At 60.3% G+C, this 111711-nt stretch carries 113 protein-coding genes (2 of these 113 cut by a window edge); 65 read left to right on the top strand and 48 right to left on the bottom strand.

What is annotated here, in order from left to right:
* The 5 genes in view from CKW24_RS02910 to CKW24_RS02890 are tightly spaced (at most 54 nt apart) and all read left to right on the top strand, a layout consistent with a single transcriptional unit that may run on beyond the window.
* Positions 1-239 carry the end of a DUF5924 family protein gene (locus tag CKW24_RS02910; protein WP_095165165.1) on the top strand. 805 nt of this gene lie to the left of the window's left edge, so 239 of the gene's 1044 nt are visible here — the last part of the coding sequence; its start codon lies beyond the left edge, outside the window; the stop codon is at positions 237-239.
* A gap of 54 nt (positions 240-293) precedes the next feature.
* Positions 294-1439 (top strand): ABC transporter permease, encoded by a 1146-nt coding sequence (locus CKW24_RS02905; RefSeq protein ID WP_095165164.1) that lies wholly within the window; start codon positions 294-296, stop codon positions 1437-1439.
* A complete protein-coding gene (locus tag CKW24_RS02900) occupies positions 1436-2239 on the top strand; it encodes an ABC transporter ATP-binding protein (RefSeq protein ID WP_095165162.1) in 804 nt (267 codons plus the stop codon). Before CKW24_RS02905 ends, CKW24_RS02900 begins: the two co-directional genes overlap by 4 nt.
* 1 nt (position 2240) lies before the next feature.
* On the top strand, positions 2241-3179 hold the full coding sequence (locus CKW24_RS02895; protein ID WP_095165161.1) for an MlaD family protein: 939 nt from the start codon (positions 2241-2243) through the stop codon (positions 3177-3179).
* Positions 3176-3826, top strand: a complete 651-nt coding sequence (locus CKW24_RS02890; RefSeq protein ID WP_095165160.1) for an ABC-type transport auxiliary lipoprotein family protein — start codon at positions 3176-3178, stop codon at positions 3824-3826. The genes CKW24_RS02895 and CKW24_RS02890 overlap by 4 nt, the downstream gene beginning before the upstream one ends.
* Before the next feature lie 185 nt (positions 3827-4011).
* Here CKW24_RS02890 and CKW24_RS02885 read toward each other — a convergent pair whose 3' ends face one another.
* From CKW24_RS02885 to CKW24_RS02870, 4 genes are all read right to left on the bottom strand, one after another.
* The gene (locus CKW24_RS02885; protein WP_095165159.1) at positions 4012-5241 is read right to left on the bottom strand and encodes a nucleoside recognition domain-containing protein; all 1230 of its coding nucleotides are present in this window, start codon (positions 5239-5241) and stop codon (positions 4012-4014) included.
* 138 nt (positions 5242-5379) lie between these two features.
* Entirely contained in the window at positions 5380-6711 is a 1332-nt protein-coding gene (gene gltP, locus CKW24_RS02880) for a glutamate/aspartate:proton symporter GltP (RefSeq protein WP_095165158.1), read from the bottom strand.
* A gap of 785 nt (positions 6712-7496) precedes the next feature.
* Positions 7497-7661, bottom strand: coding sequence for a DUF1328 domain-containing protein (locus tag CKW24_RS02875; RefSeq protein WP_002555679.1), 165 nt, complete (start codon positions 7659-7661; stop codon positions 7497-7499).
* Positions 7662-7733: 72 nt separating this feature from the next.
* The gene (locus CKW24_RS02870; RefSeq protein ID WP_095165157.1) at positions 7734-8021 is read right to left on the bottom strand and encodes a hypothetical protein; all 288 of its coding nucleotides are present in this window, start codon (positions 8019-8021) and stop codon (positions 7734-7736) included.
* Positions 8022-8466: 445 nt separating this feature from the next.
* On the opposite strand from CKW24_RS02870, the gene algB reads away from it, so the two are divergent.
* Complete coding sequence (algB, locus tag CKW24_RS02865; protein ID WP_095165156.1) at positions 8467-9813, top strand: sigma-54-dependent response regulator transcription factor AlgB; 1347 nt, start codon at positions 8467-8469, stop codon at positions 9811-9813.
* Between the two features lie 10 nt (positions 9814-9823).
* The gene (locus CKW24_RS02860) at positions 9824-11614 is read left to right on the top strand and encodes an ATP-binding protein (protein WP_095165155.1); all 1791 of its coding nucleotides are present in this window, start codon (positions 9824-9826) and stop codon (positions 11612-11614) included.
* Between the two features lie 7 nt (positions 11615-11621).
* Here the strand turns inward: CKW24_RS02860 and CKW24_RS02855 are convergent, their stop codons facing one another.
* From CKW24_RS02855 to CKW24_RS02825, 7 genes are all read right to left on the bottom strand, one after another.
* Complete coding sequence (locus tag CKW24_RS02855; RefSeq protein ID WP_095165153.1) at positions 11622-13238, bottom strand: EAL domain-containing protein; 1617 nt, start codon at positions 13236-13238, stop codon at positions 11622-11624.
* Between the two features lie 73 nt (positions 13239-13311).
* Positions 13312-14091, bottom strand: a complete 780-nt coding sequence (locus tag CKW24_RS02850) for an N-acetylmuramoyl-L-alanine amidase (RefSeq protein WP_095165152.1) — start codon at positions 14089-14091, stop codon at positions 13312-13314.
* Between the two features lie 103 nt (positions 14092-14194).
* Positions 14195-16123 carry a GGDEF domain-containing protein gene (locus CKW24_RS02845; protein ID WP_095165151.1) on the bottom strand — a complete coding sequence of 643 codons (1929 nt, stop codon included), beginning with the start codon at positions 16121-16123 and terminating at the stop codon, positions 14195-14197.
* Positions 16120-16998 carry an endonuclease/exonuclease/phosphatase family protein gene (locus CKW24_RS02840; RefSeq protein ID WP_095165150.1) on the bottom strand — a complete coding sequence of 293 codons (879 nt, stop codon included), beginning with the start codon at positions 16996-16998 and terminating at the stop codon, positions 16120-16122. The genes CKW24_RS02845 and CKW24_RS02840 overlap by 4 nt, the downstream gene beginning before the upstream one ends.
* A 12-nt stretch (positions 16999-17010) precedes the next feature.
* Positions 17011-17640, bottom strand: coding sequence for a thiol:disulfide interchange protein DsbA/DsbL (locus CKW24_RS02835; protein WP_095165208.1), 630 nt, complete (start codon positions 17638-17640; stop codon positions 17011-17013).
* A gap of 200 nt (positions 17641-17840) precedes the next feature.
* A complete protein-coding gene (locus CKW24_RS02830; protein ID WP_095165149.1) occupies positions 17841-18446 on the bottom strand; it encodes a cytochrome c4 in 606 nt (201 codons plus the stop codon).
* Between the two features lie 46 nt (positions 18447-18492).
* Positions 18493-18783 carry a cytochrome c5 family protein gene (locus CKW24_RS02825; protein WP_095165206.1) on the bottom strand — a complete coding sequence of 97 codons (291 nt, stop codon included), beginning with the start codon at positions 18781-18783 and terminating at the stop codon, positions 18493-18495.
* Positions 18784-18973: 190 nt separating this feature from the next.
* Here CKW24_RS02825 and yihA point away from each other — a divergent pair, with 190 nt between their 5' ends.
* Positions 18974-19615 (top strand): ribosome biogenesis GTP-binding protein YihA/YsxC, encoded by a 642-nt coding sequence (gene yihA / locus CKW24_RS02820; protein ID WP_095165147.1) that lies wholly within the window; start codon positions 18974-18976, stop codon positions 19613-19615.
* Between the two features lie 299 nt (positions 19616-19914).
* Here the strand turns inward: yihA and polA are convergent, their stop codons facing one another.
* Entirely contained in the window at positions 19915-22728 is a 2814-nt protein-coding gene (gene polA / locus CKW24_RS02815; RefSeq protein WP_095165146.1) for a DNA polymerase I, read from the bottom strand.
* Between the two features lie 74 nt (positions 22729-22802).
* Between polA and CKW24_RS02810 the strand changes: the two genes are divergently transcribed.
* Together CKW24_RS02810 and CKW24_RS02805 are read left to right on the top strand one after the other, a co-directional pair.
* Positions 22803-23093: a DUF2782 domain-containing protein gene (locus tag CKW24_RS02810; RefSeq protein ID WP_095165145.1), complete on the top strand. Its 291-nt coding sequence runs from the start codon at positions 22803-22805 to the stop codon at positions 23091-23093.
* A 60-nt stretch (positions 23094-23153) separates the two neighbouring features.
* Positions 23154-24104, top strand: coding sequence for a homoserine kinase (locus CKW24_RS02805; RefSeq protein ID WP_095165144.1), 951 nt, complete (start codon positions 23154-23156; stop codon positions 24102-24104).
* Positions 24105-24158: 54 nt separating this feature from the next.
* Here CKW24_RS02805 and CKW24_RS02800 read toward each other — a convergent pair whose 3' ends face one another.
* The gene (locus tag CKW24_RS02800) at positions 24159-25088 is read right to left on the bottom strand and encodes a zinc ABC transporter substrate-binding protein ZnuA (RefSeq protein ID WP_095165143.1); all 930 of its coding nucleotides are present in this window, start codon (positions 25086-25088) and stop codon (positions 24159-24161) included.
* Between the two features lie 57 nt (positions 25089-25145).
* On the opposite strand from CKW24_RS02800, the gene zur reads away from it, so the two are divergent.
* From zur to CKW24_RS02780, 4 genes are read left to right on the top strand one after another with little or no spacing between them, the layout of a single operon-like run.
* Positions 25146-25628 carry a zinc uptake transcriptional repressor Zur gene (zur, locus tag CKW24_RS02795; protein WP_095165142.1) on the top strand — a complete coding sequence of 161 codons (483 nt, stop codon included), beginning with the start codon at positions 25146-25148 and terminating at the stop codon, positions 25626-25628.
* Positions 25628-26413 (top strand): zinc ABC transporter ATP-binding protein ZnuC, encoded by a 786-nt coding sequence (gene znuC, locus CKW24_RS02790; protein ID WP_095165141.1) that lies wholly within the window; start codon positions 25628-25630, stop codon positions 26411-26413. Before zur ends, znuC begins: the two co-directional genes overlap by 1 nt.
* Positions 26406-27194, top strand: coding sequence for a zinc ABC transporter permease subunit ZnuB (gene znuB, locus CKW24_RS02785; RefSeq protein WP_095165140.1), 789 nt, complete (start codon positions 26406-26408; stop codon positions 27192-27194). The genes znuC and znuB overlap by 8 nt, the downstream gene beginning before the upstream one ends.
* 37 nt (positions 27195-27231) lie before the next feature.
* Positions 27232-27942 carry a PA5502 family lipoprotein gene (locus CKW24_RS02780; protein ID WP_095165139.1) on the top strand — a complete coding sequence of 237 codons (711 nt, stop codon included), beginning with the start codon at positions 27232-27234 and terminating at the stop codon, positions 27940-27942.
* A gap of 57 nt (positions 27943-27999) precedes the next feature.
* Here CKW24_RS02780 and katE read toward each other — a convergent pair whose 3' ends face one another.
* Complete coding sequence (katE, locus tag CKW24_RS02775; protein WP_256585379.1) at positions 28000-30204, bottom strand: catalase HPII; 2205 nt, start codon at positions 30202-30204, stop codon at positions 28000-28002.
* Positions 30205-30402: 198 nt separating this feature from the next.
* Here katE and CKW24_RS02770 point away from each other — a divergent pair, with 198 nt between their 5' ends.
* The 3 genes from CKW24_RS02770 to CKW24_RS02760 all read left to right on the top strand — a co-directional run bounded on the left by CKW24_RS02770 (position 30403) and on the right by CKW24_RS02760 (position 32920).
* Positions 30403-31410 carry a methionine ABC transporter ATP-binding protein gene (locus CKW24_RS02770; protein WP_095165136.1) on the top strand — a complete coding sequence of 336 codons (1008 nt, stop codon included), beginning with the start codon at positions 30403-30405 and terminating at the stop codon, positions 31408-31410.
* A complete protein-coding gene (locus CKW24_RS02765) occupies positions 31410-32084 on the top strand; it encodes a methionine ABC transporter permease (RefSeq protein WP_095165135.1) in 675 nt (224 codons plus the stop codon). The genes CKW24_RS02770 and CKW24_RS02765 overlap by 1 nt, the downstream gene beginning before the upstream one ends.
* Positions 32085-32146: 62 nt before the next feature.
* Positions 32147-32920 (top strand): MetQ/NlpA family ABC transporter substrate-binding protein, encoded by a 774-nt coding sequence (locus CKW24_RS02760; protein WP_095165134.1) that lies wholly within the window; start codon positions 32147-32149, stop codon positions 32918-32920.
* Positions 32921-33008: 88 nt separating this feature from the next.
* On the opposite strand, the gene CKW24_RS02755 is transcribed toward CKW24_RS02760, so the two are convergent.
* From CKW24_RS02755 to CKW24_RS02735, 5 genes are read right to left on the bottom strand one after another with little or no spacing between them, the layout of a single operon-like run.
* Complete coding sequence (locus CKW24_RS02755; RefSeq protein WP_095165133.1) at positions 33009-33644, bottom strand: SCO family protein; 636 nt, start codon at positions 33642-33644, stop codon at positions 33009-33011.
* Positions 33641-34540: a heme o synthase gene (cyoE, locus tag CKW24_RS02750; protein WP_095165132.1), complete on the bottom strand. Its 900-nt coding sequence runs from the start codon at positions 34538-34540 to the stop codon at positions 33641-33643. Before cyoE ends, CKW24_RS02755 begins: the two co-directional genes overlap by 4 nt.
* Positions 34528-35607 carry a heme A synthase gene (locus tag CKW24_RS02745; protein WP_095165130.1) on the bottom strand — a complete coding sequence of 360 codons (1080 nt, stop codon included), beginning with the start codon at positions 35605-35607 and terminating at the stop codon, positions 34528-34530. Before CKW24_RS02745 ends, cyoE begins: the two co-directional genes overlap by 13 nt.
* A gap of 10 nt (positions 35608-35617) precedes the next feature.
* On the bottom strand, positions 35618-36211 hold the full coding sequence (locus tag CKW24_RS02740) for a hypothetical protein (RefSeq protein ID WP_095165205.1): 594 nt from the start codon (positions 36209-36211) through the stop codon (positions 35618-35620).
* Positions 36177-36917: an SURF1 family protein gene (locus CKW24_RS02735; protein ID WP_095165128.1), complete on the bottom strand. Its 741-nt coding sequence runs from the start codon at positions 36915-36917 to the stop codon at positions 36177-36179. The genes CKW24_RS02740 and CKW24_RS02735 overlap by 35 nt, the downstream gene beginning before the upstream one ends.
* 70 nt (positions 36918-36987) lie before the next feature.
* On the opposite strand from CKW24_RS02735, the gene CKW24_RS02730 reads away from it, so the two are divergent.
* Entirely contained in the window at positions 36988-37191 is a 204-nt protein-coding gene (locus tag CKW24_RS02730; protein ID WP_095165127.1) for a twin transmembrane helix small protein, read from the top strand.
* Between the two features lie 6 nt (positions 37192-37197).
* Here the strand turns inward: CKW24_RS02730 and CKW24_RS02725 are convergent, their stop codons facing one another.
* From CKW24_RS02725 to coxB, 4 genes are all read right to left on the bottom strand, one after another.
* Positions 37198-38085 carry a cytochrome c oxidase subunit 3 gene (locus tag CKW24_RS02725; protein ID WP_095165125.1) on the bottom strand — a complete coding sequence of 296 codons (888 nt, stop codon included), beginning with the start codon at positions 38083-38085 and terminating at the stop codon, positions 37198-37200.
* Positions 38086-38118: 33 nt separating this feature from the next.
* A complete protein-coding gene (locus CKW24_RS02720; RefSeq protein ID WP_095165124.1) occupies positions 38119-38676 on the bottom strand; it encodes a cytochrome c oxidase assembly protein in 558 nt (185 codons plus the stop codon).
* A 36-nt stretch (positions 38677-38712) separates the two neighbouring features.
* Positions 38713-40305, bottom strand: a complete 1593-nt coding sequence (gene ctaD / locus CKW24_RS02715) for a cytochrome c oxidase subunit I (RefSeq protein ID WP_095165123.1) — start codon at positions 40303-40305, stop codon at positions 38713-38715.
* 82 nt (positions 40306-40387) lie between these two features.
* A complete protein-coding gene (gene coxB, locus CKW24_RS02710; protein WP_095165122.1) occupies positions 40388-41515 on the bottom strand; it encodes a cytochrome c oxidase subunit II in 1128 nt (375 codons plus the stop codon).
* Positions 41516-41887: 372 nt separating this feature from the next.
* Here coxB and CKW24_RS02705 point away from each other — a divergent pair, with 372 nt between their 5' ends.
* Positions 41888-42538 carry a hypothetical protein gene (locus CKW24_RS02705; protein ID WP_095165121.1) on the top strand — a complete coding sequence of 217 codons (651 nt, stop codon included), beginning with the start codon at positions 41888-41890 and terminating at the stop codon, positions 42536-42538.
* A gap of 205 nt (positions 42539-42743) precedes the next feature.
* Here CKW24_RS02705 and CKW24_RS02700 read toward each other — a convergent pair whose 3' ends face one another.
* A complete protein-coding gene (locus CKW24_RS02700; protein ID WP_095165120.1) occupies positions 42744-43475 on the bottom strand; it encodes a carbonic anhydrase in 732 nt (243 codons plus the stop codon).
* A 366-nt stretch (positions 43476-43841) separates the two neighbouring features.
* Here CKW24_RS02700 and CKW24_RS02695 point away from each other — a divergent pair, with 366 nt between their 5' ends.
* The gene (locus tag CKW24_RS02695) at positions 43842-44408 is read left to right on the top strand and encodes a hypothetical protein (protein ID WP_095165118.1); all 567 of its coding nucleotides are present in this window, start codon (positions 43842-43844) and stop codon (positions 44406-44408) included.
* A 300-nt stretch (positions 44409-44708) separates the two neighbouring features.
* On the opposite strand, the gene CKW24_RS02690 is transcribed toward CKW24_RS02695, so the two are convergent.
* The gene (locus CKW24_RS02690) at positions 44709-45767 is read right to left on the bottom strand and encodes a PA0069 family radical SAM protein (RefSeq protein WP_095165117.1); all 1059 of its coding nucleotides are present in this window, start codon (positions 45765-45767) and stop codon (positions 44709-44711) included.
* A gap of 219 nt (positions 45768-45986) precedes the next feature.
* Between CKW24_RS02690 and CKW24_RS02685 the strand changes: the two genes are divergently transcribed.
* Entirely contained in the window at positions 45987-46292 is a 306-nt protein-coding gene (locus CKW24_RS02685) for a hypothetical protein (RefSeq protein WP_095165116.1), read from the top strand.
* Positions 46293-46408: 116 nt separating this feature from the next.
* On the opposite strand, the gene CKW24_RS02680 is transcribed toward CKW24_RS02685, so the two are convergent.
* Together CKW24_RS02680 and prlC are read right to left on the bottom strand one after the other, a co-directional pair.
* Entirely contained in the window at positions 46409-46699 is a 291-nt protein-coding gene (locus CKW24_RS02680; protein ID WP_095165115.1) for a YheV family putative zinc ribbon protein, read from the bottom strand.
* The gene (gene prlC / locus CKW24_RS02675) at positions 46696-48774 is read right to left on the bottom strand and encodes an oligopeptidase A (RefSeq protein WP_174244558.1); all 2079 of its coding nucleotides are present in this window, start codon (positions 48772-48774) and stop codon (positions 46696-46698) included. Before prlC ends, CKW24_RS02680 begins: the two co-directional genes overlap by 4 nt.
* 62 nt (positions 48775-48836) lie before the next feature.
* On the opposite strand from prlC, the gene CKW24_RS02670 reads away from it, so the two are divergent.
* Together CKW24_RS02670 and CKW24_RS02665 are read left to right on the top strand one after the other, a co-directional pair.
* Positions 48837-49382 (top strand): gamma carbonic anhydrase family protein, encoded by a 546-nt coding sequence (locus CKW24_RS02670; protein WP_095165114.1) that lies wholly within the window; start codon positions 48837-48839, stop codon positions 49380-49382.
* 19 nt (positions 49383-49401) lie between these two features.
* A complete protein-coding gene (locus CKW24_RS02665) occupies positions 49402-50055 on the top strand; it encodes an HAD family hydrolase (RefSeq protein ID WP_095165113.1) in 654 nt (217 codons plus the stop codon).
* A 73-nt stretch (positions 50056-50128) separates the two neighbouring features.
* Here the strand turns inward: CKW24_RS02665 and CKW24_RS02660 are convergent, their stop codons facing one another.
* Positions 50129-51202: an aminopeptidase gene (locus CKW24_RS02660; protein WP_095165112.1), complete on the bottom strand. Its 1074-nt coding sequence runs from the start codon at positions 51200-51202 to the stop codon at positions 50129-50131.
* Between the two features lie 59 nt (positions 51203-51261).
* On the opposite strand from CKW24_RS02660, the gene CKW24_RS02655 reads away from it, so the two are divergent.
* Both CKW24_RS02655 and CKW24_RS02650 read left to right on the top strand, forming a co-directional pair.
* Entirely contained in the window at positions 51262-51678 is a 417-nt protein-coding gene (locus tag CKW24_RS02655) for a hypothetical protein (RefSeq protein WP_095165111.1), read from the top strand.
* 40 nt (positions 51679-51718) lie between these two features.
* The gene (locus tag CKW24_RS02650; protein WP_095165109.1) at positions 51719-52141 is read left to right on the top strand and encodes a hypothetical protein; all 423 of its coding nucleotides are present in this window, start codon (positions 51719-51721) and stop codon (positions 52139-52141) included.
* A 6-nt stretch (positions 52142-52147) separates the two neighbouring features.
* Here the strand turns inward: CKW24_RS02650 and CKW24_RS02645 are convergent, their stop codons facing one another.
* Together CKW24_RS02645 and CKW24_RS02640 are read right to left on the bottom strand one after the other, a co-directional pair.
* Positions 52148-52381: a DUF1161 domain-containing protein gene (locus tag CKW24_RS02645; protein ID WP_095165108.1), complete on the bottom strand. Its 234-nt coding sequence runs from the start codon at positions 52379-52381 to the stop codon at positions 52148-52150.
* Between the two features lie 184 nt (positions 52382-52565).
* On the bottom strand, positions 52566-52997 hold the full coding sequence (locus CKW24_RS02640) for an OsmC family protein (RefSeq protein WP_095165107.1): 432 nt from the start codon (positions 52995-52997) through the stop codon (positions 52566-52568).
* 240 nt (positions 52998-53237) lie between these two features.
* Between CKW24_RS02640 and CKW24_RS02635 the strand changes: the two genes are divergently transcribed.
* The gene (locus CKW24_RS02635; protein WP_095165106.1) at positions 53238-54239 is read left to right on the top strand and encodes an LLM class flavin-dependent oxidoreductase; all 1002 of its coding nucleotides are present in this window, start codon (positions 53238-53240) and stop codon (positions 54237-54239) included.
* Between the two features lie 68 nt (positions 54240-54307).
* Here CKW24_RS02635 and CKW24_RS02630 read toward each other — a convergent pair whose 3' ends face one another.
* Both CKW24_RS02630 and CKW24_RS02625 read right to left on the bottom strand, forming a co-directional pair.
* On the bottom strand, positions 54308-54529 hold the full coding sequence (locus tag CKW24_RS02630; protein ID WP_095165105.1) for a DUF1161 domain-containing protein: 222 nt from the start codon (positions 54527-54529) through the stop codon (positions 54308-54310).
* Positions 54530-54660: 131 nt separating this feature from the next.
* The gene (locus CKW24_RS02625) at positions 54661-54876 is read right to left on the bottom strand and encodes a dodecin (protein WP_029290270.1); all 216 of its coding nucleotides are present in this window, start codon (positions 54874-54876) and stop codon (positions 54661-54663) included.
* 153 nt (positions 54877-55029) lie between these two features.
* On the opposite strand from CKW24_RS02625, the gene CKW24_RS02620 reads away from it, so the two are divergent.
* On the top strand, positions 55030-55356 hold the full coding sequence (locus CKW24_RS02620) for a YqjD family protein (protein ID WP_095165104.1): 327 nt from the start codon (positions 55030-55032) through the stop codon (positions 55354-55356).
* Here CKW24_RS02620 and CKW24_RS02615 read toward each other — a convergent pair.
* Complete coding sequence (locus CKW24_RS02615) at positions 55353-56246, bottom strand: LysR family transcriptional regulator (protein WP_095165103.1); 894 nt, start codon at positions 56244-56246, stop codon at positions 55353-55355. The two genes, CKW24_RS02620 and CKW24_RS02615, sit on opposite strands and share 4 nt — an antisense overlap.
* A gap of 112 nt (positions 56247-56358) precedes the next feature.
* Between CKW24_RS02615 and trpB the strand changes: the two genes are divergently transcribed.
* Together trpB and trpA are read left to right on the top strand one after the other, a co-directional pair.
* Entirely contained in the window at positions 56359-57579 is a 1221-nt protein-coding gene (trpB, locus tag CKW24_RS02610; protein WP_095165102.1) for a tryptophan synthase subunit beta, read from the top strand.
* On the top strand, positions 57579-58391 hold the full coding sequence (trpA, locus tag CKW24_RS02605) for a tryptophan synthase subunit alpha (protein WP_095165101.1): 813 nt from the start codon (positions 57579-57581) through the stop codon (positions 58389-58391). The genes trpB and trpA overlap by 1 nt, the downstream gene beginning before the upstream one ends.
* A gap of 72 nt (positions 58392-58463) precedes the next feature.
* Here trpA and CKW24_RS02600 read toward each other — a convergent pair whose 3' ends face one another.
* On the bottom strand, positions 58464-58790 hold the full coding sequence (locus CKW24_RS02600) for a DOPA 4,5-dioxygenase family protein (protein WP_095165100.1): 327 nt from the start codon (positions 58788-58790) through the stop codon (positions 58464-58466).
* Positions 58791-58830: 40 nt separating this feature from the next.
* Complete coding sequence (locus CKW24_RS02595; protein ID WP_095165099.1) at positions 58831-59781, bottom strand: LysR family transcriptional regulator; 951 nt, start codon at positions 59779-59781, stop codon at positions 58831-58833.
* Positions 59782-59895: 114 nt separating this feature from the next.
* Between CKW24_RS02595 and betC the strand changes: the two genes are divergently transcribed.
* From betC to CKW24_RS02580, 3 genes are all read left to right on the top strand, one after another.
* A complete protein-coding gene (gene betC, locus CKW24_RS02590; RefSeq protein ID WP_095165098.1) occupies positions 59896-61410 on the top strand; it encodes a choline-sulfatase in 1515 nt (504 codons plus the stop codon).
* Positions 61411-61425: 15 nt separating this feature from the next.
* Positions 61426-62346: a choline ABC transporter substrate-binding protein gene (gene choX, locus CKW24_RS02585; protein WP_095165097.1), complete on the top strand. Its 921-nt coding sequence runs from the start codon at positions 61426-61428 to the stop codon at positions 62344-62346.
* Between the two features lie 90 nt (positions 62347-62436).
* Positions 62437-64005, top strand: a complete 1569-nt coding sequence (locus CKW24_RS02580) for a SulP family inorganic anion transporter (protein WP_095165096.1) — start codon at positions 62437-62439, stop codon at positions 64003-64005.
* Position 64006: 1 nt separating this feature from the next.
* On the opposite strand, the gene aroE is transcribed toward CKW24_RS02580, so the two are convergent.
* On the bottom strand, positions 64007-64828 hold the full coding sequence (gene aroE / locus CKW24_RS02575; protein ID WP_095165095.1) for a shikimate dehydrogenase: 822 nt from the start codon (positions 64826-64828) through the stop codon (positions 64007-64009).
* A gap of 85 nt (positions 64829-64913) precedes the next feature.
* Entirely contained in the window at positions 64914-65831 is a 918-nt protein-coding gene (gene hemF, locus CKW24_RS02570) for an oxygen-dependent coproporphyrinogen oxidase (protein WP_095165094.1), read from the bottom strand.
* Between the two features lie 164 nt (positions 65832-65995).
* Between hemF and CKW24_RS02565 the strand changes: the two genes are divergently transcribed.
* On the top strand, positions 65996-66973 hold the full coding sequence (locus tag CKW24_RS02565) for an NADPH:quinone reductase (RefSeq protein WP_095165093.1): 978 nt from the start codon (positions 65996-65998) through the stop codon (positions 66971-66973).
* Between the two features lie 101 nt (positions 66974-67074).
* On the opposite strand, the gene CKW24_RS02560 is transcribed toward CKW24_RS02565, so the two are convergent.
* Positions 67075-67632: an L-threonylcarbamoyladenylate synthase gene (locus CKW24_RS02560; protein WP_095165092.1), complete on the bottom strand. Its 558-nt coding sequence runs from the start codon at positions 67630-67632 to the stop codon at positions 67075-67077.
* 67 nt (positions 67633-67699) lie between these two features.
* Positions 67700-68812 carry a DNA-processing protein DprA gene (gene dprA / locus CKW24_RS02555; RefSeq protein ID WP_095165091.1) on the bottom strand — a complete coding sequence of 371 codons (1113 nt, stop codon included), beginning with the start codon at positions 68810-68812 and terminating at the stop codon, positions 67700-67702.
* Between the two features lie 324 nt (positions 68813-69136).
* Here dprA and def point away from each other — a divergent pair, with 324 nt between their 5' ends.
* From def to CKW24_RS02530, 5 genes are all read left to right on the top strand, one after another.
* Positions 69137-69643 carry a peptide deformylase gene (gene def, locus CKW24_RS02550; RefSeq protein WP_095080986.1) on the top strand — a complete coding sequence of 169 codons (507 nt, stop codon included), beginning with the start codon at positions 69137-69139 and terminating at the stop codon, positions 69641-69643.
* Positions 69644-69717: 74 nt separating this feature from the next.
* Positions 69718-70665, top strand: coding sequence for a methionyl-tRNA formyltransferase (gene fmt / locus CKW24_RS02545; RefSeq protein WP_095165090.1), 948 nt, complete (start codon positions 69718-69720; stop codon positions 70663-70665).
* Entirely contained in the window at positions 70662-71972 is a 1311-nt protein-coding gene (rsmB, locus tag CKW24_RS02540) for a 16S rRNA (cytosine(967)-C(5))-methyltransferase RsmB (protein ID WP_095165089.1), read from the top strand. Before fmt ends, rsmB begins: the two co-directional genes overlap by 4 nt.
* Positions 71973-71994: 22 nt before the next feature.
* Complete coding sequence (gene trkA, locus CKW24_RS02535; RefSeq protein WP_095165088.1) at positions 71995-73368, top strand: Trk system potassium transporter TrkA; 1374 nt, start codon at positions 71995-71997, stop codon at positions 73366-73368.
* 88 nt (positions 73369-73456) lie between these two features.
* Positions 73457-73774: a tetratricopeptide repeat protein gene (locus CKW24_RS02530; RefSeq protein ID WP_095165087.1), complete on the top strand. Its 318-nt coding sequence runs from the start codon at positions 73457-73459 to the stop codon at positions 73772-73774.
* Positions 73775-73873: 99 nt separating this feature from the next.
* Here the strand turns inward: CKW24_RS02530 and CKW24_RS02525 are convergent, their stop codons facing one another.
* Both CKW24_RS02525 and CKW24_RS02520 read right to left on the bottom strand, forming a co-directional pair.
* Entirely contained in the window at positions 73874-74761 is an 888-nt protein-coding gene (locus CKW24_RS02525; RefSeq protein WP_095165086.1) for a lysophospholipid acyltransferase, read from the bottom strand.
* Positions 74762-74803: 42 nt separating this feature from the next.
* Entirely contained in the window at positions 74804-75361 is a 558-nt protein-coding gene (locus tag CKW24_RS02520) for a DNA-3-methyladenine glycosylase I (RefSeq protein ID WP_095165085.1), read from the bottom strand.
* Positions 75362-75442: 81 nt separating this feature from the next.
* Between CKW24_RS02520 and glyQ the strand changes: the two genes are divergently transcribed.
* From glyQ to CKW24_RS02500, 4 genes are all read left to right on the top strand, one after another.
* Positions 75443-76396, top strand: coding sequence for a glycine--tRNA ligase subunit alpha (gene glyQ / locus CKW24_RS02515; protein ID WP_008155694.1), 954 nt, complete (start codon positions 75443-75445; stop codon positions 76394-76396).
* On the top strand, positions 76393-78447 hold the full coding sequence (glyS, locus tag CKW24_RS02510; protein ID WP_095165084.1) for a glycine--tRNA ligase subunit beta: 2055 nt from the start codon (positions 76393-76395) through the stop codon (positions 78445-78447). The genes glyQ and glyS overlap by 4 nt, the downstream gene beginning before the upstream one ends.
* Before the next feature lie 6 nt (positions 78448-78453).
* On the top strand, positions 78454-78987 hold the full coding sequence (gene gmhB, locus CKW24_RS02505; RefSeq protein ID WP_095165083.1) for a D-glycero-beta-D-manno-heptose 1,7-bisphosphate 7-phosphatase: 534 nt from the start codon (positions 78454-78456) through the stop codon (positions 78985-78987).
* Positions 78988-79070: 83 nt separating this feature from the next.
* Positions 79071-79841, top strand: coding sequence for a 1-acyl-sn-glycerol-3-phosphate acyltransferase (locus CKW24_RS02500; RefSeq protein WP_095165082.1), 771 nt, complete (start codon positions 79071-79073; stop codon positions 79839-79841).
* A gap of 178 nt (positions 79842-80019) precedes the next feature.
* On the opposite strand, the gene CKW24_RS02495 is transcribed toward CKW24_RS02500, so the two are convergent.
* The 3 genes from CKW24_RS02495 to CKW24_RS28150 all read right to left on the bottom strand — a co-directional run bounded on the left by CKW24_RS02495 (position 80020) and on the right by CKW24_RS28150 (position 83879).
* Entirely contained in the window at positions 80020-82326 is a 2307-nt protein-coding gene (locus CKW24_RS02495) for a CHASE2 domain-containing protein (protein ID WP_095165081.1), read from the bottom strand.
* Between the two features lie 18 nt (positions 82327-82344).
* Positions 82345-83328 (bottom strand): FecR domain-containing protein, encoded by a 984-nt coding sequence (locus CKW24_RS02490; protein WP_095165080.1) that lies wholly within the window; start codon positions 83326-83328, stop codon positions 82345-82347.
* Between the two features lie 371 nt (positions 83329-83699).
* Positions 83700-83879 carry a hypothetical protein gene (locus CKW24_RS28150; protein WP_159987266.1) on the bottom strand — a complete coding sequence of 60 codons (180 nt, stop codon included), beginning with the start codon at positions 83877-83879 and terminating at the stop codon, positions 83700-83702.
* Between CKW24_RS28150 and CKW24_RS27700 the strand changes: the two genes are divergently transcribed.
* Positions 83878-84090: a hypothetical protein gene (locus CKW24_RS27700; protein WP_143501101.1), complete on the top strand. Its 213-nt coding sequence runs from the start codon at positions 83878-83880 to the stop codon at positions 84088-84090. The genes CKW24_RS28150 and CKW24_RS27700 overlap by 2 nt on opposite strands.
* A 90-nt stretch (positions 84091-84180) precedes the next feature.
* Positions 84181-84891, top strand: a complete 711-nt coding sequence (locus tag CKW24_RS02480) for a response regulator transcription factor (protein WP_095165078.1) — start codon at positions 84181-84183, stop codon at positions 84889-84891.
* A gap of 68 nt (positions 84892-84959) precedes the next feature.
* On the opposite strand, the gene gyrB is transcribed toward CKW24_RS02480, so the two are convergent.
* From gyrB to dnaA, 4 genes are read right to left on the bottom strand one after another with little or no spacing between them, the layout of a single operon-like run.
* Entirely contained in the window at positions 84960-87377 is a 2418-nt protein-coding gene (gene gyrB / locus CKW24_RS02475; RefSeq protein WP_095165077.1) for a DNA topoisomerase (ATP-hydrolyzing) subunit B, read from the bottom strand.
* 4 nt (positions 87378-87381) lie between these two features.
* A complete protein-coding gene (gene recF / locus CKW24_RS02470; protein WP_019694407.1) occupies positions 87382-88485 on the bottom strand; it encodes a DNA replication/repair protein RecF in 1104 nt (367 codons plus the stop codon).
* A 20-nt stretch (positions 88486-88505) separates the two neighbouring features.
* Entirely contained in the window at positions 88506-89609 is a 1104-nt protein-coding gene (gene dnaN, locus CKW24_RS02465) for a DNA polymerase III subunit beta (protein ID WP_095165074.1), read from the bottom strand.
* A gap of 39 nt (positions 89610-89648) precedes the next feature.
* A complete protein-coding gene (gene dnaA / locus CKW24_RS02460) occupies positions 89649-91166 on the bottom strand; it encodes a chromosomal replication initiator protein DnaA (RefSeq protein WP_095165073.1) in 1518 nt (505 codons plus the stop codon).
* 565 nt (positions 91167-91731) lie between these two features.
* Here dnaA and rpmH point away from each other — a divergent pair.
* The 21 genes from rpmH to glmS all read left to right on the top strand — a co-directional run.
* Positions 91732-91866, top strand: a complete 135-nt coding sequence (rpmH, locus tag CKW24_RS02455) for a 50S ribosomal protein L34 (protein WP_003213577.1) — start codon at positions 91732-91734, stop codon at positions 91864-91866.
* 16 nt (positions 91867-91882) lie between these two features.
* The gene (gene rnpA / locus CKW24_RS02450) at positions 91883-92284 is read left to right on the top strand and encodes a ribonuclease P protein component (protein WP_202982093.1); all 402 of its coding nucleotides are present in this window, start codon (positions 91883-91885) and stop codon (positions 92282-92284) included.
* Entirely contained in the window at positions 92277-92522 is a 246-nt protein-coding gene (gene yidD / locus CKW24_RS02445) for a membrane protein insertion efficiency factor YidD (protein ID WP_010465488.1), read from the top strand. The genes rnpA and yidD overlap by 8 nt, the downstream gene beginning before the upstream one ends.
* 2 nt (positions 92523-92524) lie before the next feature.
* Positions 92525-94198, top strand: coding sequence for a membrane protein insertase YidC (yidC, locus tag CKW24_RS02440; RefSeq protein WP_095165071.1), 1674 nt, complete (start codon positions 92525-92527; stop codon positions 94196-94198).
* 79 nt (positions 94199-94277) lie between these two features.
* The gene (gene mnmE, locus CKW24_RS02435; RefSeq protein WP_095165070.1) at positions 94278-95648 is read left to right on the top strand and encodes a tRNA uridine-5-carboxymethylaminomethyl(34) synthesis GTPase MnmE; all 1371 of its coding nucleotides are present in this window, start codon (positions 94278-94280) and stop codon (positions 95646-95648) included.
* Between the two features lie 628 nt (positions 95649-96276).
* Positions 96277-98175, top strand: coding sequence for a tRNA uridine-5-carboxymethylaminomethyl(34) synthesis enzyme MnmG (gene mnmG / locus CKW24_RS02430; protein WP_095165203.1), 1899 nt, complete (start codon positions 96277-96279; stop codon positions 98173-98175).
* Positions 98172-98816, top strand: a complete 645-nt coding sequence (gene rsmG / locus CKW24_RS02425) for a 16S rRNA (guanine(527)-N(7))-methyltransferase RsmG (RefSeq protein ID WP_095165069.1) — start codon at positions 98172-98174, stop codon at positions 98814-98816. The genes mnmG and rsmG overlap by 4 nt, the downstream gene beginning before the upstream one ends.
* 18 nt (positions 98817-98834) lie before the next feature.
* Positions 98835-99632, top strand: a complete 798-nt coding sequence (locus tag CKW24_RS02420) for a ParA family protein (RefSeq protein ID WP_095165068.1) — start codon at positions 98835-98837, stop codon at positions 99630-99632.
* A 9-nt stretch (positions 99633-99641) separates the two neighbouring features.
* Positions 99642-100514, top strand: coding sequence for a ParB/RepB/Spo0J family partition protein (locus CKW24_RS02415; protein ID WP_095165067.1), 873 nt, complete (start codon positions 99642-99644; stop codon positions 100512-100514).
* A gap of 148 nt (positions 100515-100662) precedes the next feature.
* Positions 100663-101070, top strand: a complete 408-nt coding sequence (locus tag CKW24_RS02410) for a F0F1 ATP synthase subunit I (RefSeq protein ID WP_095165066.1) — start codon at positions 100663-100665, stop codon at positions 101068-101070.
* A gap of 16 nt (positions 101071-101086) precedes the next feature.
* The gene (atpB, locus tag CKW24_RS02405; RefSeq protein WP_095165065.1) at positions 101087-101956 is read left to right on the top strand and encodes a F0F1 ATP synthase subunit A; all 870 of its coding nucleotides are present in this window, start codon (positions 101087-101089) and stop codon (positions 101954-101956) included.
* Between the two features lie 133 nt (positions 101957-102089).
* Entirely contained in the window at positions 102090-102347 is a 258-nt protein-coding gene (atpE, locus tag CKW24_RS02400) for a F0F1 ATP synthase subunit C (protein WP_002555987.1), read from the top strand.
* Positions 102348-102403: 56 nt separating this feature from the next.
* The gene (locus CKW24_RS02395; RefSeq protein WP_095146191.1) at positions 102404-102874 is read left to right on the top strand and encodes a F0F1 ATP synthase subunit B; all 471 of its coding nucleotides are present in this window, start codon (positions 102404-102406) and stop codon (positions 102872-102874) included.
* A 12-nt stretch (positions 102875-102886) separates the two neighbouring features.
* On the top strand, positions 102887-103423 hold the full coding sequence (locus CKW24_RS02390) for a F0F1 ATP synthase subunit delta (protein ID WP_095165064.1): 537 nt from the start codon (positions 102887-102889) through the stop codon (positions 103421-103423).
* A 21-nt stretch (positions 103424-103444) separates the two neighbouring features.
* Complete coding sequence (atpA, locus tag CKW24_RS02385; protein WP_095165063.1) at positions 103445-104989, top strand: F0F1 ATP synthase subunit alpha; 1545 nt, start codon at positions 103445-103447, stop codon at positions 104987-104989.
* 50 nt (positions 104990-105039) lie between these two features.
* Positions 105040-105900, top strand: a complete 861-nt coding sequence (atpG, locus tag CKW24_RS02380) for a F0F1 ATP synthase subunit gamma (protein WP_042556891.1) — start codon at positions 105040-105042, stop codon at positions 105898-105900.
* A gap of 27 nt (positions 105901-105927) precedes the next feature.
* Positions 105928-107307: a F0F1 ATP synthase subunit beta gene (atpD, locus tag CKW24_RS02375; protein WP_095165062.1), complete on the top strand. Its 1380-nt coding sequence runs from the start codon at positions 105928-105930 to the stop codon at positions 107305-107307.
* A 45-nt stretch (positions 107308-107352) separates the two neighbouring features.
* Entirely contained in the window at positions 107353-107778 is a 426-nt protein-coding gene (locus tag CKW24_RS02370; RefSeq protein ID WP_095165061.1) for a F0F1 ATP synthase subunit epsilon, read from the top strand.
* Positions 107779-107893: 115 nt separating this feature from the next.
* Positions 107894-109261: a bifunctional UDP-N-acetylglucosamine diphosphorylase/glucosamine-1-phosphate N-acetyltransferase GlmU gene (glmU, locus tag CKW24_RS02365; protein WP_095165060.1), complete on the top strand. Its 1368-nt coding sequence runs from the start codon at positions 107894-107896 to the stop codon at positions 109259-109261.
* A 159-nt stretch (positions 109262-109420) separates the two neighbouring features.
* The gene (locus CKW24_RS02360; protein ID WP_095165059.1) at positions 109421-110197 is read left to right on the top strand and encodes a DeoR/GlpR family DNA-binding transcription regulator; all 777 of its coding nucleotides are present in this window, start codon (positions 109421-109423) and stop codon (positions 110195-110197) included.
* A 1-nt stretch (position 110198) separates the two neighbouring features.
* On the top strand, positions 110199-111711 hold the 5' portion of the coding sequence (glmS, locus tag CKW24_RS02355; RefSeq protein WP_095165058.1) for a glutamine--fructose-6-phosphate transaminase (isomerizing). 320 nt of this gene lie beyond the right edge of the window; 1513 of the gene's 1833 nt are visible here — the first part of the coding sequence; it begins with the start codon at positions 110199-110201; its stop codon lies beyond the right edge, outside the window.

The following is a 111711-nucleotide window of genomic DNA, read 5'->3' as shown; positions in this document are numbered from 1 at the left end:
AGCGGATCTATCACGTGTGGAAATTCAACGGCAAGGAAGTCGACCGTATCGCCCTGGATATCCACGGTGGGCGCAAGGAAGGCTACCGGGCCTGGACCCACAAGCAGAACTTCCCTGGCAACCCGGCCGGCAAATGGCAGGTCCGGGTGCTGACCGAAGACGGCCAGGTGATTGGTGTGCTGCGCTTCGTGGTCACCGACACAGGTCAAGACAACCCGGCGCCGAACCAGGCAAAGTAACAAGGTTCGTGCTATTAGGTAGCACTGCGTCGCAGCCGAACAAGCAAGGAGCTTATGAGCGATACGACAACCGGCACTGCCCAGCTCGATACTTCCCACAGCCCTGCGCAGCTCAGGGTCACGGGCGACTGGACGCTTGCCCACTACGCCAACCTCAAGCAGTTGAGCGAAACCCTCAAGGGCCAGTATGACGACCGCGCCACCATTGACCTCAATGGCCTGGGCGCGCTCGACACCGCCGGTGCCTCCTTGCTGGTCGAATTGCTGGGGGCAGAGCGCCTCGGCAAAACCGCCGAGCATCCCGACTGCAGCCTGTGCGCCGCAGACCGCGCGCTGCTGCAAACGGTCTATGACTCGATGGCCGACTTCTGTGTCCCGGTAAAACAACCCGAGATCAACGTCGGCATTCAGTTGCTGACCCGTATTGGCCGGGCCGTGGACACCGTCTGGCAAGACTCGCTGAAACTGCTGGGGTTCGTCGGCCTGATCCTGGAAACCATCGCCCGCGGCCTGTTTCGTCCCTCCCGCTGGCGAATTACGCCCATGGTCGCGCACATTGAGCAGACCGGGCTTGATGCCGCTCCGATCGTCGCGCTGCTGACCTTCCTGGTGGGCGCGGTCGTGGCCTTCCTCGGCGCCACGGTGCTCGCCAGTTTTGGCGCCAGCATCTTTACCGTGGACCTGGTGGCGTTCTCGTTCCTGCGTGAATTCGGCGTGCTGCTGACCGCGATCCTCATGGCGGGCCGCACCGCCAGTGCCTTTACCGCACAAATCGGCTCGATGAAGGCCAACGAAGAAATCGACGCCATCCGCACCCTGGGCCTGGACCCGGTCGAACTGCTGGTGGTGCCGCGGGTCCTGGCGTTGCTGGTGGCCCTGCCGATGCTGACGTTCCTGGCGATGCTCTCGGGGATTGTCGGCGGCGGCGTGGTCTGCGCCCTCTCGCTGGATATCTCGCCGGCGATGTTCCTCTCGCTGCTGCAGTCGGATATCGGCGTCCAACACTTCCTGGTAGGCATGGTCAAGGCACCGATCTTCGCCTTCCTGATCGCCGCCGTCGGCTGCCTGGAAGGCTTCAAGGTCAGCGGCAGTGCCGAGTCCGTCGGCGCCCACACCACCTCCAGCGTGGTGCAATCGATTTTCGTGGTGATCGTCCTGGATGCGGTCGCCGCACTGTTCTTTATGGAGATGGGCTGGTGAGTCGCTTACCCCGTGCGCCGACCGAGGCGGTGATCGAAGTCCGTGGGCTGTGCAATCGATTCGGCAGCCAGAGCGTGCATGAAAACCTCGACCTGGATTTGTACAAGGGCGAGATTCTCGGCGTGGTGGGTGGCTCCGGCAGCGGCAAGTCGGTGTTGCTGCGCAGCATCATTGGCCTGCGCCAGCCTAGCGAAGGGGCTGTGACGGTGTTCGGCAAGAACCTGCCGAGCCTCTCGGAGCACGAACGTTCGATGGTGGAACGGCGCTTCGGCGTGCTGTTCCAGAAGGGCGCGCTGTTTTCGTCGCTGACCGTGACCGAAAACGTCGCGCTGCCACTGATCGAGCATGCCGGGCTGAGCCGCGCGGATGCCGAACACCTGGCCGCGGTGAAGCTGGCGCTGGCCGGGCTGCCGCTGTCGGCCGCCGACAAATACCCGGCCTCGCTGTCCGGCGGCATGATCAAGCGCGCGGCCCTGGCCCGGGCGCTGGCGCTGGACCCGGACATCCTGTTTCTCGATGAACCGACCGCCGGCCTCGACCCCATTGGCGCGGCCGCCTTCGATCAATTGATCCTGACCCTGCGCGATGCGCTGGGGCTGAGCGTGTTCCTGGTCACCCATGACCTCGACACGCTCTACACCATCACCGACCGGGTGGCGGTGCTGGCGCAGAAGAAGGTGCTGGTGGCGGATGCCATCGATGTCGTCTCGGAAACCGACGACGCCTGGATTCACGAATACTTTCATGGCCCTCGCGGCCGCGCGGCGCTTGGCGCCGCTTCACAGCTCAACGAGGTATGACATGGAAACCCGAGCCCATCATGTATTGATCGGCCTGTTCACCGTCCTGGTAGTGGCCGGTGCCTTGCTGTTCGGTCTGTGGCTGGCCAAATCCAGCGTCGACAGCGAGTTCAAGGACTACGAGGTGGTCTTCAACGAGGCGGTCAGCGGCCTGTCCAAAGGCAGCGCGGTGCAGTACAGCGGGATCAAGGTTGGCGATGTGGTGAGCCTGCGCCTGGACCCCAAGGACCCGCGCCGGGTCCTGGCACGCATCCGCCTGGGCGGCGATACCCCGATCAAGGAAGACACCCAGGCCAAGCTGGCCCTGACCGGCATCACCGGTACCTCGATCATCCAGCTCAGTGGCGGTACACCACAAAGCCCTGAATTGCGGGGCAAGGACGGCAAGTTGCCGGTGATCGTCGCCTCGCCATCGCCTATCGCGCGCCTGCTGAACAACAGCGACGACGTGATGAGCAGCATTAACCGCCTGCTGTACAACGCCAACCAGATGCTCTCGCCGGAGAACGTCGACCGCCTCGGCAAGACCCTGGCCAACCTGGAGCAAACCACCGGGGCCATTGCCGAGCAGCGGGGCGATATCCGCCAAGCCATGCAGCAACTGTCGGCCATCGGCAAACAGGCCACCGCCACCCTGGAACAGACCACCGCGCTGATGCGCAACGCCAACGGCCTGCTCAACGACCAGGGCAAGCAGATGTTCGGCAGCGCCGGACAAGCGATGAAGTCCCTGGAGCAAAGCACGGCAACCATCAATACGCTGCTGACGAGCAATCAGGACGCCCTGAGCAACGGCATGCAGGGTCTCAACGGCCTGGCGCCGGCCGTGCGCGAATTACGCGATACCCTGAGCTCGCTGCGGGCCATCTCTCGTCGCCTGGAGTCCAACCCTAGCGGTTACCTGCTCGGCAGCGACACGGACAAGGAGTTCACACCATGAAGCGCGTCTACCGCCCATTCGCCCACGGGGCCCTGCTGGCAAGCCTGGCCCTGGCCAGCGCCTGCTCGATTCTGCCCAAGGCCGAGCCGCAGGATGTGTATCGCCTGCCTGCAACCCAAGGCCTGGCAACCACGACGCGAGCCACTCCTGTGACATGGTCGCTGCGTCTGGCCAAGCCGCAAGCGGGCGATGTGCTTAACAGCGCGAAAATCGCAGTAATCCCCCAAGGCGACCTGATCAGCAGCTACAAGGCCTCGCGCTGGAGCGATCCCACCCCGATCCTGCTGCGTAACCGCCTGCTCGATGGCTTCGCCGAGGACGGTCGGGTGCGCCTGCTGAGCACCGATGACAGCAACCTGCAGACTGACCTGGAACTGGCTGGCAACCTGCAGGCGTTCCAGAGTGAGTACCAGGGCAATGGCGTGCAGGTGGTGATTCGCCTGGATGCCCTGCTGGTGCGCGGCAGCGATCAGCGCATCCTCGCCAGCAAGCGCTTTGAAGTGCGCCAGCCGGTGAGTGACGTCAAGGTGCCAGGCGTGGTCACCGGGTTTGGCCAGGCCGGCGATACGCTGACCCGGCAAGTGGTTGCCTGGACGGTGGAGCAGGGACAGAGGCACGCTCCCAAACCCGCAGCAGCATCCTTGTAGCAGCTGTCGAGCCCGCGAGGCTCCGTTCGGCTGCGAAGCAGACGCCAAGGACCCACGCCAACCCGGCGAGGACTGCGTCCTCGAACGCAGCCTCGCGAGCTCGGCAGCTGCTACAGATTGGCACGTTCAACTGGAGCGAGCGCCCGCTTGCGGCTTGCTCGCGAAAGTCGTCAACGATAATGGGTTCAGCCAAAGAACCAGTAGCAGACCGCGATTGCCGCCAGCACCCCGGCCAGTTCCGCCAACAGCGCACACCCCACGGCGTGCCGGGCACGCTGGATACCCACCGCACCGAAGTACACCGCCAACACATAGAAGGTCGTTTCGGTGCTGCCCTGAATGGTCGCGGCCACCAGCGCCGGAAAGCTGTCGACGCCGGAGGTCTGCATGGTTTCGATCAGCATCGCCCGCGCGGCACTGCCCGAGAATGGCTTGACCATCGCGGTCGGCAAGGCGTCGACAAAGCGCGTGTCCCAGCCCGCCCACTCCACCAGATGGCGAATGCCGTCCAGGCCGAAGTCCAGCGCCCCGGAAGCCCGCAATACGCCTACCGCACACAGCATGGCCACCAGGTAGGGCAACAGGTTCTTGGCCACGTCGAAGCCTTCCTTGGCGCCTTCGACGAATGCTTCATACACCTTGACCTTGCGCAGCGCGCCAATCACCAGAAACAGCATGATCAGGCCGAACAGCGTCAGGTTGCCGAGGATCGAGGACAACCCCGCCAGCGCGGTGGCTGAGAGCGTCGCCAGCAGGGCCATGAAACCACCCAGGACCAACGCACCGGGAATCAGGTAGGCAAGCACCACCGGGTCCCACAGGCGCAGGCGCTGCATGAACGCCACCGACAGCAGCCCGACCAGCGTCGAACAGCTGGTGGCCAGCAGGATCGGCAGGAATACCAGGGTCGGGTCCGGCGCGCCTTGCTGGGCGCGATACATGAAGATCGTCACCGGCAGCAACGTCAACGACGAGGCGTTGAGCACCAGGAACAGGATCTGCGCATTGCTCGCCACCGTTGCACTGGGGTTGAGCTCTTGCAGTGCCTTCATCGCCTTGAGGCCGATCGGCGTCGCCGCGTTATCCAGGCCCAGGCCGTTGGCCGCGAAGTTGAGGGTGATCAGGCCGATGGCTGGATGGCCCGCCGGCACTTCCGGCATCAGGCGCAGGAACAGCGGGCCCAGGGCCTTGGCCAACCACTCGACGATCCCGGCCTTTTCGGCGATCCGCAAAAAGCCCAGCCATAGGGTCAGGGTGCCGAACAGCAGTACCATGACCTCGACCGACAGTTTGGCCATGGCGAAAATGCTTTCCACCATCGCCGCGAAGATCCCGGCATTGCCGCCGATCAGCCACTGCGCCAATGCCGAAATGGCCGCCACGATGAAAAAGCCAAGCCACAGGCCGTTGAGCATCAGTCAAATCCCCCAGAAGATGCGGCGAATGATAGCGGGGTGGGCAGAAACGACAAACCCCGGATTTCTCCGGGGTTTGTCTGGGATCTAGGAGCAGCTGGCGCCAGCTTGCGGCGCCAGCTCCTACAAGAGTCGCATTTAGTGGTTGGTCGTCTCACCAGCCGGCAGCTTGTCCTTGCTGCGCCAGTGCGGCAGGGAGTTCCAGTAACGCTGGCCCTTGGCATCGTCGTACATGCCTTCCCAACGAGAGATGACCAGTACGGCCAGGGCATTGCCGATCACGTTCAGAGCGGTACGCGCCATGTCCATGATGCGGTCGACACCGGCGATGAACGCCAGGCCTTCCAGCGGAATACCAACGCTGCCCAGGGTGGCCAGCAGGACCACGAAGGACACGCCCGGCACGCCGGCGATACCTTTGGAGGTGACCATCAGGGTCAGGACCAGCAGCAACTGCTGACTGATCGACAGGTCGATACCGTACAACTGGGCAATGAAGATTGCCGCGATGCTCTGGTACAGGGTCGAACCGTCGAGGTTGAACGAGTAGCCAGTCGGTACCACAAAGCTGCAAACGGCTTTCGGCGCGCCGTAGGCTTCCATCTTCTCGATCACGCGCGGCAGCACGGTTTCCGAGCTCGCGGTGGAGTAGGCCAACACCAGCTCATCCTTGAAGATGCGCATCAGCTTGATCACCGAGAAGCCGAACAGGCGAGCGATGATGCCCAGCACCACGAAGGCGAAGAAGGCGATGGCGAAGTAAACCAGGATCACCAGTTTGGCCAGCGGCAGCAGGGAGGCGAAGCCGAAGTTGGCCACGGTCACCGCGATCAGGGCAAACACACCGATCGGCGCGTAGTTCATGATCATGTGAGTGACCTTGAACATGCTTTCCGATACGCCCTGGAACATCTTCACCAGCGGTTCGCGCAGGTCCGACTGCAGGCTCGACAAGCCGAGACCGAACAGCACCGAGAAGAAGATGATCGGCAGCATCTCACCACGCGCCATGGCGGCAAAGATGTTCGATGGAATCAGGTTGAGGATGGTTTCGATGAACGCATGTTCATGCTGAACCTCGGCCGCCGTCGCCTGGTACTTGGAAATATCCACAGTACCCAGGGTGCTCATGTCGATGCCGGAGCCCGGATGGAACAGGTTGGCCAGCACCAGGCCCACGAGAATGGCGATGGTGGTGACGATTTCGAAGTAGATGATGGTCTTCAGGCCAATGCGCCCGAGTTTCTTCGCATCACCCACGCCAGCAATGCCGACGATCAGCGAGGAGATCACGATCGGGATCACGATCATCTTGATCAGACGGATAAAGATATCGCCCGCTGGTTGCAGGACGTTACTGATCCACCAGGCTTTTTCAGCACTGAAGTGGTTGAGCAGTGCGCCGATTGCTATACCCAGGACCAGACCGATGAGGATCTGCCAGGCGAGGCTAAGCTTTGCCTTCTTCATATCATTACCCTTACTTGCGTTTGACTCGAGCAGATGCACGAACTGGAACACCCAATGGCGTAAAAGTTTGCGCACCTGCCCCCGTATAAGGTCACCCGGAGCGCGTATTTCGGCTCTCTGGCAGGCGAAAAAAGGCGCAACTATTCCGATGCAACGGGACCACGTCTAATGCCGTAAACGCCTACCCTATGCCGAATCGGCATGAGTTTTTTTTAGTAAAACGACCGTCCCAACCGGTTCGAATACGACATTTCGGCAGGCATAAGTGCCGTGAACCGGCCATTGCAGAGCAGGGTGGTTATTAATTGACCAGTCAATTACGTACAAAAATCAGCGATTTTCCCTACGCAACGCGTCGAAAAATGGTCAGAAAATAATCGCAAATTTCTCGATATACGGTCGCCAGGAAACACTGGGAAATGGTTTGGCAGAAAGGATTGTTGTCTGTGACCCGAGCAGAATAGCTCAAGCGCTCTAACTCAGTGTTTTGCCCACGTAAGCGCGCCGCCCGTTCCCCCAGTCGAGATTGACCGGCGAACGGGCGACGCTGCTTTGCCTGACCCGGCCCTTACGCAGGCACTCCCTGTACCCGTAGGTCACTCCGATCCTGCAACAATCAGAACGTCCCGGCCCCCTGGTCATACGCGCACCTTCCTCGGGTGGGCGTAAAGGAAAGAGACGCTATCGGGCTCTTTCGGTTTTCAATTCCTGTACTCATCCAACGAACCCTGGCTTTGCCACCCGGCAACGGGGTGGCGCCAGTGCCTTCACGCAACCGCTCAGTGTCAGCCTCGACCGCGACGGCCGAAGAAGAAGGAAACAACAAACATCACCAGGAACACGACAAAGAGAATCTTGGCGATACCCGTGGCGGTGCCCGCGATACCACCGAAGCCCAGTACGGCAGCGACAATGGCAATGATCAAGAATGTGATTGCCCAGCTCAACATGATGACTCTCCTTACGCTTCGATTAGAGGTGCTGCGATTCCCGATGCATGGAGCCGGCACCAGGTCTGTTGCCTAGAACACCCAACGCTCCTGACGGGGCATGTCGAACCCAGGCTGGGCCTGGTCGACGTCCATCATGCGCAGGGGGGCCGCATCAGCCGTCTGGCTGCTGACGGCGCTGAAATGGGTCTGGGTGAAGTGTTGAGTCGGCGTAATCGCAGCATCGGGCTGCTGGCTGTGCTGCCAGAGCATGAATTGCTGGCCGCCGATCAAGGTGATCACCAGCGCAAGGACGGTGAACAGCCCTTGCTGGACATACAGTGGCGAAAGACGCAATTGGGCGGCACGTTGGCGATTCATCCTGAAACTCCTCCCACACTGGTGGTTATTATTGGTTTAGGGCGGACCTGCTTGAACGCCCTGGGCTATTCAGTACATTGCAGCCTGCATGCCATCTTTCCTGTCAGAAATAAACTCAATAAAATCAAACACTTATCCTTAATTAAAAATCCAAGCTGAACGCATCCTGCACGATGCACCGAGCACGGGTCGTGCGTTCTGCACGATTGATTTGCAGCCGAGGGAAAATTTTTGGAATGTATGAGGTGCCGCAGATGTCAGAAAAGGAGACAGGTGCGCTGCAGGACTCCGATTTTTCGCTAAAAATCTAGCTATTTCATATAGTTAGCGAAGTTGAGAGGGAATAACTCCCCGGCTTTGAGCAGAAGCGACCAGAATCAACCATGCAACTTGCCCGATTTCGTCGGGACTAACTAAGATCATTCATTTAAGGAGCGTAGGAAAAATGGAATCCGCCAACGAGCATCAAGGCCGCATTCTGCTGGTGGACGATGAGTCCGCCATCCTGCGCACCTTCCGCTACTGCCTTGAAGACGAAGGCTACAGCGTCGCCACCGCCAACAGCGCTGCCCAGGCCGATGTCCTGCTGCAACGCCAAGTCTTCGACCTGTGTTTCCTCGACTTGCGCCTGGGCGAGGACAACGGCCTCGACGTGCTGGCGCAAATGCGCATCCAGGCACCCTGGATGCGCGTGGTCATCGTCACCGCTCACTCGGCCGTGGACACCGCCGTCGACGCCATTCAAGCCGGCGCCGCCGACTACCTGGTAAAACCGTGCAGCCCAGACCAACTGCGCCTGGCCACCGCCAAGCAGCTTGAAGTGCGGCAGCTCTCGGCCCGCCTTGAAGCCCTTGAAGGTGAAATGCGCAAACCCAGCGACGGTTTGGATTCCCACAGCCCGGCCATGAAGGTGGTGCTCGAAACCGCCCGCCAGGTCGCTAGCACCGACGCCAATATCCTGATACTCGGCGAGTCCGGCACCGGTAAAGGCGAGTTGGCGCGAGCCATTCATGGCTGGAGCAAGCGCGCGAAAAAATCCTGCGTGACCATCAACTGCCCGTCACTGACCGCCGAGCTGATGGAAAGCGAGCTGTTCGGCCATAGTCGGGGGGCGTTCACCGGCGCCAGCGAAAGCACCCTCGGCCGGGTTAACCAGGCAGACGGCGGCACCCTGTTTCTCGACGAGATCGGCGACTTTCCCCTGACTTTGCAGCCCAAACTGCTGCGCTTCATTCAGGACAAGGAATATGAGCGGGTCGGCGACCCGGTTACCCGGCGCGCTGATGTACGAATCCTCGCGGCCACCAACCTCAACCTGGAAGACATGGTCCGCGACGGGCGCTTCCGTGAGGACCTGCTCTACCGCCTGAACGTCATCACCCTGCACCTGCCCCCGCTACGTGAGCGCGCCGAGGACATCCTGACCCTGGCCGATCGCTTCCTGGCCCGCTTCGTCAAGGAGTACGCGCGCCCGGCCCGCGGCTTCAGCGACGAGGCACGCGAAGCGCTGCTGGGCTACCGCTGGCCCGGCAACATCCGCGAACTGCGAAACGTCGTGGAGCGAGCGAGCATCATCTGTCCGCAGGAGCGGGTCGAGATCAGTCATTTGGGGATGGCCGAACAGCCCACCAACAACGCCCCGCGCATCGGCGCCGCCTTGAGCCTGGATGAGCTGGAAAAAGCCCACATCGGCGCCGTACTTGCCAGCGCCGGTACCCTCGATCAAGCAGCCAAGACCCTGGGTATCGACGCCTCGACCCTGTACCGCAAACGCAAACAGTACAACCTGTGAGCGCTCCCCTATGAAACTGGCGATGAAGTTGCGCACCCGTCTGTTTCTGAGTATCTCGGCATTGATGACCGTGGCGCTGCTCGGGCTGGTGCTCGGGCTGGTCAGCGTGATGCAGATGGCGAGTAATCAGGAGGTGCTGATCCGCGACAACTTCATCACCCTGGACCTGGGCCTCAAGCTGCGCCAGACCTTGGGCGATCAATTGATGATCATGCTCAACCAGACCCCCGACCTGGCGGCGCTGGAAAACTCCGAGCGGCACTATTTCGAGTTGCTGGATCAAGGCATCACCCATGAAAACCGCCTGGACAACGGCCACCAAGGCTTCCAGCAAGCCCGGGATGATTATCTGTCCTTCCTCAAGGCCTTCAGCGAGTCCCAGAATCTTTCCGGCAGCCTGAGCGGCAATCAGGAACTGACCGACAAATTCAACGTCCTGCGCAATGGCCTGATCGGCGAACACAAACAAGCGCTGGAGAATATCAACAGCACCCAACGCAAAGACCGCGAACGTGCGTTGCTGGTGGCCGGCTCGCTGGGCCTCGTCGGGTTGGCGGTACTGATCATCGGCTTTATCACCGCCCATGGCATCGCCCGCCGCTTCGGCGCGCCGATCGAAGCGCTGGCCAAGGCCGCCGACAATATCGGCCAGGGTAATTTCGACGTCACCCTGCCACTGTCCCCTGCGGCGGAAATGAACCTGCTGACTCGCCGCTTCGGCATCATGGCCGAAGCCTTGCGCGAACATCAGGCCACCAACGTCGATGAACTGCTGGCCGGCCAGCAGCGCCTGCAGGCGGTACTCGACAGCATCGATGACGGCTTGCTGATGATCGACCGCCAAGGCCAGCTGGAACACATGAACCCGGTAGCACAACGCCAACTGGGCTGGGATGACGACCGCCTTGGCCTGGCTTTGGGTGTCGCGCTGCAACGCCCGGAACTCGACGAACAACTGCAGTTGGTATTGCGCGGCGGTTCACTGGAGCGCGCGCCGGATGACCTGAGCATCGAGGTCGACGGTGAATCGCGCCTGCTGACCTACAGCCTGACCCCGGTCAGCCATACCGAAGGCCATATCCTCGGGGCAGTGATGGTGCTGCACGACGTCACCGAACAGCGGGCCTTCGAACGGGTGCGCAGCGAATTCGTACTACGTGCCTCCCATGAGCTGCGCACACCGGTCACCGGCATGCACATGGCCTTCGGCCTGTTTCGCGAACGCGCGCATTTTGCCGAAGACTCCCGGGAAACCGACCTGCTCGACACCGTCAACGAAGAAATGCAGCGCCTGATGCAGCTGATCAACGACCTGCTGAATTTCTCGCGGTATCAGAACGGCCTGCAAAAACTCACCCTGGCCCCCTGCAACATTGATGACTTGCTGGAGCAGGCCCAGGGCCGCTTCCTTGAGCGAGCCCATGAGCAAGGCATCGAATTGCTGGTGGAAATCCAGACACCGCTGCCGCGCTTGCAAGCCGATCAGCCGCAACTGGAGCGGGTGTTGGACAACCTGATCGACAACGCCCTGCGCCATACCAGCGAAAAAGGCCAGATTCGCCTGCAGGCCCGGCGCCATGGCGAACGAGTGATTGTCAGCGTCGAAGACAATGGCGAAGGTATCGCCTATGGCCAGCAAGGCCGGATCTTCGAACCTTTTGTACAGGTCGGTCGCAAGAAAGGCGGCGCGGGGCTGGGCCTGGCGCTGTGCAAGGAAATCGTCCAGTTGCACGGCGGCCGCATGGGCGTCTACTCAAGACCGGGGCAGGGCACACAGTTTTATCTGGCGTTGCCGCTATAGCGTGCGTTCACGCCTCGTCATCAATCCATCGTGGCGCCATGCGACGGCCGCGTGTCACCAGTTCGATCAACTGCATGGCGGTCAGGGCGTGGGCGAACAGCCAGCCCTGGCCGTAGTTGACGCCTTCGCTGCTCAGGTACATGGCCTGGGCTTCGTGCTCGATGCCTTCGGCGATCACCTTGAGCTCCAGGGCATGGGCCATGCGGATGATATGGGGCGCGACGCCACTACTGGCCGCGTCATGACCTAGGGCATCGATGAAGGCCTTGTCGATTTTCAGGCAATCCACGGGCAGGGTTTGCAGATATGCCAGGCTGCAATAACCGGTGCCAAAGTCGTCGATCAACACTTGATGCCCGGCGTCGCGCAGGGCTTGCAGGTTTTCCCGGGCGACCACCACATCGATCAAGCCGCGTTCAGTGACCTCAAACGCGATCTGCCGGGCCGCCACCCGGTGCAAGGCCAGCAAGCGCGACATAACTTCGCCGATCCTCGGCACCATCACATCGCACGCCGCCAGGTTGACGGAGATGTACAGCTGCGGGTTGGCGCGCAGCAGTTGACCCAGTTGTTCCAACAGGCGCTGCAGGACGAAATCGGTGATTTGCCGGATCTGCCCGCTGTCTTCGGCCATGGGGATGAAGAGGTCGGGGCTGGTGAGGGTGCCGTCCGGTCGACGCCAGCGCAACAAGGCCTCGGCGCCCACGCAATTACGGCTACGTAGATCGAAGATCGGTTGATAGAGCACCTGCAACTCGCCGCGCTTGAGGGCGCCCTGCAGCTCGCCGCCCATGGACTGGCGCTGGCGGGCTAACAGAAACACCAGCGCACCAATACTCAAGCCCAGCATCAGGCTCGCCGGCACCAGCCACCACCACAAGGTCGGCAGGTGCATGGCGGTGCGTGGAGAAATCAGCACCAGCTGATATTCCGGGTTGTTGGTCGGCATGCGGTAGATCAGGCGGTTCTGGGTGATCTGCAACGGCTCATTGCTGAACGGCGACCAGGGCTCCGACGGTGGCCAGGCTTGCGGAGCCCCCAGGACCGGGATTGCCCGGGTGCCATGGTCGAGCACTACCAGCAGGCTGCTGCCGGGTGACAGGTCGACCATATCGGTCAAATGCCCGCGAGAGGTCGCCACCCGGAAACTGCCACGCCCCAGCATCAACGCCGCGCGGTTTTCATCGGGTTCGGTGGAGGTGTTGAGCCAATAACTGTAGGTCGGCCCCTTGATGTCAGGGGGGCGGATGGCCGAGAGGGCATCCTGGTGTGGACGGTTGGAGCAGAATTGGGTTTGGTCGATGTAGGCCGCTTCATAGACGAAGCGGTAGCTGAAACTGACCTGCTGCAGGGTGGTGAACATTTTCATGTCGCAGCCGCGCAATGGCTGGGCCTCGAGGTCGTCCAGGCCTTCGCGCAACTGTCCAAACAACTGCTCGAGACGTTCGAGAAAACGTTCGCCCTGGCTGTTCATCTGTTCGCTTTCGCGCAGTTGCACCTGACGCAAAGCCACGCCCAGGCTGCCGGCCAGCAGTAAAGCAACACTCAACGCAGCCGCCAGTATCGCCAAAGACCAAGGGCGATAAAACCAACTGCGCAGGGTCTCTCGTGCGGCGGCCATCATTGAACATCCAAAGGATTACCAATGAGTTATAGCTACTGATTGAGATTTAGCGCTGACCGTCGGGCGGGCGTCATTATTTTGTCTGATTTAACACCTGCAGGATCGCCGCACTCTGCGCATCGGGCGTACCGTCGAACAGCGTCGGGCGAAAGCGCATCTGGAAGGCCGCCAGGACGTGCCGGGTGGCGACATCCAGCTCGCCGGTCTGCGGCGTGGTGTAGCCCAGGTGCGACAACTGTTCCTGGAACCAACCGATACTTGGCAACTGGGCGGCAAACTGCGCTTGCTGGCGCGCCACCGCCTGCTCATTGGGCCACAGCGCGACCCCGGCCTCGGCCAGGCGCTTCCATGGGAACAGCGGACCCGGATCGAGCTTGCGCAGTGGCGCAATGTCACTATGACCGATCACCTGCCGCGGGCTGATGCCATTGCGCTTGTTGATGTCCTTGAGCAGGAAGATCAGCGATTGCACCTGGGCTTCGCTGTAGGGATACCAGACGCGCCCAGTCGGCGTATCGGTGAACCCCGGGTTGACGATCTCGATGCCGATCGAGCTGGAGTTCAGCCAGGTGCGCCCTTGCCATTCGCTTTCCCCGGCATGCCAGGCGCGCCGATTCTCATCCACCAGCTTGTAGATGGTTGCGTTCTTGTCATCGCCCACCAGGTAATGGCTGCTGACTTCGCCACGGGTCAACAACGCCAACGAGCGCTCCAGCGAAGCGGAGGTGTAATGCACCACCACGAACTGGATCCGGTTGTCTTGATTGACCGAGGGATGGCTGGTATCGATACGCGGACCGCTGGCGCAACCGGCCAGGACTAGGAGGGATACAAGCAGGGCGATGAATTTCATGAGGAGGGCAGTACTCTGCGGACAATAATGCAACAAGCGTAACGTACCGCCCGATTCCAGACCGGCAAAAGCCCGCCATTTAAACAAAATGGGACAAATGCCCTCAACCCGCCTCGACACGGTTGCGCCCGGCATTTTTTGCCCGGTACAGCGCCTGATCGGCTCTTTTGAGTACCAGATCGCTGTGTTCTCCCGCCTTGAACGCCGACACGCCGATGGACGCCGTGATGGTCACTGGCTCACCCTTAAAATGAAACGGGCAGGCTTCAATTGCGGCGCGCAAACTTTCCAGCAACTTGACCCCCGCTACCAGCGCGGTTGCAGGCATCAGCAGGACAAACTCTTCACCGCCAAAGCGGGCGATGAAATCCGTGCCGCGCAGGCGTTTGCGCAACACCGTGGCGATGATTTTCAGTACCTTGTCGCCGGCCAGGTGGCCGTAGTTATCGTTGATGTGCTTGAAATGGTCGAGATCGAGCATCGCCAGCAACAAGGTATTGCCGTGTTGCTGCCATTGGCCGACTTCATGCTCCAGGCGCTCGCTCCAGGCCGCGCGATTGGGCAAGCCGGTCAACGGGTCGACCAGGGCCTTCTGGCGTTGTTCTTCGAGGTGCTCGCGATATCCCTGGGCTTCCTGCTCCATGCTGGCCACCCGCGCGGCCAGGCCCTGCAGGCGCGCCGCGACCTCCTGCTCGCGCTCGTCACGTTGCTTCTGGTGCTGATCCATGGTGCTCAGCAAACCTTCAAGGTGGTTCTCCAGCACGTGCTTGAGCCCCTCGAGGTCAGCGGCCTCCTGCATGCTGCTCTGCAAGCCGTCGACCTGTTCACGGATCTGCGTATCCAGCTCCCGCGCCGCCGAGCGGTTGTCGGCGTGGCCTGCGCTGGCCGCCTGCAGGTTGCTCTGAAACGACTCCAGGCGCTCGTTGAGCTGCTTGAGGTAGACCTCGAACTCATGCTGGCCACTGTCGGTGATCGCCAGCATCAACACCGCCAGATCATCGAGGATCGGCAGCAGCTCGTACCAGTTCAGGCCGTTTTTCAGGCGCTCGCGCATGGCTTCGGCTTGCGGTCGATGTCGCTCGGGCAAGGACAGGTCGTCCAACAGCCCCAACAGCGTGCTTTCTATGTGCTTGGCCACCGAGCTATAGGATGGTTCTGGCGAATCCGGCAGCGCGTAGAACAGCTCCGGCTCGCCCGGCTGCGGTTCCTGCTCGGCAAGAACGTCTGTCAGGGCAGGGGCTGTAGGCAATTCGTCCGCTGGCGCCGGGGGCGCTTCGTCGTCCGGTTGCGCGTCAGCAGCTGCGCATTCGGCAACCGGCTCCGGCAGCGGGGCGAAGACAGGTTCCTGCAGCGACTCCACGTCAGTCTCGACCTCAAGCTGGACCTGAGGCGCCACTGTTGCTGGGGCGACTACCGCCGGAGCGGCTGATGACGGCGTCTCTATCAACAGCTCAGGGGCTGCTGGCGCAGCGTGTGTCGCAACGGCCGGCAGCAAATCCAGCTCCTGATCGCGAGCACCGAACAGACGTTGCAACAACCCCGGGCGATTGAGCTCCGCGGGATTATCGAGAAGGTTCAGCGCCTGGCCTTGCAAGCCGCTGTACTCACCCAACAGCAGCGGTATCTCGCGGGCATGGCCGACGCGCCCATCCAGTTGCTTGGCAAAGGTCTTGAGCGGCCGGCTGACCTCACGGGGCAGGGGCAAGCGCTGCAGTTGCCGGACCAGCTCGGACAACGCCGTGCCGATTTGATCGACCCGGGTCTCGCGCCGCTGCTCGGAGTCGAGTACGGCTTTTTCCAGGCGCGGCAGCAGGGCGGCCAGGCCTGCATCCATGTCGTCGGTGCGGATGACTTCGCGCATTTCCTTCATGCACTGGTCAACCGCGCGGTCTGTGCCTTCTGCCGCCAGCGTGCTGCGCACCAGGCCACGACGCAGCAAGTCGAGGCGGGCATCCCAACGACGTTCGAGTTTTTCCTGTTGTTCGATGCTTTTGAGGTACTTCTCTTTCCAGCGGTTGGCTTCGTCGCTCATTCAGGGGTTCCGCGAGGGGCAGGACTCAACGCGGGCAATGCATCAGCCGTGAGCGAACCCGGCAGACGAATCTCTACCGCGACCGGCAGGTGATCGGAAATCGGTTGCGCCAGCACTTCGACCCGTTCGAGGGTCAGCGACGGGCTGAGTAGAATGTGGTCCAGGCAGCGTTGCGGACGCCAACTGGGGAAGGTCGCCTCGACTTGGGGCGCGAGCAGGCCAAGATCACGCAGGGGCGAGCTTTGCAGCAGGTCACTGGCGTGGGTATTCATGTCGCCCATGAGCACCTGGTGCTTATAGTCGCCGATCAGGTCGCGAATGTACGCCAGTTGCAGGGTCCTGACCCGGGCGCCCAGTGCCAGGTGCATCATCACCACCACCAGCGCCTCTGGCCCTTCGCCAAACCGCACCAGAATCGCACCGCGCCCCTTGGGCCCGGGCAATGGGTGATCTTCGATCACCCACGGACGTAGACGGCTAAGCACGCCATTGCTGTGCTGGCCGAGCCGACCGAGGTTGCGGTTGAGCTGTTGGTACCAGTAGGGGAAGGCGCCGAGCTGGGCCAGGTGTTCGACCTGGTTGACGTAGCCTGAACGCAGGCTGCCGCCATCGGCTTCCTGCAACGCGACCAGGTCATAGTCGCCCAGCAGGTTGCCAATCTTCTGCAGATTGTCGGCACGCCCGGTGTGTGGCAGCAGATGCTGCCAGCCCCGGGTCAGGTAATGCCGATAACGCTCGGTACTGATACCGACCTGGATGTTGAAGCTGAGTAGGCGCAGGCGGCTGTCTGCGGGCAAGCCCGAGGGCTCCAGGTGGTGCTCGTTGACCCGCGGATCATGCCGGCCAACGATGCGTTCAGTACTCCAGCGGCGCATGGCGTGCGCCGCTTACTTAGCGGCGCGCTCCTTGGCGATCAACTGATCAGCCACGCTCAGGGCGCCTTCCGGGCCACCGGCGGTGCCGAGGTCAAAGCGGTACTTGCCATTGACGACCATGGTCGGTACGCCGGAGATCTGGTAGGCCTGGGCCTTTTTCTTGGCGTCCTCGACCTTGCCTTTGACGGCGAACGAATTGAAGGTGCTGAGGAACTTGTCCTTGTCGACGCCTTCGCCGACCAGGAACTCGGCCATTTCTTCCGGGGTCGCGAGTTTTTTGCCGCTGTGGATCGCTTCGAACACGGCCTTGTGGACCTTGTGCTCCACACCCATGGCTTCCAGGGTGATGAACATTTGGCCGTGGACGTTCCAGATACCGCCGAACATGGCCGGAATACGCACGAAGTTCACGTCGGCAGGCAGTTTCTCGGCCCATGGGTTGATGGTCGGCTCGAATGCATAGCAATGCGGGCAGCCATACCAGAACAGTTCCACGACTTCGATCTTGCCAGGCACCGCCACCGGAACGGCGTTGCTCAGTTCGACATATTGTTTACCGGCTTCAAGCGGTTCAGCAGCCTGGGCGGTCATGCCGAACAGGCTGGCGGTGACGAGTGCGGCGCTGAGAATCAGATTACGCATGCTTTGCTCCTGGACACATTGGCTCGCCTCGCGCGACCTGCGGTCTGGCAGGTCATGGCGGGCATCAGTTTTCTAGTGTAACGGCAGCGGCCACAAAAAAGGGCGGCCTAGGCCACCCTTTTTATGCTTGCATCGAAGGATTAATCGAGCGTTAACGTCGCGCGGGGACGATACCTCGCGCAGCGTCCGCTCAACCGGCCTTAGTGCAGGCCCTGGATGTAGTTGGACACGGCTTCGATGTCCTTGTTGCTCAGCTTCGCTGCAACACTTTGCATGATTTTCGCGTCACCGTCGTTGGTACGGTTACCTTCACGGAAATCGGTCAGTTGCTTGGCGGTGTATTGCGCGTGCTGGCCACCCAGGTGCGGGAAGGCCGCTGCTGCGTTGCCAGCGCCGTTAGGCGAGTGGCAACCGGTGCAGGAAGGCATGCCCTGGTCCAGCTTGCCGCCGCGGAACAACTCTTCACCGCGAGCCACGACTTTCGGATCCGCTGCGCCGACGCTGCCTTTCTGGCCGGCGAAGTAGGCAGAAATATCTGCCAGGTCCTGATCACTCAGGTTGGTCAGCAGGCCGGTCATTTCCAGAACGGTGCGCTTGCCCGACTTGATGTCGTGCAGTTGCTTGTTCAGGTAACGCTCACCCTGACCCGCCAGTTTTGGAAAATTTGGCGCCATGCTGTTGCCATCCGGGCCATGGCAAGCGCCACATACTGCGGCTTTCGCCTGACCAGCAGTCGCATCACCTGCAGCATGGGCAATGCCGGAGATCCCCACGGTCAACAGCAGACTCACGATCAATTTGTTCATCAGCTAATCCAACTACGGCTAAGGGTTAAAGAGTTATGGACCGGGATCACTCGCTCATCCACTGGATGATGGCCTGGTAATCCTCGGCACTGCAGTCCATGCACAAACCACGCGGCGGCATCGCCTTGAAACCCTGGGTCACGTGTTGCACCAGCGTCTCCATACCTTGCGCCAGTCTTGGCGTCCATGCCTGCTGGTCGCCCTTTCGAGGCGCCATTGGCAGTTGGCCGGAATGACAGGCTCCACAAACACGGTTGTACACAGCTTCCGGATCCTGTGTAGCCTGCGCGCCATATAGCGGCATCAAGACACCGGCAGCTAGCAGCCATTTCGTCATAAACGACCTTTTCAGGGTTGAGAGCGTGCTGCGTTCTAATGCGCAATCAAGGTCAATCGCTCTCGTGAACTTCATCCTACGCTGGGACAAAGCGCACACAAAATCTGCGGCATTATATACTGGCGTCACTGAAACGGAAACGACGCTGCTCTTTGCGACCATTCTCGGCACCGCCCACATCGGAAATCCCATGCAACTCAAGAACCCCATCCTCGGTCTGTGCCAACAGTCCACCTTCATGCTCAGCGCTGCCAAAGTCGATCAATGCCCCGACGACGAAGGCTTCGAAGTGGCGTTCGCCGGGCGGTCCAACGCCGGTAAATCCAGTGCGCTGAACACCCTGACCCACGCCAGCCTCGCGCGCACCTCCAAGACGCCAGGGCGCACACAGCTGTTGAACTTCTTCAAGCTAGACGAAGAACGGCGTCTGGTCGACCTTCCTGGCTACGGCTACGCAAAAGTCCCGATCCCACTGAAGCAGCACTGGCAGCGCCACCTGGAAGCCTACCTGGGCAGCCGTGAGAGCCTGAAGGGTCTGATCCTGATGATGGACATCCGTCATCCAATGACCGACTTCGACCTGCTGATGCTCGATTGGGCCGTGGCCAGCGGCATGCCGATGCACATTCTGCTGACCAAAGCCGACAAGCTGACCTACGGCGCAGCGAAAAACACCCTGCTCAAGGTCCAGGCGGAAATCCGCAAAGGCTGGGGCGAAGCCGTGACCATCCAGCTGTTCTCGGCCCCCAAACGCTTGGGTCTGGAAGACGCCTACACTGTTTTGGCGGACTGGATGGAGCTTGCGGACAAGGGCGCCGAGGCGACCGAGTAAAAATCGCAGGCAAAAAAAACCCCGAATTTCATATGGGGAGGGAGAAATTCGGGGTTTAAGCTTCTGGACCGCTAGGGCGGGGTCCAGATATCTGCCAACACTTAACACAACATAGGAGCATCGAAGGGCTTCACCACCCATTCAGTAACTCTGAGTGGTGTTTCACGGGTTTAGTTCCTGACGGCGACAAAATCGATTAGCAATAAGCCCAAGATTTTTTCGACCTAAGCGCCTTGAACCCCGCAATTGCCGCGACACTATGCCGCGGCGCTCCCCGCAAAAAATCGCGAAAAAACGGCTCAGTGAGCCTCATCCCAGTTGTTGCCAACGCCGACTTCCACCAAAAGTGGCACATCTAGGGTGGCCGCAGCGCTCATGTGCTGGCGAATTTCTTCGCGCACTTGATCGACCAGGTCCTCGCGAACTTCCAGCACCAGTTCATCGTGTACCTGCAGGATCACCCGGGCGTCCAGCCCAGAACTCTCCAGCCAATTATCCACAGCCACCATGGCCTTCTTGATGATGTCCGCCGCCGTACCTTGCATTGGTGCGTTGATCGCGGTGCGTTCGGCGCCGGCGCGCTCCTGCGGCTTATTGGAGTTGATCTCCGGCAGGTACAGCCGGCGACCGAACAGAGTCTCGACATAACCCTGTTCCGCCGCCTGGGCGCGGGTGCGATCCATGTATTCACGCACGCCCGGGTAGCGTGCGAAATAGGTGTCGATATAAGCCTTGGCGGTCTTGGTGTCGACGCCGATGTCCTTGCCCAGCTTCTGTGCCCCCATGCCGTAGATCAGGCCGAAGTTGATGGCCTTGGCGCCGCGGCGCTGCTCGGTGGTGACATCCGCCAGCTCCACCCGGAACACTTCCGCAGCCGTGGCGGTGTGCACGTCCAGGTTGTTGCGAAAGGCATTGAGCAGGCCTTCATCGCGGGACAGGTGGGCCATGATCCGCAGCTCGATCTGCGAATAGTCCGCCGCCAGCAGTTTGTAGCCGCTCGGCGCAATGAAGGCCTGACGGATGCGCCGGCCTTCGGCGGTGCGCACCGGGATGTTCTGCAGGTTCGGATCACTGGAGGACAGCCGCCCGGTAGATGCCACCGCCTGGTGATAGGAGGTGTGGATACGGCCGGTACGGGGGTTGATCTGCTCAGGCAGTCGGTCGGTGTAGGTACTTTTGAGCTTGCTCATCGAGCGGTACTGCATCAGTACCTTGGGCAGTTGGTAGTCCTCTTCCGCGAGCTTGGCCAGTACCTCTTCGGCGGTGGACGGCTGGCCCTTGGCAGTCTTCTTCAACACCGGGTAGCCGAGTTTTTCGTAAAGAATCACTCCAAGCTGCTTGGGAGAGCCGAGGTTGAATTCCTCACCGGCAATCTCGAAGGCTTCACGCTCCAGCGCCACCAGCTTGTTGCCCAACTCGACGCTCTGTTCACCCAGCAGCTTGTCATCCACCAGCGCGCCCTGACGCTCGATCCGCGCCAGCACGGGCACCAACGGCATCTCGATATCGCTCAGGACACTGGCCAGGCTCGGGATGGCCGCCAGTTTTTCGTGCAGGGTCTGGTGCAGACGCAAGGTCACGTCGGCATCTTCAGCGGCATAAGGACCAGCCTGTTCCAAGGCGATCTGATCGAAGGTCAGTTGCTTGACGCCCTTGCCGGCGATGTCCTGGAAGCTGACGGTGGTGTGATCCAGGTACTTCTGCGCCAGGCTGTCCATGTCATGGCGGGTGGCTACGGAGTTGAGTACGTAGGACTCAAGCATGGTGTCGAAGGCAATTCCACGCACGGTGATACCACACGCGTGATCGCCACCGATGGCGCAGTTGGCCAGGATATTCATGTCGAATTTGGCGTGCTGGCCGACCTTGAGCTTTGCAGGGTCTTCGAGCAGCGGCTTGAGCGCGCGCAAGACCGTGTCGCGGTCCAACTGTTCCGGCACGCCGATGTAGGAATGAGTCAGCGGGATGTATGCCGCTTCGTTGGCCTGCACCGCAAAGGACAGACCCACCAATTGCGCCTGCTGGGCGTCAATGCCGGTGGTCTCGGTATCGAAGGCGAACAGCTTGGCGTTGCTGAGTTTCTGCAGCCAGACCTCAAAACGCGCCTGATCGAGGATGGTTTCGTACTGCGCCTCAGCCGCCACGGGCTCTGCAACGGCTACGTCGGTCTCGACCGCGCTCAGCAGATCGGTCACAGGCTCGGGTTGGGCCGCTGCCGCCAGCTCGACGCGCTTGGCATCGCGCTGCAACTCGTCGGACCAGCTCTTGAACTCGAGCAGGGCATACAGCTCGGCCAGTTTGTCGCGGTCCGGCTCGCGCAGGTGCAGGTCATCCAGGCCCACGTCCAGCGGTACGTCGACCTTGATGGTCGCCAGCTGGTAGGACAGGAACGCCATTTCCCGGTGCTCTTCGAGCTTGGCCGGCAGTGTCTTGGCGCCACGAATCGGCAGGCTCGGGACCATATCGAGCTGCGCATAGAGTTCGGTCAGACCGCCGTTCACCCCAACCAACAGGCCGGATGCGGTCTTGGGTCCAATCCCCGGAACCCCGGGAATGTTGTCGGAGGAGTCGCCCATCAGCGCCAGGTAGTCGATGATCTGCTCGGGAGCGACACCGAATTTCTCCTTCACGCCAGCCACGTCCATCGAACTACCGGTCATGGTATTGACCAAGGTAATGTGCCCGTCGACCAGTTGCGCCATGTCCTTGTCGCCAGTGGAAATCACCACCGGGCGGTCAGCGGCCGCGCTGCTGCGGGCCAGCGTACCGATCACATCGTCCGCCTCGACGCCTTCGACGCACAGCAGCGGGAAGCCGAGGGCGATCACGCTGGCGTGCAGGGGCTCGATCTGGACGCGCATGTCGTCAGGCATGCTCGGTCGGTTGGCCTTGTATTCGGCGTACATGTCGTCGCGAAAGGTCCCACCCTTGGCGTCGAACACGACGGCGAACGGGCTGTCCGGGTACTGCTTGCGCAGACTCTTGAGCATGTTCAGCACGCCCTTGACCGCTCCGGTCGGCAGGCCTTTGGAAGTGGTCAAAGGTGGCAGCGCGTGAAAGGCGCGGTACAGGTATGAAGAACCGTCCACCAGGACGAGGGGGGCTTGGCTCATGAGCAGGATCAACCTTTTCGGCGGGTCCGGCGCTAGAATAGCGGGACCGTTGACGACAAAGGGACAAGGTTATCATGCGCACACTCAATCGCCTGTTGCTGGCTGGCTTGTTTAGCTTCATTCCATTGGCTGCCATGGCGGCGGACGATGCACCGACTGCGGATCCGGAAGTCACCATCCGTACCGAAGGCGACAAGACCATCCAGGAGTACCGCCAGAACGGTTTCCTGTATGCGATCAAGGTCACCCCCAAGGGTGGCAAGCCGTACTTCCTGGTGCGCTCGGACGGTACGGATGCCAACTTTATTCGCTCGGATCAGCCCGATATGCTGATCCCGGCGTGGAAGATCTTTGAGTGGAAGTAGTTTCTTAACTTTAATCGGCGCTGGCTTGATCGCCGCGCCCGAACTGAGCAGTTTTTAACCATGTCTGTGTTCACCCCCCTGGCTCGGCCCGAGCTGGAAACCTTTCTCGCCCCTTATGGGCTTGGCCGCCTGCTTGATTTCCAGGGGATTGCCGCTGGTAGCGAAAACACCAATTTTTTCATCAGCCTGGAACAGGGCGAGTTCGTCCTGACCCTGGTCGAGCGCGGCCCAGTGCAGGAAATGCCGTTCTTCATCGAACTGCTGGACGTCCTGCACAACGCCAACCTGCCGGTGCCCTACGCCCTGCGCACCACCGACGGCGTCGCCTTGCGCGAGCTGGCCGGCAAACCTGCGCTGTTGCAGCCGCGGCTGGCGGGCAAGCACATCAAGGTGGCCAACGCGCAGCACTGCGCGCAAGTCGGCGAGTTGCTGGCGCACCTGCACCTGGCGACCAAGGACCAGATGATCAAGCGCAAGACCGATCGCGGCCTGGACTGGATGCTCGATGAAGGCACGCAGTTGCTCTCGCACTTGGGCGACGAGTCGCGCCAACTGCTGCAACGCGCCCTGGACGAGATCAACGAGCAGAAGGTGAAGATTCTCGCCCTGCCACGGGCCAACATCCACGCCGACCTGTTCCGCGACAATGCGATGTTCGAAGGCACTCACCTGACCGGGCTGATCGACTTCTACAACGCCTGTTCCGGCCCGATGCTCTATGACGTGGCCATCGCCCTGAACGACTGGTGCTCGGACGACGATGGCCTGATCGACGGCCCACGCGCACGGGCCCTGCTCGGGGCCTACGCGGCGCTGCGCCCGTTCAGCGCTGCCGAGGCCGAACTGTGGCCGACCCTGCTGCGCGTGGCCTGCGTGCGGTTCTGGCTGTCACGCCTGATCGCTGCCGAATCCTTTGCCGGGCAAGACGTGCTGATTCACGATCCGATGGAATTCGAGCAGCGTCTGGCCCAGCGCCAGCAGGTCAGTACGCCGTTGCCGTTCGCGCTTTAAAAGCTTCGCGGGAGCAGGGCTCGCCCGCGATAGGACCACCACATATCTCGGCGCTTACAGCGACTCCAGACACCCTGCCAGGTCATTGCCCAGCTTATCCAACACCTGCTCATAACCCTGGGCAGTTGCTGGCGTATAGCCGCCGAGCGCATCCAGCTCGGCCAGCTTCACCGGCAAACCGGCCACCAGGGTCTCCGCTAGACGAGGGCGCAGTGGCGGTTCGCTGAACACGCAGGTCTTGCCGACGGTCTGCAGGCGCGCACGCATCGCCGCCACATGCTGGGCACCCGGCTGCACTTCGGCGGCCACGCTGAACACACCCGCATGCTTGAGACCGTAGGCCTCTTCGAAATAGTCGAACGCTTCGTGGAACACGAAGTAAGGCTTGCCTTCGACCACCGCCAGGCGTGCTTTCAAACGCAGGTCCAGCGCATCGAGACGCTCATCGAAAGCCTTCAGGTTGCTTTGATAACGCGGAGCATTGGCCGGATCGGTAGCGCTCAGGTCAGTAGCGATTTTCGCCGCAATCACCCGCGCATTCGCCGGCGATAGCCACAGATGGGCATCGAGACTGCCGGGGCGATGATCGTGATCGTGCTCGTCGGCCTCTTCGGCGTGGGAGTGATTGTCCTCGGCAAAATGGCGCAGCTTCAGGCCCGGCAGCCCCTGCAGGGCCACCGATGGCAAGTTGCGCCCCTTGAGGACTCGGGGCAGGAAACCTTCCATGTCGGGGCCGATCCAGTACAGCAGGTCTGCCGACTGCACGCGCCGTACGTCGGAAGGTCGCAAGGCGTAGTTATGGGGTGAAGCGCCCGGCGGCAACAGGACTTCCGGCACACCGAGGCCGTCCTGCACCGCAGCAGCTATCAGCTGTACCGGCTTGATACTGGTCAGGACCCTGACTTCGGCGTGAGCGGCGTTGATCGTGAAGAAACTGGCAGCAAATGTGACAAGGATGGCAAAAAGTCTGGACACGATGACCACTCAAAGAGGCGAGAACGGGTAATATAATAACGTCTCTCACAAAATTCGTCGCCGCTCATGCCTAAAACACCGCTTGCCAGTCGTCCCCACGACCACTCCCATTGCGTGCACACCGCGCTGTCCGAGGCTGATGCGATCTGCGCACGCCAAGGCTTGCGCCTGACTGCATTGCGCCGTCGGGTGCTGGAGCTGGTGTGGCAGAGCCACAAGCCGCTGGGCGCCTACGACATCCTGGCAGTGCTCAGTGAGCAGGACGGCCGTCGCGCCGCGCCGCCCACCGTGTACCGCGCCCTGGACTTCCTGCTGGACAACGGCCTGGTGCATCGCATCTCGTCGCTCAACGCCTTCGTTGGCTGCAACCACCCAGGGCACGCCCACCAGGGCCAGTTCCTGATCTGCCGGGAATGCCACGCGGCTATCGAGCTGGAACAGAAAACCATCAGCGACAGCATCATCCACAGCGCCGGCGAAGTTGGCTTTGTGGTCGAAGGCCAGACGGTCGAAGTGGTCGGGCTCTGTTCGGGCTGCCAGGGGGCTTGATGAGCACTGCGTTGATTCGCCTGGAACAGGTGACGGTGACCTTTGCCGGGCAAAACGTACTGGACAACATCCAGCTCAGCGTCGAGCCAGGGCAGATCGTCACCCTGATCGGCCCCAACGGTGCCGGCAAAACTACCCTGGTGCGCGCCGTGCTCGGCCTGCTCAAGCCCGACAGCGGCAGTGTGTGGCGCAAGCCGAAGCTGCGGGTCGGCTACATGCCGCAAAAACTCCACGTCGACCCCACCCTGCCGCTGTCGGTACTGCGCTTTTTGCGCCTGGTGCCCGGCGTGGACCGGGCACGAGCCCTGGCCGCACTCAAGGAAGTCGGTGCCGAACAGGTGATCGACAGCCCGGTGCAGAGCGTCTCCGGCGGTGAAATGCAGCGCGTGCTGCTGGCCCGGGCGCTGCTGCGCGAGCCGCAACTACTGGTGCTCGACGAGCCGGTCCAGGGTGTCGATGTCGCCGGGCAGGCCGAGCTGTACAGCTTGATCACCCGCCTGCGCGACCGTCACGGCTGCGGCGTGCTGATGGTCTCCCACGACCTGCACCTGGTGATGAGCACCACCGACCAGGTGGTCTGCCTCAATCGCCATGTCTGCTGCTCCGGCCACCCGGAGCAGGTCAGCGGCGACCCGGCCTTTGTCGAGCTGTTCGGCAAGAACGCGCAAAGCCTGGCGATCTATCACCACCATCACGATCATGCCCACGACCTGCACGGCTCGGTCGTCAGCGCGGCGCCCGCCGCTCAAACCCACGTTCACGGAGATGGCTGCAAGCATGGCTGATTTTCTGTTGTATGCCCTGCTCGCAGGCCTGGCCCTGGCCGTCGTGGCTGGCCCTCTGGGATCGTTCGTGGTCTGGCGGCGCATGGCCTATTTTGGCGACACCCTGTCCCACGCGGCCTTGCTTGGCGTGGCCCTGGGCTTCTTGCTGGATGTCAGCCCGACCATCGCCGTCACCGTCGGCTGCCTGTTGCTGGCCGTGCTGCTGGTGACCCTGCAACAGCGTCAACCACTGGCCTCAGACACCCTGCTAGGGATTCTTGCACCCAGCACCCTCTCTCTGGGCCTGGTGGTACTAAGCTTCATGCATGAAGTGCGGATCGACCTGATGGCCTATCTGTTCGGCGACCTGCTGGCGATCAGCCCCGGCGACCTGGCCTGGATCCTCGGCGGCAGTACGGCTGTCCTGCTGTTGCTGGTGGCGCTGTGGCGGCCATTGCTGGCCATTACCGTGCACGAAGAGCTGGCCATGGTCGAAGGCCTGCCCGTGGCGGCGCTGCGCCTGACCTTGATGCTGTTGATTGCGGTCGTGATCGCGGTGGCGATGAAAATCGTCGGGGTGTTGCTGATCACCTCATTGCTGATCATTCCGGCGGCTGCGGCACAACGCCACGCTCGCTCGCCCGAGCAAATGGCCTTGGGTGCAAGCTTGCTGGGTATACTCGCGGTCTGCGGTGGCCTGGCGCTGTCGTGGTTCAAGGACACGCCGGCCGGCCCCTCGATTGTGGTCGTTGCCGCCGCGCTGTTTCTGCTGAGTTTTGTCCTGCCCCGCCGAGGGGTGTAGACTTGCTCGTTTTTTGCGCAATCAGAGAGTCGCAGGAATGAAGCCGTTCGCCTCCCGTTATCTGCTCCTTGCTGCATTTTTGCTGCTGGGCGCCTGCCAAAGCACACCGCCAGCGCCCGAGATCCCGGACGCGCGGGCGACGGCCATCGCCCAGCTGGAGCAAAGCCTGGCCAGCAATGAGCTGGCCACCGCCGAAGATCAACTGGCGACCCTGCAGGCGCAATCGCCCAACGACCAGTCCCTGGAGCAATACCAGCGCCAACTGGCCGAAGCCTATTTGCAGCGCAGCCAGATCGTCCTGCAAAAAGGTGACGTCAACGCCGCAGCCACTGCCCTTAGCCGCGCACGGGTGCTGATGCCCAAGGCGCCGGCACTGACCGGCGGCGTCAACGGTGCCATCACCGAGGCCCGTAAAGCCGAGCTGGAAAAAGCCGAGGCCGCCCTCTTGGCTGCCGCTGCCAAACCCCAGGCCAAGGTCATCGACCCGACCGCCGAAAGTACCACCGTGGCACTGAACATCACCGATAGTCGGCAACTTCGGCGCCAACTGGATGCGATTGCCGCCGATGTAGTGAATTACCTGTGTGACGTCAGCATCCAGGCACCCCGCACCCAGGATTACCCGTGGCTGGCGACCTTGCTGAGCAAGCGGGTAAAGAAACTCGACCCCGATTTTGACCTGAAGATCGAGCGGCAGATCCTGCGCCACATTCCGGCGCAAATGGTCTTGGCACCGCGCAAGGATTGATAAGCGCTGTTCGCTGGCGAGCCACAAAGCGGGCGCCAGCGAAAGCGCTCTTTTTGCCTACGCCGGCACCGCCTTGGCCTTCGCCTCACGATCCCACACCCGATGCTGCCCGATCGCGGCAAAGAACCCCTTGGTCAACGTGGCACCCGCGCCCACCAACAGCCCGGCATCGGCTTGCAGCTTCAACACATCGAGCAATTGTTTGGCCTCGCCCTGCAGCGCGATCGCCTTGAGGTGCTTGTACGCCTCCAACAGGTAGTGCAGCGCCACGCCATCGGTACTCAACGCCTTGATTGACGCAGCGCCACCCGGCACGAACACCGCATCGAAAGCCACCGACGGCAACCCTTCCATGGACCCATCCACCGGCAGGCTTTTACCATCTGCGGTTTTCACTGGCGCCGACGTCGGCCCCAACAGCTTGGCATGTGCGCCTTCTGTCTCCAGGGCTTTTTTCATGGCATTGATCGCCGCGCCATCGACGCCGTTGGCCGCCAGGATCGCGACTTTGCGGGTCTTGATGTTTTCCGGCAGCAAATTGGCCTGACTGAGCGCAGGAGAGCGCTCCAGCACGGTTTTGCGCACTTGCACGGTGCCCGCCTTGGGTGCCGGCAGGCCGAGGTTCTGCGCTACACGCCCGGCCAGATCCAGGTCGATGTTGGCAAGGATTTCATTGACCTGCCGCGCCCGGATGAATTCACGCTCGACCTTGCCCAGCTCGAAGCTGTAGGCCGCGATGATGTGCTCCTGCTCGTGCTTGCTCATGCTGTGGAAGAACAGCCGCGCCTGGGAGAAGTGATCACTGAAGGATTCGCTGCGCTGGCGGATCTTGTTGGCGTCGATGCGCTCGGGATAGCTCTCGAAGCCGCCATCAACGGCCGCCGGAGGGGTTTCTTTCGGCCAGCCGCCATCGATGGAGTTCGGCTCATAGGCTGCGCGCCCCTTATCGATGGTGGTGCGGTGCAACGCATCACGTTGGCCGTTGTGGAACGGCGCGATAGGGCGATTGATGGGTATCTCGTGAAAATTCGGTCCGCCGAGTCGGCTGATCTGCGTGTCGGTGTAGGAAAATAGCCGGCCTTGCAGCAGCGGGTCATTGGAGAAATCGATCCCCGGCACGATATGCCCAGGACAGAACGCCACCTGCTCGGTTTCGGCGAAAAAGTTGTCCGGGTTACGGTTGAGCACCATTTTGCCCAGCGGAGTGATCGGCACCAACTCCTCGGGAATCAACTTGGTGGGGTCGAGGATGTCGAAATCGAAGGCATGCTCGTTTTCCTCCTCGATGACTTGAACCCCCAGCTCCCACTCGGGATAGTCGCCCATCTCGATCGCGTCCCACAGGTCGCGGCGATGATAGTCGGTATCTTTGCCCGCAAGCTTCTGGGCTTCATCCCACACCAGCGAGCAGGTGCCTGCAGTAGGGCGCCAGTGGAACTTTACAAAACGCGACTTACCGGCCGCATTGATCAAGCGGAAGGTGTGGACACCAAAGCCCTGCATGCTACGCAGGCTTTTGGGAATCGCCCGATCGGACATGGCCCAGATCACCATGTGCGCCGACTCTGGCTGCAGTGACACAAAATCCCAGAACGTATCGTGCGCCGAACCACCGGTAGGTATTTCATTGTGGGGTTCGGGTTTTACGGCGTGGACGAAGTCAGGAAACTTGATGGCATCCTGGATGAAAAATACCGGCATGTTGTTGCCAACCAGGTCGAAGTTGCCTTGCTCGGTGAAGAACTTCACGGCGAACCCACGCACATCTCGCACGGTATCACCGGAGCCACGCGGGCCTTGTACCGTGGAAAACCGCACGAACACCGGTGTTTTATGCCCGGGGTCCTGTAGGAAACCGGCCTTGGTCAACTCGGCGTGGTTCTCGTAACTCTGAAAGAAGCCATGCGCCCCGGTGCCCCGGGCATGCACGATGCGCTCGGGAATCCGCTCATGGTCAAAATGGGTGATCTTTTCCCGCATTATGAAGTCTTCGAGCAGCGAAGGCCCGCGCGCGCCAGCCTTCAAGCTATTCTGGTTATCGGCGACCTTTACCCCCTGATTGGTGCGCAACGCTTGTTCGCTGGCGTCCGAACGAAAGGTTTCCAGGCTTTGCAGCTTGGCGTTGCTGTTGGCGCGGTCCGGGGTATCGGTGCCGGCCAGTTGGCTCTTGCCGGCGTCAGGTTTTTTGGTACTCATCAGTGCTGAACTCCTCGATGGGGATTCGCGCGTACGGCGAGATCCATGAGCTAAGTCCCCAGGCACGGTCCCGGGTGTTTTTCAGTGCTGAAGTAGTGACTGACGTGGAGTGGGGCCGTTCCTTTTTTATGACCTTTGATCGCGTTATTGCCAAATGAAAGGATGAATACGAAATAAATGCTAAGAACCTCTATACGGACAGGCTAAAATGCGCGCCCGGCTAACCGCTGATCCTTTTCTAACGCGCCCCACAAGGTTCGCTACGTGATCGAGTTTCAAAACGTCCATAAAACCTACCGCGTTGCCGGTAGGGATATTCCTGCCCTGCACCCGACCAGTCTGACGATTGAGAACGGCCAGGTGTTTGGCCTGATCGGCCATTCCGGCGCAGGAAAAAGTACCCTGCTGCGCCTGATCAACCGCCTGGAAGACTCCAGCGGCGGCAAGATCATCGTCGATGGCGAGGAAGTCACTGCGCTGGACGCCAATGCGCTGCGCCGTTTCCGCCAGCAAGTCGGGATGATCTTCCAGCACTTCAACCTGCTGGCCTCCAAGACCGTGGCCGACAACGTGGCGCTGCCGCTGACGCTCGCCGGTGAACTGTCGCGCGCCGACATCGACCGGCGCGTGGCCGAGTTGCTGGCCCGGGTGGGCCTGTCCGACCATGCCAAGAAATACCCGGCGCAGCTGTCAGGTGGCCAGAAGCAGCGCGTAGGCATCGCCCGCGCCCTGGCAACCAAGCCGAAGATCCTGCTGTGCGACGAAGCCACCAGTGCCCTGGACCCGCAAACCACGGCGTCGGTCCTGCAACTGCTGGCCGAGATCAACCGCGAGCTGAAACTGACCATCGTGCTGATCACTCATGAAATGGACGTGATTCGCCGGGTCTGCGACCAGGTGGCCGTGATGGACGCAGGCGTGATCGTCGAGCAAGGTCCGGTGGCCCAGGTATTCCTGCACCCCAAGCACCCGACCACCAAGCGCTTCGTCCAGGAAGACGAGCAAGTCGATGAAAGCGAACAACGCGATGACTTCGCCCACGTACCGGGCCGTATCGTGCGCCTGACCTTCCAGGGCGATGCCACCTACGCGCCTCTGCTGGGCACTGTGGCCCGCGAAACGGGGGTGGACTACAGCATCCTCGCCGGCCGCATCGACCGCATCAAAGACGTCCCTTACGGGCAACTGACCCTGGCCATCACTGGCGGTGACATGGAAGCGGCCTTTGCCCACTTCACCGCAGCCGATGTCCACATGGAGGTGCTGCGCTAATGGAACTGCTGACAAGTTTCTTCGCCAATATCGACTGGTATGAAATCTGGCTGGCCACCGGCGACACCCTGCTGATGCTTGGTGGCTCGCTGCTGTTCACCGTCTTGCTGGGCCTGCCCCTGGGCGTGCTGTTGTTCCTGTGCAGCCCGCGCCAGTTGCTCGAGGCCAAGGGCGTCTACGCGCTGCTGTCGCTGATCGTCAACATCCTGCGCTCGCTGCCGTTCATCATTCTGCTGATTGTGATGATCCCGTTCACCGTATTGATTACCGGCACTTCGCTGGGTGTCGGCGGTGCGATCCCGCCGCTGGTGGTAGGGGCTACGCCATTCTTTGCGCGCCTGGTGGAAACCGCCCTGCGTGAAGTTGATCGCGGCATCATCGAAGCCACCCAGGCGATGGGCGCCAGCACCCGCCAGATCATCACCAATGCCTTGCTGCCGGAAGCGCGCCCAGGCATCTTTGCTGCAATCACGGTGACCGCCATCACACTGGTGTCCTACACGGCGATGGCCGGTGTGGTCGGCGCCGGTGGCCTGGGTGACCTGGCGATCCGCTTCGGTTACCAGCGCTTCCAGACGGACGTGATGGTAGTGACCGTGGTGTTGCTGCTGGTGCTGGTCCAGGTACTGCAAACCGTCGGCGATAAGCTGGTGGTGCACTTTTCCCGAAAATAAATGCAATCGCCGGCATCATGCTGGCAGGCGCCCGAAAGGGCGCTTCACAAGGAGTTTGCCGGATGAAAAAACTACTCGTCGCGTTCGCCGCCGTTGCCGCGTTCTCTGCCCAAGCCGCCGAAACCCTGACCGTGGCCGCCAGCCCGGTGCCGCATGCGGAAATCCTTGAGTTCGTGAAGCCGGCCCTGGCCAAGGAAGGCGTGGACTTGAAGGTCAAGGTCTTCACCGACTACGTGCAACCCAACGTACAGGTTGCGGAAAAACGCCTGGACGCCAACTTCTTCCAGCACCAGCCGTACCTCAATGAGTTCAACAAGGCCAAGGGTACTCACCTGGTGAGCGTGGCGGGCGTGCACATCGAGCCGCTGGGCGCTTACTCCAGCAAGTTCAAGGCCCTGGCCGACCTGCCTGGCGGCGCCACCGTGGTGATCCCGAACGACGCCACCAACGGCGGCCGCGCGCTGCTGCTGCTGGACAAGGCCGGCCTGATCAAGCTCAAGGACTCGACCAACATCCTGTCGACCGTCAAGGATATCGCCGAGAACAGCAAGGGCCTGAAATTCCGTGAGCTGGAAGCGGCGACCATCCCGCGCGTGCTGACCCAGGTCGACCTGGCACTGATCAACACCAACTACGCCCTGGAAGCCAAGCTGGACCCGTCCAAGGACGCGCTGACCATCGAAGGCAAGGACTCGCCTTACGTGAACATCCTGGTAGCGCGTGAAGACGACAAGAACAGCGATGCCATGAAAAAGCTGGTAGCGGCCCTGCACACTCCAGAAGTGAAAGCCTTCATCCTGGAGAAGTACAAAGGCGCGGTACTGCCGGCGTTCTGATCTGACGGAATACGCGGCAAAACAAAAGGGGCGCATTGATTGCGCCCCTTTTTTGTGCCCAAAACACCAGCCCTTGTGGGGGCGGGTGTCATTGCCGGCTGAGCATCACCGGCAGCTGCGCCACCAGCTTCGCGTTGTTCAGCGGCGCGCGGATGAAGCCACGCTGGGTGCCGTCCGGGCCGATGACGGCAAGGTTGCCGCTGTGGTCGACGGTGTAGTTGGGCTTGCTGGTGTCCGCCGGGATGAACGGGATGCTCACCGCGTTGGCGACTTTTTGCAGCTCCTCGACCGAAGTCGGGGTCAGGCCGATGAATTGCGGATCGAAGTAGCCCAGGTACTGCTTGAGCTGCTGGGGAGTATCGCGATGAGGGTCGACGCTGACCAGGATGATCTGCAACTTGTCGACCGCATCGGCCGGCAGCTCGCTCTTGATCTGGCGCAACTGGGCCAGGGTGGTCGGGCAGATGTCCGGGCAGAAGGTATAGCCGAAGAACAGCAGGCTCCACTTGCCTTTCAACTCATTGACCATCACCGGCTGGCCATCCTGGTTGGTCATCTGCAGGGCCGGCAAGGTGCGGCTTTGCGGCAGCAGGATGATCCCGGCGTCGATCAGCGCAGTCGGGTCACCCTGGCCTTTGCCAGACAGTACCTTGTTGATGGTCAGCCCCAGGACCAGTGCGATCAGGGCAACAAGGATGAAGACAGTTTTCTGGGTTCGAGTCATAGGTTCAACATTAGGTAATGGTCTACGAGCAGGGCGATAAACAGCAGGAACAAGTAGTAAATAGAGTACTTGAAGGTGTTGATCGCCGCGTGCGGCCGAGTGCCACGGTACAGCACCACGGCCCATTGCAGAAACCTCGCGCCCAGCCCCAGCGCACAGGCCAGGTACAGCAGGCCGCTCATGTGGATCACGTACGGCATCAGGCTCACCGCCAACAGCACGCAGGTGTAGAGCAGGATGTGGACCTTGGTGTAGTGCTCGCCGTGGGTTACCGGCAACATCGGGATATCGGCCTTGGCGTATTCCTCCTTGCGGTGGATCGCCAGCGCCCAGAAGTGCGGCGGGGTCCAGGCGAAGATGATCAGCACCAGCAGCAGGGGCTCTGCGCTGACGTGCCCGGTGGTGGCGACCCAGCCGAGCAAGGGTGGGGCGGCACCGGCCAGGCCGCCGATGACAATGTTCTGCGGCGTCGCACGCTTGAGGAAGCCGGTGTAGATCACCGCATAACCCAGCAAGGATGCGAGGGTCAGCCAGGCCGTCAACGGATTGGTGAACGCCAGCAACAACGCCTGGCCACTCAGCGCCAGCACCAGGGCGAAGGTCAGCGCGGCAGCGGGTGACACCCGGCCTTCCGCCAGCGGCCGCTTATGGGTGCGGGCCATGACCGCGTCGATCCGCCGATCCACCACATGATTGACCGCCGCCGCCCCTCCGGCACACAGGGCAATGCCCAGGTTGCCGAACACCAGCACGGTCCAGGGTACGCCCGCGCGGGTGGCGAGGAACATGCCGACCAGCGAGGTGATCAGCATCAACACCACCACCTTGGGCTTGGTCAGCTCCAGGTAATCGCGCCAAATCGCCTGGCTGGGCCGTTCGCCGATCAGAGTCGCCATGGCATTTCTCCTTTTATTGTTATGGGTCCGGCCGCATGTTTACGGGGGCTGAAGCGCCAGCGTCGCAGCGCCGGCTGCTTGACCCGGACCAGGCTGGTGCGGGCGTGATAGTTGACCAGCACCAGACATAGCAACAATGCCGCGCCACCCGCGTTGTGGGCCACGGCGACCGGCAGGGGCAAATGGAACAGCACGTTGCTGATACCCAGGCTGATTTGCGCTGCCAGGGCCACCAGCACCAGGCCGGCGAGGCGGGTCATGCCGACCCCCTTCAGTTGCCAGGCCAGGCCGAGCAACACCAAGGTCACCAGCAAGGCGCCGACACGGTGGGTCAGGTGGATGGCCGTGCGTGCATCGCTGTCCAGCTGTCCACCCAGGTAATTGGGGCCAATGTGTTGGGTCAGGTGAAAACCGTTGGCAAAATCCGCCGGCGGCAACCACTGGCCATGGCAGGTCGGGAAGTCAATGCACGCCACCGCCGCATAATTGGAGCTGACCCAGCCTCCCAGGGCGATCTGTCCGATCACCAGCAACAAGCCGGCCGTTGCCCAGTACTGCAGGCGACGCGGCACAATCAATGCCGGCAGCACCCCGGACAAGCGCAAGGTCAACAGAAACAGCAGGCTCAAGGTGGCAAACCCGCCGAGCAGATGCCCGGTCACCACCTGTGGCCAGAGCTTGAGCGTCACCGTCCACATGCCGAAGGCGGCCTGGGCAAACACCACTACCAGCAGGAACAACGGCAGCTTCAAGGGTTGGTCGGGATGCCGGCGATGGGTCCAGGCGCGCGCCGCCAACAGCGCGATCAGCAGGCCCAGGGTGCCGGCGAAGTAGCGGTGGATCATCTCGTTCCAGCCCTTGTGGGCTTCCACCGGGGTGTCGGGAAAATGCAGCTCGGCATGGGCCAGTTGGGCTTCGCTTTTCGGCACGCTGATAAAGCCGTAGCACCCCGGCCAGTCCGGGCAGCCCAGGCCAGCGTGGGTCAGCCGGGTGTAGGCACCCAGCAACACGACAATCAGTGCCAGCAAGGTGGCAAACAGCGCGAGGCGAAATCCAGGTTTGGCCATGACGATGCCCTTATCCGATGTTCGACAGTTTCAGCAGATGGCGCAGGTCGTTGAGCAGGTCCTTGCCTTTGACAGTGGGGCCATAACGCAGCACCAGGTTGCCGTGGGGATCGATGATCCACAGCTGCGGTGCAGCCTGATCCCCGGTGGTTTTACTGAACGTGGTCAGGTCCATGGGATAGCGCTGTAGCTGCGGGTATTCGCGGGTCAGCTTGGCTTCGTAGTCGCCGCTCAAAGGTTGTGCGGCAGCCAATGCATGGCTGGCGCGGGAAGCATCGCGGCCGAGGCCGATCTGGATCTGGCGCGCCAGATACACCAGTTGCTGGCAGTCCACCGAACACGCCTTGGGCGCCGTCACCAGCACCTGCCAGCGGTCGTCCTGGGCCTGCACGCCGAGATCGGCGCGGGTCTGTCCGTTGCCGATCAGTTCACCGTGGTAACTGCGACCCTCCGGCACCCAGAACTGCAATTTGTACATGCCGGTGGCGAGGACCATCGGACCGATCACCCCCAACAGGATAAGCAGCAACTGCACGCGCCCCTTGCGCCGACTCGATGAGGATTTCGCCTCAGACATGCTGGGTGGATTCATGGCCGCTCCCATGGTGTTTCTCCTTTGCGTTGTGCCAACCGAGATAGAGATAAAGGCCCAGCAGGGCGATCGCCATGGCGAACCACTGCACGGCATAAGCCAGGTGTTTTTCCGGCCCCATGGCCACCACCGGCCAATCAGCCTGGTAGGCCGCCGGGCCGCTTTCGGTGCGTAATTCGTAGGCGAAACCTTCACGACCCAGCGTCGCCCAAAGTTTGCCCGGCTCGACTGCGGTGACCAGTTGTGGCCAGGTCGCGGACTTCGGGTCGGCGTGCAGCTGGAAGGTCGCGCCCGGAGCGACATACACCCAGGCGTCGAGGCTCTGCACCGCCTGCGGCGTGGTGAATTGCGGTGGTGCGCGCCGGTCCGGCCATGGCAGCCAGCCACGATTGACCAGCAGCCAGAGTCCCGTCGCCTGATCCTGGAACGGTTGCAGCAACTCGACACCAACCTTGCCATCGCGCTGCCGGTTATCGAGCAGCAGACTGTGCCCGGCATCGAACTGGCCATGCAGACGCACTCGGCGAAAGGCTGGATCCTCGGTGTGCTGCAGCTCGGCGCTGGCCATCGGCTCGGCGACCCGACGCTCAGCGTAGCTGTGCAGCAGCGCGCTTTTTTCCGCGCCCCGACTCAGTTGCCAGAACCCCAGCGACACCAGTAGCGGCAGCAACAGTGCCACCACCAGCGTCGGCACGAGGCCCGGCCGGAAACGCTTCATGGCAGCGCCAGAAAGTCAGCGGGCGAGCTAGCTATACTCAAGTGCATCGCATTTCCCCCGGAGTCCCACCATGCTCAAAGCAGCCATCGTCCTGATGCTGATTGCCACGGTCGTCAGCCTGTTCAGCGGCCTGTTTTTTCTGGTCAAGGACGACAGCAGCTCACATCGCCTGGTCATCGCCTTGAGCATTCGTGTCGGCCTTGCCGCACTTACCGTTGGCCTGATCGCTTGGGGCTTCTTCAGTGGCCAACTGGTGTCTCATGCCCCCTGGTAGTGCGCCTCAGAGTACGTAGACAAAAACAAACAGGCCGATCCAGACCACGTCCACAAAATGCCAGTACCAGCTCGCGGCTTCGAAGCCGAACTGGTGCTCGGCATCGAAGTGCCCGCGCAACACCCGCATCAGCATCACGAACAGAATCAGGGTGCCGATGGTTACGTGGGCGCCGTGGAATCCGGTGAGCATGAAGAAGGTTGCGCCGTAGATGCCCGAGCCCAGGGTCAGGCCCAGTTCGTGGTAGGCGTGGATGTATTCCTCGGCCTGGAAGCCGAGAAAGGCGCAGCCCAGCAGTACGGTCAGCGCCAGCCAGATTTTCAGCGCCCCGCGATGGCCTTTTTTCAGGGCATGGTGGGCGATGGTCACGGTGACGCTGGAGCTGACCAGGATCACCGTATTGAGCAGCGGCAGGCCCCAGGGACTGATGACGTCCTTGGGTGGCGGGAACAGCTTGGAGTCCGGGTTTTCCAGCAACGGCCAGACGAACTGGAAGTTCGGCCAGAGCATGTGCGCAATGCCCTTGGCCCCTTCACCGCCCAGCGCCGGCCCCGAGATATGCCGCACGTAGAACAGCGCACCGAAAAACGCGATGAAGAACATCACCTCGGAGAAGATGAACCAGCTCATGCCCCAGCGGAACGAGCGATCCAGCTGGGCGCTGTACAGCCCCGCACGACTTTCCTTGATCACCGCGCCAAACCAGCCAAACAGCATGTAGGCCAGCAGTAACCCCCCGACGAAAAAGATCAGCGGGCCGTGGGAATCCGGGCGCGCCGCCTTCAGGTCGTTGAACCAGGTAGCCAGGCCAAACACCGTGACGAACATGCCGACGGTGGCGATGATCGGCCATTTGCTTTGGGCGGGAACGTAATAATGCTCATGAGTTGCCATTTATTGTTCTCCTTATCGGGCACGCTTGAACGTCTAGCCACCGGTCTTTTGTGCAACGGCCACGGGTGGATGACGCGCGGTGATATCGAACAGCGTGTAAGCCAGCGTCAAGTGCTTCACATCCTTGGGCATATCGCGATCAACGATGAAACGTACCGGCATCTCGATCTGCTGACCGGGCTGCAGCACTTGCTGGGTAAAACAGAAGCATTCGGTCTTGTGGAAATACATCGCCGCCGCGCTAGGTGAAATGCTCGGCACCGCCTGGGCGCTCATCGGGTGGCTGCTGGGGTTGCGGGCGATGAAAATCATCTCGTTCACCGCACCGGGGTGGACCACGATGTCATCGGACTTGGGATAAAACTCCCAGACCATGTCGATCGCATTGGTGGACAGGAACTGCACGCGCACCTGGCGCGACTCGTCCACCTGCTGCTCGCCGGAATACTGCCCGCCAGTCTTGCCATTGATTCCCAGCGCCTTGCACATCACGTCATAGATCGGCACCAGGGCAAACCCGAAGACAAACATCGCCGCCACCACCAGCAATAAGCGGGTAACCAGTTTTTTCGTGGAGATCGAATCAGCCATGATTCACGACCTCCGCCGAGAACCCTGCCGGGGCGTTCATTTCACTTCCGGCGGGGTGGTGAAGGTGTGATACGGCGCGGGCGAGGGAATGCTCCACTCCAGGCCTTCGGCGCCATCCCATGGCTTGGCCGGTGCTGGCTCGCCGCCGCGAATGGTCTTGATCACGATGAACAGGAAGAATATCTGCGTGGCGCCAAACATGAAGGCGCCAATCGAAGACACCATGTTGAAATCGGCAAACTGCAGGTTGTAGTCGGGGATCCGGCGGGGCATGCCCGCCAGCCCGACGAAGTGCATCGGGAAAAACGCCATGTTCATGCCGATGAAGGACAACCAGAAATGCAGCTTGCCCAGGGTCTCGTCATACATGTGCCCGGTCCACTTGGGCATCCAGTAGTAGGCGGACGCGAAGATCCCGAAGATTGCCCCCGGCACCAGCACGTAGTGGAAGTGCGCCACCACGAAGTAGGTGTCCTGGTACTGGAAGTCCGCCGGCGCGATGGCCAGCATCAATCCGGAGAAACCGCCGATCGAGAACAGGATCACGAACGCCACGGCAAACAGCATGGGCGTCTCGAACGTCAGCGAGCCCTGCCACATGGTACTGGCCCAGTTGAACACCTTGACCCCGGTGGGTACCGCGATCAGCAGGGTGGCGTACATGAAGAACAGCTCGCCCACCAGCGGGATGCCCACCACGAACATGTGGTGCGCCCAGACGATGAACGACAGGAAGGCGATGCTCGCTGTCGCGTAGACCATCGAGGTGTAGCCAAACAACGGTTTGCGCGAAAAGGTCGGGATGATCGAGCTGACGGCACCGAAGGCCGGCAGGATCATGATGTACACCTCGGGGTGACCAAAGAACCAGAACACATGCTGGAACAGCACCGGGTCACCACCACCGGCGGCACTGAAGAAGCTGGTGCCGAAGTGGATGTCCATCAGCATCATGGTCACGCAACCGGCCAGCACCGGCATCACTGCGATCAGCAGGAAGGCGGTGATCAGCCAGGTCCAGACGAACAATGGCATTTTCATCAGGGTCATGCCGGGGGCGCGCAGATTGAGGATGGTGGCGATCACGTTGATCGCCCCCATGATCGAACTGATACCCATCAGGTGAATCGCGAAGATGAAAAAGGTCACGCTTTCCGGGGCGTAGGTCGTGGACAGGGGCGCGTAGAAGGTCCAGCCGAAGTTCGGTCCGCCACCAGGCATGAACAAGGTCGAGACCAGCATCAGGAACGCTGCCGGCAGCAGCCAGAAACTGAAGTTGTTCATCCGCGGCAGGGCCATGTCCGGCGCGCCGATCATCAGCGGGATCATCCAGTTGGCCAGGCCGACAAACGCCGGCATCACCGCGCCGAAGACCATGACCAGGCCATGCATGGTGGTCATCTGATTGAAGAACGCCGGCTCGACGATCTGCAGCCCGGGCTGGAACAGCTCGGCACGGATCACCATGGCAAACGAGCCACCGAGCAGGAACATCATGAAGCTGAACCACAGGTACAGCGTGCCGATGTCCTTGTGGTTGGTGGTCAGCACCCAGCGCATCAGGCCCTTGGCAGGGCCATGGGCGTGGTCATGGCCGGCATGACCATGGTCATCGATCACTGCACTCATGTCCTGACTCCTGTAGACGGATGGACTGGGCGGCTCGAGGCATCACGCCCCAAGCACTCACGGGAACATGCAATCGACCGCCTCATTTGCTTTCCTCCTGCTTGAGGGCCAGCACGTCTTTTGGCGTGACCATGTCGCCCTTGTTGTTGCCCCAGGCATTGCGCTCGTAGGTCACCACGGCAGCGATATCGACTTCCGACAGTTGCTTGCCGAACGCCGCCATGGCGGTGCCTGGCTTGCCGTGGAAGACAATGCCCAAGTGATCCGCTATGGGGCCGGTGGCAATTTTCGAGCCCTTGAGCGCCGGGAACATTGGCGGCAAGCCCTGGCCTTCAGCCTGGTGACAGGCCACGCAGGTGGTGTGATAGACCTTGTCGCCGCGCTCCTTGAGCTCCTCCAGCGTCCATTCCTTGCTGGTCAGCTCTTTGAGCTTGGCCGCTTCGGCCTTGCGCTCGGCCAGCCAGGTGTCGTAATCGGCCTGGCTTTTGACGTCGACCACAATGGGCATGAAGCCGTGGTCCTTGCCGCACAGTTCGGCGCACTGGCCACGGTAGATCCCAGGCTTGTCGACCCGGGTCCAGGCCTCGTTGACGAAGCCGGGGATCGCATCGCGCTTGACCGCAAAGGCCGGCACCCACCAGGAGTGAATGACATCGGCGGAGGTCACCAGAAAGCGCACCTTGGCACCGATCGGCAGCACCAATGGCTGATCGACCTCCAGCAGGTAGTGTTCGCCCTTGGCGCTCTGGTTGCGGATCTGCTCTTGCGGGGTGGCCAGGTTGCTGAAGAACTCGACGTCCTGGCCCAGGTATTTGTAGTGCCACTTCCACTGATAGCCGGTGACCTGGATATCGATATCCGGCTCACTGCTGTCGTACATCTTGATCAGGGTGGCGGTCGCCGGAACAGCCATGGCGACAAGGATGATGAAGGGCACCACGGTCCAGAGGATCTCGACCGTCGTACTTTCATGGAATTTGGCGGCCACCTGCCCGGTGGAGCGCCGATGCATGATCATCGACCAAAACATCGCACCGAAGACGATGATGCCGATCACTACACAGATCCAGAAAATGGTCATGTGCAGGTCGAAGACTGCGTGACTGATTTCAGTAGCCCCAGGCGCCATATTCACAGTCCAGGCGGCTTGCGCCTGGCTGAAAATCGACCACAACAGGAGGCCCATCCAGACTTGTGGATGTCGCATCATTGCGGGTTCCCCTTATCGTTCTTGTTATCCCGCCGGCTTTCACCTGCGTCCAAGGGAGCGGCTGCCTAGACTACGAACTTAAACCGCCAAGCCTTGCTGCACATGCAGTCGGGCGTCATCAGCTAACTTCATACAGAACCGAGTATAGACAGCGAGTGGGACCTCGCAACGCGATGGCGTAAATCAACTGAAACACCTGGGGCTTGCGCCGCAGGCTGCGGATGGAGAAGGATGTGACCAGGTGATGGCAAATCGATATAACTTGGATGCATCAAAGGTGAAACAATTATGACAAATACGTCTTAACGGTTTTCATAAGCAAGCTAACTTATGTCTTCCCCTATTTCCTTGCCTTCGTTTCCTGGAGTTTTCATGAACACCGCCGCATTGCGCGAGCAGATTCAACGTGCCCATTTACATGAGTCCGAAACCGGTCAGCTGACCCGTCAGCTGGAAGTCCAATTGCCCCACCTGCATGCCGCTATCCAATTGCCGGACGTCGACGCCAAGGGCGTGATGACCCGTTTTGTGGCCGCCTACATCGACCAGGTCCCGGACCTGCTCGACGCTGCCAACGAAGTCGCGCGCGAAGCCGGGATCGAATCACAGATCAAGCCGGTCCTGAAGATCGCCGAGCAGTTCTTCCTCCAACCGCCGGCAATCATGAACGGCCACGTAGGCCTGGACAGCCTGCTGGACGAAGCCTACCTGGCCCATCGCCTGGTAGAAGAAGTGAACGACCTCTACATCAAACATTTCGGCCAGCCACTGATCCCCTTGGACATGACTGTCGCCAACCTGATTGCCCACCAACTGATCGGCGAAGACTTCGCCAATCAACTGGATGAGGCGGTTCATCACGCCGTTGACGAAATGCTCAACGAAGACAGCTTCGCCCTGGAGTCCGTCGAAGCCTATCGGGAAAAACTCAACAGCCCGGACACCGGTGCCGCCTGGAAACGCTGGCCGTGCCTGTCGCGCCAACTGGGTGTGGGCCTGGAGCTGGATCAACCAGCCGCCTGACCCCTCCAACACTTGTGGGAGTAGCCTTGCTTACTCCCACAAGGACTTTGACCGGCTGAACCTCAGCCAGAAACATCACCCTGCAAGCCAGCAGCTTCCTTGGCTGAAGCGCTTTCAGTCGCCCCCTCCATGAGCCTTCCCCGGATTGATTCGGTATGGCGAAGCCTGCACGCTTTTTCAGCCGCCCCGACCAGCCACGCAAGATCTAGAAGCGCGCCTTGGGCGTCGCCATGGGGATCGGAAGGCTACCGTCCAAAGGCAAGAAGCAGCCCTTGTCCGCGTCGTAGGCTTTTATTTCACTGGATTCGATACTGTAGACCCAGCCATGGATGAACAACTGACCGTTGGCCATGCGCGAAGCCACTGAGGGGTGAGTACGCAAATGCTGCAGCTGGGCGATCACGTTTTCTTCGGTCAGCACCTGCATGCTTTCGTGTTCGGTGGCGCACTGACAGTTGTCCTGGACCATGCTTTTGGCGACTTCCGCATGAACTAGCCAGGCTTTGACCGTGGGCATCTTTTCCAGGCTCTGCGGGTTGAGGACCGCCCGCATGGCGCCGCAATCGGAGTGCCCGCAAATGATGATGTGCTGAACACCCAGCGCCAGCACGGCGTATTCGATGGCCGTAGAAACACCGCCATTCATTTGCCCGTAAGGCGGGACGACGTTGCCCACATTGCGCGTGACGAACAGGTCGCCTGGCGCGCTTTGCGTGATGAGTTCAGGGACGATTCGCGAATCGGCACACGCGATAAACATTGCCCGTGGCCGCTGGGCCGTAGCGAGCTTCTTGAAGAGTTCTTCCTGTTGCGGGAAGACCTCATGATGAAAATGCAGAAAGCCGTCAACAATGTGCTGCAGCGCTGCTTCGGCGCTTTCAGCCTCTGGAAGGGCTGAAGCCGATGCAGCCAACGGTGGCTTGTCTTTGTCACTCATCACTCATCCTCGTTGGCACATTAGGGGGGTGCCCCAGAGTTTACATCACTCAGGTGCAATGCAAACGACGGTGGCGTCACCCACAAAGAACAAGCCAGACACCGCAATAACCCTCGGACTTAATTGAGACTGAACAAAGGCAATTGAGCAGCATATGCGACAGTTCAACACTTGTGGCACGAACAATCGCTACGAATACATTAACAGCAACACCTAATCCTGACTGGGCAGCGAACAACTTTTATGCCTGGCTCAAGAAACAAAAAGAAAGGCTTTAAGCCTACTTTATTCTGAAATTCTCATTAATCTAACCAGCAAGTGCACCAGCACTTGAAAACTAAAAACACCTTCAAAGGAATGAACCCAATGACTGCTTTTGTCGAAACCATGAACAAACTTCGCGCCCACCACAAATCCGTGTTGGCGGGTGGCAAACAACAACCCGCTCGTAGTTTCTCCATGCCCAATGCTACCCAACTAGATGACGTTTCCCCAGATGAAACAATCGCACTGGAAGAACTGAAATCGACAGCAAAAATGCTGGCTACCACCCAGAATCAGAGCGTAGAACTCAGCATTACCAACGACGCCCAAAACTTGAGCAACGCTGCGGGTGATGCAGCTGCCATTGCGACATTCAAACAGCAAATGAATGAAAGACGCGCCTACGAAAAAGATCAATCCGAAAAAAATATTGACCGGATTTTCGACAAGGCCATTGAAATCGGCGAGCGGCATCCGAAAGCACAAAAAGCAATAATGTCCACAACTGATATGATTTTCAGCCTGTTCCGAATCATGTCGGAAAAACTCAATGCCTTCATTACAAAAGTTGTAGCCGAAACTATCACGTGGGTTAAAAACGCCTTCGCCGATATCAAGTCGACTTTCAATAATATTAGCGGCTGGATTCAAGGCTGGTTTACCAGTTAATTAATTACGCTAGTAACTCTGAGCACCCGACGTCCCAGTGCTGTAATCCAAGACCAAGGACAGGCTTGGCGAGTTACGGTCAACCTGGGGCGTCGGTACATTATCCGTCTACCGACACCCCCTTGATACCTGAGTAGTTGGCCGAAGGTCTGGTTAAGCGAAGCTGGCGCAACCAGCGGCTGGTAATACGTATCTCAATCGGAATCGACCACCTGGCAACAAGCGCCACAAGCAAAAAAACCGACAATAACGTACCGTTACGCATATTACGTACCACGATAAAACAGGCCTAATCGTTATCTACAACAACGACATCTGCGCACCCGGAGGACAAAAAGCCGTGCAATCGAGGTTGAACCCCTCACGCTGATTCAGCCCCAGCCGCTTCATGGCCTTGGCAAACCGTTGTGCCAGCAAGTCAGCGAACGGCCCCTCACCGCGCATTCGCGCGCCAAAGCGACTGTCGTACAACTCGCCACCACGACTCTGGCGGATCAGGCTCAGCACATGCGCCGCTCGTTGCGGGTAATGCGCCGCCAGCCATTCCTCGAAGAGCGGTGCGACCTCCAATGGCAGGCGCAACATCATGTAGGCCGCACTCTGGGCACCAGCCGCCTGGGCAGCCGCCAGCAGACTCTCCAACTCGCTATCGTTGATCATCGGAATCATTGGCGAGCACAGCGCGCCCACCGGAATACCTGCCTCACGCATCACCCTGATGGCCCGCAATCGTGCCTTGGGCGCCGCTGTACGCGGTTCAAGAATGCGCTTGAGCTCATCGTCCAGACTGGTCAGGCTGATCATCACCGCCACCAGCCGCTGCGAAGCCAATTCGGTCAACAGATCCAGATCGCGCAGGATCAGCGACCCCTTGGTGATAATCGTCACTGGATGCCGATAGCGTAGTAGTACCTGGAGAATTTGCCGGGTAATTCGGTGTTCGCGCTCGATCGGCTGATAGGGGTCGGTATTTGAGCCGAGATTGATCGGCGCGCACCGGTAGCCACGCTTGGACAGTTGCTCCTCAAGCACATCGGCGGCGTTGGTTTTGGCAATCAGCCGGGTCTCGAAATCCAGACCGGGGGATAGGTCCCAATACGCATGGCTGGGCCGCGCGTAACAGTAGATGCAACCGTGCTCACAGCCCCGATAAGGATTGATCGAACGGTCGAAGGGTAAGTCTGGCGAGTTGTTGCGGGTGATGATGGTCTTCGCCGTTTCAATGCGCACCTCGGTGCCTTGGGTCAGCGGCACTTCCTGGTACCAACCATCGTCTTCGGCGACTGAGCAGCTCGACGCGAAGCGGTTGTGCGGGTTTGTTGCGGTACCACGACCGCGCGGGGGTAATGGCGAATTCATGGCGGAGCCCTTTGACTGTATGAATATACAGTACACCCCGAACCATTCTCCGCCTAGTGCCGTTCGGCACCTTCGCAACGCTAATGAGCGCTCTTATAACAACACAATGAACTTGGCGACATGCTGCGTTACAACAATGAAGTGGCGATCGTCATGTGCACCTCGATAGTATCCAGAAGCTCGTTTATAACTTTGATCATTATTTAAAAGGATTTAATAATGTCGTACTTCAATCGTCGTGGTATTTTTCTGCAAAAACTGGGTCCCACTGTGGTCGATCCAAATGAAGTCCTGGTGTCCATGCAGTTTGCATTAAAAGAGTCAGGCTGGGATCCACAAAACGAGGCGCCGACCGAGGCGCTGCTGGACTCCACCACAATTATTGCGTCCTCCTACGATGGCGGCCAGTCGTTCAGCATTGCCAACATCAACAAGGATGTCGATGATGACCGTGATATCGATGAGGATGACAAGGCAAAACTCCTGGCCTTGGCAAAAGCCTACGCCAGTATTACCAGTCCTTGAATTGAACTTATAAGTCGAATGACATTAAAGTGGATTAAAGTTAATGGCTGATCATAAATCAGCACATTAGCCTGAACAAAGCCGGCTTCTCAGAGAGCCGGCTTTGTTAGTTGCCGTTACTGTGCCTCGTCAGTTTTTTTCTTCAACTTCGGGTTCACAAAGAACTGCACAGTCTGAACCTTGGTATCAGCCACCTTCACAGCACCGGTGTTGACCCGCGTCCCCAACTCCTTGGGAACCGACAGACCCTGCTCATTGAGTGTGTCCGAGTAACCGCACGCCACGCATTCGCGGTGCGGTACGTCGTCTTCACTCCACATCATCAATTTGTCCGGCTCGCTGCACGCCGGGCACACTGCTCCAGCGATAAAGCGCTTCTTGGTTATGCTCACAGGCCCATCACTCATGCTGCCGCGCCCTCATCCAGGCCGCTGTGGCGCAAGAGTGCGTCAATCGACGGTGCACGTCCGCGGAAGTCGACGAACAGCACCATTGGCTCCTGGGAGCCTCCACGCGCCAGGATCGCCTCACGGAAGGCCCGACCGGTCGCAGCGTTGAGTACACCTTCCTCCTCAAATCTGGAGAACGCGTCAGCCGACAGCACTTCCGCCCATTTGTAGCTGTAGTAACCCGCGGCGTAACCACCGGCAAAGATGTGCGCGAAACTGTTGGGGAAGCGGTTGTAGGCCGGCGCACGCATGACCGAGACCTCATCGCGCACGCCTTCGAGCACCTGCAGCACGCTGCGACCATCGCCGTGGGTGGCGTGCAGTTCGAAGTCGAACAGGGAAAACTCCAACTGACGCACCATCATCAGGCCCGACTGGAAGTTCTTCGCCGCGAGCATTTTCTGCAGCAAGTCCTGTGGCAGTGGCTCGCCAGTTTCATAGTGACCGGAAATCAGCGCCAGGCCTTCCGGCTCCCAGCACCAGTTCTCCATGAACTGGCTCGGCAACTCGACCGCATCCCAGGCCACACCATTGATACCGGATACACCCGCATGCTCGACTCGGGTCAGCAGGTGATGCAAGCCGTGGCCAAACTCGTGGAACAGGGTGGTGACTTCATCATGGGTCAATAGCGCCGGCTTGCCACTGTCGGCCGGGGTGAAGTTACACACCAGGTTGGCTACCGGGCTTTGCAGAACACCCTCGGCAGTGCGACGACGGTCGCGGGCACCGTCCATCCAGGCACCACCGCGCTTGTTGGCGCGCGCGTACAGGTCGAAGAAGAAGCGGCCAACGTGCTCGCCGTTTTCCTTGATTTCGAATAGGCGAACATCCGGATGCCAGGTGTCGAACCCCGTCTGCTCGGCGATCTCGATGCCGTACAGGCGCTGGACGATAGCGAACAGACCGCCCAGTACTTTATCGATCGGGAAGTACGCGCGCAGCGCCTCTTGAGCGACGCTGTAACGCTGCTCACGGAGTTTTTCCCCGTAGAAACCACTGTCCCAGCTTTGCAGGTCAGCACAGCCCTGTTCGGCCGCATAGGCCTTCAACTGCTCCAGATCCTGGGCGGCGAACGGCTTGCTGCGCTTGGCCAGGTCCCGCAGGAAGCTCAGGACCTGATCGCTGGACTCCGCCATTTTGGTCGCCAGGCTCAGTTCCGAGAAACTGCTGTAGCCCAGCAGCCGGGCCAGTTCCTGACGCAAGTCGAGGATCTCTTCCATCACCGGCCCGTTATCGTTCTGACCGGCGTTGGGACCCTGGTCCGACGCACGAGTGCAGTAGGCGGCGTAGACTTCTTCGCGCAATGCACGGTCATGGGCGTAGGTCATTACCGCGAAGTAGCTGGGAAACTCCAGGCTGATCAACCAGCCATCCAGCTCCTTGGCTTGCGCCGCGGCGGCCATTTGCGCCTTGGCCGAATCCGTCAGGCCGGCGAGGGCGGCCTCCTCGGTGATGTGCTTGGTCCAGGCCTGGGTGGCATCGAGCAACTGGTTGGAAAAGCGGCTGCCCAGTTCAGACAGCTTGCTCTGCACCTCGGCATAACGCTTTTGCTCAGCCTCCGGCAGGTCGATACCCGACAGGCGGAAGTCCCGCAGGGAATGTTCGAGGATGGTTTTTTGCGCCACATCAAAGCCGGCCGCCTGCGGGCTGTTGGCCAGGGCTTCGAAGGCCTGGAACAGTTCACGGTTCTGCCCCAGCTCGGTGGAGTAGGCGCTCAGCGCTGGCAGGCAGGACTCGTAAGCTTCACGCAACTCGGCGCTGTTGCACACCGCGTTAAGGTGGCTGACCGGGCTCCAGGCGGCGCCCAGGCGGTCGTTGAGCTCATCCATCGCCAGCACCAGGCCGGCCCAGGTCGGTTCAGTGCCCTGGGTCTTGAGGAGGTCGGCAATGGCAGCGCGGTTGTCCGCGAGTATCTGTTCGATGGCCGGTTGTACATGCTCGGCGCGGATCGCCGAGAACGGCGGCAGGTCGTAGGACTGCAAAAGAGGGTTGTTCACGCTCACGGTTGGCACCTTGGCTGGAAGAAACATTGCCCCATCTTAATTACAATCGACGCCAACCGCAGCTATCAGCAACAGAGAGAGAGCCTATCGTGTCCCTTCGCAAGTATCAGAACCACACTCCCGTGCTCGACCATGGCGCGTTTGTCGACGGTTCGGCAGTGGTGATCGGCGACGTCGAAATAGGCGCCGACAGCTCCGTCTGGCCGCTGACCGTGATCCGCGGCGACATGCACCGCATCCGCATTGGCCAGCGCACCAGCGTGCAGGACGCCTGCGTACTGCACATCACCCACGCCGGACCATTCAACCCGGACGGTTTCCCGCTGCTGATCGGCGATGACGTGACCATTGCCCACAAAGTCATGCTGCACGGCTGCACCGTCGGCAACCGGATTCTGATCGGCATGGGCAGCATTGTGATGGACGGTGCCGTGGTCGAGGACGAGGTGATCATCGGCGCGGGAAGCCTGGTGCCGCCAGGTAAACGCCTGGCCAGCGGCTTCCTGTATGTGGGCAGCCCGGTAAAACAGGCCCGGCCGTTGACCGACAAGGAGCGCGCATTCTTTACCTACAGCGCGGCCAACTACGTCAAGCTCAAAGACCTGCATCTGGCCGAAGGCTACGACCAGCTCTGACTCTCATTCGGGAATTTTCATGCATTACCAAAGCGTTTTATTCGACCTTGATGGCACCCTGACCGACCCGCGCGAAGGGATCACCCGTTCCATCCAGTACGCCTTGGGCAAACTGGGGATCGATGAGCCGGACCTCGGCAAACTTGAACACTTCATCGGCCCGCCCTTGCTGCAGGCCTTCATGCAGTTCTACGCCTTCGACGAGGCCAAGGCGTGGGACGCGGTGAACTTCTACCGTGAGCGCTTCAAAGTCACCGGGCTCTATGAAAATCGGGTGTTCGATGGCGTCACACCACTGCTGGAAACCTTGAGCGGGCAGGGGCGAGAGCTGTATATCGCAACGTCGAAACCCTGGATCTTTGCCCGGGAGATCGCACGCCACTTCGATTTCGACCGACACTTCAAGGTGATCTACGGCAGTGAGCTGGACGGCACCCGCACCGACAAGGTCGAACTGATTGCCCACCTGGTGGCCGAGGAGGGGCTGGACCCAAGCAGCACCCTGATGATCGGCGATCGTAAACACGACCTGATCGGCGCCAAGCGCAACGGCCTGGATGCCGCCGCGGTGGGCTATGGCTTTGGCAGCCTTGAAGAACTGAACGCCGAGCACCCAGCGTACTACTTCGAAACGCTGGCGCAGTTGCATCAAGCGTTTTTGCGCGACGATTAAGATTGTCATCGCGGGCAAGCCTTGATGCTACAAGCGCCCCCCTTGGAGCGAGGCTTGCCCGCGATGGCTTCCCTCAGCCAGACAACGACCTCAGGGCCGCCTTGCGCTGCTGCGCCGGTAACGCACCTAACTGTTCGACGGCGGCGTAAAACCTCTGCCAATCCCCCGCCGACTGCCTGAACAACTGGGCAAACGCCGGCACCCATTGCTCGTACAGACCGAAGGGCAGCAGACGCGCGTTGTTCATGGGGGCGTAGATCCAGGCGTCGTAACGCTTATCGCCGGCCCATTGGCTGTCACGTAGGGTTCGGTAGTCGCTGCGCAAGCGCTCGAACTCGGCGTTTTTGCGCTGGCGCATCTGCCCACTCGGCAAGGGCAGGGCGTACAGGGCCTCCAGGCGCGTGCGACAGTCCAGCAGCAACTGGGTGAACTGCTCGCGCTGTCGCACCCGGGCGTCGATGGCCGGGGGTAACCCGCGGGCCAAGCTCCATTGCCGAGTGCCTTGCTGCTCAACGAAGGTGGCAAACGACTCGTTGAACTCAGTGTCGTCCTGCAGATAAAAACGCTGATGCGCCAGCTCATGAAAAATCAGGCTGGCCAGGCGCTCGTCGCCCCAGCCCAGCATCGAATTGAGGATCGGGTCATTGAACCAACCCAAGGTTGAATAGGCCTCCACGCCACTGATCGAGACATCCATGCCCTGCAGTCGCTGCAGGGCTGCCTCGCCCCGCGCCGCACTCTGGCGGTAGTACCCGCGGTAGGCCACGCACCCGGCAATCGGGAAGCAATGGTTCTGCGGGCTGAGGGAAAATTCCGCAGTGACGAACACATTCCACACCACATAGGGGCGACCTAGGTCTGCGTAGAGGCGATAGCTCAGGTTGTCCGGCAGGTGCAGGTGCTGGCTGGCGAAGTCGCGAGCCTTTTGCGATTGCTCCAGGTGCGCGCGCAATGTCGCGTCGCTTGCCGGGTCAGCCAGCACCTTGCTGACCGGCTCGCGAGCCCGCAGCAACTGCCACTGACCGCTGGCCAACTGGCTGTAGTAATCGACGCTGGCACAACCGTTGAGCAACAAAAACATCATAGCCGGAAACAAAACGCGCAAAACGCGATCAAGTAACCGATGGCTTGGAAGCAGCCTGATCACATCGAATCATCCTTGGGGAGTCTGCCCGCAAGACTATCTCGCCTGACTGGAGCTTCGCTATGCGCGTGTTACTGCTGACTGGAGGCCTGCTGATGCTGGCCGGCTGTGCTGGATTGCCCCAACCCGACCCGACGCAAGCCTGGATCGACCTTGCACCTCACCCTGAAGACACTGCATTGCAAGCGCTGGAGGTGGATGACAAAGCCTCTGTGGACAAACGCTACTTCCAGGTTCCGCCCGGCCGCCATGAACTGACGGTGCGTTATCAGTTCACCGTCGATCCAACCAACATCGGCCCAGACGCCGAGCCGTTGTGGCGAGATTGTCAGTTGAGCGTGAAATTCAACGACTTCAACGCTGGCCAGCGCTATCAGTTGCAGGCTGGCAACATTGGCTTCCGTCCCTGGGCCAAACTCTATGACGAACAGCGCAAAGTGGTTGGCCAGGCGCAACCAGCGGGCTGTCAGCGCAGCTGATCGGCGCTATGCTGAATGCCTGACCACCCGGAACTGAATCATGCACAGGTATTTGCTGTTCTTTGCCCTCGGCGCATTGTCTGCGTGCGCCGCCAGCCCCCTGCCGGATGTCAATCCGAACATGGCCTGGGTCGACTTCGCCATGCCAACCCCCGGCGGAAAAGTCCTGATGGCCGAGCGCCTGGACAATCAACCACAGCGTGATGGGCGTTTTTTCCAGGTCACGCCGGGCAGCCATGAACTGACCGTGCGTTTTGACTTTGAAGTGTTTGGCGGTGGCATGGGCATGAACACCGACCCGCAGGAGCGGTTGTGCTACATGACCATCCCTTACGAGCATTTCGAAGCGGGCCAGCGTTACCGGCTCGAGGCCCGCTCACTGGCCTTTACCCCCAGCGCCCGGCTGTACAACGCCCAGCGCCAGCTCGTTGCCGAAGAACGTCAGGTCAATTGCGTGCCCTGAGGCGTCTTAGCGGTCGTTCTTTTGATAGATGATTTTTTTGCTACCGCCCTCGCAGGTGCCGACCACCATGTTCTGGTCATGCACGTCATCATTGCTGACAATTTCCAGCGTATAGGACGATACGTTGTTGGCCTGGATCTTGGCTTCGATCTCGGCCTTGAGTTCTTCGCACGGTTTTGGCGCCGCCAGGGCCGATGTGGCCAGCGCACCGCAGATAACCGCCAAGGCAAAACGTTTCATGGTTGAAGCTCCCTTGAAGCAGCGCGCACGGGTGTGCGCTTGGGCTGCTGTCATTTATTCGACCACAATTTCGCCCTGGGAGTTCTGATTTGTAGGAGTCGGCTTGTTGGCGAATCTGCCAACTCGTGGTGTCAGACAGGTCCGTTTCGCTGGCAAGCCAACTCCTATGTGGGGGAGGAGAGGTTCAACTGACGAGCGTGCCATCCAGGGTGATTGTCGCGTTCAGCACCTTGGACACCGGGCAACCTTCCTTGGCTTTTTTGCTCAACTCGTCAAATTGCTGCTGGCTGGCGCCGGGGATTTTTGCCTTGAGAATCAGGTGCACGGCGGTAATCGCAAAACCACCGTCGACCTGATCCAGGGTCACCTCTGCCTGCGTATCAATGCTCTCGGCCTTAAGGCCGGCGTCGCCGAGAATCATCGAAAAGGCCATGGAGAAACAGCCTGCATGTGCTGCGCCGATCAGTTCTTCGGGGTTGGTCCCTTTACCACCCTCGAAACGCGCCTTGAAGCCGTAGGGGGCTTCCCTGAGGACCCCGGTTTCCGTGGAAATCGAGCCGATCCCGGTTTTCAGGTCACCTTCCCAATGTGCCGATGCTTTCTTCTTGATGCTCATGTGTGCCTCCTCAAGATCCGGCGCGAGAGTCGCGCCTTGATGGTTTTTGGTAGCTAAGGGTTCTGAGGATAGATGGCCGGACAAAGTTCACCCTGTCGGATAGAACCGCTTATCTGGTAGGCATTTTCCGGTCAGCTATTGAAACTCGGGTATATGCCCACATTGCATAGAACAGGCTTATACATTCGGCAGGTTTTCGTTAGTGAGAAAAGCCTGCATACCCCTTGGAGACGCAGGCTTATGAAACAACTGTCCGATATCAAGTTCTCGACCCTCGACCTGGTGCCCGTACGGGAGAACGGCAGCCCGGCCCAATCCTTGCGCAACTCGCTGGACCTGGCGCAGCACGTCGAAAAATGGGGTTACAACCGCTTCTGGGTCGCCGAGCACCACAACATGGACGGCATTGCCAGCTCCGCCACCTCGGTGTTGCTGGGTTATCTGGCCGGCGGCACGTCGAGTATTCGTGTCGGCTCCGGCGGGGTAATGCTCCCCAACCATGCGCCACTGGTGATCGCCGAACAGTTCGGCACCCTGGAAAGCCTCTATCCGGGCCGGATCGACCTCGGCCTGGGCCGTGCCCCAGGTTCCGATCAACTGACCGCTCGCGCCTTGCGTCGCGAACGTTCCGGCAGCGCCGATGACTTCCCCGAAGACGTCGCCGAACTGGTGCGCTACCTCGGCCCCCGCACACCGGACCAACGCATCATCGCCATGCCCGGTACCGGCACCAACGTCCCGGTGTGGCTCCTGGGTTCCAGCCTGTTCAGCGCACAGCTGGCGGGCGAACGCGGCTTGCCCTACGCCTTTGCCTCGCATTTCGCACCGCGCTACATGCACGAGGCGATTCGCGTCTATCGCAATCACTTCAAGCCATCAGCGGTCCTCGACAAGCCCTATGTGATGCTCGGCGTACCACTGGTCGCCGCCGACACCGATGAGCAGGCCGAGTACCTGGCTACGTCGGTCTACCAGCGCATCCTCGCGCTGATGCGTGGGCAAAGCCTGGTTCAGCGCCCGCCCGTCGAGAGCATGGACGGCCTGTGGTTACCCCATGAGAAACAGGCAGTCGGGGATTTCCTCGGGCTGGCCATGGTCGGCAGTCCGGCAAAAATTCGCGGCAAGCTGGAAGTCCTGATCGAACAGACCCAGGCCGATGAATTGATCTTCACCTGTGACCTGTACGAGCACGCCGATCGCCTGCACTCCTACGAGCTGCTGGCGCAGGTGATGAGAGGCTGAGCACTTACCCCGCGCCCATAAAAAAGCCGACGCCAAAGCGTCGGCTTTTCACTTGCAGCGAATTCAAACTACTTCTTGTAGACGATTTCCTTGGAACCACCTTCACAGGTGCCTACGACTTTACCGTCAGCCGCAGTGCCCTTGTCGACGATTTCCAACGAATAACCTGACACGCCCTTGGCATCGAGTTTCGCTGCAATTTCCGCTTTCAGTTCTTCACAAGGCTTGCCGGCCGCAAGGGTTGTTCCTGCGATGCTCAGCAAACCAATAGCCAGAATCAACTTCTTCATCGGTCACATTCCCTGGTCGGATCAATAGGATTAGCGTTTAGCCCAAGGCATCAGCGCTCGCAGATTAAGTAGCGCTTTGCCACTCCCTATGGCAATCGGCCAGCTCACAAGTTCAGAAATCTAGTTCATCTTCAGCTATTCGCAATCCGGAACCCGACCTTCAGCGTCACCTGGAAGTGCGCAGCCTTGCCGTCCTTGATGTGGCCTCGGGTTTCAGTGACCTCAAACCATTCCAGGTGCTTGATGCTTTTGCTGGCCTCAGCCAAGGCATTGTTGATGGCGTCCTCGATACTGGTGGGCGAGGAGCCAACCAGTTCGACTTTCTTGTACGTGTGGTGGTCTGTCATGGCGATCTCCTTGGGTGTTCCTACAGCCTAGCAGTGATTTTCGGTATTTCTTCTGTGGGCATTTCTGCTGCTAAGGTTCATATTTTCTGCACTTTCGCGAACCGCTGGAGTCGGAACCAACACACGCTACTCAATCAATGCAGGAGAGCCACCATGGCCAACACCTCTTTACGTAAAGCCTCATTGCAAAGCATGGAAGCCGAGATCGAGAGTCTGCTCAAGTCGTTGGAAAGCCTGAAAAGTGATGCCTCGGACGAGTCGCTGAAAACCCTCAAGTCCCTCAAAAGCAATGCCGAGAGCGCGCTGAAACACTCGCGCAGCCTGCTCAGCGATGCCTATACAGAAGTCAAAGTGAAAACCCGTGAGACCGGGATCGCGACCCGCGATTACGCGCAGGAACACCCCTGGACCACCGCGGGTGTAGCCGTCGGGGCCCTGGGTTTGCTGGCGGCCTACCTGCTGTGCAAACGCGGTGATTAATCTGCCTGGCGCAGCTCGTTTTTGAGCCACTGCGCCAGCTGCCGAGCGCGTCCGTCCGCGGCGCGCTTGGGTAACCACAACGCCAGTTGCGCCGGGGTTTGAGAAAACCCCCACGGCGCAACCAGGCGACCCGCCTTCACGTCCTCGGCCACCAATGGCTGTGGGGCAATCGCCACACCCAGCCCGGCCACGGCCGCCTCCAGCAAGTAATACAAATGCTCGAAACCCTGGCCGAACTTCAAGGCCCCGGGGTCGAGTTGATTATGCTGTGCCCAGCTGGGCCAGGCTTGCGGTCGCGATGTGGTATGCAACAAGGGTAATTCGAGCAAGGCACTGGCCGGCGCATCACGCAGCGACTCATACCCGGAGAAGCGGGGGCTGAGCACCGGGCCGATTCGTTCGCTGGTCAGTTCATACACCTGCATATCCGCAGGCCATGGCGGCTCGGCGAATACCAGCAAGGCATCCAGGCCCGGACGACGCGGATCCAGGTCACCTTCGCCGGCCGACAGGTGCAAGCGCAAATCCGGCAGATCGGCATTCAACCGCCCCAGGCGCGGAATAAACCAACGAGCCAGCAGACTACCGGAGCAGCCCAGGACAAAAGGCGCCTCGGCGTGGCCCTGAGTCAGCTCACCGCAGACCGTGCGCAGGCGCTCGAATGCCTCAGTGCTGGCATCGCGCAGGCGTACGCCGGCATCTGTGAGTTTCAGGCCGCGTCCGTCCTTGACGAACAGACTCACCCCCAAGTGCTCCTCGAGCACTTTCAGCTGCCGGCTGACTGCTCCATGGGTAACGTGCAATTGCTCCGCCGCCTGACTGACACTGTGCAGGCGGGCAGCGGCTTCGAAGGCGCGCAGGGCGTTGAGAGGGGGCAGGTCGTGGCTCATGGTATCTGTGAGTTTTCCTGACAGGTTGTGGCGATCTTATCGGTTTTCAGCCGTCGACGTCAGGGGTAGAGTGAACGCCATTGTCACTTCACGCATTCAACTGGAGCGCCCCATGACCCAGACTAATCTGCGCAACGGCCCTGACGCCAACGGCCTGTTTGGCGCGTTCGGTGGCCGCTACGTCGCCGAAACCCTGATGCCGTTGATCCTCGACCTGGCCCGCGAATACGAAGCGGCCAAGGAAGATCCGGCGTTCAAAGAAGAACTGGCCTACTTCCAGCGCGATTACGTCGGACGTCCGAGCCCGCTGTACTTCGCCGAACGCCTGACCGAATTCTGTGGCGGCGCCAAGATCTACCTCAAGCGTGAAGAGCTGAACCACACCGGCGCACACAAGATCAACAACTGCATCGGCCAGATCCTGCTGGCACGGCGCATGGGCAAAAAACGCATCATCGCCGAGACTGGCGCCGGCATGCACGGTGTGGCCACTGCCACCGTAGCCGCGCGTTTTGGTCTGGAGTGCGTGATCTACATGGGCACCACCGACATCGAGCGCCAACAGGCCAACGTGTTTCGCATGAAACTGCTGGGTGCCGAAGTGATCCCGGTAGTGGCCGGCACCGGCACCCTGAAAGACGCAATGAACGAAGCCCTGCGTGACTGGGTGACCAACGTCGACAACACCTTCTACCTGATCGGCACCGTCGCCGGCCCGCATCCTTATCCGGCGATGGTCCGTGACTTCCAGGCCGTGATCGGCAAGGAAACCCGTGACCAGTTGCAAGCCCAGGAAGGTCGTCTGCCTGACAGCCTGGTGGCATGCATCGGCGGTGGCTCCAACGCCATGGGCCTGTTCCATCCGTTCCTCGACGAGACCAGCGTCGAGATCATCGGGGTTGAAGCGGCCGGTCATGGCATCGAAACCGGCAAGCACGCCGCCAGCCTGAACGGCGGGGTACCTGGTGTACTCCACGGCAATCGCACCTTCCTGCTGCAGGACGACGACGGCCAGATCATTGATGCCCACTCGATTTCCGCTGGCCTCGACTATCCGGGCATTGGCCCTGAGCACGCCTGGTTGCATGACATCGGTCGCGCCCAGTACACCTCAGTGACCGACGATGAAGCCCTCGACGCGTTTCACAAGTGCTGCCGCCTGGAAGGGATCATTCCGGCACTGGAAAGCGCCCACGCCCTGGCCGAAGTGTTCAAGCGCGCACCGACCTTGCCCAAGGATCACCTGATGGTGGTCAACCTGTCTGGTCGTGGTGATAAGGACATGCAAACCGTAATGTTCCACATGGAACACTCTCAGCAGGAGAAACACTGATGAGCCGCCTGCAAACCCGTTTCGCCGAACTCAAAGAGCAAAACCGTGCGGCCCTGGTGACCTTTGTCACTGCTGGCGACCCCAGCTACGACACCTCCCTGGCGATCCTCAAGGGGCTGCCGGCTGCCGGTGCCGATGTGATTGAGCTCGGCATGCCATTCACCGATCCGATGGCCGATGGCCCGGCGATTCAGCTTGCGAACATCCGGGCCCTGGGCGCCAAACAGAACCTGGCGAAAACCCTGCAAATGGTTCGCGAGTTCCGGGCGAGCAACAACGACACACCACTGGTACTGATGGGGTACTTCAATCCTATTCACTATTACGGTGTTCCACGCTTCATCGCGGACGCCAAGGAAGCGGGGGTGGATGGCCTGATCGTGGTCGATCTGCCACCTGAACATAACGGTGAATTGTGCGATCCGGCCCAAGCCGCGGGCCTGGACTTTATCCGCCTGACCACCCCGACTACCGACGACGTACGCCTGCCAACCGTACTCAATGGCAGCTCCGGTTTTGTCTACTACGTCTCGGTGGCGGGTGTGACGGGTGCAGGTGCTGCCACCCTGGAGCACGTCGAAGAAGCGGTGGCCCGTTTGCGTCGCCACACCGATCTACCCATCAGCATCGGCTTCGGCATCCGTACGCCAGAGCAAGCAGCGGCGATTGCCCGCTTGGCAGATGGGGTGGTGGTGGGTTCGGCATTGATCGACCATATCGCCAATGCCACCACGCCGGACCAGGCCATTGATGGTGTGCTGAGCCTGTGTGCGGCGCTGTCTGAAGGTGTGCGCAACGCTCGCGTTGGCTAAGTCTTGATCCCGTAACAGCCAAGGGCCCGGAACCATGTTCCGGGCCCTTTTTTTCTGGCGCCAGCCCACCCCTCAAAAAATCGACAGGTCCAGCGGCCGGATCGCCCCCATCCAGATCGCGTGGTCCGTGTGATCGGCCAGCTCATCCCCGGTCTCGGGATGCAGGAACACCACCAGTCCGTTGCGATGCAGCGCCAGCCACGGCAGCACCACGCCGATCAATTCCGGCCCAAAGGCCAACTGGCAGCTCCAGTCCGGGTGCGGCCCCACCGGGCGTTCGTGGACTCGACCCATTTGCAGGGGAAATAGCAGGGCAGCCTCTTCACACAGCGCCCGCGCCTGAGCCAGGGTGCTCGCGTCGAAGTAAACATGGGCGTGGTAGCCCTTGATCCGTTGCATAGTGCTCTCGTCTTGCCCAATCCAGGTCCCAAGGGCAACGCTACACCGCAATGGACGGCAGGGCCAATCCTGCCAGCGACTCAGCGCTGCTGGCCTGTTCACTCATCAGCCAGTCGACGAACTGCTGGATCAGCGCACTGCGGCGTTTGCGCTGGGGCAGCACCACGTAGTAGCCGAACCCCGAGATCGCCGTCTCGGCAATCGGCCGCACCAAAAGCCCCTGCGCCAGCAGGTCATCGACCAAGTGCCGCCAACCGATGGCCACGCCCTGACCGCCAATCGCCGCCTGAATCAACAGGGTGTAATTATCAAACCGCAATTGCCCAGGCGTCGGCGGGGTGGCGATACCCAGGCTGCGGAATACACCGCTCCAGTCGAACCAATGGCTGCTGTTCTCGCCCCGCAGATGCAATAGCGGTAACTCCAGCAAAGCGTGGGCGGGCAGGGGCGCGAGCCGCTCCTTGAGCAGCTGCGGGCTGCACACCGGGAACACTTCCTCGCTGAACAACCAGTGACTTTCACCCTGTTTGAAGCGCCCTTCGCCGAACAGCACGGCCACATCGATGTCGGGACGCAACATGTTGTGATTACGTTCGCTGGTCACCAGGCTGACATCCACCCGGGGGTTGGCCTCGTGAAAGCGATGCAGACGCGGCATCAGCCAGTAAGCGGCGAAGGCGAAATCGGTGGCCACCTGCAACACCTCATGCTGGTGCTGGGCACTGATCGCGCTCAACCCGGCCTCGATACTCTGCAGGCCGCTCTGCACCTGCTCGAACAGGATCGACCCGGCTTCGGTCAGCTCGATGCCCCGGTAGATGCGGTCGAACAAGCGTGTTGCCAGTTGCTCCTCCAACCGCTTGAGCTGTTGGCTGACAGCAGGTTGGGTGGTGCCCAACTCCACTGCGGCGGCGGTGAAACTGCCATGGCGCGCCGCCGCTTCAAAGGTGCGCAACAGGTCCAGGGAGAGTTCACCAAGGGCGTCATACATAAGGTGGGCTTATCCTAGTCATTGCCGGACATGGGCTTTACCGCGAAGAGCACGGGCTACATTCTCGATCACAGCACTTTCGCATAACTGCCCACTATGGAATGCCGCTATCACATGAAGCGCAAGAACATTCTTTTCATCATGGCCGACCAAATGGCCGCGCCCTTGCTGCCGTTCTACGGCGCTTCACCGATCAAGCTGCCCAACCTGAGCCGACTGGCGGACAAGGGCGTGGTATTCGACGCTGCGTACTGCAACAGCCCGTTATGCGCACCCTCGCGCTTCACCCTGGTCAGTGGCCAGTTGCCGAGCAAGATCGGCGCCTACGACAACGCCGCAGACTTTCCCGCCGATGTGCCGACCTATGCCCACTACCTGCGTCGCCTCGGCTATCGCACCGCCCTGTCCGGCAAGATGCACTTCTGCGGCCCGGACCAACTGCATGGCTATGAAGAACGGCTGACCAGCGACATCTACCCGGCCGATTACGGTTGGGCAGTCAACTGGGATGAACCGGATGTGCGCCCGAGTTGGTATCACAACATGTCCTCAGTCCTGCAGGCCGGACCTTGCGTGCGCACCAACCAGCTGGACTTCGATGAAGAGGTGGTCTTCAAGGCCCAGCAGTACCTGTTCGATCACATCCGCGAAGACGGCGACCAACCGTTTTGCCTAACGGTGTCGATGACCCACCCACACGACCCGTACACCATTCCCAAGGCATTCTGGGATCTGTATGACGACCAGGACATCCCGCTGCCGGCGACCCCGGCGCAGGCCGACCTCGATCCACATTCCCAACGCCTGCTCAAGGTCTACGACCTGTGGAACAAGCCACTGCCCGTGGACAAGATCCGTGATGCCCGCCGAGCCTATTTCGGCGCATGCAGTTACATCGATGCCAACGTCGGCAAACTCCTGCAGACCCTCGAAGACACCGGGCTGAGCGACGACACCATCATCGTGTTTTCCGGCGACCACGGCGACATGCTCGGCGAGCGTGGCCTCTGGTACAAAATGCACTGGTTCGAAATGGCCGCCCGGGTGCCGCTGCTGGTCTATGCGCCTGGCCAGTTCGCGGCCGGACGCGTCAGTGCCGCCGTGTCCACCGCCGACCTGCTCCCGACCTTCGTCGCCCTGGCCGGTGGCGAGCTGCAGCCTGGCCTGCCACTGGACGGCCGCTCGCTGTTGCCCCACCTGCAAGGGCAGGGCGGCCACGATGAAGTGTTTGGTGAGTACATGGCCGAAGGCACCGTCAGCCCGTTGATGATGATCCGCCGGGGGCCCTACAAATTTATCTACAGTGAAGACGACCCCTGCCTGTTGTTCGATGTACGCAACGACCCTCGCGAACAGGAAGAGCTCAGTCACTCGCCTCAGCATCAACCGGTTTACGCCGCCTTTCTTGCCGAAGCTCGCGCCAAGTGGGATATCCCGGCGATTCACCAGCAGGTCCTGGCCAGCCAGCGCCGCCGGCGATTCGTGGCTGACGCACTGCGCCTTGGCCACCTGAAGAGCTGGGACCACCAGCCACTGGTCGACGCCAGCCAGCAGTACATGCGCAACCACATCGACCTCGATGATCTGGAGCGCAAGGCTCGTTATCCACAACCCTGCCAAAACCAATAATGTAAGGGGAAGCGCATGCAAAGGTTATCCACAGTAGTGACCGCCGGGTTACTGATGCTTGGCAGTGTTTCGGCCTGGGCCGAGCAACGTTGCGACACCGTGAAGATGGCCGACCCCGGCTGGAGCGACATCGCCGCGACCAACGCGATCACCAGCGTGCTGCTTGAGGGCATGGGGTACAAGGCCAAGATCGATACCCTGGCGGTGCCGATCATCTTTGGTGGCCTCAAGGACGGTCAGGTCGATGTCTTCCTCGGTAACTGGATGCCAGCCCAGCAGGGCTTCTATGACAAGTTCGTGGCCAGCGGCGAGGTCACCCAACTGGCGAAGAACCTCGACGGCACCGAGTTCACCCTGGCAGTTCCGGACTACGTCTGGGAGGCCGGCGTGCATGACTTCGCCGACCTGAACAAGTACGCCGAGCAGTTCGACAAGAAAATCTACGGCATCGGCTCCGGTGCACCGGCCAACCTCTCGTTGCAGGACATCATCAAGAAAAACGACTTCGACCTGGGCCAATGGAAGCTGGTGGAGTCCAGTGAGCAGGCGATGCTCGCGGAAGTCTCGCGCGCAGTGAAGAAACACAAGTTCGTGACTTTCCTCGGCTGGACTCCACACCCGATGAACGTGCAGCTGAAAATGCGCTACCTCAAGGGCGGTGAGAAGTACTTCGGCGACACCGGCAGTGTCCACACCCTGACCCGCAAGGGTTATGCCCAAGCCTGCCCGAACGTCGGCAAACTGCTGAGCAACCTGAGCTTCACCCTGGACATGGAAAACAGCATCATGGCCGAGGTGCTGAACAACAAGGTCAGCAACACCGAGGCCGCCAAGGCTTGGCTCAAGGCCAACCCGGCGGTGCTGGACAAGTGGCTGGACGGGGTGCAAACGGCAGACGGCAAAGAGGCATTGCCGGCGGTCAAGGCCAAGCTCTAAGCACTGGCCCACGGGATTGTTCCTGCACACACGGGGGAACAATCACCTTTGCCCTGATACTCTTTGGCAAAAGCCCATTCGCGAGGATTCATGGCACTCCCCAGCCGCCATTCGCTCTTTCCCTTTCTCCGCTGGCTGCCCCGGCAGACCCGCGCCAGCGTCGGCCGCGATCTTGTCGTCGGGCTGAGCGGGGCGATTCTGGCGCTGCCACAATCGATTGCCTACGCACTGATTGCCGGCCTGCCGCCGGAGTACGGCTTGTACGCCGCCATCATCCCGGTGCTGATCGCCTGCCTCTGGGGCTCCTCCTGGCATCTGATCTGCGGCCCTACGGCGGCCATCTCCATCGTCCTGTACGCCAGTGTCAGCCCGCTGGCCGTGCCCGGTTCCCAGGACTACGTCACCCTGATCCTGTTGCTGACTTTCCTCGCGGGGGTGTTCCAGTGGCTGCTCGGCCTGCTGCGGTTCGGCGCCCTGGTGAACTTCGTCTCGCATTCGGTGGTGCTGGGCTTCACCCTCGGTGCCGCGGTGGTCATCGCCCTCGGGCAACTACCAAACTTGCTGGGGCTGGACCTGCCCAGCCAGGCCACGGCACTCGACAGCCTGGTGTCGCTGGCCAGCCATCTGCATGAGCTGGACAAACCTTCGTTGGCACTGGGCCTCGGCACATTGGCGCTGGGTGTCGCTCTGAAGCTGTGCCTGCCGCGCTGGCCGAGCCTGTTGATCACCCTGGTACTGAGCAGCCTGGTGGTCTGGCTGTGGCCCTCGTGGTTCGGTCATGTGCAACTGGTCAGCGCGTTTGTCGGGCGACTGCCACCGTTCAGCCCCTTGCCCCTGGATCTGGACCTGATCCTGCGCCTGCTGCCCAGTGCCGTGGCGGTCGGCATGCTGGGGCTGGTCACCAGCCTGTCGATTGCCCGCTCGCTGTCGACACGCTCGCAACAGTTGCTCGACGCCAATCAGGAAGTCCGCGCCCAGGGCTTTTCCAACATCGTCGGCAGTTTTTTCTCCGGCTCACTGTCGGCCGGCTCCTTCACCCGCTCCGGCTTGAGTTATGAAGCCGGGGCCTGCTCACCGCTGGCGGGCGTGTTCTCGGCGCTGTGGGTAGCCCTGTTTGCACTGGCCGGAGCAAAACTCATCGCGCACATCCCGATCCCTGCCATGGCCGGCAGCATTCTGTTGATTTGCTGGGGCCTGGTGGACCACCGCGGCATTCGGGCGCTGTTTCGGGTCAGCCGGGCCGAGTTTGCGGTGATGGCGCTGACCTGCGTCGCCACGCTGCTGTTGGAGCTGCAAACGGCAATCTACGCCGGTGTGCTGGCCTCGCTGTTCTTCTACCTCAAGCGCACCTCACAGCCCCGCGTGCAGCAATGGCGTGAGGGCGATGAAGAGATTCTGCGGGTCGGCGGTTCGATCTTTTTCGGCGCCAGCCATTACCTGCAAGTGCGCCTGCAGCGCACCCAGGGCCTGGCGGTGGTGATTGAGGCGCAATACATCAACTTCATCGACTATTCCGGTGTGGAAATGCTCCACCAGGAAGCCCGCCGCCTGCTCAGGCAGGACCGCAGCCTGACCTTGCGTCGGGCGCGAGGGCATGTGGTCGAAGAGTTGCGCAAACTCGAAGGCGCGGAGAAATGCCCGATCCGCTTCGAGGATTGAACTACAGCGCCAATTGCCGGCGCAGTTCAGCCAACACTGGTGCAGTGTCCGGACGCACCCCGCGCCACAGGAAGAAGGCTTCGGCGGCCTGTTCGGCGAGCATGCCCAGGCCGTCCAGTGCCATGACGGCGCCATGGGCACTGGCCCAGCGGCAGAAGGATGTTGGCTCCTTGCCGTACATCATGTCGTAGCACAGGGTCTTGCCGGGTTCGATCAGGCTACTGGCGATCGGCGGTACATCGCCTGACAGGCTGGCCGACGTGGCGTTGATGATCAGGTCCACTGGCTCGCGCAGCCAATCGAAGCCGCTGGCCGAGACCGGGCCCAGATCGGCGAACAGCTCGGCCAGCAGCTCGGCTTTTTCCACCGTGCGATTGGCGATGATCACTGAGGCCGGATGCTCGGCCAACAACGGCTCCAGCGCACCGCGCACCGCGCCACCGGCGCCGAGCAACAGGATGCGTTTGCCGTGCAGGCTGAATCCGGCATTGACCGTCAGGTCTCGAACGAGCCCGGCGCCATCGGTGTTGTCACCCAACAGGCTGCCGTCGGCCAACTTGCTCAGGGTATTGACCGCCCCGGCCCGTTGCGCACGGGCCGTCAGTTGGCTGGCCAGGCGGTAGGCCTCTTCCTTGAAAGGCACCGTGACATTGGCCCCGCGCCCTTCAGCGAAAAATGCCGTGGCACAGCCGGAAAAATCATCGAGCGGTGCCAGCAGGGTGTTGTAGTCCAGTTGCTGTGCCGTCTGCTGGGCAAACAGGCGATGGATCAACGGCGACTTGCTGTGGCCAATCGGGTTACCGAAAACGACGTACTGATCCATCTCAAACCCTCTTGGAGCGCGCCCCTGAAGGCGCTTTTGTGCTCAACCACTTAGCGTTGTGTGCCGGCTATCCGGCGCCTGCGGATCAGGCCGAGCCCGCCAGCCAATCGCGGTCTTGCAGGAAGTACTCCGTCAGGCGCGCTTCTTCACTACCCGGCTCGGCCTTCCAGTCGTAGGCCCAGCGCACTTGCGGTGGCAGCGACATGAGGATCGACTCGGTACGCCCGCCCGACTGCAGGCCGAACAGCGTGCCACGGTCGTAGACCAGGTTGAACTCGACGTAGCGACCACGGCGGAATTCCTGGAATTCACGCTGTTGCTCGGTGTAGGCCTGGGCCTTGCGGCGCTGCACGATCGGCAGGTAGGCCTCGATGTAGGCATCGCCGATGGCGCGGATGAACGCGAAGCAGGTGTCGAAATCCCACTCGTTCAGGTCATCGAAAAACAGGCCGCCGATACCCCGGGGCTCGTTGCGATGCTTGATGTGGAAATAACTGTCGCACCACGCCTTGTAACGGCTGTAGACATCCGGCCCGAATGGCGCGCAGGCCTGGGCGGCGACACGGTGCCAATGCACGCAGTCTTCTTCATTGCCGTAGTAAGGGGTCAGGTCGAAGCCGCCACCGAACCACCACACCGGCTCTTCACCGGGTTTTTCCGCGATGAAAAAGCGCACGTTGGCGTGGGACGTCGGCACGTGAGGGTTGTGCGGGTGGATGACCAGTGACACGCCGAGGGCTTCGAAGCCGCGTCCAGCCAACTCCGGCCGGTGTGCGCTGGCCGAGGGCGGCAGGCCGCTGCCAAACACGTGGGAAAAGTTGACGCCGCCTTTTTCGATCACCGCGCCATTTTCGATCACCCGCGTCCGTCCGCCACCGCCGGCTGGCCGGGTCCAGGCGTCTTCGACAAAGCGCGTGCCGCCGTCTTCTGTTTCCAGCGCGGCACAAATGCGGTCTTGCAGGTCGAGCAGGTAGGCTTTAACGGCTTCGGTGCGGGTAGTCATGGCATCACCTTGAATCGGGCAAAGCTACGCGGCGCTCGATCAGAACGGCGGCCGACGCAAATGGGCGCGTAGCATAACACTGCACCCGGGCCTGCCACAGTTGACGAAGATCAAGCTTAGGAGTCCGATAGGACCCGACGCAAAACCACCCAAGGAGAGTGCAGATGGCCAAACGAATCCAGTTCCGTGCCCATGGCGGCCCCGAAGTGCTTGAGTATGTGGACTATCAGCCGGCCGAGCCGGGCCCGCAGCAGGTGCGCGTGAGCAACAAGGCCATCGGCCTGAATTTCATCGACACCTATTTTCGCAGTGGCCTGTATGCGCCTCCAGCCTTGCCATCGGGCCTGGGCGCCGAGGGTGCCGGCGTGGTCGAGGCCGTCGGCAGCCAGGTCAGCCGATTTAAGGTCGGCGACCGCGTGGCCTATGGCAGCGGCCCACTGGGGGCCTACAGCGATGTACACGTACTGCCGGAAGCCAACCTGGTGCATCTGCCCGAGGCCATCAGCTTCGAACAGGCCGCCGGTGTAATGCTCAAAGGCCTGACGGTGCAATACCTGCTGCGTCAGACCTATGAACTCAAGGCTGGCGAAACCATCCTGTTCCACGCCGCTGCCGGCGGTGTCGGTTCGCTGGCCTGCCAATGGGCCAAGGCCCTGGGCGTGAAGCTGATCGGCACCGTCAGTTCACCGGAAAAGGCCGCACTGGCCAAGGCCAACGGCGCCTGGGCGACCATCGACTACAGCCATGAAAATGTCGCAGAGCGGGTACTGGAACTGACTGACGGCAAGAAGTGCCCGGTGGTCTACGACGGCGTCGGCAAAGACACCTGGCTGACCTCCCTCGACAGCACTGCACCCCGTGGGCTGGTGGTGAGTTTCGGCAATGCGTCGGGGGCGGTGGACGGGGTGAACCTGGGAATTCTCTCGGCCAAGGGTTCGCTTTACGTCACCCGACCGACCCTGGCGACCTACGCCAGCAATGCAGAGAACCTGCAACGCATGGCCGATGAGCTGTTCGAGATGATCATCAGTGGTCAGTTGCGGGTTGATATCAGCCAACGTTACTCGCTGGCTGAAGCGGCGAAGGCCCAGACCGAGCTGTCGGCTCGACGTACCACTGGCTCGACCATTCTGCTGCCCTGAGAGTTATTGCCTCAGACAGGAGGTCTTCGCTGGCGGCTTGCTCGCGAAGGTGGCGTACGCGAGCAAGCTTTGCTCCTGCAGCGAACCGCAGCAGCGCGATCTCAGTCCGGACGCACCACGTGGCCGGTCGCCAGGTCGCGAATCACGCTGGGGTTCCTGCGCCCGCCGAGTTGGCCGCCCAACACCAGGTCGACTTGCCCACGGAAATACTGCTCGACGCGAATCCGCGTGCGCGCCGCCGGCCGTCCCTGAGGGTTGGCGGACGTCGACACCAGTGGCCCGACCAACGCACACAGATCGCGCACCTGCGGGTGATCGCTGACGCGCAGGGCCACGGTTTCGTGAACCCCGGTGATCCATTGCGGCAACATGTTCTGGTGGGGCACCAGCCAGGTATTCGGCCCTGGCCAGGTGCTGGCCATTCGATCGAGCCACAACTGCGGGAAGTCATCGAACAGGAAGTCGAACTGGCGAATATTGTCGGCTACCAGGATCAGGCCCTTTTCCACCGAGCGTCCCTTGATCGCCAACAGGCGATACACCGCCTCTTCATCCCAGGGGTCGCACCCCAGGCCCCAGACGGCTTCGGTTGGATAGGCAAGCACCGCCCCTGCGCGAATTCCTCGTGCGGCTTGTTGCACACGCCAACTGTTGACCATGACCGACTCTCCAAAATAAGGCTGTGCGCAGTTTACCCATCTTCCTTATAAATCCCAGTGCATGAACCTAGCTTAGGCGGGCAAACCAGCGTCCGCCTTCCGCCACCGCCCGACCTTCCATTTCCAGCTCGGTCAGCGCCACCAGCACTTTGGGCAAGGCCCAGCCGCTGGAGTCGGCCAGGGCTTCGCTGGTATGGGGCGCGGCAAACAGCAGGCGCAACAGCGGGTGATCGAGTTCGGCTGGGACCGGGGCCATGACCGGGGCGGCCGGCAGGTACTGCCAGCCACGCAAGCCTTCGAGAATATGCTCGATGGTCTCCACCAGGGTTGCCCCATCGCGAATCAACTGGTGGCAGCCTCGGGCAGCGGGGTGATGGATGGAGCCGGGAATCGCATAGACCTCGCGCCCTTGCTCTGCCGCCAGCCGGGCGGTGATCAACGAACCACTGGCGACACTGGCCTCGACCACCAGCACGCCCAGGGACAAACCACTGATGATCCGGTTACGCCTTGGAAAGTGGCTGGCGTGCGGCCCGGCATCCAGGGCAAATTCGGAAACCACCGCGCTACCCTGGGCAATCATCGCCTCGGCAAGGGCGCGGTTGCGCTGTGGATAAAATTTTTCCAGGCCAGTACCCAGCACGCCCACCGTCTGCCCTCCAACATCCAGCGCGGCCTGGTGCGCAGCCGCATCAATGCCCAGCGCCAAGCCACTGGTGATCACAAAACCGGCGCCTGCCAGGCTGCGGGAGAACGCCGCCGCGGTGTCCATTCCCGGCCTGGAAGCGCGACGGCTGCCGACCATCGCCAGTTGCGGTTTTTCCAGGATCGACGGATCTCCGGCGACAAACAACAAGGGCGGCGGGTCACTGATCTCGGCCAGCAACGCGGGGTAACCGGGCTGGTCAATCATCAGCAAATGCTGGCCCTCACGCTCTAGCCAGGCCATTGCGTGGTGCGCGCCATCACGAATCAACGGGCTGCGCCGGGCCTCTGCGCAGGCGGCGGGCAAACCCAGGGCGCGCCAGGCACTGGCCGGGGCGCTGATGGCTTTGGAGGCCGAACCAAAGGCTTGCAGCAACTTCTGAAAACGCCGCGGCCCCAGTTCAGGCAGGAGGTGTAAACGCAGACGAGCTTCCAGTTCCGCCGGCGAAACCGGCAGGGATATAGACGACGACATAAGATCATCCTTGATCGTAATTGCGCCTGACGAATCAGGAACAAGCTGTGGATAAGTCTGTTGGTAACTTGTTGAGTGTTTTCTTGCCCAGAGGTCCCGGGGGGCAGGGATTTTTGTCCTGCGTGCAGGCTGTGGCGGGCGACGGTCAAAGGTTTGTGATTTCCCTCACGCAGTGAATCCCTTTATTATGTGGGCTCGCGTAAAACGCCAGAGCCGGCATGGCTCGCTCCCGCGAGGGGGCTTCGTTTTACAGCCATCGCCAGCCTCTGCGGACTGCCAGGCGATCGGCCCTGACCTTACTTCACACGTGCAGCAATTACGCTTATGGCTATTTTGAACATCCTCGAATTCCCCGACCCGCGCCTGCGCACGATCGCCAAACCGGTGACCGTAGTGGACGACGAAGTGCGGCAGTTGGTCGATGACATGTTTGAAACAATGTATGAAGCGCCAGGCATCGGCCTCGCGGCGACCCAGGTCAATGTGCACAAGCGCATCGTGGTCATGGACTTGTCCGAAGACCGCAGTGAGCCGCGGGTGTTCATCAACCCCGAGTTCGAGACCCTGACCGACGAGATGGACCAGTACCAGGAAGGCTGCCTTTCGGTACCCGGCTTCTACGAAAACGTCGATCGCCCGCAGAAGGTCAAGATCAAGGCCCTGGATCGCGACGGCAAGCCGTACGAACTGATCGCCGAAGGCCTGCTGGCGGTGTGCATTCAACATGAATGCGATCACCTCAACGGCAAATTGTTCGTCGACTACCTGTCCACGCTCAAACGCGACCGAATCAAGAAGAAGCTGGAAAAGCTCCATCGCCAGAACGCTTGATTCCTTTCTTCCAAAGGCTTGCTGCGGCAAGCCTTTTTCTTTTGTGACTGCTTCTGAAACCGAGAGCCTCCTCAATGCGCATCGTCTTTGCCGGCACCCCCGAATTTGCCGCCGAACACCTCAAGGCCCTGCTCGACAGCCCTTACGAGGTCGTGGCGGTCTACACCCAACCGGACCGTCCGGCAGGTCGTGGGCAAAAGCTGATGCCAAGCCCGGTCAAGCAACTGGCCCTGGAACACAACATTCCAGTATTCCAGCCGCCAACCCTGCGCAATGCCGACGCCCAGGCCGAACTGGCCGCGCTGCAGCCGGACCTGATGGTGGTGGTCGCCTATGGCCTGATCCTGCCGCAGGTGGTGCTGGATATCCCACGCCTGGGTTGCATCAACAGCCATGCTTCCCTGTTGCCGCGCTGGCGCGGTGCGGCGCCGATCCAGCGCGCCGTCGAAGCGGGCGATGCGCAGAGCGGGGTCACCGTGATGCGCATGGAGGCGGGGCTCGACACCGGGCCGATGCTGCTCAAGGTGAGCACTGCGATCAGCGGCCAGGACACCGGCGGCACCCTGCATGACCGACTTGCCGAGATGGGCCCGCCCGCAGTGCTGCAGGCGATTGCCGGATTGGCCGCCGGTACCCTGCAAGGCGAAGTGCAGGACGACAGCCTCGCCACCTATGCGCACAAATTGAACAAGGACGAGGCGCGCATCGACTGGAGCCGCCCGGCGATCGAACTGGAACGCCTGGTACGCGCCTTCAACCCATGGCCGATCTGCCACAGCACCCTCAATGGCGAGGCCCTGAAAGTCCTGGCCGCCCACTTGGCCGATGGCCAAGGCGCCCCGGGCGAGGTGCTCGGCGCCAGCAAGGACGGCCTGATCGTCGCCTGCGGTGAGCAAGCGCTGTGCTTGACCCGCCTGCAATTGCCCGGCGGCAAGGCCCTGAACTTCAGCGACCTGTTCAACAGCCGCCGCGAGAAATTTGCCCTGGGCACCGTGCTCGGCCAGTCGGTGGACGCGCAATGAACCCACGTCTGGCCGCCGCCAAGGCACTGGCCGCTGTCCTCAGTGGCAAAGCGTCCCTCAACAGCTCCCTGCCGACTCAACTGGACAAGGTCGAAGACCGCGATCGCGGTTTCACCCAGGACCTGGCCTTCGGTACCGCACGCTGGCAACCACGCTTGTCGGCGCTGGCGGGAAAACTCCTGCAAAAGCCCTTCAAGGCGGCGGATGCCGATGTCGAGGCGTTGCTGCTGGTCGGCCTGTACCAGCTGCTCTACACCCGCGTACCAGCCCACGCCGCCATCGGTGAAACCGTGGGCTGCGCCGACAAGCTGAAGAAGCCCTGGGCCAAGGCCCTGATCAACGCCGTGCTGCGCCGCGCGCAACGTGAAAGCGAAGCGCTGTTGGCCGAACTCGAGCACGACCCGGTAGTACGCACCGCCCATCCACGCTGGCTGCAAAAATCCCTCAAGGCCTTCTGGCCCCTGCAGTGGGAAGCCATTTGCGCCGCGAACAACGCACACCCTCCGATGATTCTGCGGGTCAATCGCCGCCATCATGACCGCGCTGCCTACCTGCAGTTGCTGAGCCAGGCCGGGGTAGCCGCTCAGCCGTGCACCTTCAGCCAGGACGGTATCGTGCTCGAGACCCCGACTGATGTGCGCAGCCTGCCGGGCTTCAGCGAAGGCTGGATCAGCGTGCAGGACGAAGCGGCGCAACTGGCCGCCGAACTGCTGGACCTGGCGCCGGGCCAGCGAGTGCTCGACGCCTGCTGCGCACCCGGCGGCAAGACCTGCCATATCCTCGAAGTCGAGCCTGGGCTGGCCGGTGTGGTGGCGGTGGACCTCGAAGCCAAGCGCCTGGTACGGGTCAAGGAGAACCTCGAACGGCTGGGCCTGAGGGCCGAGCTGATCGCCGCCGATGGCCGCGACACCCAGGCCTGGTGGGACGGCAAGCCGTTCCAGCGGATTCTGCTCGACGCGCCTTGTTCGGCGACGGGCGTAATTCGCCGGCACCCGGACATCAAGCTGACCCGCCAACCCGATGACATCGCCGCGCTGGCCGTGCTGCAAGGCGAGCTGCTCGACGCGATGTGGCCAACCCTCGAGGTAGGCGGCATCTTGCTGTACGCCACCTGCTCGACACTGCCGACCGAGAACACCGAAGTGATCGCAGCCTTCCTCGCGCGCACCCCCGGCGCTCGCGAACTGGACATCGCCAGCCAGGCCGGCATCAAGCAACCCCATGGTCGCCAGTTGCTGGCGCAAGAGGGTGGCCATGACGGGTTCTATTACGCCAAGCTGATCAAGATTGCCGCCGCGCGCGGTTAACCGGTTTTAAGGGAGTAGACGGATGAAGATCATCATCCTCGGCGCAGGGCAGGTGGGTGGATCACTGGCAGAACATCTGGCCAGCGAAGCGAACGACATCACTGTGGTCGACACCGACGGCGAACGCCTGCGCGATCTCGGCGATCGCCTCGACATCCGCACGGTGCAAGGTCGCGGCTCGTTGCCTACGGTGCTGCGCCAGGCCGGCGCCGACGACGCCGACATGCTGGTGGCCGTGACCAACAGCGACGAAACCAACATGGTCGCCTGCCAGGTCGCCCATACCCTGTTCCACACCCCGACCAAGATTGCCCGGGTGCGCGAGGCGTCCTACCTGACCCGCGCCGAGCTATTCGACAATGACGCGATTCCGGTCGATGTACTGATCAGCCCGGAACAAGTAGTTACCAACTACATCAAGCGCCTGATCGAGCACCCCGGTGCCCTGCAGGTGATCGACTTCGCCGAGGGCAAGGCCCAGTTGGTGGCGGTCAAGGCCTACTACGGCGGACCGCTGGTAGGCCAGCAACTGCGCCAGTTGCGCGAACACATGCCGAACGTCGATACCCGGGTGGCGGCGATTTTCCGGCGTGACCGGCCGATCCTGCCGCAAGGCAACACCGTAATCGAGGCCGACGATGAAGTGTTTTTCATTGCCGCCCGAGCCAACATTCGCGCGGTCATGAGCGAAATGCGCCGCCTCGACGAAAGCTACAAGCGCATCGTCATCGCCGGTGGCGGGCAGATTGGCGAGCGCCTGGCCGAGGCCATCGAAAGCCGCTACCAGGTCAAGATCATCGAGATGAACCCGGCCCGCTGCCGCTATCTGTCGGACACCCTCGACAGCACCGTGGTGTTGCAGGGCAGCGCATCGGACCGCGACTTGCTGCTGGAGGAGAACATCGCCGACGCCGATATCTTCCTGGCGCTGACCAACGACGATGAAGCCAACATCATGTCTTCGTTGCTGGCCAAGCGCCTGGGTGCGAAGAAGGTCATGACCATCATCAACAACCCCGCCTATGTGGACCTGATCCAGGGCGGTGACATCGATATCGCCATCAGCCCGCAACTGGCGACCATCGGCACCTTGCTGGCTCACGTGCGTCGAGGCGACATCGTCAGCGTGCACTCACTGCGCCGGGGGGCGGCAGAAGCCATCGAGGCAATTGCCCACGGAGACGAGAAGTCGAGCAAGGTCATCGGCAAGGCCATCGAGAACATCGCATTGCCGCCAGGTACCACCATTGGCGCGATCATCCGCGACGAGGAAGTGTTGATCGCCCACGACGACACAGTGATCGAAGCCGGGGACCATGTGATTCTGTTCCTTGTGGATAAAAAGCATATTCGCGATGTGGAGAAGCTGTTCCACGTGGGATTGAGCTTCTTCTGATCGCGGATTTGCGGCGCCTGGGCGGGCCTCTTCGCGAGTAAGCCGCAAGCGGGCACCCGCTCCTACATTGGATTTAAGGAATTGAACCATGCTCGAATCCCTGGAAAAAATGCTCGCCAAGGGTGTGGATAACTCATTGCTGCGCTTCGGGCTGGGCAAGGGGTATCTGGATCTGGGAGAAAACGCCAAGGCCGCCGAACACTTCACGCGCTGCGTGGCATTCGATCCGAAATATTCTGCGGCCTGGAAGCTATTGGGCAAGGCTCAGTTGGCGCTCGCGGACTATCCGGCCGCGCGCCAGGCCTGGGAACAGGGCCTGGAAGCTGCTCGCGCCCATGGCGACAAGCAGGCCGAAAAGGAAATGACGGTGTTCCTGAAAAAGCTCGATCGCACGAGCGCCCTGTAGGGGCGCGGTGCTCTTGAGACCATCGCGGCTTTTGTGGGAGCGGGCTTGCCCGCGATGGTCGTCAACGATGACACGGGTATCCTGAAGCTCAGTGAATCTTCAGTACCAGCGCTCTTCACCCGGCGGACGCTTCTTGAAGCGCTTCATGCTCCACATGTACTGGCTCGGATACGCCCGCACATAGCGTTCGACCACCTGGCTCATGGCCGCGCAGGACGTCTCGGTGTCGGTGCTGTACATCGCCTCGGGGGCGGCTTCCAGGATCACCTTGTAGCCCGAGCCGTCCGGCAGGCGCAGGGCGTGCAGGAATACCCCGACCGCCTTGCCGCCGGCGAGCATGTTCGGCACAAACTTGCTGGTCAGGGCCTTGGTGGCGAAAAAGGGCACGAAGATACCGGCCGATTCAGCCGGCTCCGGGTCAGCCGGGATCCCCACCGCGCCGCCTTTGCGCACTTCCTTGATGACACTGAGAATGCCTTCCTTGGTGGACGCCGCCACGCGGTTGCCCAGTTGCACGCGCTGCTTGCGCAGCAGTTCATCCACCGCCTTGAGCTTGGGTGGACGGTAGAAAATGATCGGTTTGCACTGGCTGCAATAGAAGTGGTTGAGCACCTCCCAGTTGCCCAGGTGGCTGGTGATGCCGACTACGCCCTTGCCCGACGCCAGGGCTTCCTTGAGCACCTCCAGGCCTTCGACTTCACGCACCAGGTCGATCGAACGCTGGGCAGGCCAGATCCACGCGCAGGCGCTTTCGGTCAGGGACTTGCCGATGTCCTTGAGACTCTGGCCCACCAGGCGCTCACGCTCGGCGGGGTCCATTTCAGGGAAACACTTGGCCAGGTTGATGCGCACCACATCGCGGGAACGGTTGGGGGTTTTCCACATGACCCAGCCAATCGCCGCGCCCACCGCTTGCACTGCCCGCCACGGGAGCAGGGCAAACAACCTTAGAGCGCCTACCAGCAAGGCGCCTTTAAACTTATCCACAGGTCACTCCTGTTGTCTGAATCCTGTTGCGAGCCGGCTATTCTAACCGCGCACCGCCAACTCGGCGTAACGATCACAATCGCGGGTGTGGTCCATGACCATGCCAGAGGCCTGCATCAGGGCATAACAAATGGTCGGCCCGACGAACGTGAAACCGGCCTTTTTCAGCCCGCGACTCATTTCCACGGCGACCGGGGTCACGGCCGGCACCTGGCTGCGATCCTGAAAATGGTTGATGGTCGGCACCCCGCCAACAAACGACCACAGAAAGCCCACCGGATCTTCCAGCGCCAGCCAGGCCTGGGCGTTGCGCCGGGCGGCATTGAGTTTCAGGCGGTTGCGGATGATCCCTGGATCGAGCATCAGGTCATCGATTTCGGCGTCGCTCATCTGCGCCACGCGCTGCACATCAAAGCCGTACAGCACCTCACGGTAGCGCTCGCGCTTCTTCAGCACAGTGATCCATGACAGTCCGGCCTGGAACCCTTCGAGCAAAAGCAACTCGAACAAGCGCTGCGCATCGCGTAGCGGTACGCCCCACTCCTGATCGTGATAGGCCATGTACAGCGGATCTTCGGAACACCAAAAGCAGCGTGGCATAAGGCTCCAGGGGGCGTGCGCACGAACGAATCGGGTATACTCCCGCTCTTTAAATCGCAGCCCAAGAAACAGGTGAATTTCGTGAGCCAGCCTACGCCAGCCGTGCGTACCTTCCAAGACTTGATCCTCGCCCTCCAGCAATACTGGGCCGAGCAAGGTTGTGTGGTACTTCAGCCCTACGATATGGAAGTAGGCGCCGGCACTTTCCATACCGCCACGTTCCTGCGCGCCATCGGCCCGGAAACCTGGAACGCCGCTTATGTGCAGCCCAGTCGTCGCCCGACTGACGGCCGCTACGGCGAAAACCCGAACCGTCTGCAGCACTACTACCAGTTCCAGGTAGTCCTGAAGCCGAACCCGGACAACTTCCAGGAGCTGTACCTGGGCTCCCTCAAGCACGTGGGCCTGGATCCGCTGGTGCACGACATCCGTTTCGTCGAAGACAACTGGGAATCGCCGACCCTCGGCGCCTGGGGTCTGGGCTGGGAAGTCTGGCTCAACGGCATGGAAGTGACCCAATTCACTTACTTCCAGCAGGCGGGCGGCATCGAGTGCTACCCGGTGACCGGCGAAATCACCTACGGCCTAGAGCGCCTGGCCATGTACCTGCAAGGCGTGGACTCGGTCTATGACCTGGTCTGGGCTGACGGCCCGATGGGCAAGGTGACCTACGGCGACGTGTTCCACCAGAACGAGGTGGAGCAGTCGACCTACAACTTCGAGCACGCCAACGTCGAGAAGCTGTTCGAACTGTTCGACTTCTACGAAAGCGAAGCCAAGCGCCTGATCGAACTCGACCAGCCGCTGCCGCTGCCAAGCTACGAAATGGTGTTGAAGGCCTCGCACACCTTCAACCTGCTGGATGCGCGCCGGGCGATCTCGGTGACCGCGCGTCAGCAATACATCCTGCGTGTGCGCACCCTGGCGCGTTCCGTTGCGCAAGCCTACCTGCTGGCGCGCGCCAAGCTGGGCTTCCCGATGGCGACACCGGACCTGCGTGATGAAGTACTGGCCAAGCTGGAGGCTGCACAATGAGTGCGCAAGATTTCCTGGTTGAACTGGGCACCGAAGAACTGCCACCCAAGGCCCTGAACACCCTGGCCGAGGCCTTCCTGGCCGGTATCGACAAGGGCCTGCAAGCTGCGGGCCTGGGCTATGAAGCCAAGCAGGTCTATGCCGCGCCACGGCGCCTGGCCGTGCTGATCAGCGCGCTGGCGACCCAGCAACCGGATCGCAGCATCAACCTCGACGGCCCGCCACACCAGGCCGCGTTCGATGCCGAAGGCAACCCGACCCAGGCCGCCCTGGGTTTTGCCAAGAAGTGCGGTGTCGAGCTGAGCGAAATCGACCAGAGCGGCCCGAAACTGCGTTTCAGCCAGGTGATCAAGGGCAAGCCAACCGCCAGCCTGCTGCCGACCATCGTCGAAGATTCCCTCAATGACCTGCCGATTCCCAAGCGCATGCGCTGGGGTGCCCGCAAGGAAGAGTTCGTCCGTCCGACCCAATGGCTCGTCATGCTGCTGGGTGACCAGGTCATCGACTGCACCATCCTGGCCCAGAAGGCCGGTCGCGATTCCCGTGGTCACCGCTTCCACCACCCGGAAAACGTGCGCATCGGTTCGCCGGCAAGCTACCTGGCCGACCTGCGTGCCGCCTACGTGCTGGCTGACGCCAACGAGCGCCGCGAGATCATCAGCAAGCGCACCGAAGAGCTGGCCACCCGCCAGGAAGGCACGGCGATCGTTCCGCCAGCGCTGCTCGATGAAGTGACCGCGCTGGTCGAATGGCCAGTGCCGCTGGTGTGCTCGTTCGAAGAACGTTTCCTCGACGTGCCGCAAGAAGCCCTGATCACCACCATGCAGGACAACCAGAAGTACTTCTGCCTGCTGGATGCCGACGGCAAGTTGCTGCCACGCTTCATTACCGTGGCCAACATCGAGAGCAAAGACCCGCAGCAGATCATCGACGGTAACGAGAAAGTGGTTCGCCCACGCCTGACCGATGCCGAATTCTTCTTCAAGCAAGACAAGAAGCAGAAACTCGAAGACTTCAACCTGCGCCTGCAGAACGTGGTGTTCCAGGAAAAACTGGGCAGCGTCTACGACAAGGCCGAGCGCGTTTCCAAGCTCGCCGCCTTCATCGCCCCGCACATTGGCGGCAACGCTCAATGGGCTGCGCGCGCGGGCTTACTGTCCAAGTGCGACCTGGCGACCGAAATGGTCGGTGAATTCCCGGAGATGCAAGGCGTCGCCGGTTACTACTACGCCCTCAACGATGGCGAGCCAGAAGACGTTGCCCTGGCCCTGAACGAGCAGTACATGCCGCGCGGTGCTGGCGCCGAGCTGCCGAGCACCCTGACCGGTGCGGCCGTGGCGATCGCCGACAAACTCGACACCCTGGTCGGCATCTTCGGTATCGGCATGCTGCCAACCGGCAGCAAAGACCCGTATGCCCTGCGCCGTGCAGCGCTGGGCGTGTTGCGCATCCTGATCGACAAGAAGCTGGAACTCGACCTGACCGACGCCGTGGCCTTCGCCGTGGCAGCCTTCGGGGCCAAGGTCAAGTCCGCAGGCCTGGCTGACTCGGTGCTGGAGTTCATCTTCGACCGCCTGCGTGCGCGTTACGAAGACGAAGGCGTGGACGTGGCTACCTACCTGTCGGTGCGTGCCCTGAACCCGGGTTCGGCGCTGGACTTCGATCAACGCGTGCAGGCGGTACAAGCCTTCCGTCAGTTGCCTGAAGCCGCCGCCCTGGCCGCGGTGAACAAGCGCGTGTCGAACCTGCTGAGCAAGCTCGAAGGCAGCGTACCGACCACGGTTGAGGCCAAGTACTTCGACAACGCCAACGAGTTCTCCCTGTACTCGGCGATCCAGCAAGCGGACCAGGCTGTGCAGCCAATGGCCGCCGCTCGCCAGTACCGTGAAGCACTGGCGCGCCTGGCAGCCCTGCGCGAGCCAGTGGATGCGTTCTTCGAAGCGGTAATGGTCAATGCCGAAGACGCCAACGTGCGGGCTAACCGTTACGCACTGCTGGCACGCTTGCGTGGCCTGTTCCTGGGCGTTGCCGACATTTCGTTGCTGGGGTAAGACCGTTTGAAACTGCTGATTCTCGATCGGGACGGGGTGATCAATCATGACTCCGACGCTTACATCAAGTCGGTGGCGGAGTGGATTCCACTGCCGGGATCGATCGCAGCCATCGCGCAGTTGAGCAAGGCCGGCTGGACGGTAGCGGTTGCTACCAACCAGTCGGGCATCGCTCGTGGCTATTACGATGTCGCCACCCTGGACGCCATGCATGCGCGCTTGCATACGCTGGTGGCCGAGCAGGGTGGCGAACTCGGCCTGATCGTCTACTGCCCCCACGGGCCGGACGCAGGCTGTGACTGTCGCAAGCCGAAACCCGGCATGCTAAAAACCATTGCCGCACATTACGACGTGCCGCTGACGGGCCTATGGTTCGTCGGCGACAGTCTCAGTGACCTGGAGGCGGCAAAAGCCGTCGACTCTCAGCCAGTCTTGGTAAAAACCGGTAAAGGCGCAAAGACTCAGGGCAAGACCCTGCCGGCAGGCACTTTGATTTTTGACGATCTGGCGGCGATTGCCGCAGAACTTATCAACAACTAGGGCGATTCTGACTTCCTGACCAAGGACTGTTCGGGAGCGCGCTTTTAGAAGGCGGGCACTGACCCGCAACGGTAATCGCGACCATGTCGATCTTGCAGGCAATCAGAACCTTTCTTTTTTACCTGCTGCTGGGCACCAGTTCGTTGCTGTGGTGCAGCCTGAGCTTTTTCATCGCGCCTTTCCTGCCGTTCAAGGCACGCTACCGTTTCATCAACGTCTACTGGTGCCGCTGCGCGTTGTGGCTGAGCAAGGTGTTCCTGGGCATCCGCTATGAAGTCAAAGGCGCCGAGAACGTCCCGGACCAGCCGTGCGTGATCCTGTCGAACCACCAGAGCACCTGGGAGACCTTCTTTCTCTCCGCGTACTTCGAGCCCTTGAGCCAAGTGCTCAAGCGCGAGTTGCTGTTCGTGCCGTTCTTCGGCTGGGCAATGGCCATGCTGCGCCCGATCGCCATCGACCGCGACAACCCGAAGGCCGCCCTCAAGCATGTCGCCAAGAAGGGTGACGAACTGCTCAAGGACAAGGTCTGGGTGCTGATTTTCCCGGAAGGCACCCGCGTACCGTTTGGTACTGTCGGCAAGTTCTCCCGGGGCGGTACGGCGCTGGCGGTCAACGCCCAGTTGCCGGTGCTGCCGATTGCGCACAACGCTGGCAAGTTCTGGCCGAAAACCGGCTGGGCGAAGAAGCCGGGGGTTATCACCGTGGTCATCGGCGCGCCAATGTACGCCGAAGGCAGCGGACCACGGGCCGTTGCCGAGTTGAACGACCGCGCTGCCGCATGGAATGAGCAGACCCAGCGCGACATGGGCTCACTGCCGCCACTGTCCGCTGCGGTGGATAAACAAGCGCAGTGATTCTGTGGATAACCTGTGCACGGATTTCCTGCTGAATGCTTTATTCTTTGTCTAACTTAATGATTTATATGCATATTTCTTAAGCTGATAAAACGCCGTAAAACGTGCATAAGTTTTCCCAGTGATAAAAAAAACCGGCCATGGATGCCGGTTTTTTTATGCCCGTTCGAACCACCAATCAATCCTCCAGTAACGGCAACTCAACCCGGAAAGTCGTGCCCTCGGCGACCCGGCTTTGACAGAGGATCCGCCCGCCATGGCGATCCACTACCGCCTTGACCATCGACAGCCCCAGGCCCAAGCCTTCACTGCCCTGCGAGGATGCAAAGCGCCGGTACTGGCTGAACAGTTCGGGTAGCTCCTCAGCCGCGATACCCTGGCCCTGGTCACTGATCTCACAGCTCAGCCAGCCCTGTGCACAACTGACCCGCAGCCGTACCTGGCTCCCGGCCGGGCTGTACTTGATGGCGTTCTCCAACAGATTAAACAGGGCCCGGGTCAGCAGCGACTGGTCCGCCAGCACCATGCCTTCGGCTTCGTCATCCAGGTCATGCAGCAGCTCGATCTGTTTCAGCTGGGCGCTGCTCATGGCTTGATCGAATGCGTCGAGCACCAACATTGCAAACATGCTCGGCGCGAACTGATAGGCCTCCGATTCCGCCTTGGCCAGTTGCACGAAGGCTTCGGTCAAACCCAAAGCCTTGCGCACCTGTAGCTCGATCTGGCTGTGCAGGTGCGGGTCCGCGCTGCCTTGCTGATGCTGCACGTCGAGCAGGGCCAGGATCGCCGAGTGCGGCGCACGCAGATCATGGGAAAGAAAGCGCAGCAGCACCGCGCGCTGTTCCTCGGCCTCACGCTCAAGGCTCAGGTCGGTCAGGCTGAGCAGCCAGCCAATCGCCACGCCGCCTTCAGCCGGCAGCAACGGCGCCAACTCCAGCCGCAGACTGCGTCCCTGGTGGTCGCGAAACTCGCTGCTGCCCAGGGTCGAAACCGCCGGCAAAGCCCCTTCCTGCAGCCCTGGATAACCTAGTCCGGCCAGGCGGGCCACCAGTGGCTCACCCACCAGGTCATCGGCGAACAGCGCGCGGGCATTGCGGTTGGCCAACAGCACTTGGCCATCCGGTCCGCTGATCAAGGTCGCCACTGGCAAGTACTCCAGGCCATCGGCAATAAACCGCCGAGTATCGCGGGTGCGACTCATGGCCTGTTCCAGGGCGACAATCTGTCCCTGCAGTACATCGCCAGCCGGGGCCGCTGTACGACGGCGCTCGGGGAGTACCTTGGGTTCGTTATCCAGCCTCTCCAGTTCCCAGCCGAAATAGGCGAGTACCGCATTCAGGCGACGCCAGTTCCAGATCAGATAGCCCAGTAGCATCCCCAGCAGGCTGGCCATCGGCGACCACCACCATCCTGCCCGCAGCAATAACGCAGAGACCAGCAGGGCACTCGCCATGCCGCCCAGGGTCAACCACAGCGCGCGCCGCGGCCGGAACAGCAGCAGGGCCAGCAGTCCGGCAACCAGGGCTGTGGATAAACTCAGCGTCCAGCCATTGCCCAGCACCAGGATGCTGCGCTTTTGCAGCAGGCCGTTGAGCAGATTGGCCTGGATCTCGATGCCCGGCGTGGTACCGAGGTTCGCTGACTGTGGTGTCACATAGCGGTCGCCCAGGCCCGGCGCGGTGGACCCGATCAGAATCAAGCGGTCGCGCAACAGTTGCGCTGGCACGTCCCCACGCAACACGCTGGCGTAAGGCACTGTGGGAAATCCACCAGGCTGGCTGATGAACGGAATACGCACGCTATTGGCCCGTTGCCAGCCTTGCACCGTCTGCGGCGCAGACGAGCCGGGCAGGGCGGCAGGAGCGTCGGTGCTCGCTTGGTAGAGCAGCCACGCCAATTGCGCTCGCAGTTGCGGCGCCGGACCTTCACGCAGGTAGACACTGCGTACCTTGCCGTCAGCGTCCGCTTCGGCATTGATGTGTCCGACCCCTTTGGCGCATTGGCTCAAGGGTGCCACGGGTTCGATCTCACCCAGTGGTTGGTCAAAGCGAGCGGCCCCTTCGCGCAGCAACGGAATGTACACATTGCCGGCCCGGCAGAGTGCCTGGGCCAGGCGCTGGTCATTCTCGGGGGAGGGGTCCGGCTCGCTGAAGATCACATCGAACAACACGCCCTTGGGCTCGGCCGCGGTCAACCGGTCGAGCAGGTCGGCGTGCACGGTCCGCGGCCAGGGCCACTTGCCGAGTTGCTGCAGGCTGAAGTCGTCGATGGTCACGATGAGAATGCGCGGGTCGACCGGCAGCGGGCTCAAGCGTCGCAGGTTGTCGTACAGCAAGTTGCTCAGGGTCAGGCCGTGGCTCAGGGACAATACCGCCGTCAGCGGCAGCAGGATCAGGCTGACCCCTAGCCATTCGCGGACCATTCGCCGAAACAATCGCTGCGCCTGGGTCGGCTCGCGACCTTCCTTCCTTGGCCAGCGCGTCATCGGCCCATCGCCGCGGCGCTATTGGACCCGTGAGAGGCTGGGGTAATAGAAGATGTCATATACCCCGGTTTCTCCTTCAAGCCCCTGCTGATCGAATGCCGAGAGCCGAACGTGATAATAAAACGCCTTCAATCCGCTGAAATTGATCTCTGGCGTAGCGGAAAACTGTTCCTGCTTGATGTTCATGAACCCGGTATCGGTGGCGACCTGGGCCCGATAACGCGAGGCGCCTTCCAGCGGTTTCATGATCAATTTCCAGACCGGTGTCGGGCCCGTCTGCCCGGCCTGGCCGAGCAATCGAGGAGCCGGAAGCAGGTCACTGGGAGTCAACTTGCCTTCCTTCTGGATGCGCAGCCCCTGGCGAGCCATGACCTGTACTTCATCATCCGCGCGGGCAACGGGCAAGGGTTTGCCCGCAGGTTTTTTCGCCAGCTCATCCCGGTCCACGGCCACCTGGCCATTGAGCACCTCGAGCAGCGAGTGCCCGGTAGCATCGTTGCGCACCCGAAAGTGGGTACCGCGAACGCCGAGCACACCTACCGGTGTGACGATCTGGAAACGATCATAGTCGCTGGCGCGCTTGATCACATAAGACTCGACCTGACCTTGTTGCAGAAGGACCTGAGGCACCTTGAGCTCATCGTTGAGGCTCAGGGTGACCTGGGAGCTGGAGGGCAGGACGATACGCGAGCCATCACCCAGGGACAGGCTGACAAAGGCTGTAGGAGAAGTCTTCACGCCTTCCTCCTCATCCACCGTCATGCCTTCCTCCAGCGCCACCTGCTGGCCCTTGCGATCAAGCTTCCAGGCTTCGCCCGTCAGGTGTTCGACCGTAGCGGGCAGCGGTTGGCCACGGCATTGCTGCTGGTCATCGATGTAGGGCAGGCGCTTGGCGCTGGAAGAGGCGGCAGTGGCGCTCTGGGTCAACGGACCGACCAGGCCTGCCACGAGCAACAGGCAAGTACCCAAGTGGCGACAGTGCAAGGAGGAGATTGGAGTCATGGGATTCGCTTTGGCGCATTTTCTGAAAATCTGTTCGAGCCGCTGAGTCAACAGCAGCACGCACCATACCTGACGGGGCGCTGCGCCAGGTAGGCAGATTTGCACAGACCTGAAGGGATTGAGGTGACACGTCCCTGTGTCGGCCGGATCTGCCAGGATCCAGCGTGGATCTTGAGCGGCTCCCTGTTTTCCCCCTGGACTGCAGACCGCAAGCGAACCGGCGATCGGCGGTCCCGCCAGGTTGGCGTCGACACTCCCTGTGTCGGAGCACTTCCGAATGCTCCATTGCCGCTCGACACTTACGAATTTACCTACACCAATGACCGAAAAGTCGATTCTGCATATTTGTTCAGAATTCTCCGTCCAGCCCTTCAGAACACCCAGCGCGGTTGGTCTTCCCGGGTTCGCAAACGCGTGCCCTGGTCGCCGTCCTCGGCGCCGCTGACCGGGGCAAAACCCCGTGAATCACTGAAGCCGACATTGATCACTGCCGGGCTGTAGTAGCGTGGCGGCTGCGCCACGGGCGCAGCCGCGGTGCTGGAGTTCACCATGGGCGAAGCCATCCCCATACTGGTGAAAAATGCCAAACACAGGCACCGGGTCAGCACCACGCCCAAGGTCACCTTCGACATCCCGGCGCGAAGATCCAACCTGCTAACCATCGTTCCTTTCCTTGCGCCATCGAGTCAGATTTTGGCCAGTTACCGGCTAATTGATATCAGCGTAACCAGCCATCACTCGACCTGGAGCAAATCGCCATAATTGTTCAGATTCAACCAATCAGCCTAAACTCGCTCCGGCACGGCCTTGCCTTGCCCGTCCACACTTCACGAAATAAAGGAACGACCCCGAATGCGTGTCGCCATACTGGATGACGAACCCGCCGAGCTACGCCGGGTGGAACAGACACTGCGACAGATGCCGGAAGCCGGGGAAGACGCCTGGAGCTTGCACAGTTTCGAGCGCGGCGAGGAACTGTTGCGGCAACTGCGGCGCGAGACCTTTGACCTGTTGATCCTCGACTGGCAAGTGCCAGACCTCAGTGGCCTGGCGCTGTTGCGCTGGACGCGCGAGCACATGGAAGCCCCGCCGGCGGCGATCATGCTCACCAGCCGCGATGCCGAGAGCGATATTGTCCAGGCGCTTAACGCTGGGGCAGACGATTACCTCAGCAAACCCTTTCGCCCCAACGAGCTCAAGGCCCGGGTCAATGCGGTGCTGCGCCGCCATGGCGTGTTGCGCAACGCCGCCAGCGAAGTGCAGAGCTTCAACGACCTGGTGTTCGATGACGCCGAGCTCACGGTCACCCGTGCCGGTATCCCCATCAGTTGCACCGAGCGCGAGTACCGCCTGGCACGCTGCCTGTTCGCCAACCTGGGTCGACCGTTGTCCCGGGAATACCTGTACCAGCGATTCTGGACCCATGAAGAAATGGTCTCTTCCCGACCGCTGGACACCCATATCTACCGCTTGCGCAACAAGCTGGGGCTGACCGCCGACCGGGGTTGGCAACTGCTGACGATCTACGGTTACGGCTATCGACTGGAAAGCGTCAGCGCCTGAAACCAGCGAGCAATAAAAAAGGCCAACGCGATGCGTTGGCCTTTTTGTTTACTGCAGGAGAAACCGGATCAGAAGTCCAGGTTCGACACTGCCAGAGCGTTGCTTTCGATGAAGTCACGGCGTGGTTCGACCGCATCACCCATCAGGGTGTTGAAGATCTGGTCCGCGCCAATGGCGTCTTCGATGGTCACTTTGAGCATCCGGCGCTGTGCTGGGTCCATGGTGGTTTCCCACAGCTGATCCGGGTTCATCTCGCCCAGACCTTTGTAGCGCTGGATGGTATGGCGCTTGGTGCTTTCGTTCATCAGCCACTCAAGGGCTTCCTTGAACTCGGTGATGGCTTTCTTGCGCTCGCCACGCTGGATGTACGCACCGTCGTCCAGCAGGGTGCTCAGTTGCGCGCCCAGGGAGACCACGGTCTTGTAGTCATTACTGCCGAAGAAGTCGCGGTTGAAAGTGACGTAGTTCGACAGGCCGTGGGAGATCAGTTCGACCTCCGGCAGCCAGACGTTACGCTCACGGTCTTCACGCAGACTGGCCTTGTAGACCAGGCCCGATTTCTCGACGGTCCGCAGACGTACTTCGTACTGGGCCAGCCAATCCTGCATCGCTGCGTGATCGGACAACTGCTCCATGCTCACTGCCGGCAGGTAGATGAAGTGCTCCGTCAGCTCCTGCGGGTACAGACGCGACAGACGCTTGAGGGTCTTCATCACCAGGCGGAAGTCGTTCACCAAGCGCTCAAGGGCCTCACCGGAGATACCTGGTGCGTCCTCGTTCAGGTGCAGGCTCGCATCTTCCAGGGCCGACTGCGTCATGTACTCTTCCATGGCGTCGTCGTCTTTGATGTACTGCTCTTGCTTGCCTTTCTTCACCTTGTACAACGGCGGCTGGGCGATGTAGATGTAGCCACGCTCGATCAGCTCCGGCAACTGACGGAAGAAGAAGGTCAGCAGCAGGGTACGGATGTGCGAACCGTCGACGTCAGCATCGGTCATGATGATGATGTTGTGATAACGCAACTTGTCGATGTTGTACTCGTCACGGCCGATACCGCAGCCCAGCGCGGTAATCAAGGTGCCCACTTCCTGGGAAGAGATCATCTTGTCGAAGCGTGCCTTCTCCACGTTGAGGATCTTGCCCTTGAGCGGCAGGATGGCCTGGGTGCGACGGTTACGACCCTGCTTGGCGGAACCGCCAGCAGAGTCACCTTCCACCAGGTACAGTTCGGAGAGGGCAGGGTCTTTTTCCTGGCAGTCCGCCAGTTTGCCCGGCAGGCCGGCGATATCCAGCGCACCTTTACGACGCGTCATCTCACGAGCTTTACGCGCCGCTTCACGGGCACGGGCGGCGTCGATCATCTTGCCGACTACCAGCTTGGCTTCGTTCGGGTTTTCCAGCAGGAAGTCCGAGAAGTACTTGCCCATTTCCTGTTCGACCGCGGTCTTCACTTCGGAAGAAACCAGCTTGTCCTTGGTCTGGGAACTGAACTTCGGATCCGGCACTTTCACCGAAATGATTGCGGTCAGGCCTTCACGCGCATCGTCACCAGTGGTGGCGACTTTGTGCTTCTTGGCCAAGCCTTCGGCTTCGATGTAGGTGTTCAGGTTACGCGTCAGCGCGGAGCGGAAACCCACCAGGTGAGTGCCGCCATCGCGCTGGGGAATGTTGTTGGTGAAGCACAACAGGTTCTCGTTGAAGCTGTCGTTCCACTGCAGGGCGATTTCCACGCCAATGCCGTCTTCACGCTGGATGTTGAAGTGGAACACCTGGTTGACCGCAGTCTTGTTGGTGTTCAGGTATTCAACGAACGCACGCAGGCCGCCTTCGTACTTGAACAGCTCTTCCTTGCCGCTGCGCTCGTCCTTGAGGACGATACCCACACCGGAGTTGAGGAACGACAGTTCACGAATCCGCTTGGCCAGGATGTCCCAGCTGAAGTGGATGTTCTTGAAGGTTTCAGCCGATGGCTTGAAGTGGATCTGGGTACCGGTGGTCTCGCTTTCGCCAACGATCTTCATCGGCTCCTGCGGAACGCCGTGCACGTAGGTCTGTTCCCAGATCTTGCCGCTACGGCGAACGGTCAGGATCAGTTCTTCAGACAGTGCGTTCACTACCGACACACCTACACCGTGCAGACCGCCGGATACTTTGTAGGAGTTGTCGTCGAATTTACCGCCGGCGTGCAGCACGGTCATGATGACCTCGGCTGCCGAAACGCCTTCTTCTTTGTGCACGTCTACCGGAATGCCGCGACCGTTGTCGCGTACGGTGATCGATTCATCAGGGTGGATGATGATGCTGATGTCGTCGCAATGGCCAGCCAAAGCTTCGTCGATCGAGTTATCGACCACCTCGAACACCATGTGGTGCAGACCGCTGCCATCGTCTGTGTCACCAATGTACATACCGGGACGTTTGCGTACGGCATCCAGGCCTTTCAGCACTTTAATGCTCGTTGAGTCGTACGTATTTTCTTCGCTCATGCCTTCACTCCCGATGGTCGTGGGTCTGGGTGATACGGCCCTGTTCCACGTGGAACAAAGCGACTGGCGTTTCCGTCTGCCAGCCTTCCCTCAATAATTCGTGGTCTACACAGGTGATGAACACCTGGCAGCGTAAGTCTTCCAGCAAACGGCAAAGCGCGCGGCGGTGTTGCTCATCCAGTTCGGACGGCAAATCATCCACCAGATAAATACATTGGCCGCGCCGGGCCTGGCTGACCAAATGCCCTTGGGCGATCCGCAGGGCGCAAACCACTAACTTCTGCTGACCCCGGGACAAGATGTCCGCGGCATTGTGCGCGCCTAATCTAAGGCGCAAATCAGCGCGTTGCGGTCCGGCCTGGGTATGCCCCATTTGCTGATCCCGGTGAACGGACGCGGCGAGCACTGCACTCAGTTCCCGCTCTTTGTCCCAACCCCGGTAATAGCTAAGCGTTAAGCCCTCGAGTTCGACGAGTTCGCTCAAGGTCTGTTCAAAGACTGGTTTCAAGGCTTTGATGTAAGCGCGGCGGTATTCATCAATTTCAGCGCTGGCCTGGCACAATTCTCTGTCCCAAACCGCTTGCGAAACGGCGTCAAGTGTACCATGCCGCAGCCAAGAGTTTCTCTGGCGCAGGGCCTTCTGCAAGCGCTGCCAGGTGGACATGAAGCGCGGTTCCACGTGGAACACCCCCCAGTCCAGGAACTGACGGCGAATCTTCGGCGCACCTTCCAACAGGCGAAAACTATCTGGGTTGATCAATTGCAGTGGCAGGATTTCTGCGAGTTGTGCGGCACTACGGGCGTTCTGCCCATCGATGCGAATCTGAAACTCGCCTTGCCGATCACGGGAAATCCCCAGCGCACTGTGGCCGCCTTCGGCCAATTCGACCTGGCCGAATACCGTACAGGCCAACTGTTCGTACTGGATCACCGGTAGCAGGCGGGTACTGCGAAACGAACGGGCGAGCCCCAGCAGATGGATGGCTTCCAACACACTGGTTTTTCCGCTGCCGTTGGCGCCGTACAGAATATTGATGCGGGGGGAGGGGGAGAAGGTCACCGGGTGCAGATTGCGCACCGCGGTGACCGAGACGCGACTGAGGGACATCTAGCGGCTGCTGAACATGTTTACAGGCGCATCGGCATGACAACGTAAGCCGAGTCGTCGTTGTCGGACTCTTGCACCAGCGCACTGCTGTTGGAGTCAGACAGGATCAAGCGCACCTGCTCGGTGGTCATCACGCCCAGCACGTCCAGCAAATAGCTGACGTTGAAGCCGATTTCCAGGGAGCCGCCGTTGTACTCAACGCCTACTTCTTCTTCCGCCTCTTCCTGTTCCGGGTTGTTTGCCTGGATCTTCAGCTGACCATTGGCCAGTTGCAGGCGAATGCCGCGGTACTTCTCGTTGGACAGAATCGCCGTACGGCTGAATGCTTCACGCAGGGCCTGGCGATCGCCCAGTACCAGCTTGTCGCCGCCTTTTGGCAGGACGCGCTCGTAATCCGGGAACTTGCCGTCGACCAGTTTCGAGGTAAAGGTAAATTCACCGGTGGTGGCACGGATATGGTGTTGGCCCAACACGATGCTCACGTTGCCGTCCGGCTCAGTCAGCAGGCGTGCCAGTTCCAGGATACCTTTGCGTGGCACGATCACCTGGTGGCGATCCGGTTGGCCGATGTCAGCCTGCATCGAGCACATGGCCAGACGGTGACCATCGGTAGCCACGGCGCGGATGATCCCGGCGGACACTTCCAGCAGCATGCCGTTGAGGTAGTAGCGAACATCCTGCTGCGCCATGGCAAAGCTGGTGCGCTCGATCAAACGACGCAGTTTGCTTTGCGCCAGGGTGCACGTCAGCGAACCCGGGCCTTCTTCCACGGTAGGGAAGTCGTTGGCTGGCAGGGTCGACAGGGTAAAACGGCTACGACCGGCCTTGACCACCAGCTTCTGCTCATCGAGCTTGATGTCGATCAGCGCGTCGTTCGGCAGGCTCTTGCAGATGTCCATCAGCTTGCGTGCCGGGACAGTGATTTCGCCCGGCTCGGCCGGTTCTTCAAGTTGCACACGACCGACCAGCTCGACTTCCAGGTCGGTACCGGTCAGCGACAACTGCTGGCCTTCGACAACCAGCAGCACGTTGGAAAGCACCGGCAAGGTCTGTCGGCGCTCGACGACGCCTGCGACCAGTTGCAGGGGTTTCAACAGGGCTTCGCGTTGAATGGTGAAATGCATGGTCTAGTCCCTTGCCTTAATAAGCTGCGCTGGTGTTCATCAAGTGGTCAGTGTACGCAGCAGGTTCTTGTAGTCCTCGCGGATGTCCGCGTCGGATTCCTTAAGTTCGTTGATCTTGCGGCAGGCGTGCAACACCGTGGTGTGATCGCGACCGCCAAACACATCACCGATTTCCGGCAGGCTGTGGTTGGTCAGTTCCTTGGACAGGGCCATGGCCACTTGACGTGGACGGGCCACCGAACGCGAACGGCGTTTGGACAGCAAGTCGGAAATCTTGATCTTGTAGTACTCGGCGACGGTGCGCTGAATGTTATCCACAGAGACCAGTTTGTCCTGAAGCGCCAACAGGTCTTTCAGGGATTCGCGAATCAACTCGATGGTGATGTCGCGGCCCATGAAGTGCGAGTGCGCGATAACACGCTTGAGCGCGCCTTCGAGTTCACGCACGTTGGAGCGAATGCGCTGGGCGATAAAGAACGCGGCATCGTGCGGCAGGTCGACTTTGGCCTGGTCGGCTTTCTTCATCAGAATCGCGACGCGGGTTTCCAGTTCAGGAGGCTCGACGGCAACCGTCAGGCCCCAGCCGAAGCGCGACTTCAAGCGCTCTTCAAGGCCTTCGATCTCCTTGGGATAACGGTCACTGGTGAGGATGACCTGCTGGCCACCTTCAAGCAGGGCGTTGAACGTGTGGAAAAACTCTTCCTGGGAACGTTCCTTGCGGGCGAAGAACTGAATGTCATCGATGAGCAGGGCGTCCACCGAACGGTAGAAACGCTTGAACTCGTTGATCGCATTCAGTTGCAGCGCCTTGACCATGTCGGCCACGAAGCGCTCGGAATGCAGGTACACGACCTTGGCATTCGGATTCTTCTTTAATAGATGGTTACCCACAGCGTGCATCAAGTGAGTTTTACCCAAGCCAACGCCGCCATACAGGAACAGCGGGTTGTAACCGTGCTTGGGATTGTCCGCGACCTGCCAGGCCGCAGCGCGGGCCAGCTGGTTGGACTTACCCTCGACGAAATTCTCGAAGGTAAAGGTCCGGTTCAGGTAACTGGTGTGCTTGAGCGCACCTTCTACCTGCACGGTACGTTGTTCGGCACGCACCGGGGCCTGTTGCGAACTGGCGCCAGCCATCGGATCGAAGCTGTCGCGGGACGGCTCTTCATTGACCTCGACGATTTTCTGCGTCGAACGCTTGCTGGTTGGAGCCGGCGTTGGCGTATTGACCGGTGCCGGCGCCGCTGCCGCCTGGGCTTGCGATGCCGCAGCAGCCAAAGGTGCATTGGGCGCGGCCCGCGGTGCCGAACTGCGTTTGCTGCCTATTAATAAGGAAAGCGCAGGCGCCATGCCGTTGCCATGCTCATCCAGCAGTTCGAGCACGCGGCTCAGGTACTTTTCATTGACCCAGTCGAGAACAAAGCGATTCGGTGCGTAGACACGCAACTCGTCGCCTTCGGCTTCGACCTGTAGTGGACGGATCCAAGTGTTGAATTGTTGGGCAGGCAGCTCATCGCGCAAAAGCTCCACGCACTGCTGCCAAAGTTCCACTGACACGGATATCCCCTAAGTTGAAAGCCGGTGAGGCAAAAACAAGCGGCCATTGTAGCGACCGGACGCAGACTTATCCACACGTAGCTTGATCACAGGTGCAGAAGAATCAAGGTTTTATCGGCAAAAAAGGCGACCAATGGTCTGTGCATAAGCTCTGTGGATAACCACGCCTAAGCTCGTTGTACAAGTGGGGGCGAAACTCGGTGGATAACCTGCCTGTGGATAACCACCTGTTTCACCCACAGCTTATCCGACAGCGCAGCACAGGCTGACCACCGCTTTCCACGGTAGTTGTCATTCTCTGTACAGCACGAGATAGAAGGGCTAAAGCCAGTTATCCACAGATAGAGGCGGGCCTAGCTTTTATAAGCTTTACAGAAAAGCTTTAAATACTTTCCTTCTTTATTTTTATATCTAGCTGTCCACCTTTCAAGGACGAACCACCCGAATACCCATTTAAAGGAAACCTTGGTTGGAAATTGACCTAGAGGCTTGCTTTCTCTAGAATCCCCGGTCTCTTAAAACGGGGGCCATTCCGGCCCGTTGTGGACGAACCAGGTAACACGACATGAAACGTACTTTCCAACCAAGCACTATCAAACGCGCTCGTACCCACGGTTTCCGTGCTCGCATGGCTACCAAAAACGGCCGCGCAGTCCTGTCGCGTCGTCGCGCCAAAGGTCGTGCGCGTCTGGCAGTTTGATAATCCGGTACTGGAGGTGAGTCAGGACTTCAGTCGGGAAAAGCGCTTGCTGACCCCCCGGCATTTCAAGGCAGTCTTTGACTCCCCTACCGGCAAGGTTCCGGGGAAAAATCTCCTGCTCCTTGCACGCACCAACGATCTCGATCACCCCCGTCTCGGGCTGGTTATCGGGAAAAAGAGTGTGAAACTCTCCGTTGAGCGAAATCGCCTCAAACGTCTGATGCGCGAATCGTTTCGCCTCCACCAGGATTCTCTGGTTGGGTGGGATATCGTGATCGTCGCGCGCAAAGGTTTGGGCGAAGTAGAAAACCCCGAATTGATTCAGCATTTCGGCAAACTCTGGAAACGTCTGGCACGCAGCAAGCCAGAGCCAGCAGTCAAAGCCGAAACTGTAGGGGTAGACAGCACTGATGCGTAAACTGGCACTCGTTCCGATCCAGTTTTATCGCTATGCCATTAGTCCTCTGATGGCCAGTCACTGTCGTTTCTACCCCAGTTGTTCCTGCTACGCGTATGAAGCCATTGAAAATCATGGCCTTCTGCGCGGTGGCTGGCTGACCTTTCGTCGTTTAGGTCGCTGTCATCCGTGGAATCCCGGTGGTTATGACCCGGTTCCGCCTATCCCTACCTCCCGTTCTTCTTCGATGGCCGAGTAATCATGGATATTAAACGCACGATCCTGATCGTCGCCCTGGCAATCGTGTCCTACGTCATGGTCCTGAAATGGAACCAGGACTACGGCCAGGCTGCCCTGCCGACTCAGAATGTTGCTGCCAATCAGAATGCCCCGGCTATTCCGGACGGTACCAACGCTTCCGCCAGTGCCGATGTACCCAGCGCAAATACCGATACCAGCACCCCTACCGAAACTCCGGTAGTGGCTAGTAAAGATCTCATCCACGTAAAAACGGATGTGCTCGAACTGGCTATCGATCCTCAGGGTGGTGATATCGCCCAACTGATGCTGCCGCTGTATCCACGTCGCCAGGACCATCCGGAAATTCCGTTCCAGCTGTTCGATAACGGCAGTGAACGTACTTATCTGGCGCAAAGTGGCCTGACCGGTACCAACGGTCCTGATGCTCGCCCGACCGGTCGTCCGGTTTACTCGTCCGAACAGAAGACTTATCAACTGGCTGATGGCCAGAACCAGCTCAACGTTGACCTCAAATTCAGCGATGGCGGTGTCAATTACATCAAGCGCTTCAGCTTCACTCGCGGTTTGTACGATCTGAAAGTTACTTATCTGATCGACAACACCAGCGACAAGGCCTGGACTGGCAACCTGTTTGCCCAGCTCAAGCGTGACGCCAGTGCCGATCCTTCTTCCACCACTGCCACCGGCACCGCCACTTACCTGGGCGCCGCCCTGTGGACAAGTGCAGAGCCGTACAAAAAAGTGTCGATGAAAGATATCGACAAGGCTGCGCTGAAAGAAACCGTCAATGGTGGCTGGGTCGCCTGGCTGCAACACTACTTCGTAACGGCCTGGATTCCAGCCAAGAACGACAGCAACGTGGTGCAGACTCGCAAAGACAACCAGGGCAACTACATCATCGGTTTCACTGGCCCGGCTTTGACCATTGCGCCAGGTGCCAAGGCTGAAACCAGCGCAACCCTGTACGCTGGTCCGAAAAGCCAGGCAGTACTGAAAGAGTTATCCCCAGGTCTGGAACTGACGGTCGACTACGGCATTCTGTGGTTCATCGCTCAACCGATCTTCTGGCTGCTGCAACATATCCACGCCATTGTGGGTAACTGGGGCTGGTCGATCATCTTCCTGACCATGCTGATCAAAGGGATCTTCTTCCCGCTGTCGGCTGCCAGCTACAAGTCCATGGCCCGCATGCGTGCAGTGGCGCCAAAACTGGCTGCGCTGAAAGAGCAACATGGCGATGACCGGCAGAAAATGTCGCAAGCCATGATGGAGCTGTACAAGAAAGAGAAGATCAATCCGCTGGGTGGTTGCTTGCCAATCCTCGTGCAGATGCCGGTTTTCCTCTCGCTGTACTGGGTACTCCTGGAAAGCGTGGAAATGCGCCAAGCGCCATTCATGCTGTGGATTACCGACCTGTCGATCAAGGATCCGTTCTTCATTCTGCCGATCATCATGGGTGCAACCATGTTCATCCAGCAGCAGCTGAACCCGACTCCTCCGGATCCGATGCAGGCCAAGGTGATGAAGCTGATGCCAATCATCTTCACCTTCTTCTTCCTGTGGTTCCCTGCGGGCCTGGTGCTGTATTGGGTTGTGAACAACTGCCTGTCGATCGCACAACAGTGGTACATCACTCGCAAAGTTGAAGCGGCGACAAAAAAAGCCGACGCGTAACTTGCTCAGTATGTAACCATTCAAAACGCCCCCTCGTGGGGCGTTTTGCTATCTGCCATTTTTATCGGGATATCGGTTTATGAGCGCTCCTCGTGAAACCATCGCCGCCGTCGCCACCGCCCAGGGCCGTGGGGGCGTCGGTATCGTTCGTATTTCCGGGCCACTGGCGCGTCATGCGGCACAGGCCATCAGTGGTCGCGAGCTGAAGCCGCGTTTTGCCCATTACGGTCCGTTTCTCAGCGCCGAGGATGAAGTCCTGGATGAAGGTATTGCCCTGTATTTCCCAGGGCCCAACTCCTTCACCGGTGAAGACGTGCTGGAACTGCAAGGCCACGGCGGACCGATTGTCCTGGACATGTTGCTGCAGCGTTGCCTGCAACTGGGTTGTCGTCTGGCCCGGCCAGGGGAGTTCAGCGAGCGCGCGTTCCTCAACGACAAGCTCGACCTGGCCCAGGCCGAAGCCATTGCCGACCTCATCGAGGCCAGCTCCGCGCAAGCCGCACGCAATGCCCTGCGTTCTCTGCAAGGGGCGTTTTCCCAGCGTGTGCATAACCTCACCGAACAATTGATTGCCTTGCGTATCTACGTCGAAGCGGCGATCGACTTCCCGGAAGAGGAGATCGATTTCCTTGCCGATGGCCATGTGCTGTCCATGCTCGATGCAGTGCGCAAGGAGTTGGCCAAGGTATTGCTTGAAGCTGGGCAGGGCGCGTTGTTGCGCGATGGCATGACCGTGGTCATCGCCGGCCGTCCGAATGCCGGCAAGTCGAGCCTGCTCAATGCATTGGCCGGTCGTGAAGCCGCGATCGTCACCGAGATCGCCGGCACCACCCGGGACATCCTGCGCGAACATATCCACATCGATGGCATGCCGCTGCACGTGGTCGACACTGCGGGTCTGCGCGATACCGATGACCAGGTCGAGAAGATTGGCGTGGAGCGGGCGTTGAAGGCGATCAGCGAAGCCGACCGGGTGTTGCTGGTGGTCGACGCTACGGCCCCTGAAGCCCTTGATCCATTTGCCCTGTGGCCTGAGTTCCTGGAACAGCGCCCAGAGCCGGGCAAAGTCACCCTGATCCGCAACAAGGCCGACCTCACGGGTGAGGCCATTGGGCTGCAGGTCTGCGACGATGGGCACGTCACCATCAGCCTCAGTGCCAAGTCGGCAGGTGAAGGCCTGGAGCTACTGCGTGACCACCTCAAGGCCTGCATGGGCTACGAGCAGACCTCAGAAAGCAGTTTCAGCGCCCGTCGCCGTCACCTTGAAGCCTTGCGCCATGCCAGTGACTCCCTGGAACATGGGCGTGCGCAGCTGACATTGGCCGGCGCCGGCGAGTTGTTGGCCGAAGATTTGCGCCAGGCACAGCAGTCACTGGGTGAAATTACCGGTGAATTCAGCTCAGATGACCTGCTGGGCAGGATCTTTTCCAGCTTCTGCATCGGTAAATAACGCTCCCTTCCCAAGATAGGAGCCTGCGATCTAGTCATCTTTTGATGCTTCTACCCGTGCTTGCGTCTCTCTCGGGCGGATGAATCGTTAAAAGATCGCAGGCTTTCACCTGCTCCTACCGCTGTTAATCCATTTTTCTTCTTCCGTTGCCATGGGATTTTTTCGCCAGGGTGGTTTTCCCGTGGGCGAGATTTGCCTTTTTACGGTTTTTCTGTGGATTAAGCCCTGTGAATAACTGCCACTAAGGTCAGTTGATAACAGGGCCTGAAAACTGAGTAAAACTGCCTCTGTGGATAACCACCTCATTCATCCACAGGCTTAGACCGGTTATCCCATGCCCTCAAGGCCACATGACCACAGACTTTCAAACCGCTGTACACATTGTAAATAAAGGCTTGTAGGATTCTATCCACAGAAATGTAGCTGTATAGAAATAAACATAAAAACAAAGATCTTATAAATTTCTTTCTTTTTAATTTCTATTGTTCGTGACTTACCCACAGCTGGTTAAATTTTGTGCAAAGGGTTCTTTAGGAAGGGCGAAGTCCCTATACTTGTCGACCAGGTCCAAAAACCTGAGCTCAAACCATTTCTGAATTACCTAACTGAAGCAGGCACGAGGTGCGTGGTGGATTTCCCTTCCCGTTTTGAAGTGATCGTCATCGGCGGCGGTCATGCCGGTACCGAGGCAGCACTTGCATCAGCACGTATGGGGGCAAAAACCCTGTTGCTGACGCATAACGTGGAAACCCTCGGTGCCATGAGCTGCAACCCCGCAATTGGCGGGATCGGCAAAAGCCACCTGGTCAAGGAAATCGACGCCCTCGGCGGCGCGATGGCCATGGCCACCGATAAGGGTGGTATCCAGTTTCGCGTGTTGAACAGCCGCAAAGGCCCAGCCGTGCGCGCTACTCGCGCCCAGGCCGACCGCGTGTTGTACAAGGCAGCGGTTCGCGAGATTCTCGAGAACCAGCCGAACCTGTGGATATTTCAACAGGCAGCGGACGACCTGATCGTTGAGCAGGAGCAGGTACGCGGTGTTGTCACCCAAATGGGCCTGCGTTTCTTCGCCGACTCCGTGGTTTTGACGACCGGTACTTTCCTCGGTGGACTTATCCACATCGGTTTGCAGAATTTTTCCGGCGGTCGCGCCGGTGATCCGCCGTCGATTGCCCTGGCTCACCGTCTGCGTGAACTGCCGCTGCGCGTGGGTCGCTTGAAAACCGGTACGCCACCGCGCATTGATGGCCGATCTGTGGATTTCTCGGTGATGACCGAGCAACCCGGTGATACGCCGATCCCGGTGATGTCGTTCATGGGCAACAAGGAACAGCATCCCAAGCAGGTCAGTTGCTGGATTACCCACACCAACGCCCGTACCCACGAAATCATCGCCGCGAACCTCGACCGTTCGCCGATGTATTCCGCTGCCGGTGAGATCGAAGGCATTGGTCCGCGTTACTGCCCATCGATCGAAGACAAGATCCACCGCTTTGCCGACAAGCAAAGCCACCAGGTGTTTATCGAGCCGGAAGGTCTGACCACCCACGAGCTTTACCCGAACGGGATATCCACAAGCTTGCCGTTCGACGTGCAATTGCAGATCGTGCAATCGATCCGCGGCATGGAGAACGCGCACATCGTGCGTCCGGGCTACGCGATCGAGTACGACTACTTCGATCCACGCGACCTGAAGTACAGCCTGGAAACCAAGGTGATCGGCGGTCTGTTTTTCGCCGGGCAGATCAACGGCACCACCGGTTACGAAGAAGCCGGCGCCCAAGGTTTGCTGGCCGGGGCCAACGCCGCACTGCGTGCACAGGGCAAAGACGCCTGGTGCCCGCGTCGCGATGAAGCCTACATCGGCGTATTGGTCGACGATCTGATTACCCTCGGGACCCAGGAACCGTATCGGATGTTCACTTCCCGCGCCGAATACCGGTTGATCCTGCGCGAAGACAACGCCGACCTGCGCTTGACCGAAAAAGGTCGCGAGCTGGGCCTGGTCGATGACGCGCGTTGGGCAGCATTCTGCAAAAAACGCGAAAGTATCGAACTCGAAGAGCAGCGCCTGAAAAGTACCTGGGTTCGCCCGGGCACCGAGCAGGGCGATGCGATTGCGGAAAAATTCGGCACCCCGCTGACCCACGAATACAACTTGCTGAACCTGCTGACCCGTCCGGAAATCGACTACGCTGGCCTGATCTCGGTCACCGGCGTAGGTGCAGACGATCCACAGGTTGCCGAGCAGGTCGAGATCAAGACCAAATACGCCGGTTACATCGATCGCCAACAGGATGAAATCGCTCGTCTGCGGGCCAGCGAAGACACCAAACTGCCTGTGGATATCGATTACACGACCATCTCCGGTCTCTCCAAGGAGATCCAGGGCAAGCTCGGTGCAACCCGTCCGGAAACACTGGGCCAGGCTTCGCGGATTCCGGGCGTGACGCCGGCAGCCATTTCGCTGTTGATGATTCATTTGAAAAAACGCGGCGCGGGCCGTCAGTTGGAGCAAAGCGCTTGAGTTCGTTGGTCACCTTGCAACACGCCGAAGAGTTATCCACAGGTGCACGCCAGCTCGGTGTCAACCTGAGTGAAGCCCAGCACGCCCAATTGCTGGGTTACCTGGCCCTGTTGATCAAATGGAACAAGGCCTACAACCTCACCGCGGTGCGTGATCCAGACGAAATGGTCTCGCGCCATTTGCTCGACAGCCTGAGCGTGATGTCCTTCATCGAAAACGGCCGTTGGCTGGATGTCGGCAGTGGCGGCGGCATGCCGGGTATTCCCTTGGCTATCCTGTTTCCCGAGTCGCAAGTCACTTGCCTGGACAGCAATGGCAAGAAAACCCGCTTCCTGACCCAGGTCAAACTCGAACTCAAACTGGATAACCTGCAAGTTATCCACAGTCGCGTCGAAGCCTTCCAGCCTGAGCTGCCATTCAACGGGATCATCTCCCGGGCCTTCAGCAGCATGGAGAATTTCAGCAACTGGACGCGCCACCTCGGCGACACCGATACACGTTGGCTGGCAATGAAGGGCGTTCATCCCGCGGATGAGCTGGTAGCATTGCCGGCAGACTTCCACCTCGATAGCGAACACGCCTTGGCCGTACCTGGTTGCCAAGGCCAACGCCATCTGCTGATACTGCGCCGCACGGCATGATTGGGAACACAAGCAAGAATGGCTAAGGTATTCGCGATAGCGAACCAAAAGGGTGGTGTGGGCAAGACCACCACCTGCATCAACCTCGCAGCATCCCTGGTCGCCACCAAGCGCCGGGTGCTGTTGATCGATCTCGATCCACAGGGCAACGCCACCATGGGTAGCGGTGTGGATAAACACGGCCTGGAAAACTCGGTCTACGACTTGTTGATCGGCGAATGCGACCTGACCCAGGCCATGCATTTCTCCGAACACGGTGGTTACCAGCTGTTGCCGGCGAACCGCGACCTGACCGCGGCGGAAGTGGTCCTGCTGGAAATGCAGATGAAGGAAAGCCGCCTGCGCAGCGCCTTGGCGCCGATTCGCGAGAGCTATGACTACATTCTGATCGACTGCCCGCCGTCGCTGTCGATGCTCACCCTGAATGCATTGGTCGCCGCAGATGGGGTCATTATCCCCATGCAGTGTGAATACTTTGCACTCGAAGGCTTGAGCGACCTTGTGGATAACATCAAGCGCATCGCCGAACTGCTGAACCCGAACCTCAAGGTCGAAGGCCTGCTGCGGACTATGTATGACCCGCGCCTGAGCCTGATGAACGATGTTTCGGCCCAGCTCAAGGAACACTTCGGCGAGCAGTTGTACGACACGGTCATCCCACGCAACATCCGCCTGGCCGAAGCACCCAGCTATGGCATGCCTGCGCTGGCGTACGACAAATCATCGCGAGGCGCGATTGCCTACCTGGCATTGGCAGGCGAGATGGTTCGCCGTCAACGCAAAAACTCACGTGCCGCCGCTGCTCAGGCAACTTAAGGAATCCCCATGGCCGTCAAGAAACGAGGTCTCGGACGTGGACTGGATGCACTGCTGAGTGGTCCGACTGTCAGCTCGCTGGAAGAACAGGCCGTGCAGGCCGACTTGCGCGAGCTGCAGCACTTGCCACTGGACCTGCTCCAGCGCGGCAAGTACCAGCCCCGCCGGGACATGGACCCGCAGGCGCTGGAAGAGCTGGCGCAGTCGATCAAGAGCCAGGGCGTGATGCAGCCGATCGTGGTTCGTCCCATCGGCGCCGGGCGCTTTGAAATCATTGCCGGTGAGCGCCGCTGGCGCGCCAGCCAGCAGGCCGGGCAGGAAACCATCCCGGCGATGGTGCGTGACGTGTCGGATGAAACCGCTATCGCCATGGCCCTGATCGAGAACATCCAGCGCGAGGACCTCAATCCAATCGAGGAAGCTGTCGCCCTGCAGCGTTTGCAGCAGGAGTTCCAGCTGACTCAGCAGCAAGTGGCCGAAGCCGTGGGCAAGTCCCGGGTGACAGTCGCTAACCTGTTGCGCCTGATTGCCTTGCCAGAAGTCATCAAGACCATGTTGTCCCACGGCGACCTGGAAATGGGTCATGCCCGTGCTTTGCTCGGGTTACCGGAAAATCAACAGGTTGAAGGGGCGCGACACGTTGTCGCACGGGGCCTCACCGTACGCCAGACAGAAGCCCTGGTTCGCCAGTGGCTCAGTGGCAAGCCGGAGGTCGCCGAACCGGTCAAGGCCGACCCGGATATCGCCCGCCTTGAACAGCGTCTGGCAGAGCGCCTAGGCTCTGCGGTGCAGATCCGCCACGGGAAGAAGGGAAAAGGTCAGTTGGTAATCGGCTATAACTCACTGGATGAGCTTCAAGGTGTCCTTGCACACATCCGCTGAAACATTTCCTCATGTAGCGTGCAGTCGGAAATCACTACCTGACAGTTGAATAGGGGCTGAACCGCCCCTATACTCTGCGCGCATTTTGTCGGCACAAATTATGCCAAGTTATTGAATTCTGGCAGCCGACCTTTGAGGAGCAAGATCGATGGAAAGCCGCACGCCAAACCGCTTGCCGTTCCATCGCCTGGCGGTTTTTCCGGTGTTACTGGCTCAATTTGTCGTTTTGCTGCTGGCCGCTTTGGCGCTTTGGCAATGGCATGGAGTCGTAGCCGGGTACTCAGGACTCTGCGGAGGCCTGATAGCCTTGCTTCCCAATGTTTATTTCGCTCATAGGGCATTTCGGTTTTCCGGGGCCCGGGCAGCTCAAGCCATCGTCCGGTCTTTTTATGCCGGCGAGGCGGGCAAACTGATTTTGACGGCAGTGCTTTTTGCATTGACGTTCGCAGGTGTGAAGCCACTGGCGCCGTTAGCAGTCTTCGGCGTCTTTGTGTTGACCCAACTGGTCAGCTGGTTCGCTCCCCTGCTGATGAGAACAAGACTTTCGAGACCTTAGGGCGTTTGAGGCAACCATGGCAGAAACAACCGCTTCGGGCTATATCCAGCACCACTTGCAGAACCTGACCTTCGGTCAGCACCCTACCGGCGGCTGGGGCTTTGCCCACACCGCAGCAGAAGCCAAAGAAATGGGCTTCTGGGCTTTCCACGTCGATACCCTCGGCTGGTCGGTCGCATTGGGTCTGATTTTCGTACTTCTTTTCCGCATGGCGGCGAAGAAAGCGACTTCCGGTCAACCAGGTGCTTTGCAGAACTTCGTTGAAGTATTGGTCGAATTCGTCGATGGCAGCGTGAAAGACAGCTTCCATGGCCGTAGCCCGGTGATTGCACCGCTGGCACTGACCATCTTCGTCTGGGTCTTCCTGATGAACGCCGTCGACCTGATCCCGGTTGACTGGATTCCTCAGCTGGCCATGATGATCTCTGGCGATCCGCACATTCCGTTCCGTGCCGTATCGACCACTGACCCGAACGCTACCCTGGGCATGGCCCTGTCGGTGTTCGCGTTGATCATTTTCTACAGCATCAAGGTCAAGGGCATCGGCGGTTTCATCGGCGAACTGACCCTGCACCCGTTCGGCAGCAAGAACGTCTTCGTTCAAGCCCTGCTGATCCCGGTGAACTTCCTGCTGGAGTTCGTGACGCTGATCGCCAAGCCAATCTCGCTGGCCCTGCGTCTGTTCGGCAACATGTATGCCGGCGAACTGGTGTTCATTCTGATCGCTGTGATGTTCGGCAGTGGTCTGCTCTGGCTTAGCGGCCTGGGCGTAGTTCTGCAGTGGGCGTGGGCTGTGTTCCACATCCTGATCATCACCCTGCAGGCGTTTATCTTCATGATGCTGACCATCGTCTACCTGTCGATGGCGCACGAAGAGAACCATTAAGACCAGCTTAGGCTAGTCTGATGTCCCTCTCGTCTCGGCGGGAGGGGGCCCATCACGGGCACGATGAAACGATTTGTTTTACCGCTTTAATCTAAAAAACCTAAACCATACGACGTAAAAGTCGGGAGGAAAGATGGAAACTGTAGTTGGTCTAACCGCTATCGCTGTTGCACTGTTGATCGGCCTGGGCGCACTGGGTACCGCAATTGGTTTCGGCCTGTTGGGCGGCAAGTTCCTGGAAGGCGCAGCGCGTCAGCCAGAAATGGTTCCAATGCTGCAAGTTAAAATGTTCATCGTTGCCGGTCTGCTCGACGCCGTAACCATGATCGGTGTTGGTATTGCTCTGTTCTTCACTTTCGCGAACCCATTCGTTGGTCAACTCGCTGGCTAATCACTCGAACCTTCGAGTGATTGGTGTGATGTGCAACGAACGAGCGAGGTGTTGGCGTGAACATTAATGCAACCCTGATTGGCCAGTCCGTTGCGTTCTTAATTTTTGTACTTTTTTGCATGAAGTTCGTGTGGCCTCCGGTCATTGCGGCTTTGCACGAACGTCAGAAGAAGATCGCGGATGGACTGGACGCTGCCGCCCGAGCAGCTCGCGACCTGGAGTTGGCCCAAGATAAAGCGGGTCAACAACTGCGCGAAGCAAAAACTCAGGCAGCCGAAATCATTGAGCAAGCCAAGAAGCGCGGCAATCAGATCGTTGAAGAGGCTGTTGAAAAAGCCCGTATCGACGCTGAACGCGTAAAGGTTCAGGCTCAGGCCGAGATCGAGCAGGAAATCAACAGTGTCAAAGACGCGCTGCGTACCCAACTGGGTGCACTGGCCGTTGGCGGCGCCGAGAAGATCCTGGGTGCCACAATCGATCAAAACGCGCACGCGGAGCTGGTAAACAAACTGGCTGCTGAAATTTAAGCGAGGGCGATCATGGCAGAATTGACCACGTTGGCCCGACCTTACGCTAAGGCAGCCTTCGAGCACGCCCAGGCCCACCAGCAACTGGCCTCTTGGTCAGCCATGCTCGGCCTGGCTGCAGCAGTGTCGCAAGACGACACCATGCAGCGCGTGCTCAAGGCCCCGCGACTGACGAGCGCAGACAAGGCCGCCACGTTTATTGACGTGTGCGGCGACAAGTTTGATGCCAAGGCACAGAACTTCATCAACATCGTTGCCGAAAACGACCGTCTCCCGCTGTTGCCGGAGATCGCCGCTCTGTTTGACCTGTACAAGGCTGAACAAGAGAAGTCGGTAGATGTAGAAGTCACCAGTGCTTTTGCATTGAACCAAGAACAGCAAGACAAACTCGCCAAGGTTCTCAGTGCACGACTCAACCGGGAAGTGCGCCTGCAAGTTGCGGAGGATGCCGCCCTGATTGGTGGTGTCATCATTCGCGCCGGCGACCTGGTAATCGATGGCTCGATTCGCGGAAAACTCGCGAATCTTGCCGAAGCATTGAAATCTTGAGTTTGAAGGGGCAGCAGAGCAATGCAGCAACTCAATCCTTCCGAAATAAGTGAAATTATCAAGGGCCGCATCGAAAAGCTCGATGTGACCTCCCAAGCCCGTAACGAAGGCACTGTCGTCAGCGTATCTGACGGTATCGTGCGGATTCACGGTCTGGCCGACGTAATGTACGGCGAGATGATCGAGTTTCCGGGCGGCGTCTTCGGTATGGCTCTCAACCTGGAGCAGGACTCCGTAGGTGCCGTTGTATTGGGCGCATACCAGTCCCTGGCTGAAGGCATGAGCGCCAAGTGCACCGGCCGCATCCTCGAAGTTCCGGTTGGTAAGGAACTGCTGGGTCGCGTAGTCGACGCACTGGGTAACCCAGTTGACGGCAAAGGTCCGCTGAACAACACCGAGACCGATGCGGTCGAGAAAGTTGCTCCAGGCGTGATCTGGCGTAAGTCGGTAGACCAGCCTGTACAGACTGGCTACAAGGCTGTCGATGCCATGATCCCAGTCGGCCGTGGCCAGCGTGAGCTGATCATCGGTGACCGTCAGATCGGTAAAACCGCTCTGGCGATCGACGCGATCATCAACCAGAAAGACAGCGGCATCTTCTGCGTATACGTAGCGATCGGTCAGAAACAATCGACCATCGCCAACGTGGTTCGCAAGCTGGAAGAAAACGGCGCACTGGCTAACACCATCGTCGTGGCTGCGAGCGCCTCGGAATCTGCAGCACTGCAGTTCCTGGCACCGTACTCCGGTTGCACCATGGGTGAATTCTTCCGCGACCGCGGTGAAGACGCGCTGATCGTTTATGACGATCTGTCCAAGCAAGCAGTGGCTTACCGCCAGATTTCCCTGCTGCTGCGCCGTCCACCAGGCCGTGAAGCTTACCCAGGCGACGTGTTCTATCTCCACTCCCGTCTGCTGGAGCGCGCATCCCGCGTTTCGGAAGAATACGTAGAGAAGTTCACCAACGGCGCAGTGACCGGCAAAACCGGTTCCCTGACCGCACTGCCGATCATCGAAACCCAGGCTGGCGACGTTTCCGCGTTCGTTCCGACCAACGTGATTTCCATCACCGACGGTCAGATCTTCCTGGAATCGGCCATGTTCAACTCCGGGATCCGTCCTGCTGTGAACGCCGGTGTTTCGGTATCCCGTGTGGGTGGTGCCGCTCAGACCAAGATCATCAAGAAGCTGTCCGGTGGCATCCGTACCGCTCTGGCTCAGTACCGTGAACTGGCGGCATTCGCCCAGTTCGCTTCTGACCTGGACGAAGCGACCCGTAAGCAACTTGAGCATGGTCAGCGCGTTACCGAGCTGATGAAGCAGAAGCAATACGCACCAATGTCGATTGCTGACATGGCGCTGTCGCTGTATGCCGCTGAGCGTGGGTTCCTGACTGACGTTGAAATCGCCAAGATCGGCAGCTTCGAACAAGCGCTGATTGCTTTCTTCAACCGCGATCACGCCGATTTGATGGCGAAGATCAACGTGAAGGGTGACTTCAATGACGAAATCGACGCTGGCATGAAAGCCGGTATCGAGAAGTTCAAGGCCACCCAAACCTGGTAAGCCGCAGCGGGAGCCGCAAGGCTCCCGCTTGCTAACCTGATAGGTGTTACATGGCAGGCGCAAAAGAGATTCGCAGTAAGATTGCGAGCATCAAAAGCACGCAAAAGATTACCAGCGCCATGGAAAAAGTGGCGGTCAGCAAAATGCGCAAGGCACAAATGCGCATGGCTGCTAGCCGTCCTTACGCGGAGCGCATCCGCCAGGTTATTGGTCATCTGGCCAACGCCAACCCGGAATATCGCCACCCCTTCATGATCGACCGTGAAATCAAGCGCGTCGGTTACGTAGTAGTGAGCAGTGACCGTGGTCTGTGTGGTGGCTTGAACACCAACCTGTTCAAGGCCCTGGTCAAGGACATGGCGGTAAACCGCGAAAATGGCGTCGAGATCGATCTGTGTGTTGTTGGTAGCAAGGGTGCGGCTTTCTTCCGCAACTTCGGCGGTAACGTCGTAGCAGCTATCAGCCACCTGGGTGAAGAGCCATCGATCAATGATCTGATCGGCAGCGTCAAGGTGATGCTGGATGCCTACCTGGACGGCCGTATCGACCGCCTGAGCGTGGTATCCAACAAGTTCATCAACACCATGACGCAACAGCCTACCGTGGAGCAGTTGATTCCGCTGGTGGCAACCCCGGATCAAGGACTCAAGCACCACTGGGACTATCTCTACGAACCGGATGCCAAGGAGCTGCTGGACGGCTTGATGGTCCGTTACGTGGAGTCGCAGGTCTACCAGGCGGTGGTCGAGAACAACGCAGCTGAACAAGCGGCGCGGATGATCGCAATGAAGAACGCTACCGACAACGCCGGTGACTTGATCAGCGATTTGCAGCTGATCTACAACAAGGCGCGTCAGGCTGCGATCACCCAAGAGATCTCGGAAATCGTCGGCGGCGCTGCCGCGGTTTAACGGTTCAAATATTCAGAGGATCCAGCTATGAGTAGCGGACGTATCGTTCAAATCATCGGCGCCGTTATCGACGTGGAATTTCCACGCGACAGCGTACCGAGCATCTACAACGCGCTGACAGTTCAAAGCGCGGCCGCAACCACTCTGGAAGTTCAGCAACAGCTGGGCGACGGCGTGGTTCGTACCATTGCGATGGGCTCCACCGAGGGCTTGAAGCGTGGTCTGGACGTCATCGACTCCGGCGCAGCCATTTCCGTACCAGTCGGTAAAGCGACCCTGGGCCGGATCATGGACGTTCTGGGCAACCCGATCGACGAAGCAGGTCCAATCGACACCGAAGAGCGCTGGGGCATTCACCGTCCTGCGCCAACCTTCGCAGAACAAGCGGGCGGCAACGACCTGCTGGAAACCGGCATCAAGGTTATCGACCTGGTTTGCCCGTTCGCCAAGGGCGGTAAAGTTGGTCTGTTCGGTGGTGCCGGTGTAGGCAAAACCGTAAACATGATGGAACTGATCCGTAACATCGCCATCGAGCACAGCGGTTATTCCGTGTTCGCCGGTGTGGGTGAGCGTACTCGTGAGGGTAACGACTTCTACCACGAGATGAAGGACTCCAACGTTCTGGACAAAGTGGCACTGGTTTACGGTCAGATGAACGAGCCGCCGGGTAACCGTCTGCGCGTAGCACTGACTGGCCTGACCATGGCCGAGAAGTTCCGTGACGAAGGTAACGACGTTCTGCTGTTCGTCGACAACATCTATCGTTACACCCTGGCCGGTACTGAAGTATCCGCACTGCTGGGCCGTATGCCTTCTGCAGTAGGTTACCAGCCGACCCTGGCTGAAGAGATGGGTACTCTGCAAGAGCGCATCACTTCGACCAAAAACGGTTCGATCACTTCGATCCAAGCGGTATACGTACCTGCGGATGACTTGACTGACCCGTCGCCAGCGACCACCTTCGCCCACTTGGACGCCACCGTCGTTCTGTCCCGTGACATCGCTTCCCTGGGTATCTACCCAGCGGTAGACCCACTGGACTCGACTTCGCGTCAGCTGGACCCGAACGTGATCGGTCAGGACCACTACGACACCGCTCGCGGCGTACAGTATGTTCTGCAGCGTTACAAAGAACTGAAGGACATCATCGCGATCCTGGGTATGGACGAGCTGTCGGAAGCCGACAAGCAGTTGGTAAACCGTGCTCGTAAGATCCAGCGTTTCTTGTCGCAGCCGTTCTTCGTGGCTGAAGTCTTCACCGGTGCCTCGGGTAAATACGTTTCCCTGAAAGACACCATTGCTGGCTTCAAAGGCATCCTCAACGGTGACTACGACCACCTGCCAGAACAAGCGTTCTACATGGTTGGCGGCATCGAAGAAGCGATCGAGAAAGCCAAGAAACTGTAATCCAGGCGCCCGGCGACGGGCGCTAATTTAGGTTGAGGCAATCAGATGGCTATGACAGTCCATTGCGACATCGTCAGCGCGGAAGGAGAAATCTTTTCCGGTCTGGTCGAGATGGTGATTGCGCACGGTGCACTGGGTGATCTTGGTATCGCCCTGGGTCACGCGCCGCTGATCACTAATCTGAAACCGGGTCCGATCCGCCTGATCAAGCAAGGCGGGGAAGCCGAGGTGTTCTACATCTCCGGTGGTTTCCTCGAGGTTCAGCCGAATATGGTCAAGGTACTTGCCGATACCGTGCAACGTGCTGCCGACCTGGATGAAGCCTCCGCTCAGGAAGCCGTCAAGGCTGCCGAGAAGGCCCTGCATGAGCGCGGCGCCGAGTTCGATTACGGCTCTGCTTCCGCACGTCTGGCCGAGGCTGCAGCTCAGCTGCGCACCGTCCAGCAGATCCGCAAGAAGTTCGGCGGCTAATCGCCTCCCGCTTGTTGTGTGATTGATTAAAAAGGGTAGCCTCGGCTACCCTTTTTATTTTTTGCAATTCACCTCTTGGTCGCAGCCGCTGACCACCCAGGATTGGTAGCCAGTCATGTCACTAGAAATCGTTATCCTCGCCGCAGGTCAAGGCACCCGCATGCGTTCAGCCTTGCCCAAAGTACTTCATCCTGTGGCGGGCAACTCGATGCTTGGCCATGTTATCCACAGCGCCCGGCAGCTTCAGCCACAGCGTATTCACGTGGTGATCGGCCACGGCGCCGACGCCGTGCGTGAGCGCCTGGCGGCGGATGACCTGAATTTTGTCCTGCAGGACCAGCAACTGGGTACTGGCCATGCCGTAGCCCAGGCCGTGCCGTTCATCACGGCCGATACCGTATTGATTCTCTACGGCGATGTGCCGCTGATCGAAGTCGAGACCCTGCAACGCCTGCTTACCCACGTAGCGCCGCAGCAATTGGGCTTGTTGACGGTCGAGCTGGATGACCCGACCGGTTATGGCCGGATCGTGCGTGATGCGGCGGGCAAGGTCACCGCCATCGTCGAGCAAAAAGACGCCAATGAGACCGAGCGGGCCATCACCGAAGGCAACACCGGGATTCTCGCGGTGCCTTTCGAGCGTCTGGGTGACTGGATGAGCCGGTTGTCCAACAACAACGCCCAGGGCGAGTACTACCTGACTGATGTGATTGCCATGGCCGTCGGCGATGGCCTGGTGGTGGCTACCGAACAACCCCACGACGCCATGGAAGTTCAGGGCGCCAATGACCGCAAGCAACTCGCCGAACTCGAGCGTCATTACCAGCTGCGAGCCAGCCGTCGACTGATGGCCCAGGGGGTGACATTGCGCGATCCGGCCCGGTTTGATGTGCGTGGCGAAGTGACCGTCGGTCGGGATGTGCTGATTGATATCAACGTGATTCTCGAGGGTCGCGTGGTCATCGAGGACGACGTGGAGATCGGCCCGAACTGCGTGATCAAGGACAGCACCCTGCGCAAAGGCGTGGTGGTCAAGGCCAACAGTCACATTGATGGCGCGGTTCTGGGTGAAGGCAGCGATGCCGGCCCGTTCGCCCGCTTGCGTCCGGGCACGGTCCTGGAAGCGCGGGCCCATGTGGGTAACTTTGTCGAACTGAAAAATGCCCACCTCGGGGAAGGAGCCAAGGCCGGTCACCTGACCTACCTGGGTGACGCTGAAATCGGTGCGCGCAGCAACATCGGCGCAGGCACCATTACCTGCAACTACGACGGCGCCAACAAATGGAAAACCGTGTTGGGCGAAGACGTGTTCATTGGCTCCAACAACTCCCTGGTTGCGCCTGTGGATATCTCTGCCGGTGCAACCACCGCAGCTGGGTCAACGATCACCACCAATGTGGATAAGTTCCAACTGGCAGTGGCCAGGGCCAGGCAGAAAAATATCGACGGTTGGAAACGCCCGGAGAAGATCAAGAAGGTCTGAGTTATCCACAGGCTCATGATCCACTTTATTCGCGGGCAAGCCTGCTCCTGGTAGGAGCAAGGCTTGCCCGCGAAGCTTTTTTCTTCTGCCCGCTTGACGAAGTTTCGCTGATAGGTTTTTATTGCTTTCGTTATCTTTCGAAACGAAACTTACCAATCCATGTCGAAACGCAACACGCCCCTACGCCGACACAATATCCTTGCCTTGCTCACCGAGCAGGGTGAAGTCAGTGTGGATGAGTTGGCCAAACGCTTCGAAACCTCGGAAGTGACGATCCGCAAGGATCTGGCTGCACTGGAAAGCCATGGCCTGCTGCTGCGGCGTTATGGCGGCGCAATCACCATGCCCCAGGAGCTGGTCAGCGATCCCGGCCAGCCGGTTTCCCAGTACAAACAGGCCATCGCTCGCGCCGCCGTGCAGCGGATTCGCGAGCATGCGCGCATCATCATCGACAGTGGTAGTACCACAGCAGCGATGATTCCCCAGTTGGGCCTGCAGCCCGGTCTGGTGGTCATGACCAACTCCCTGCATGTGGCCAACGTCTTGAGCGAGCTGGAACATGAGCCCGTGCTGTTGATGACTGGCGGAACCTGGGACCCCCATTCCGAGTCATTCCAGGGGCAGGTGGCCGAGCAGGTCCTGCGCTCCTACGATTTCGACCAGTTGTTCATCGGTGCCGACGGCATCGACCTGGTGCGCGGTACCACCACCTTCAATGAGCTGCTCGGCCTCAGCCGGGTCATGGCCGATGTGGCCCGCGAAGTGATCGTGATGGTCGAATCCGACAAGATCGGACGCAAGATCCCTAACCTGGAGCTGCCATGGAGCAGCGTCCATACCCTTATTACCGATGACCGCCTGCCCATCGAAGCGCGCGATCAGATTCAGGCCCGCGGCATTCACTTGATTTGCGCGGCAGTCAGCCAGGAGAAATAACATGTGTGGAATTGTTGGCGCAGTAGCGGAACGTAATATCACCGCCATTTTGCTCGAAGGCCTCAAGCGCCTCGAATACCGCGGCTACGACAGCGCCGGTGTGGCAGTCTTCACCAACGACAATACGCTGGAGCGTGTGCGTCGTCCGGGCAAGGTCAGTGAGCTGGATCAGGCCCTGGAAACCACACCACTGGTCGGCCGCCTGGGTATCGCCCACACCCGCTGGGCAACTCACGGCGCCCCGTGCGAACGTAATGCCCACCCGCATTTCTCCGGCGACCTGGCGGTGGTGCACAACGGGATCATCGAGAACCACGAAGTCCTGCGCGAACAACTCAAGGACCTGGGTTATGTGTTCACCTCGGACACCGATACCGAAGTCATCGCCCACCTGCTCAACCATAAGCTCAAGGATCAGCCTGACCTGACCGTTGCCCTCAAGGCCACGGTCAAGGAACTGCACGGAGCCTATGGCCTGGCTGCAATCAGCGCCCAGCAACCGGATCGCCTGGTTGCCGCCCGCAGTGGCAGCCCGCTGGTGATCGGCCTCGGCCTGGGCGAGAACTTCCTCGCCTCCGACCAACTGGCCCTGCGTCAAGTCACCGACCGCTTCATGTACCTGGAAGAAGGCGACATCGCCGAAATCCAGCGTGACCGTGTGCAGATCTGGGATGTCGACGGCAAGGCCGTGGAACGCGAGTCGGTGCAGTACCGCGACAGCGCCGAATCGGCCGAGAAGGGCGAGTACCGGCACTTCATGCTCAAGGAAATCCACGAGCAGCCGTCCGTGGTCCAGCGCACCCTGGAAGGGCGCCTGAGCCAGAACCAGGTACTGGTACAGGCCTTCGGCCCGCAAGCCGCCGAGCTCTTCGCCAAAGTGCGCAACGTGCAGATTGTTGCCTGTGGCACCAGTTACCACGCCGGCATGGTTGCCCGGTACTGGCTCGAAGAGCTGGCGGGGATCCCGTGCCAGGTCGAAGTCGCCAGCGAGTTCCGCTATCGCAAGGTGGTGGTGCAACCCGACTCCCTGTTCGTGACCATCTCCCAGTCCGGCGAGACCGCCGACACCCTGGCCGCCCTGCGTAACGCCAAGGAACTGGGCTTTCTCGCCAGCCTGGCGATCTGCAACGTCGGTATCAGCTCGCTGGTGCGTGAATCCGACCTGACCCTGCTGACCCAGGCCGGTCGTGAAATTGGCGTGGCTTCGACCAAAGCGTTCACCACCCAACTGGTCGGCCTGTTGCTGTTGACCCTGTCCCTGGGTCAGGTCCGCGGCACCCTCGCCCCAGGCGTGGAAGCCGAACTGGTCGAAGAACTGCGTCGCCTGCCAATTCGCCTGGGCGAAGCCCTGGCCATGGACGGTATCGTCGAGAAAGTCGCGGAACTGTTCGCCGAGAAGCACCACACGCTGTTCCTGGGCCGTGGCGCACAGTTCCCGGTGGCGATGGAAGGGGCGCTCAAGCTCAAGGAAATCTCCTACATCCACGCCGAAGCCTACCCGGCGGGCGAGCTCA

It is taken from the genome of Pseudomonas sp. Irchel 3H3, from assembly GCF_900187635.1.
GTDB lineage: Bacteria > Pseudomonadota > Gammaproteobacteria > Pseudomonadales > Pseudomonadaceae > Aquipseudomonas.
The sequence above is the reverse complement of the archived record's forward strand: the minus strand, read 5'-3'. Positions and strand labels throughout refer to the sequence as shown.

What these genes read in the sequence shown, in the direction of transcription:
- CKW24_RS02905 (WP_095165164.1), top strand. Translation starts at nt 294, where the DNA reads ATGAGCGATACGACAACCGGCACTGCCCAGCTCGATACTTCCCACAGC.
- CKW24_RS02895 (WP_095165161.1), top strand. Translation starts at nt 2,241, where the DNA reads ATGGAAACCCGAGCCCATCATGTATTGATCGGCCTGTTCACCGTCCTG.
- CKW24_RS02890 (WP_095165160.1), top strand. Translation starts at nt 3,176, where the DNA reads ATGAAGCGCGTCTACCGCCCATTCGCCCACGGGGCCCTGCTGGCAAGC.
- CKW24_RS02885 (WP_095165159.1), bottom strand. Translation starts at nt 5,241, where the DNA reads ATGCTCAACGGCCTGTGGCTTGGCTTTTTCATCGTGGCGGCCATTTCG.
- gltP (WP_095165158.1), bottom strand. Translation starts at nt 6,711, where the DNA reads ATGAAGAAGGCAAAGCTTAGCCTCGCCTGGCAGATCCTCATCGGTCTG.
- CKW24_RS02875 (WP_002555679.1), bottom strand. Translation starts at nt 7,661, where the DNA reads ATGTTGAGCTGGGCAATCACATTCTTGATCATTGCCATTGTCGCTGCC.
- CKW24_RS02870 (WP_095165157.1), bottom strand. Translation starts at nt 8,021, where the DNA reads ATGAATCGCCAACGTGCCGCCCAATTGCGTCTTTCGCCACTGTATGTC.
- algB (WP_095165156.1), top strand. Translation starts at nt 8,467, where the DNA reads ATGGAATCCGCCAACGAGCATCAAGGCCGCATTCTGCTGGTGGACGAT.
- CKW24_RS02860 (WP_095165155.1), top strand. Translation starts at nt 9,824, where the DNA reads ATGAAACTGGCGATGAAGTTGCGCACCCGTCTGTTTCTGAGTATCTCG.
- CKW24_RS02855 (WP_095165153.1), bottom strand. Translation starts at nt 13,238, where the DNA reads ATGATGGCCGCCGCACGAGAGACCCTGCGCAGTTGGTTTTATCGCCCT.
- CKW24_RS02850 (WP_095165152.1), bottom strand. Translation starts at nt 14,091, where the DNA reads ATGAAATTCATCGCCCTGCTTGTATCCCTCCTAGTCCTGGCCGGTTGC.
- CKW24_RS02845 (WP_095165151.1), bottom strand. Translation starts at nt 16,123, where the DNA reads ATGAGCGACGAAGCCAACCGCTGGAAAGAGAAGTACCTCAAAAGCATC.
- CKW24_RS02840 (WP_095165150.1), bottom strand. Translation starts at nt 16,998, where the DNA reads ATGCGCCGCTGGAGTACTGAACGCATCGTTGGCCGGCATGATCCGCGG.
- CKW24_RS02835 (WP_095165208.1), bottom strand. Translation starts at nt 17,640, where the DNA reads ATGCGTAATCTGATTCTCAGCGCCGCACTCGTCACCGCCAGCCTGTTC.
- CKW24_RS02830 (WP_095165149.1), bottom strand. Translation starts at nt 18,446, where the DNA reads ATGAACAAATTGATCGTGAGTCTGCTGTTGACCGTGGGGATCTCCGGC.
- CKW24_RS02825 (WP_095165206.1), bottom strand. Translation starts at nt 18,783, where the DNA reads ATGACGAAATGGCTGCTAGCTGCCGGTGTCTTGATGCCGCTATATGGC.
- yihA (WP_095165147.1), top strand. Translation starts at nt 18,974, where the DNA reads ATGCAACTCAAGAACCCCATCCTCGGTCTGTGCCAACAGTCCACCTTC.
- polA (WP_095165146.1), bottom strand. Translation starts at nt 22,728, where the DNA reads ATGAGCCAAGCCCCCCTCGTCCTGGTGGACGGTTCTTCATACCTGTAC.
- CKW24_RS02810 (WP_095165145.1), top strand. Translation starts at nt 22,803, where the DNA reads ATGCGCACACTCAATCGCCTGTTGCTGGCTGGCTTGTTTAGCTTCATT.
- CKW24_RS02805 (WP_095165144.1), top strand. Translation starts at nt 23,154, where the DNA reads ATGTCTGTGTTCACCCCCCTGGCTCGGCCCGAGCTGGAAACCTTTCTC.
- zur (WP_095165142.1), top strand. Translation starts at nt 25,146, where the DNA reads ATGCCTAAAACACCGCTTGCCAGTCGTCCCCACGACCACTCCCATTGC.
- znuC (WP_095165141.1), top strand. Translation starts at nt 25,628, where the DNA reads ATGAGCACTGCGTTGATTCGCCTGGAACAGGTGACGGTGACCTTTGCC.
- znuB (WP_095165140.1), top strand. Translation starts at nt 26,406, where the DNA reads ATGGCTGATTTTCTGTTGTATGCCCTGCTCGCAGGCCTGGCCCTGGCC.
- CKW24_RS02780 (WP_095165139.1), top strand. Translation starts at nt 27,232, where the DNA reads ATGAAGCCGTTCGCCTCCCGTTATCTGCTCCTTGCTGCATTTTTGCTG.
- CKW24_RS02765 (WP_095165135.1), top strand. Translation starts at nt 31,410, where the DNA reads ATGGAACTGCTGACAAGTTTCTTCGCCAATATCGACTGGTATGAAATC.
- CKW24_RS02760 (WP_095165134.1), top strand. Translation starts at nt 32,147, where the DNA reads ATGAAAAAACTACTCGTCGCGTTCGCCGCCGTTGCCGCGTTCTCTGCC.
- CKW24_RS02755 (WP_095165133.1), bottom strand. Translation starts at nt 33,644, where the DNA reads ATGACTCGAACCCAGAAAACTGTCTTCATCCTTGTTGCCCTGATCGCA.
- cyoE (WP_095165132.1), bottom strand. Translation starts at nt 34,540, where the DNA reads ATGGCGACTCTGATCGGCGAACGGCCCAGCCAGGCGATTTGGCGCGAT.
- CKW24_RS02745 (WP_095165130.1), bottom strand. Translation starts at nt 35,607, where the DNA reads ATGGCCAAACCTGGATTTCGCCTCGCGCTGTTTGCCACCTTGCTGGCA.
- CKW24_RS02740 (WP_095165205.1), bottom strand. Translation starts at nt 36,211, where the DNA reads ATGGGAGCGGCCATGAATCCACCCAGCATGTCTGAGGCGAAATCCTCA.
- CKW24_RS02735 (WP_095165128.1), bottom strand. Translation starts at nt 36,917, where the DNA reads ATGAAGCGTTTCCGGCCGGGCCTCGTGCCGACGCTGGTGGTGGCACTG.
- CKW24_RS02730 (WP_095165127.1), top strand. Translation starts at nt 36,988, where the DNA reads ATGCTCAAAGCAGCCATCGTCCTGATGCTGATTGCCACGGTCGTCAGC.
- CKW24_RS02725 (WP_095165125.1), bottom strand. Translation starts at nt 38,085, where the DNA reads ATGGCAACTCATGAGCATTATTACGTTCCCGCCCAAAGCAAATGGCCG.
- CKW24_RS02720 (WP_095165124.1), bottom strand. Translation starts at nt 38,676, where the DNA reads ATGGCTGATTCGATCTCCACGAAAAAACTGGTTACCCGCTTATTGCTG.
- ctaD (WP_095165123.1), bottom strand. Translation starts at nt 40,305, where the DNA reads ATGAGTGCAGTGATCGATGACCATGGTCATGCCGGCCATGACCACGCC.
- coxB (WP_095165122.1), bottom strand. Translation starts at nt 41,515, where the DNA reads ATGATGCGACATCCACAAGTCTGGATGGGCCTCCTGTTGTGGTCGATT.
- CKW24_RS02705 (WP_095165121.1), top strand. Translation starts at nt 41,888, where the DNA reads ATGAACACCGCCGCATTGCGCGAGCAGATTCAACGTGCCCATTTACAT.
- CKW24_RS02700 (WP_095165120.1), bottom strand. Translation starts at nt 43,475, where the DNA reads ATGAGTGACAAAGACAAGCCACCGTTGGCTGCATCGGCTTCAGCCCTT.
- CKW24_RS02695 (WP_095165118.1), top strand. Translation starts at nt 43,842, where the DNA reads ATGACTGCTTTTGTCGAAACCATGAACAAACTTCGCGCCCACCACAAA.
- CKW24_RS02690 (WP_095165117.1), bottom strand. Translation starts at nt 45,767, where the DNA reads ATGAATTCGCCATTACCCCCGCGCGGTCGTGGTACCGCAACAAACCCG.
- CKW24_RS02685 (WP_095165116.1), top strand. Translation starts at nt 45,987, where the DNA reads ATGTCGTACTTCAATCGTCGTGGTATTTTTCTGCAAAAACTGGGTCCC.
- CKW24_RS02680 (WP_095165115.1), bottom strand. Translation starts at nt 46,699, where the DNA reads ATGAGTGATGGGCCTGTGAGCATAACCAAGAAGCGCTTTATCGCTGGA.
- prlC (WP_174244558.1), bottom strand. Translation starts at nt 48,774, where the DNA reads ATGTTTCTTCCAGCCAAGGTGCCAACCGTGAGCGTGAACAACCCTCTT.
- CKW24_RS02665 (WP_095165113.1), top strand. Translation starts at nt 49,402, where the DNA reads ATGCATTACCAAAGCGTTTTATTCGACCTTGATGGCACCCTGACCGAC.
- CKW24_RS02655 (WP_095165111.1), top strand. Translation starts at nt 51,262, where the DNA reads ATGCGCGTGTTACTGCTGACTGGAGGCCTGCTGATGCTGGCCGGCTGT.
- CKW24_RS02650 (WP_095165109.1), top strand. Translation starts at nt 51,719, where the DNA reads ATGCACAGGTATTTGCTGTTCTTTGCCCTCGGCGCATTGTCTGCGTGC.
- CKW24_RS02645 (WP_095165108.1), bottom strand. Translation starts at nt 52,381, where the DNA reads ATGAAACGTTTTGCCTTGGCGGTTATCTGCGGTGCGCTGGCCACATCG.
- CKW24_RS02640 (WP_095165107.1), bottom strand. Translation starts at nt 52,997, where the DNA reads ATGAGCATCAAGAAGAAAGCATCGGCACATTGGGAAGGTGACCTGAAA.
- CKW24_RS02635 (WP_095165106.1), top strand. Translation starts at nt 53,238, where the DNA reads ATGAAACAACTGTCCGATATCAAGTTCTCGACCCTCGACCTGGTGCCC.
- CKW24_RS02630 (WP_095165105.1), bottom strand. Translation starts at nt 54,529, where the DNA reads ATGAAGAAGTTGATTCTGGCTATTGGTTTGCTGAGCATCGCAGGAACA.
- CKW24_RS02625 (WP_029290270.1), bottom strand. Translation starts at nt 54,876, where the DNA reads ATGACAGACCACCACACGTACAAGAAAGTCGAACTGGTTGGCTCCTCG.
- CKW24_RS02620 (WP_095165104.1), top strand. Translation starts at nt 55,030, where the DNA reads ATGGCCAACACCTCTTTACGTAAAGCCTCATTGCAAAGCATGGAAGCC.
- CKW24_RS02615 (WP_095165103.1), bottom strand. Translation starts at nt 56,246, where the DNA reads ATGAGCCACGACCTGCCCCCTCTCAACGCCCTGCGCGCCTTCGAAGCC.
- trpB (WP_095165102.1), top strand. Translation starts at nt 56,359, where the DNA reads ATGACCCAGACTAATCTGCGCAACGGCCCTGACGCCAACGGCCTGTTT.
- trpA (WP_095165101.1), top strand. Translation starts at nt 57,579, where the DNA reads ATGAGCCGCCTGCAAACCCGTTTCGCCGAACTCAAAGAGCAAAACCGT.
- CKW24_RS02600 (WP_095165100.1), bottom strand. Translation starts at nt 58,790, where the DNA reads ATGCAACGGATCAAGGGCTACCACGCCCATGTTTACTTCGACGCGAGC.
- CKW24_RS02595 (WP_095165099.1), bottom strand. Translation starts at nt 59,781, where the DNA reads ATGTATGACGCCCTTGGTGAACTCTCCCTGGACCTGTTGCGCACCTTT.
- betC (WP_095165098.1), top strand. Translation starts at nt 59,896, where the DNA reads ATGAAGCGCAAGAACATTCTTTTCATCATGGCCGACCAAATGGCCGCG.
- choX (WP_095165097.1), top strand. Translation starts at nt 61,426, where the DNA reads ATGCAAAGGTTATCCACAGTAGTGACCGCCGGGTTACTGATGCTTGGC.
- CKW24_RS02580 (WP_095165096.1), top strand. Translation starts at nt 62,437, where the DNA reads ATGGCACTCCCCAGCCGCCATTCGCTCTTTCCCTTTCTCCGCTGGCTG.
- aroE (WP_095165095.1), bottom strand. Translation starts at nt 64,828, where the DNA reads ATGGATCAGTACGTCGTTTTCGGTAACCCGATTGGCCACAGCAAGTCG.
- hemF (WP_095165094.1), bottom strand. Translation starts at nt 65,831, where the DNA reads ATGACTACCCGCACCGAAGCCGTTAAAGCCTACCTGCTCGACCTGCAA.
- CKW24_RS02565 (WP_095165093.1), top strand. Translation starts at nt 65,996, where the DNA reads ATGGCCAAACGAATCCAGTTCCGTGCCCATGGCGGCCCCGAAGTGCTT.
- CKW24_RS02560 (WP_095165092.1), bottom strand. Translation starts at nt 67,632, where the DNA reads ATGGTCAACAGTTGGCGTGTGCAACAAGCCGCACGAGGAATTCGCGCA.
- dprA (WP_095165091.1), bottom strand. Translation starts at nt 68,812, where the DNA reads ATGTCGTCGTCTATATCCCTGCCGGTTTCGCCGGCGGAACTGGAAGCT.
- def (WP_095080986.1), top strand. Translation starts at nt 69,137, where the DNA reads ATGGCTATTTTGAACATCCTCGAATTCCCCGACCCGCGCCTGCGCACG.
- fmt (WP_095165090.1), top strand. Translation starts at nt 69,718, where the DNA reads ATGCGCATCGTCTTTGCCGGCACCCCCGAATTTGCCGCCGAACACCTC.
- rsmB (WP_095165089.1), top strand. Translation starts at nt 70,662, where the DNA reads ATGAACCCACGTCTGGCCGCCGCCAAGGCACTGGCCGCTGTCCTCAGT.
- trkA (WP_095165088.1), top strand. Translation starts at nt 71,995, where the DNA reads ATGAAGATCATCATCCTCGGCGCAGGGCAGGTGGGTGGATCACTGGCA.
- CKW24_RS02530 (WP_095165087.1), top strand. Translation starts at nt 73,457, where the DNA reads ATGCTCGAATCCCTGGAAAAAATGCTCGCCAAGGGTGTGGATAACTCA.
- CKW24_RS02520 (WP_095165085.1), bottom strand. Translation starts at nt 75,361, where the DNA reads ATGCCACGCTGCTTTTGGTGTTCCGAAGATCCGCTGTACATGGCCTAT.
- glyS (WP_095165084.1), top strand. Translation starts at nt 76,393, where the DNA reads ATGAGTGCGCAAGATTTCCTGGTTGAACTGGGCACCGAAGAACTGCCA.
- CKW24_RS02500 (WP_095165082.1), top strand. Translation starts at nt 79,071, where the DNA reads ATGTCGATCTTGCAGGCAATCAGAACCTTTCTTTTTTACCTGCTGCTG.
- CKW24_RS02495 (WP_095165081.1), bottom strand. Translation starts at nt 82,326, where the DNA reads ATGACGCGCTGGCCAAGGAAGGAAGGTCGCGAGCCGACCCAGGCGCAG.
- CKW24_RS02490 (WP_095165080.1), bottom strand. Translation starts at nt 83,328, where the DNA reads ATGACTCCAATCTCCTCCTTGCACTGTCGCCACTTGGGTACTTGCCTG.
- CKW24_RS27700 (WP_143501101.1), top strand. Translation starts at nt 83,878, where the DNA reads ATGGGCGAAGCCATCCCCATACTGGTGAAAAATGCCAAACACAGGCAC.
- CKW24_RS28150 (WP_159987266.1), bottom strand. Translation starts at nt 83,879, where the DNA reads ATGGTGAACTCCAGCACCGCGGCTGCGCCCGTGGCGCAGCCGCCACGC.
- CKW24_RS02480 (WP_095165078.1), top strand. Translation starts at nt 84,181, where the DNA reads ATGCGTGTCGCCATACTGGATGACGAACCCGCCGAGCTACGCCGGGTG.
- gyrB (WP_095165077.1), bottom strand. Translation starts at nt 87,377, where the DNA reads ATGAGCGAAGAAAATACGTACGACTCAACGAGCATTAAAGTGCTGAAA.
- recF (WP_019694407.1), bottom strand. Translation starts at nt 88,485, where the DNA reads ATGTCCCTCAGTCGCGTCTCGGTCACCGCGGTGCGCAATCTGCACCCG.
- dnaN (WP_095165074.1), bottom strand. Translation starts at nt 89,609, where the DNA reads ATGCATTTCACCATTCAACGCGAAGCCCTGTTGAAACCCCTGCAACTG.
- rpmH (WP_003213577.1), top strand. Translation starts at nt 91,732, where the DNA reads ATGAAACGTACTTTCCAACCAAGCACTATCAAACGCGCTCGTACCCAC.
- yidD (WP_010465488.1), top strand. Translation starts at nt 92,277, where the DNA reads ATGCGTAAACTGGCACTCGTTCCGATCCAGTTTTATCGCTATGCCATT.
- yidC (WP_095165071.1), top strand. Translation starts at nt 92,525, where the DNA reads ATGGATATTAAACGCACGATCCTGATCGTCGCCCTGGCAATCGTGTCC.
- mnmE (WP_095165070.1), top strand. Translation starts at nt 94,278, where the DNA reads ATGAGCGCTCCTCGTGAAACCATCGCCGCCGTCGCCACCGCCCAGGGC.
- CKW24_RS02420 (WP_095165068.1), top strand. Translation starts at nt 98,835, where the DNA reads ATGGCTAAGGTATTCGCGATAGCGAACCAAAAGGGTGGTGTGGGCAAG.
- CKW24_RS02415 (WP_095165067.1), top strand. Translation starts at nt 99,642, where the DNA reads ATGGCCGTCAAGAAACGAGGTCTCGGACGTGGACTGGATGCACTGCTG.
- CKW24_RS02410 (WP_095165066.1), top strand. Translation starts at nt 100,663, where the DNA reads ATGGAAAGCCGCACGCCAAACCGCTTGCCGTTCCATCGCCTGGCGGTT.
- atpB (WP_095165065.1), top strand. Translation starts at nt 101,087, where the DNA reads ATGGCAGAAACAACCGCTTCGGGCTATATCCAGCACCACTTGCAGAAC.
- atpE (WP_002555987.1), top strand. Translation starts at nt 102,090, where the DNA reads ATGGAAACTGTAGTTGGTCTAACCGCTATCGCTGTTGCACTGTTGATC.
- CKW24_RS02390 (WP_095165064.1), top strand. Translation starts at nt 102,887, where the DNA reads ATGGCAGAATTGACCACGTTGGCCCGACCTTACGCTAAGGCAGCCTTC.
- atpA (WP_095165063.1), top strand. Translation starts at nt 103,445, where the DNA reads ATGCAGCAACTCAATCCTTCCGAAATAAGTGAAATTATCAAGGGCCGC.
- atpG (WP_042556891.1), top strand. Translation starts at nt 105,040, where the DNA reads ATGGCAGGCGCAAAAGAGATTCGCAGTAAGATTGCGAGCATCAAAAGC.
- atpD (WP_095165062.1), top strand. Translation starts at nt 105,928, where the DNA reads ATGAGTAGCGGACGTATCGTTCAAATCATCGGCGCCGTTATCGACGTG.
- CKW24_RS02370 (WP_095165061.1), top strand. Translation starts at nt 107,353, where the DNA reads ATGGCTATGACAGTCCATTGCGACATCGTCAGCGCGGAAGGAGAAATC.
- glmU (WP_095165060.1), top strand. Translation starts at nt 107,894, where the DNA reads ATGTCACTAGAAATCGTTATCCTCGCCGCAGGTCAAGGCACCCGCATG.
- CKW24_RS02360 (WP_095165059.1), top strand. Translation starts at nt 109,421, where the DNA reads ATGTCGAAACGCAACACGCCCCTACGCCGACACAATATCCTTGCCTTG.